The organism is Kitasatospora sp. NPDC028055 (genome assembly GCF_040637885.1).
In the GTDB taxonomy this organism is placed as follows: Bacteria; Actinomycetota; Actinomycetes; order Streptomycetales; family Streptomycetaceae; genus Kitasatospora.
Window position 1 is genome coordinate 57,672 of the sequence record NZ_JBEZXE010000004.1, and the last position, 112,801, is coordinate 170,472.

Consider the following 112,801-nt stretch of genomic DNA (forward strand, 5'->3'; position numbering starts at 1 on the left):
GCCGCGGCTCGCTGCACCCGCGCACCCCGCTGGTGGTGGTCTGGGGCGTGCTGATGGGCGGGGTCGCCGCCGCCCTGCTGCTGGCCGGCGGGCTCACCGCACTGCAGAACGCCACCATCCTGGTCGCGCTGCCCTTCGTGGTGGTGATGCTGCTGCTCTGCCTCTCCCTGGTGAAGGAACTCCGCGAGGACCCGGCGGCCGGCCCCTCCCGCTTCCACCCCGCCCACGGCCTGCGGGACGCCGTCCGGGTCGCGGTGGGCGAGGCCCTCGCCGAGCGCGGCCGCCGGCCCTGAGGCCCGCCCCGAACCGCCTGCCGAACCCCGCTCCGGAACTCCTCCGAGCCTCCCGCCGCACCAGGGCTGACCAGCGCATACGCCCCACCTGACGGCCGGGTGGGGCGTATGCGGCCAAGCGACGCCCGTTCCCCGTCCGGACTTCACCCGCGCGTACCGACCGTTCACACCGCCCTGGGAGCCTCCCTGTCATGAACGCCAGCCCTCAGGCGCCCTACCAGGAACCGCGCTTCCCGCTCCCCCAGCGCCACCGCCGTCTCCTCGCCTGCACCGCCGTCCTCGCCTCCATCGCCCTCGGCACCCTCGGGGTCGGTGCCACCGTGGAGACCGTCCAGCACGGCCCGATGGCCGCCGCCACCGCGAGCAAGTAGCCGGCCGCGCCCGTACCTCCCGCCCGACCGCACCCCAGCAGGACCCCAGCAGCACCGCCGTCCAGCACCGCCGTCCAGCACCGCCGTCCGACTCCGGACGCGGTGCTGTCGCCTTTCCGGGGCCGGGGCCGTGGTCACGGGCTCCTGGGGGCCAGGTCAATCCGAAGATCGGCAAGCCCTATGATCGCTCTGCAACACGACGCGAAGGGGATGCAGTGGCGCGGGTTGCAATCATCGGTGGCGGGATCAGCGGACTGGGAACGGCCCTCATGCTCGGACGACGGGGCCATGCGGTCACCCTGTTCGAACAGGAGGCCCGACCGGCCGACACCGACCTGGAGCAGGACTTCTACCGCTGGAAGCGGCCCCGCGTCCCCCAGGCCGACCAGCCCCACTCCTTCCTCGCCCCGGTCCGCACGGTGCTGCGCGCCGAGGCCCCCGACGTCCACGCCGACCTGCTGGCCCGCGGCGCCCGGGAGTACCACGACTTCGACTGGTTCGACCGGCACCCGCCGCACCGGGACGGCGACGAGGACCTGGTGACCCTGCGCACCCGCCGCATCGTGCTGGAAGCCGCCCTCACCGCGGCCGTACGGCGGGAGCCCTCCGTCGACGTTCGGCGCGGCCGCCGGGTGAGCGCCCTCACCGTCCAGGACGGCAACCCTCCCAAGGTCACCGGCCTGCGGGTCGACGCCGAGACCCACCCGGCCGACCTCGTCGTCGACGCCGCCGGCCGCCGCTCCGCCGTCCCCGGCTGGCTGACGGCCGCCGGCTGCCGCCCGCCCGTCGTCGAGAGCCACCGCACCGGCATCACCTACCTGTGCCGCTGGTACCGCCTGCGGGCCGACGGCCCGCGCGACCCCGGGCGGGTGCGGGCCGGCTCGGTCGCGGGGTTCGCCGCCGCCGGGGTCTTCCCCTCCGACAACGACACCTTCGCGCTGAGCATGGTGCTCTCCACCGGCGACCCGACCCGTAGCGCGCTCCTCGATCCCGCCGTGTTCGAGGCCGTCCTCCGCCGCTTCCCCGCCTGCGCCGCCTGGCTCGACCTCGACCCCGAACCCCGCTCGGGCGTCCTGGCGATGGCCGGGCTGGACAACCGCTGGACCTCCCTCACCGACGACGCCGGCCCCGTCGTCACCGGCCTGGTCAACGCCGGGGACAGCCTCGTCCACACCAACCCCACCCTCGGCCACGGCGTCGCGCTCGGCCTGCTCGCCGGCCAGTACCTCGCCGGCCACGCCGACCAGGTCGCCGCCGACCCCACCGGCTACCACGACTGGGCCGCCCGGACCCTCCGGCCCTGGTTCGACGCCCAGGTGGCCGCCGACCGCGCCAACGAGCAGCGCCTCCTGGACGGTTCGGCCCTGCCCGAGCGCCGCGCCGCCGCCCTCGCCGCCTGCGCCTTCGACGACCCGGTCGTCATGCGTGCCCGCGCCCACGTCCGCCACCTGGTCAGCACGCCCGACGAGGCCTACGGCAGCGAGGAGGTCGACCGCCACCTCACCGCCTGGCTGGCCGCCCACCCCGACTTCACCCCCCACCACGACGGCCCCACCCGTACCGAATGGGAAGCCCTCATCCCGGCCTGACCACCCCGCCCAACGGACGACAGCCCCGCCGGTTCGTCGGCCCGGCAGGCCTCGTGGGCCGGTAAGCCTCGTGGGCCGACAGGCCCCGTGGACCGGTGGGCGGGCCGACGCAGCGGGCGTGCCACCCGGGGGCAGGGCTCGACCCACGTCCACCCACCACCCCATCGCCGGGGCCCGGGACTCGGGGCCCGGGGCTCAGGACTCGGGACTCGGGGCTCAACTCCCCAGCGAGGTGGCGGGGCGGGAGTGGCGGCCGGTGCCGGGTGCGGGGTGGAGGTCCGGGGCCGGGGCGTAGCGGGCGGCCGGGGGGCGGAGGAGCCAGGTGGTTCGGGGGGTGGGGGTGATCAGGCCGAGCCGGTGGAGGAGGTCGAGGGCGTCGCGGCGCAGGGCGGTACGGTCGGCGAGGTAGCGGGCCGGGAGGTCGTGGTCGTCGGCGATGTCGCCGAGGAGGCCGTCTATCAGCGCGTCGGCGATCGGGACGTCGCCCTCGGTGGCCTCGCCGGGCAGCGGCCGGACCTCCTCCACCAGGCCTTCGACCAGCAGCAGGGCGGCCTGGGCGAGGGTGCCGGTGCCGGGGAGGGCGAGGTCGGTGAGTTCGGCGGCCGGGTCGAGCAGGGCGACGCCCTCGGCCCGCAGTTCGACCTCCAGCCCGAGGAAGTCCGCGAGGGCGGCCGGGCCGCTGAGTCGGTGCTCGTGCAGCCAGGCGCGCCGGTCCTCGGGGAGGTCGGCGGCGAGGACGGCGGGCGTCTCGGCGAGCAGGCGCCGCACGGCGGTGGCGGGTTCGGCCTCGGCGGCGCGGCGGATCAGGTCGGCGGCGTCGGCGGCGAGGGCGGGCGGTCCGGCCGGGACGGCGCGGGCGAGTTCGCGGTCGACGGTCAGCACGAAGGCGGTGTCGGCCGGGTCGGCCGGCAGGTCGCCGAGCACCTGCCAGTCGGCCAGCGCGGCGAGCGCCATCCCGAGGGCGTCCGGGTCGGCCGCCTGGGCCGCGAGTTCGGGGGCCGCGGCCCGCATCGCGTCGAGCAGCCGCCCGTACGGGAGTTGTTCGGGGGCGTCGACGAGCAGGGCCAGGGCGAGGGCGAGCCGGGCGTAGCCGGCCGGGGTGAACGGGGCACCGGTGACGGGGTGTTCGAGGCGGCGGGCGGCGCCGGGGCCGAGACCGGCCTTGCAGAGCCGGGCGTGCCAGGGGCCGACGACCAGGCGGTAGCCGAGCAGGGTGTCGAAGCGTTCGACGAGCCAGTCGCGGTGACGGCGGATCAGCGGGAAGCCGTCGGCGTGCGGGCCGGAGGCGGTGACCAGCGGGTGGGCGAGCAACAGCCGGGCGGCGATGCGGCGTTCGGCGTCCGGGAGTTCCTCGCCCGCCGGCTCCGGGACGTCGCCGGGCAGCTCCGGCAGGGCCCGGGTGCGCTCCGGCCTGCGGTGCCGGCCGGGCCGGCCGAGCTTGGCACCCGACCGGACGACGGGCAGGGCGGCGGCGTCGCGCCGGGCTCGGCGCAGGCCGCCGTCGGTGCGGCCCGCACGGGCCTCGCGGGCACGCGGGACGGCGGCCGTGTGGGCGGTCGGGCCGTGCCACCAGCTGACGGCGGGGTCGCCGGGCTCGGCGGCGCTGCCGAGGTGTCGGGCGGGGTAGAGGCCGAAGGAGGCGGTGCACAGGTCGTCGGCGGTGCCGGGGGTGGCGGCGGCGAACCAGTGGGCGAGCCGGAGCAGTCCCGGGTCGGGCGAGAGCGCCCCGCCGGGCTCCTGCGGGCCGTCAGCACCGTGCTCACCCACGACATCGGCCGGGTCGGCGGCCCCGGTGGCGCGAGCTTCGGCGGGCCCGGTGGCGCCACTGTCGGCGGTGTCGGCGGCGATCCCGGTACCGGCGGCTTCGGGTCCGCGTACGGCGAGGACGGCGGCGGCGGTTCCCCGCCCTGCCCCGCCCCTGCGTCCGTCCGGCCTGCCGGCGGCCACCCGGGTGGCGCCGACCGCGTACTCCTGCTGCTCCATGTCGGGGTCCAGACTAGACGGTGACCGGCTCACCCGGTGGCAGCAACCGCCCTCCTGAGGAAGTCTCCGCAGGAGCCCTCGAAGCGGTCGCCGGCGCTCCGCTCTCCAGGCCGGGCCGTCACTCCCCCCTCCCCGCGCGGGTTACGCACCGGTAACCTGGTCTTCCCGCCCCACCGGTTCCCTCGGGGTCGGTGGACCCTCCACCCCGGGCGACCTCGGAGGCAGACGCCGCATGAGCATCCGTACGACCACCCGCGCCACCACCGGCCTCGGCGGGCGCCTGCGTTCGGCCACCGGCCTGCTCGGAGGCTTCGCGGCCGCCTCGGCGGTGCACCTGGGCTCGATCCTCTCCGGAGCCCCGGTGCTGCGCAACGCCACCAAGCCGGCCCTGATGCCGCTACTGGCCGCCCACAGCGTGGCAGCGGCGGCCCGGACCGAGCGCGAGGCGCCCGAGCTGCTGACCCCGGCGCTGCTGGCGAGCGCGGGCGGGGACGTGCTGCTCCAGTTGAACGACGACACCGCGTTCCTGGCCGGGATGGGCTCGTTCGCGGCCGCGCACGTCTGCTACGTCGCGATGTTCGTCCGGCGCGGGGCGCTCACCGACCGGCGGCGCGCCCTGGTGGTCGCGGCCGCGTACGCGACGGCCTGGGTGGGCATGATCGGTCAGCTCTGGCCGGACCTCGGGGAGCTCAAGGTCCCGGTGGCCGGCTACAGCCTGCTGCTCACCTCGACGGCGGTCACCGCGGCCGGTCTGGGCTGGCGGACCGGGCTGGGCGGGGCGCTGTTCCTGCTCTCCGACACGCTGATCGCGACCCAGTTGGCGAAGTGGCGCGAGCTGCCGGGGCATCAGTTCTGGATCATGGCGACGTACGTGCTGGCCCAGTACCTGCTGGCCAGCGGTCTGCTCCAGCACGAGGAACGGCAGGAGCGGGCGGCCCTCTGACGCACCGCCGCGGCCCCACCCGCCACCGAAACGCCGCCGCGCCGCCGGTCCGGTCAGGGCTCGGCGGCGCGGCGCGCGCGTACGCGGGGGGGCGGGGCCGTCAGCCACTGCGCCTCCGGAGCAGCCAGAAGCCGCCGACGGCGCCCGCGACCAGGGCCAGCCCTCCGGCCAGCTCCGCCGGGTCCCCCGCGACCGAGCCGCCGAGCCCGGTCTTCACCGCACCGTGCGGGGCGACCTGCTGGCTGCCGGCGCCGGACTGTCCGAGCGAGCCGGCCCACTCCCCCGCCGCCTCGCCCCAGTCGCCGAGGCCCTTGTTGGGGGCGGTGGCGGCCACGGTGGTGACCTTGACGGTGGTGGAGAAGGCGCCGCCGTCCGGGCAGGTGCCGTCGACCTTGCTGTCCCCGTTGTGCTGGGAGGCGAGCCGGGCCGAGCCGGTGTGCTTGCCGTCGGAGCCCAGGGTGAGGGTCGCGGGGCCGCCCTCGAAGGCGGCGGAGTGGGCGGTGATGGTCTTGGCGTCGGGCTTGTCCGACTTCTCGCAGGAGACCGTGACCGTCACGGTCTGGCCCGGTGCGGCCTGGGACGGGCTGACCGAGGCCGCGCCGTCCCTGGCTGCTGCGAGGGGGGCCGTCAGACCGGTCAGCACCGTCGCGCCGATCAGGGCGGCGGCGGCCGTACGCGTGGGGCGCATGCCGGAACCTCCGGGATTCTCGGGCGCAGCCGGGGACTCCCATGTCCACGTGGTGTGTCAACTGCACCCGGTCATTCACCGACGGTAGGCAGGCCCACCGGGCCCGGCCACCGCTCAGGACCGTTCGAGCGACGGCCCGTCACCCTCCGTCACCATCACCCGGCGTCACCGCCGCCCCGGGGGCCTCAGAGGTCCAGGTCCACCACGACCGGGGCGTGGTCCGAGGTGCCCTTGCCCTTGCGGGCCTCGCGGTCCACGTAGCTGTCGGTGACGGCGTCGGCGAAGGGCTTGTTGGCGTAGGTGAGGTCGATCCGCATGCCGCGGTTCTTCGGGAACGCCAGCTGGCGGTAGTCCCAGTAGGTGTAGGGGTGGTCGTACTTGAGCGGACGCGGCACCACGTCCTGCAGGCCGATCTCGCCCAGCGCCGCCAGCGCGGCGCGCTCGACCGGGGTGACGTGGGTGAGGCCCTCGAAGGCGGCGACGTCGTAGACGTCCGCGTCGGTGGGGGCGATGTTGAAGTCCCCGAGGATCGCGAAGGGGCGGGGGCCGGCCGCGTCCTCGGCGGAGGCCTTGCGCAGCGCCTCCAGCCACTCCAGCTTGTAGTGGTAGTGCAGGTGGTCGACCTCGCGGCCGTTGGGCACGTAGACGGACCAGACCCGGACCGGGCCGCAGGTGGCGGCGATGGCGCGCGGCTCGACGTCGGGCAGCAGGGCGCCGTCGGCCAGGTAGCCGGGCTGGCCGGGCAGGTCGCGCACGACGTCCTCCAGGCCGATCCGGGAGACGATCGCGACGCCGTTCCACCGGCCGGTGCCGTGCGCGGCCGTCTCGTAGCCGAGCTCGCGGACCTGCTCGTACGGGAAGGCGTCGGCCGCGCACTTGAGCTCCTGGAGGCAGAGCACGTCGGGCTTGGCGCTCTCCAGCCACTCCAGGAGCTTGGGCAGCCGCGCGGTGACGGAGTTGATGTTCCAGGTGGCGATGCGGACGGTCACGGCGGGCGGCCTTCCCGGTGGTTCGGTCGGTACGGACGGGGGTGGGCCCCACGGGGAGACCCACCCCGAACATACCGCCCGGCACCGACAACCCGGCCCGACCGGCACCACGGCCGGGCACTCGGCAGTCGGCCGTGGCGCCGGGCCGGGAAGTGGTCCCCGCCGGACCCGTCCCGCCGGGCCCGGTGGTCAGCCCGCGGGGCGGACCACCGCGGCCGAGCCGCCGCCGCGTCGCACCGGCTCGGCGGCGGCCACCCAGCGGCCGTCCGGCAGCCGTTCCACCCCGGTGGCGGCGCCGATCTCGCCGCCGGCGGCGAACCGGTGCCCGAGCGCCTCCAGCGCGGGCCGCTCCGGCAGCGCCAGAAAGCCTGGCTCGGCCTGGGTGACGGCGCTGTTGCGCTGGCTGGCGCGCGGTGCGGCGATCGCCTGCTCCAGGCTCAGGCCCCGGTCGAGGCGGCCGAGCAGCACCAGGAGGGTGGTGGTGATGATGGTCGCGCCGCCCGGGCTGCCGGTGGCCAGCAGCGGCTCGCCGTCGCGCAGCACGATGGTCGGGGACATCGAGGACCGCGGCCGCTTGCCCGGGCCGGGCAGGTTGGGGTCGGGGACGCCGGCGGCGAGCGGGACGAAGTCGAAGTCGGTCAGCTCGTTGTTGAGCAGGAAGCCCCGGCCGGGGACGGTGATGCCGCTGCCGCCGGTCTGCTCGATGGTGAGGGTGTACGAGACGATGTTTCCCCAGCGGTCCGCCACCGTCAGGTGGGTGGTGTTGGGGCCCTCGTACGGCTCGGGGAGGGCCTGCCCGGTGTCCGCGCAGTCGGCCGGGTGGTACGGGTCGCCGGGGGCGAGCGGGCTGGTGAGCGCGCGGTCCGGGCTGATCAGGCAGGCCCGGGAGGCGGCGTAGCGCTCGGAGAGCAGCTGCCTGGTCGGGACGTCGGCGAAGGCCGGGTCGCCGACCCAGCGGTTGCGGTCGGCGAAGGCGATCCGCGAGGCCTCCAGGAAGTGGTGGTAGTACTGCGTGCCGCTGTAGCCGGAGAGGTCGCCGTCCTCCAGGATGTGCAGCGCCTCGCCGACGGTGGTGCCGCCGGAGCTGGACGGCGCCATCGAGTAGACGTCGTAGTCGCGGTAGGCGACGTGGGTGGGCGCCTGGCGGCGGACCTGGTAGGCGGCCAGGTCGGCGGCGTCGACCTTCCCGGGGCGGGCGTTGCGGCCGGAGGCCGGGTCAACTGGCGGGTGCTGCACGGTGTTGGCGATGTCCTGCGCCAACTCGCCCTGGTAGAAGGCCTTCACGCCGTCCTTGGCGAGCAGCTTGTAGGTCGCGGCGAGGTCGGGGTTGCGCAGGACGGAACCGACCTCGGGAAGCTTGCCGTCGGGGAGGTAGATCTTCGCGGTGGCCGGGAAGTCCTTGAAGCGGCTGTAGTTGTCGGAGGTCTGGCCGCGGAAGGTGTCGTCGACGACGAAGCCGTTCTCGGCGATCCGCTCGGCGGGTTCGAGGTTCTGCGCGAGCGAGCGGGTGCCCCACTGGCGCAGTGCGGAGTCCCAGGTGGCCGGCGTGCCGGGGACGCCGACGGACAGTCCGCTGGTGACGGCGTCGGCGAAGGCGAGCGGCTTGCCGCCCTCCAGGAACAGTCCGGAGTCGGCGGTGCGGCCGGCCGTCTCGCGGCCGTCGATGGTGTGCACCTTGCCGGTGGCGTGGTCGTAGTAGACGAAGTACCCGCCGCCGCCGATCCCGGAGGAGTAGGGCTCGGTCACGCCGAGCGCGGCCGCGGCGGCGACGGCCGCGTCCACCGCGTTCCCGCCCTTGCGCAGCACCTCGATCCCGGCGGCGGTGGCGTCGGCGTCCACCGAGGCCACCGCCCCGCCCCAGCCCACCGCCTCGGGCGCCTTGGGCGGCGGCGCCGCGGCTCCGGCGGGCCCGGTCGTGGTGGCCCAGACCAGTGCGGTGGCGATCAACAGTGATGGCGCTAGGCGGGTCAGAGCCCTCATCCGAGTCCTCCTGAGTCGACGTCACGTCAGTTGTTCCACAGGAGGCATGAATCCGACAACCACACCGCACGGCTACCAATGGGTAGTTGACAGGAGGGGCGGGAGGGGCGGAGGGGAACGGATGACAGCTGACAGATTTCAGCGAACAGATTTCGTTATCTGTTATCTGTTCGCTGAAATCTGTTATCTGAAATCTGTCAGCTGAACCCTGTTCGCCGCCCCACCCCCGCTACAGCGCGCTGCGCTCCACCCGCCGCCGCTTGATGGTGCGGAACCGCCGCGCGACCTGCCGCGCCAGGTCGGCGGCGCCGACCAGCCCCGCCTCGTTGCCGAGGGCCGCGTGGACGATGGTGGCCTCGGGCCGGAAGCCGCGACCGGTGAGGGTGCGGCGGAAGGTGTCCCGGGCCGGGCCGAGCAGCAGGTCGCCGGCCTCGGAGACGCCGCCGCCGATGACGAAGCGCCCCGGGTCGAGGCCGGCCGCCAGGTTGGCGATGCCGACCCCGAGCCAGGTGCCGACCTCGTAGAGCAGCTCGGTGGCGGTCGGGTCGCCCTCCCGGGCGGCCTCGGTGACCAGCGGCCCGGTGATGCCCTCGACCGTGCCGCCGGCCCGGGCGAGCAGCGGCTGCACCACCGGGGACTCCTCGGCGACCAGCTCCCGGGCGTCCCGCACCAGCGCGTTGCCGGAGGAGTACTGCTCCCAGCAGCCGCGGTTGCCGCACGGGCAGCGGTGGCCGCCGGGCACCACCTGCATGTGTCCGAACTCGCCCGCCAGGCCGTACTTACCGCGGTCGACGTAGCCGTCCCGGACGACCGCGCCGCCGATGCCGGTGCCCAGGGTGAGCATCACCATGTGGTCCTCGCCGCGCCCGGCGCCGAAGCGCCACTCGGCCCAGGCGGCCGCGTTGGCGTCGTTCTCCACGATCACCGGGAACCGCAGCCGCTCGCTGAGCGCCTGCTGGAGCGGCTCGTTGCGCCAGTTGAGGTGCGGGGCGAAGAGCACCCGGGAGCGCTCGGCGTCGACCCAGCCGGCCGCGCCGATGCCGACCGCGTGGACGTCGTGCCGGTCGGCGAGCTGGAGCACCAGCTCGACGATCACGTCCTCGACCACCTTGGCGCTCTTGCTCTTGTCGGGGGTGTCGGTGCGCAGCTTCTCCAGCACCTTCCCCTCGCCGTCGACGACCCCGGCGACCACCTTGGTGCCGCCGATGTCGACGCCGATGGTGGGCAGCCGCAGTATGCCCGCGGGCAGGGCGCGGCGGCGGCGCTCGGCGCGCGGGCCGAGGCCGAGCAGGGTGGGCAGGACGGTCGGCCGAGTGCTGCCATGGGGGCTGGTCACGGCTGCGGACGCTCCTCACGAGAGTCGGGTTCGGTGGGGCCGGGGGCCGACGGTCGGGCCAGCTCGTGCGAGAGTTCGGCGAGGTCGGAGCCGCCGGCCATCTCGGTGGTGAGCTGTTCGAGGCCGATCTCGGCACGCGGGTGGCTGCCCGCCATCCGCCCCCGTTTCAGCAGGGTGAAGTGGTCGCCGACCAGGTAGGCGTGGTGCGGGTTGTGGGTGATCAGGACGACCCCGAGCCCGGCGTCGCGGGCCGCGGTGACGTACTTGAGCACCACCCCGGACTGCTTGACGCCGAGCGCCGCGGTCGGCTCGTCCAGGATGAGTACCTTGGCACCGAAGTGCACGGCACGGGCGATCGCCACACACTGGCGCTGGCCGCCGGACAGGGTGCCGATCGGCCGGTCGACGTCGTGCAGGTCGATGCCCATCCTGGCGAGCGCCTCGCGGGTGGTGGCGCGCATGCCCTCGGCGTCCAGCCGCAGGCCGCCCCAGCGGCGGGTGCCCCGCTCGGAGCCGAGGAAGAAGTTGCGCCACACGGGCATCAGCGGGACGACGGCGAGGTCCTGGTAGACGGTGGCGATGCCGCGGTCCAGCGCCTGGCGCGGGGAGTCCAGCCGGACCTCCTCGCCGCCGATGGTGTAGCGGCCCTCGTCGTGCCGGTGCAGCCCCGCGATGATCTTGATCAGGGTGGACTTGCCGGCCCCGTTGTCGCCGAGCACGCAGCTGATCTCGCCGGCCCGCAGGGTCAGCGAGACGTCCTGCAGCGCGCGGACCGTCCCGTAGGTCTTGCCGACGCCCTCCAGCGCGAGCAGTTCGGTGCCCGCCGGTTCGGTGGCCACCGGGCGCTCCGTGCCGGAGCCGGGCCGGTCGTTCATCGCGGACCCCGTGCCGGAGCCGGGCCGGTCGTTCATCGCGGACCCCGTACCGGAGCCGAGCTGGTCGTTCATCGCGGACCCCGTTCCGCCCGGCGCTTGACGTAGGCGTTGAGCAGCGCGGCCAGCAGCAGCATCGCGCCGAGGAAGAACTTGAACCAGTCCGGGTTCCACTGGGCGTAGATGATCCCCTTGCTGGCCATGCCGAAGATCAGCGCGCCGAGCGCGGAGCCGACCACCGAGCCGTAGCCGCCGGTGATCAGGCAGCCGCCGATCACCGCCGCCACGATGTAGATCAGCTCGTTGCCGACGCCCTCGCCGGACTGCACGGTGTCGAAGGAGAACAGCAGGTGCTGCCCGAGCACCCAGGCGCCGAAGCCGACGCCCAGGTAGAGCAGCGTCTTGGTCCGGGCGACCGGCACGCCGACCGCGCGGGCGGCCGCCGCGTCGCCGCCGACGGCGAAGATCCAGTTGCCGAAGCGGGTGCGCAGCAGCACCCAGCTGCCGACCACCAGCAGGCCGAGCCACCACCAGACGGTGGCCTTGACCGTCAGCCCGCCGATGTTCACCTCGGAGGCGAACAGCCACCGGCAGCTCTCGAAGCCCTGCATGTCGGCGATCGACTTGGTGGAGACCGTCCCGGAGATCGCCTTGGTGACGCCCAGGTTGGCGCCGGTCAGCATCAGGAAGGTGCCGAGGGTGACGATGAAGCTGGGCAGCCTGGTGCGGCCGAGCATCCAGCCGTTGAACCCGCCGATCGCCAGCGTGGTGGCCAGCGAGACCAGCACGCCGACCCAGGTGACGGCGGTGAACTGGTACGAGACCATCGAGGAGGTCAGCGCGGCGGTGGTGACCAGCACGCCGGCCGACAGGTCGAACTCGCCGCCGATCATCAGCAGCGAGACCGGCACGGCCATGATCCCGATGGTGGAGGCCGCGTAGAGCACGGTGCCCAGCGAGGAGACCCGCAGGAACGGCTCCGCGACGGCGGCGAAGACCGCGAACACCGCGACCGCGGCGATCAGCGAGCCCAGCTCCGGGCGGGCGAGGAGGCGCCGCAGGGCGGCCGGACGGTCCTGGACGAGCAGGTCCGGGGTGGTGGAGCCGCTCACCTGGTCCCCCTCGCGACGTACTCGGCGAGCGCGCCGGCGTCGTCCTTGGTCAGGATCTGCGGGCCGGTCGCGACCGGCTTGCCGCCGCCGAGCATGTCCAGGTTGGACTTGTACAGCCAGAGCAGGTCGACGCCCTCGTAGCCCTGGAGGTAGGGCTGCTGGTCGACGGCGAAGCCGACGCTGCCGGACTTGAGCCCGGCGACCACCTGCTGGCCCAGGTCGAAGGTGTCCAGTTCCACGCCGCGGTGGGCGTCCTGGACGGCCTGCAGCCCGGTGGCGGCCATCGGGCCGGAGAGGGTGAGCACGGTGTCGATGGACGGGTCGGCCTGGAGCTTGGCGGAGATCGCCGCCCGGGCGTCGGGCATGTCGACACCGTTGACGTACATCACCTGGAAGCCGCCGCCGGCCTTGGACTGGGCGCCGGAGCAGCGCTGCTCCTGGCCGACGTTGCCCTGCTCGTGGATCACGCACAGCACGTTCTTGCGGCCGCGCGAGGCCAGCTCGGTGCCGGCCGCCTGGCCGGCCGAGGACTCGTCCTGGCCGATGTGGGTGAGCGCGCCGAACTTCGCGGAGAACTCCTGACCGGAGTTGATCGTGATGACCGGGATGCCGGCCGCCTTGGCCTTGCCGAGGACGTCGGCCATCGCGTCGCCCTTGGCGAGGGTGACCAGCAGGCCGTCGACCTTCTGGTCGATGGCGGCCTGGACGAGCTGGACCTGGTTCTGGGTCTGCGCGTCGTTGGAGTACAGGAAGGTGATGTTGTCCTTGGCGGCGGCCTGCTCGGCGCCCTTGCGCACGCTGTCCCAGAAGGCGTCGCCGGCGCCGGCGTGGGTCACCATGGCGACCTTCCAGCGCGGGGTGGTGACGGCGCTGCCACCGGTGGCCGCGGCCTTGGCGCGGGCCTCCTCGGCGCGTCTGCCTCCGGTACTGCTGCAACCGGCCGCGGTGACCGCGAGGGCCAGGACGGCGCACACGGGCCAGAAGCGGCGGGACGGGCGAAAGCGGGTTGTGCTCATCCCCATAGTCTCTCTGGCCCGGCCGCGCGGGATCGCACCGCCTCGCCCGGCAGCGCGAACGGCGCGCCAGGTAAGGTGCCCCGGGGGACCTTCCTGGAAGTTCGCTGAACATCTGGTCCGGAGCACCGCCGCCCGGGTGACAGACTAGGCGCCGACCCGAAGCGGGAGCAGCTCGGAAACGTGATGTTCCTCTCAGGTTCCGCACAGATTCGGACGGCAACCGATCATCCGCTGGTTGCCGTCTGATGCCATTGACGTGCGTTCGGGCGAGTGGGGCCCGGGCGGCGAGCGACCCGGATACGAGAACTCGATGGAACTGACAGGTACGCCATTCTTCATCCTCACCGTCATCCTGGTGCCGGTGTCCATCGCGGTGGCGCTGCTCTTCTGGGGGAAGGTGCGCGGCCCCCAGCCGGTCCGTACCCTGTCCCGGATCGTCATGATCATGTTCTGCCAGGTCACCGCCGTGCTGATGGTCTTCGTGATGGTCAACAACGCGAACCTGATCTACGGCAACTGGGACGACCTGCTCGGCACCGGTGACCACGTCCGCGCGGTGCCCTCGGTGGCGCCGGTGGACCCGGCCGGCAACGGCAAGGACGGCTCCGGCGACGCCGCCAAGCAGCCGCCGAAGGTGCTGCAGAAGTTCGGCGGCGTGAACGACCCGGCGGTGCCCGGCGACGTCCAGAAGACCGAGCTCAAGGGCCAGGTGTCCGGGGTCGACGGCGAGGTGCTGGTCTGGCTGCCGCCGCAGTACAACGACCCGGCGTTCAAGGACAAGAAGTTCCCGGTGGTCGAGCTGATCCCCGGCTACCCGGGCTCCTCCTCTACCTGGTACGGCACCCTCAAGGTCTCCGAGCAGCTCAAGCCGCTGATGCAGCAGGGCAAGGTCGCGCCCTTCATCCTGGTCTCGCCGCGCACCCTGCTGCTGGGCAGCCACCAGGACGCCGGCTGCACCGACATCCCCGGCAAGATCAACGCGGACGCCTGGATCACCCGCGACGTCCCGCAGATGGTGCTGGACAACTTCCGCGCCGACCCGTCCGCGGACCGCTGGGCGATCGCCGGCTACTCGGCCGGCGCCCACTGCGCGGCCAAGATCTCGCTCGCCCACCCCAACCGCTACCGCGCCGCCATCGCGATGTCCGGCTACAACGACCCGGCCACCGAGGGCGACTCGCTGGTCGGCAAGGACCCGAAGCTGCGCACCGAGAACAACCCGGTCAACATCCTCAAGTCCGCCCAGCAGCCGCCGAAGGTCGCCCTGCTGGTCAGCGGCGCCAAGGGCGACGGCTACGAGGACGGCCAGGCGATCGCCGCCGCGGCCAAGGAGCCGACCAAGATCCAGGTCGAGGAGAGCACCGGCCCGCACACCACCGACATGTGGAAGCGGATGGTCCCGAGCGCCTTCGAGTGGCTGACCGGGATCATCCCGGTGCAGTGACCGACCGGCACCGCCGGAACGGCCGGGGGCCCGTCGCGAGTGATCGCGGCGGGCCCCCGGCCGATTCCATCCACTCTTGGCTGTTCCCGGCCGGTTCCGGCGCCCTCCAGTGACCTCCCAGGAAGCGGCCGTTCCTGGGGCCGGTGTTCATCGGGTGGAACTGTCAGGAAACGGTCAGGCCAGTTCCAGCGCCAGGTAGAAGTCCACCCGGTCCTCCAGGCGGGAGAGGTCCCGCCCGGTCAGCTCCTCGATCCGGCCGATCCGGTAGCGCAGGGTGTTCACGTGGACGTGCAGCTGCCCGGCGCAGCGGGTCCAGGAGCCGTCCGAACGCAGGAAGGCCTCCAGGGTGCGGACCAGGTCCGCCTGGTGCTCGATGTCGTACGCGATCACCTTGTCCAGCAGCCGGCTGCGGAAGGCGCGGCGGACCTCGTCCGGGACGGCGGCCAGCAGCAGCACGTGCGAGGCCAGCTCCTCGGGGCCGGCGACGCAGACCCGGCCGACCCGGGCGGCGGCGATCCGACGGGCGTGCCGGGCCTCCTCCAGGGCGCCGCGCAGGCCGCCCGCCTCGGAGGCGGGGGCGGAGACGCCGAGGGTGATCCGGCCCTCCGAGCCCAGCCCGGCCTCCAGCGGGGCGAGCAGCTCACGCAGGGTGTCGGCGGGCACCGGAGTGTCCAGCGCGGGCAGCACCACCACGGCGCCGTTACCCGCCCCGGCGACCAGGGCGCGGTCACCGGTGCCGCCGAGCGCCTCCTCCAGCACGGCCCGTACGGTGCCCTCGGGCAGGCCGGTGCCCTCGGCACTGAGCACCAGCCAGGAGGCGTCCTGGGCCGGGGACTTGGGCTCGGGGCTCTCGTAGCGGGCGGCCATCGCCGAGGAGGCGTACAGGGTGCGGCTGATCTCGGCCGGGTCGGCGTCGCGGCGCAGCAGGGCGAGCAGTTCGTCGGCCAGTCGGCGGCGCAGCCGGCGGCCCTCGTCCCGGCGGTGGCGCTCGGCGGCGACCAGCCGGGCCAGGTTCTCGGCGAGCTGCTGGCGCTTGGTGGTCCATTCGGTGACGTCGCCGGCCACCGCGAGCACCCAGTCGACCAGCGGCGCCTCGTGCTCGGCGGAGGCCGCGGCGGGCAGCAGCGAGTAGGCGCCGCCGGCCAGTCGGGCCCGGTGCGGGGGGCGGCGGCGCTGGCGCTGGGCGGCGAGGTGGGCGCGGACCAGCTGGTCGCGGTCCTCGGCGGTGAGCCGGTCGGCCGGGCCGGCGATCACCGCGCCGGTCGGGGTGAGCACCCAGCAGTCCAGGTCGAGGTCGCCGCCGAGCAGGTCCAGCACGGCGTCCAGTCCGCCGCCGCCGGCCGCCGAGACCAGCAGCCGGTGCCGGTCGACCAGGGCGGCGAGGTCGGCGGCGCGGTCGGCGGAGACCTGACGGCCGATGAACTCGGTGACGGTGCCGAAGGCGATGTCGTCGGGGACGGCCAGCAGCGGCATCCGGTGCCGGCGGCAGGCCTCGACCAGGTCCTCGGGCACCGGGCCGACCTCGGCCTCACCGGCCGCCAGGGCGACCGCGCCGCCGGCCGCGATGGTCCGCACGAAGCGCTCGGAGTCGGCGGGGCCGCCGCGCCAGAGCATCCCGGTGAGCACCAGCTCGCCGCCGTGCAGGTAGCGGCCGGGGTCGTGCAGGTCCGTGGTCATCACGCCGCTGACCTGCCGGTCCAGCTCCTCCTCCGCCGCGAGCAGGCGCAGTCGGGGGGCGCCGGGGGCGAGCAGGTCACGGACACGCATCCGCGGACTCCTAACGGGGGCTGGAACAGGGTGGCAAAGCGGGGTGGAAGCGGGGGTGGAAGCGGGGATCGGGGCCTGGACGGGGGCCTGGACGGGGGTGGGGGGCTGCCGGGCACGCCGTCCGGGGGTGACAGTGTGCCCGAACATCCGTGCTCGGCGTTACGTACCAGCGGGCCGCCGGGTTACGGGCCCGTCGCCCGCGAATCACGGCCGGATTACGGTCGTAGGTAGCACTCGGCGAACACCTGGGCTGCGGATTCTCCTGCTTAGAGGAACGTACAGGATGCCGGGCGGGCTCACAGCCGGGGCTTCATGCCATCGGTGACTGCCAGTGGGCCGCGTCACAGGAGTTCACTGGGCGACACGCCGCCGGACACCCGGTCGGCGAAGACCTGAGGAGAAACCCGCATGGAGTTCCTTCGGCCCGCCACCTGGGACGAGGCTCTCGCGGCGAAGGCTGAGTACCCGACCGCGCTGCCCATCGCGGGCGGCACGGACGTCATGGTCGAGCTGAACTTCGACGTGCACCGGCCATCCGCGATTCTCGACCTGAACCGCGTCACCGAGCTCACCGAATGGACGAACGACGGCAGCGTCGTCCGACTCGGCGCCTCCGTCCCGTACGCCCGGATCATCTCGGAGCTGTCCGGGCCGCTGCCCGGGCTCGCCCTGGCGGCCCACACCGTCGGCTCGCCGCAGATCCGCAACCGCGGCGGCGTCGGCGGCAACCTCGGCGGCGCCTCCCCGGCCGGTGACGCGCACCCCGCGCTGCTGGCGGCCGGCCGGGACGTCTTCGTCGAGGCGGCCTCGGTGCGCGGCACCCGGCTGATCCCGATCGACGAGTTCTACGTCGGCGTGAAGCGCAACAGCCTGGCGGCCGACGAGCTGATCCGGGCCGTGCACATCCCGGTCGCGGACGGCCCGCAGCAGTTCTCGAAGATCGGCACCCGCAACGCGATGGTGATCGCGGTCTGCGCCTTCGGTTTCGCCCTTCACCCGAAGAACGGCACCGTCGGCACCGGTATCGGTTCGGCTGCCCCCACGCCGCGCCGCGCCGTCGAGGCCGAGGAGTACCTCCAGGGCGTGCTCGCCGAGCGCGGGCTCTGGGAGTCCGGGGAACTGCTCGGCACCGAGGTGATCCAGCGCTTCGGCGAGCTGGTGAAGGCCGCCGCCTCCCCCATCGACGACGTCCGCGGCACCGCCGACTACCGGCGGCACGCGCTGGCCGTGATGGCCCGCCGCACCCTCACCTGGTGTTGGAACGACTACAGCAAGCAGATCAGGAGCGCGGCATGAAGGTCACGTTCACCGCCAACGGCAAGCCGGTCGAGGCCGACGACGTGTGGGAGGGCGAGAGCCTGCTCTACGTGCTGCGCGAGCGGGTCGGCCTGCCCGGGTCGAAGAACGCCTGCGAGCAGGGCGAGTGCGGCTCCTGCACCGTCTACCTGGACGGCGTGCCGGTCTGCTCCTGCCTGGTCGCGGCCGGCCAGGTGCAGGACCGCGAGGTGCGCACGGTCGAGGGCCTGGCCGAGGAGAATGGCGAACTGGGCCTGGTCCAGCAGGCGTTCGTCGACGCCGGGGCCGTCCAGTGCGGCTTCTGCACCCCGGGGCTGCTGGTGCAGACCGACGCCCTGCTGGAGAAGGACTCCCAGCCGAGCGACAACGACATCCGCGAGGCGCTGTCGGGCAACCTCTGCCGCTGCACCGGCTACGAGAAGATCATGGACGCGGTGCGGCTCGCCTCCGCCCGCAAGTGCGCCGGTGAGGGGGCTTCGGCATGAGCACCAGGACGATCCAGGGCCAGAAGAACCTGCAGAACATCAACCAGGCCTCGAAGGACGGCATCGGCGGCTCGCCGCTGCGCCCGGACGGCAACCTGAAGGTCAAGGGCGAGTTCGCCTACTCCTCGGACATGTGGCACGAGGACATGCTCTGGGGTATGGCGCTGCGCTCGCCGCACCCCCGGGCCAACATCCTCTCGGTGGACATCTCCGAGGCGCTCAAGGTGCCCGGCGTCTACGCGGTGCTCACCCACGAGGACATCCCCGGCTCCAAGTACTACGGCCTGGAGATCCAGGACCAGCCGGCCCTGGCGATCGACAAGGTCCGCTACCACGGCGAGGCGATCGCCCTGGTCGCCGCCGACCACCCGGAGACGGCCCGGCGCGCGGTGAAGAAGATCAAGGTCGAGTACGAGGTGCTCACCCCGATCGTCACCGAGGAGCAGTGCCTCGACCCGGAGACCCACGGGTACGTGCACGAGCCGCACGAGTACAAGTCCCACGCGTACGGCAACATCTGCCACGAGCAGAAGCTGGTCTCCGGCCTCGGCGTGACCGACGAGGTGCGGGCGATGGCGGACGTCATCGTCAGCGGCGACTACGAGGTCGGCATGCAGGACCAGGCCTTCCTGGGCCCCGAGTCCGGCCTGGCCGTGCCCGCCGAGGACGGCGGCATCGACCTCTACATCGCCACCCAGTGGCTGCACGTGGACCGCGAGCAGATGGCCCCGGTGCTGGACCTGCCCGAGGAGAAGGTCCGGCTCACCCTGGCCGGGGTCGGCGGCGCCTTCGGCGGCCGCGAGGACATCTCGATGCAGATCCACGCCTGCCTGCTGGCCCTGCACACCGGCAAGCCCGTCAAGATCGTGTACTCCCGGGACGAGTCCTTCTACGGCCACGTCCACCGCCACCCGGCACGGATGCACTACGAGCACGGCGCCACCCGCGACGGCAAGCTGGTCTTCGCCGACTGCCGGATCGTGCTGGACGGCGGCGCCTACGCCTCCGCCTCCCCGGCCGTCGTCGGCAACGCGGCCTCGCTGGGGCACGGGCCGTACGTGATCCCGAACGTGAAGATGCACGCCATCGCGCTCTACAGCAACAACCCGTCCTGCGGGGCGATGCGCGGCTTCGGGGCCGTCCAGGCGGCCTTCGGCTACGAGACCCAGATGGACAAGCTGGCCGTCGAACTCGGCATGGACCCGGTCGAGTTGCGGCAGCTGAACGCGATGTCGGAGGGCGACTTCATGCCCACCGGCCAGCAGATCGACTCCCCCGCCCCGGTGGCCGAACTGCTGCAGCGGGCCAAGGACATGCCGCTGCCGCCGCCGCTGGACACCGAGCACCTCGACGTGCGCTCGCTGCCCGGCGCGCTCTCCAACACCTCGCACGGCGAGGGCATCGTGCGCGGGGTCGGCTACTCGGTCGGCATCAAGAACGTCGGCTTCTCCGAGGGCTTCGACGACTACTCCACCGCCCGGGTGCGCCTGGAGGTGATCGGCGGCGAGCCGGTCGCCATGGTGCACACCGCGATGGCGGAGGTCGGCCAGGGCGGCGTCACCGTGCACGCCCAGATCGCCCGCACCGAGCTGGGCGTCGAGCAGGTCACCATCCACCCGGCCAACACCGAAGTGGGATCGGCCGGTTCGACCTCCGCCTCGCGCCAGACGTACATGACCGGCGGCGCCGTGAAGCTCGCCGCCGAGGCCGTCCGGCGGGAGCTGATCGAGAAGGGTCGGCGCCGCTATGGCTGGACCCACAAGGACATCACGCTGACCGGCGGCAAGGTCGTCTCGGAGAGCGCCGGCGTGCTGGTGCCCATGGTGGACCTGCTCGGCGACGAGGCCATCGACCTCACCCGCGAGCACCACCACCGGCCCACCCAGGCCTTCGACAAGGAGACCGGCCAGGGCTTCGGCCACGTCCAGTACACCTTCTGCGCCAACCGTGCCGTGGTGGACGTGGACGTGGAACTCGGCCTGGTCAAGGTGGTCGAGCTGACCGCCGTCCAGGACGTCGGCAAGGCGCTCAACCCGCTCTCCGTGGTCGGCCAGATCCAGGGCGGCTGCACCCAGGCGCTCGGCCTGGCCGTGATGGAGGAGATCATCGTCCGGGACGGGAAGGTGCGCAACGCCTCCTTCACCGACTACCTGATCCCCACCATCCTGGACACCCCGCCGATCCCGGTGGACGTCCTCGAACTGCCCGACCCGCACGCCCCGTACGGGCTGCGCGGCGTCGGCGAGGCGCCGACCGTGTCGGCGACCCCCTCGATCGTGGCGGCGATCCGCAACGCGACCGGGCTCGCGCTCAACCGGATCCCGGTCCGGCCGGAGCACCTGACCACCGAACAGCCCGGCTGATCCCGGGAGTTCGACCAGCGAGCTTCCACCACGGCAGTACCTCCCGGGGCGGTGACACGTCTTCCCCACCGCCCCGGGACCCCCACCCCCCACATCCGCTGCCCTGCCCACGCCGGGGTTCCGCAGTGGTGCGCACCACCCCATCCACGCCGCTGGCACTCCCCTACGAGTGCCACCAGTGAGTCGATACCGTCCCCCTGTGCCAACTTCGTTGACTGGCAGTCAGGTCGGCTCGCCCACCCCAACCCCCTTTGACACTTGGGAGTGGACATGACCAGGATCCCCACGGAGCCCGGCACCACTGAAACAGACAGACCCGCCGAGGACGAGCCCCACCCCTCGTCCTCGCCAGCGGAGCCCAAGGGCGCGCTCGACGCGTACTTCAAGATCTCGGCCCGCGGCTCGACCCTCGCCAACGAACTACGCGGTGGCCTCACCACGTTCATGGCGATGGCGTACATCATCCTGCTCAACCCGCTGATCCTCGGCGGCGCGGACGTCAACGGCGTCAAGCTCGACCACGCCGCGCTGACCACCGCCACCGCCCTGGCCGCCGCCGTCACCACCATCCTGATGGGCGTGGTCGGCAACGTGCCGCTCGCGCTGGCGGCCGGGCTCTCCGTCTCCGGCGCGGTCTCCGCGCTCGTCGTACCCCACACCACCTGGTCCCAGGCCATGGGCCTGTGCGTGATCTACGGCCTGCTGATCGTGCTGCTGGTGGTCTCCGGACTGCGCGAGAAGATCATGAACGGCATCCCACTGCCGCTCAAGCACGCGATCACCATCGGCATCGGCCTGTTCGTCACCATCATCGGGCTCTACAAGGCCGGCTTCGTGCACACCGGCGGCCCCACCCCGCTGTCGCTCGGCCCCTTCGGTGAACTCTCCGGCTGGCCCGTCCTGATCTTCTGCCTCACCGTGCTCACGATCTTCGTGCTGATGGCTCGGGGCGTGCGCGGCGCGATCCTGATCGGCATCGCCGGCGGCACCGTGGTCGCCGTCGTCGTCAACAAGCTCGCCGACGTACCCGCAAAGGCCTGGGGCAACTCCGTCCCGGTGTGGCCCGGAAGCCCCGTCGCCGCCCCCGACTTCAGCCTCTTCGGCCACGTCGACCTGTTCGGCGCCTTCGGCGGCAAGGGCCTGGGCGCGATCAGCGCCTCGGTGGCCGTGTTCACCCTCGTCCTGGCCGGCTTCTTCGACGCGATGGCCACCATCATCGGCGTCGGCACTGAGGCCGGGCTCGCCGACCGGCAGGGCCGGATGCCCGGCCTGTCCAAGGCCCTGTTCATCGACGGCGCCGGCGGCGCGGTCGGCGGCCTGGCCGGCGCCTCCGGACAGACCGTCTTCGTCGAGTCCGCCACCGGCGTCGGCGACGGCGCCCGCACCGGCCTCGCCTCCACCGTCACCGGCGGCCTGTTCGCCCTGATGCTGTTCTTCTCGCCGCTGGCCGGGATCGTCCCGGTCGAGGTCGCCTCCGCCGCCCTGGTGGTGATCGGCTCGATGATGATGAGCCAGGCCCGGCACATCGACTGGTCCGACCGCGAGGTCGCCATCCCGGCCTTCCTCACCTCCGTACTGATGCCGTTCACCTACAGCATCACCGCGGGCGTCGCCGCCGGCGTCATCTCCTACTCGGTGATCAAGGCCGGCCAGGGCAAGTGGCGCGAGCCCGGCCTTCTGATGTGGGTCCTCACCGCGGTGTTCGTCGTGTACTTCGCCCTCAGCCCCGTCAAGTCCTGGCTGGGCGTGCACTGAGTGCACCTTTGATCACCACCGCCGCCGTACGGGATCGTTTCCCGTACGGCGGCGCCCCCGCTACTGTCGAAACGTGTAAGGAGCATCCGACATGCAGGACATCGCCGAGCAGTTGCAGGCCTGGCACGCGTCCGGGCGCTCCTTCGCCGTGGCCACCGTCGTCGGCGTCTCCGGCAGCGCCCCGCGCGACCCCGGGGCGGCGCTGGCCGTCGACGCCGCCGGGGAAGCCGTCGGCAGCGTCTCCGGCGGCTGCGTCGAAGGCGCCGTCTACGAGCTCTGCCAGGCCGCCCTCGAATCCGGCGAACCCGTCCTGGAACGCTTCGGCTACAGCGACGAGGACGCCTTCGCCGTCGGCCTGACCTGCGGCGGGATCCTCGACGTGTTCGTCCAGCCGGTCGTGCCCGGCACCGACCCGGGCATGGACGCCGGCCTGCGCCACATCGCCGACGGGACGCCCGTCGCCCTCGCCCGGGTGATCGACGGCCCGGCCGGATTCCTCGGCGCCACCCTCGCCGTCACCGCCGACGGACAGCACGGCGCGCTCAGCGTCGGACCGTCCACCGTCGGCGCGCTCGAACGCGCCCTCGTCACGGAGGCCCGGGCCATGCTCGACGCCGGACGCACCGGACGGATCGTGCTCGGCCTCGACGGCCGGCCCTGCGACGAACAGGAACAGGGGACGGTCACCTGCTTCGTCGAGTCCTACGTGCCCGCGCCCCGGATGCTCGTCTTCGGCGCGATCGACTTCGCCGCCGCCGTCGTGCGGATCGGCAAGTTCCTCGGCTACCACGTCACCGTCTGCGACGCCCGGCCCGTCTTCGCCACCACCCGGCGCTTCCCCGAGGCCGACGAGGTCGTCGTCGACTGGCCGCACCGCTACCTGGACTCCCAGCTCGGCCGGATCGACGGCCGCACCGTGCTCTGCGTACTCACCCACGACGCCAAGTTCGACGTCCCGCTGCTCGAACGCGCCCTGCGCCTGCCGGTCGGCTACGTCGGCGCCATGGGCTCCCGGCGCACCCACCGCGACCGGCAGGCCAAGCTCCGCGACGCCGGCCTCACCGACGCCGAACTCGCCCGGCTGCGCTCCCCCATCGGCCTCGACCTCGGCGCCCGCACCCCCGAGGAGACCGCCGTCTCGGTCGCCGCCGAGATCATCGCCCACCGCCGCGGCGGCAGCTGCCTGCCGCTGAGCGCCGGCGACGGGCCGATCCACCACGACACCGCGCCGCTGGCCGCGGAGGAGCCGACGCCCGCGCACCGGACGCACGCCCGCCGGACGCACGCGGCCTGACGTACGCGGCCTGACGTACGCGGTCTGAGGACCGTCCGGGGGGCCGGTGACACGGTGCGTGGCCGCTCCGGTGTCACGTTGCGTGGCCGCGGCGGCGGCGGGAGGCTGGAGGTGCGGACTCACCCCGAGCCCGGGGAAGGAGCGGGGACCATGCGCGCCCTGCTGGATGTCACCCTCGACACCGCTGCCTCCAACAAGCTCATCGCCGACGGCTCGATGGGCACCGAACTGGAACGCCTCCTCGGCCAACTCAAGCCCGAGGCCTCGTACTTCTTCGCCAGCGGCGACGGCCGCCGCAGCATGCTACTCGTCGTGGACGTACCGGACGAAGCCTCCATCGTCGCGATCTGCGAGCCGTTCTGGCTACGGCTGGAGGCGAACGTGAACGTCCGCATCGCCATGAACGCCGACGATCTGCGCGAGGGGCTGCGGCGGATCGCACCGGCCTGAACCTGGCTGCGGCCCGGCTTGGGCCGGTCTCGTACGGCGGCTCGGCTCAGTCGGCCAGCGCCAGCTTGAGGCCGAAGCCCACCACCACCGCGCCGGTCACCCGGTCCATCACCCGCCGGGCGGCCGGGCGGCGCAGCCAACCGCGCAGCACCCGGGCGAAGCCGACCAGGACCGTCGACCACAGCACGCCCTCCACCACGTGCACGCAGGTCAGCGCCACCCCGGCGGCGAAGTGCGGGGCCCCGGCCGGGATGAACTGCGGCAGCACCGCCACGTAGAACACCCCGACCTTGGGGTTGAGCAGATTGGTCAGCGTCCCGCGCCGCCAGCCGTGGACGAACCCGCCCTCGGCCGGCTCCTCCTCGGCCCCGGCCTCCGCCCCGCGCTTGCGCAGCATCCCGACGCCCATCCACACCAGGTAGGCGGCACCGGCCCAGCGCAGCACCTCGTACGCCACCTGCGAGGCGGTGAGCAGCGCCGTCACGCCCGCCGAGGTCAGCGTCCCCCAGATCAGCGTCCCGGTCTGGATCCCCAGCACGACCCCCCATGCCTGCCGCCGCCGCCCCAGCGCGGACGTCCGCAGGATCAACGCGGTGTCGAGCCCGGGAGTGAGGGTGAGCAGCCCCACGACGAGGGCGAAGGACCACAGAGCGGTTGTCATCTCCATGGGCCTCGATGCTCTCACAGGCCCGGGCGGCCGCTGCGGGCCGCCCGGGGGCCGCTCAGGTGACGTTGAGGCGGGCTGCGAGGCGGAGGAGGCCGGGGCTGAGGCGGGAGAGGAGGCGGGCGGCCTTGGCCTCGGGGGTGACCGGGACGACGGGCTTGCCGGTGCGGACGGCGGTGACGATGGCGGCGGCCACCTTCTCCGGCGGGAAGCCGCGGCGGGCGTAGAGCTTGGCCGCGCGGGCCCGCTTGGCGGACTGCTCGGCGGCCGTGGTCGCGGAGAAGGTGGAGGTGCGGGTGATGTTGGTGTTCACGATGCCCGGGCAGATGGTGGAGACGCCGATGCCGTGGTCGACGAACTCGGCGCGCAGGCAGTCGGAGAGCATGAAGACGGCGGCCTTGCTGGTGGCGTAGGCGGTGAGCGCCTTGGCGGGCAGATAGGCGGCGGCCGAGGAGACGTTGACGATGTGGCCGCCCTGACCGCGGTCGGCCATCAGGGTGCCGAAGGCGCGGCAGCCGTGGATCACACCCCAGAGATTGACGTCCAGGACGCGCTGCCACTCCTTCTCGGTGGTCTGCAGGAACGTCCCGGAGTGGCCGATGCCGGCGTTGTTGACCATCACGTCGGGCACGCCGTGCTCGGCGGCGACGCGCTGGGCGAAGGCGTCCATCGCGGCGCCGTCGGAGACGTCCACCTGGTGGGCGTGCGCCTGCGGGCCGATCAGGGAGGCGAGTTCGGCGGTGCGCTCGGCGGCCGCGAGGTCGAGGTCGCAGACCACCACCCGGGCGCCGTCCTCGGCGAAGGCGAGCGCGGTGGCCCGGCCGATGCCGCTGCCGCCACCGGTGACCACCACCAACCGCCCGTCGCCGTCCGGCTCTTGGGCGCCTCCCGACTCTTGAGCGCCTCCCGACTCCTGGGCCCCTGTCGCGCTGCCGGTTTCGATCCGGGCGGTGAACTCGCGGACCATGCCGGCCACGGCGGATCCCTTCTCCAGCAGCGCCGACCAGTGGCCGGCGTGCAGGGTGCGGCGGGTCAGGCGGGGCACCCAGCGTTCCAGGCCCTCGGAGAGGTAGGTGCCGACGTAGCGGTCCCGGGTGAGGGTGACCAGCTGGACCGGCACCTCGGTCGTCCGTTCGCGCGGACTCCCCAGCGTGGGGCGGAAGTTGGCCCGGTATAGCTCGATGCCGCGGACCGCGTCGCGGCGCAGGGTGCGCTGCGGGTGGTCGGCCCGCGGGGTGACGTGCTCCAGGTCGCGCAGCACCCGCGGCCAGGCTCGGGCGAGGCCGAGGCGCCACACGGCCGGGGCGAGGAAGGGCAGGTGGAACGCGGTGATGTACCAGGAGTGCGCGCCCTGGTGCAGCAGTTGGCGGAGGTGGCGCGGGGTGGGGCGGTGCAGCCGGTGGCGCAGCCAGAAGCCCATGTGGTCCAGGCTGGGGCCGGACAGGGTGGTGTAGGAGGCGATCCGGCGCTCGGCACCGGGGGTGGTGACGGCCTCCCAGGACTGGATCGAGCCCCAGTCGTGGGCGACCAGGTGGACCGGGCGGTCCGGGCTGACGGCGTCGGCGACGGCGAACAGGTCGTCGGCGAGCTGCTCCAGGCGGTAGCCGTCGCGGTGCGCCGGGGCGCCCGACTCGCCGGCGCCGCGCACGTCGTAGCGGACCACGTGGTGGTCGCGGGCGAGGTCGGCGGCGATGTCGTCCCAGACGGTGTGGGTGTCCGGGTAGCCGTGCACCAGGAGGACGGCGGGGGCCTCGGGGTCGCCCTGCTCGAAGACGGCGAGCGGGATGCCGCCGGAGTGGACGGTCCGGCGGCGGGTGGGGGTCGTCATCGGGTGGCCTCCTGGGCGGTCGGCTCGGCGGTGGCGGCAGCGGCTGGCTCGGTGGGGGCGGTCGGCTCGGCGGGGGCGGTCGGCTCGGCGGGGGCGGGGGTGGTGGTGGTAGTGGCGGCGGTCCAGCGGCGGACGTGCGGGAGGTCGTCGTCCAGCCAGTAGGCGTCGTCCTCGGTGACCACCAGCAGTTCCTCGAACTTGATGCCCACGCCACGGAACCCGATGTGCGGCTCGACCGCCCACAGCCCCGGAGTGGGCGCGTGCCGGGACGACCGTCCGTCCGCCCACAGCGGCGAACGGCCGTGCAGACGCTCGGAGATGAGATCGCGGCCGAGGGTCTGCAGGGTGCGTACGCCGAAGCCGAAGACGTTCACCCCGGCCGGGCCGCGCGCCGTGTTGCGGGTGACCTGGTGGCCGATCACCCGGCCCGGGTAGACCTGGTGCCGGTTGTCGTAGCCGTGCGCGGCGATCTGCGCGTCCACCGCCGCGTACACCTCGTTGAGCGGCTTGCGGGCGCGCACTTCGGTGAGGATCAGCTCGCGGTAGACCTGGAGGTCGGCGGCCAGCCGGTCCCAGACCCGGTTCTCACCGACCTTGCCGCCGTAGCCGATGTCGGCGGTGTAGCCGTCCACGACGGGCGCGCAGTCCAGCACGTACGGCATGCCCTCCTCCAGGCGGCGGCTGCCGGCGAAGAACTGCAGCGGGGTATGAAAGTGCCGGAAGGCCGTACGGTCGCCGAACCAGGCGAAGGGGACGTGGAAGAAGTCCTGCACCCCGGCGGCGACCAGGCGGCGGCGCAGCTCGGCGGTGGTCTGGCGCTCGGTGACCCCGGGTTCGATCCAGGCGGCGACCTGTTCGGCGCAGTGGTAGGCGAGTTGCTGGGTCTCGCGGAAGCGGGCGAGGTCGCGCTCGGAGTAGGAGAACGTCGGCATCGCATGCGCCGTCGGGGGCATCGGGGGGCTCCTTCTAGACGTCGAGGTCGAGCACGAGGGTCTCACCCTCGGCGGCGCGGGAGACGCAGGGCAGCAGGGCGCCGGCGGCACGCTGCTCGGGGGTGAGGCGGCGGTCCCGGTGCTCGGGCGTACCGGCCAGCAGGCGGACCTCGCAGGTGCCGCAGAAGCCCTGGTGGCAGGAGTACGGGAGGTCGGGACGGGCCTCGCGCAGCACGTCCAGGGCGGAACGGTCGGCGGGGACGTCCAGGGTCGGTCCGTCGGCGCCGAGCCGGACGGCGAAGGGTCGGCCGTCGGCGACCGGGGCGGCGCCGAAGCGCTCGAAGTGCAGGGCGGTGGCGGAGGATTCGTCCAGTGCCGCCTGGACGGCGGCGAGCATCGGGGCCGGGCCGCAGCAGTAGACAGCGGCTCCGCGCGGGGCGTGGGCGAGGAGTTCGGCGCCGGTGGGGACGCCGCCGTGCTCATCGTCGGTGCGCAGCACGACCCGGTGCGGGTCGAGGGCGCGCAGCTCGTCGGCGTACGGGAGGGTGTCGGCGCTGCGGCCGACCTGCACCAACTTCCAGTCGAGGCCGTGCTTCTGGGCCTCGCGGGCCATCGGGAGGAGCGGGGTGACGCCGATGCCGCCGGCCAGCAGGAGGACGGCGGGCTCGGCGCAGAAGGCGAAGCCGTTGCGCGGGCGGCGGGCGGCGAGGCGGGCGCCCGGGTGCAGGGTGTCGTGGACCTCGACGGACCCTCCGCCGCCCCCGGGCAGCCGCCGGACGGCGATCCGGTAGCGCCGGCGGTCGGCGGGGTCGCCGCTGAGCGAGTAGTGCCGCTCGCGGCCGGAGGGCAGGGCGAGCCGCAGGTGGGCGCCGGGCTGCCAGGGCGGCAGTTGACCGCCGGAGGGGTCTGCGAGGGTCAACTCGATCACGTCGGAGGCGAGTTGACGGCGCTCGGCGACGACCAGCCGGAGCAGCGGGGTCGGGCGGCTGTGCGGGCGGCGGGGGTTGCGGCGCAGCAGCGGGCCGCCGAGCGCCGGGGAGTAGCGGTCGCCGAAGGCGGTGAGCCAGCGCATGAAGCCGTCGGCGCGGGGGCGGCCGTAGAGGTCGGGGGGCGGGGTGAGCAGGTCCATCCGGGCGGATCCTTGGCGGGGAGAGGGGACGGGCGGCGGGTGCGCGGGCGGCGGGCGGCCGACGACTGACGGCTGACAACTGACAACTGACAGATTTCAGCGAACAGATAACGTTTTCTGTTCGTTGAAACCTGTCAGCTGTCAGCTGTCAGCTGTCAGCTGTCAGCTGTCAGCCGTTCCCCGTCACCCCCGCCCGGCCGCCGCCCGGGCGGCCGGGGAGGTGGCGAGGTAGCCCAGCGCCTGACTGGAGGAGCCCTCCTGGGTCGGGTGGTAGCCCGGCCGGAGGTAGCGCAGCCCGGAACGGACGGAGCGGATCGGGTCCGGCAGCAGTCCGCGCCTGGCGATCCGGCCCGCCTCCCGCCAGGTGGGCTTGAGCCGCCCCTCCAGGGTCGGGTCGGCGGCGAGCAGGAAGCGGGCGCCGCGCACCCAGAGGTGCACCAGCAGCGGCCCGGAGATCACCATGCCGCGGACCCGCCGCAGGTACCCCGGGTCCAGGTGGACCATCAGGTCGAAGGCCACGCTGCGGTGCTCGACCTCCTCGGCGCCGTGCCAGCGCAGCAGGGCCAGCATCGTCGGGTCGGCCTTGGCCCGGTCCAGGCCCGGGGAGTTGAGCGCCCAGTTGCCGAGGAAGGCGGTGAAGTGCTCGATCGCCGCGACGAAGGCGACCCGTTCGATGACGTTCTCCCGCCGCTGCGCCGGCGTCAGGCCCGGCTTGTCGCCGAGAACGCGCTGGAACAGCCAGGAGATCTGCCGGACGTACGGGCGCGGGTCGAGGCCCTGGCCGAGCAGGTGGTCGAGCACCTCCTGGTGGGCCTCGGCGTGGATGGCCTCCTGCCCGATGAAGCCGAGCACCTCCTCGCGCAGCTGCTCGTCCCGGATCAGCGGCAGCGCTTCCTTGAACACCTTGACGAACCACCGCTCACCCTCGGGCAGCAGCAGGTGCAGCACGTTGATCACGTGGGTGGCCATCGGCTCGTCCGGGATCCAGTGCAGCGGCAGCCGGGCCCAGTCGAAGCGGACGTCCCGGGGTTCCAGGACGAGGCTCTCGTGCACCCGCGCGGCGGGGGCGGCGACGGCGGGGACGGGGGTGGAGCGGGGCATGGCAGGCCCTCCTGACCTGGGGGCGGCGGCTCGACTCTCGGAAACGTACTCGCCGGTAGCGGTGGGGACAAGGGGTTCGACCACTCTTATCGACATCGAGTCTAATAAGTGATGTGCACCGCGGGACACCCCCGAAACCCTCCCGTGGAAAGCGCGCGGGGCCCCGCCGGACGACGCGTCCGACGGGGCCCCACGAGTGAGCGGTGCTCAGACCGCCATCGCCAGCATCAGCGGCGCCGCCCGGGCCGCCAGCAGCTCGGCGGCGGCCCTGAGCTTGTGGATGTTGTCCACCGGCATCGAGGTGGCCAGGCAGCCGACCGTGCTGCCCGCCGTGATCGGCACCGCCGCGCAGACCGTGCCGAGCGCGTACTCCTGGATGTCCAGCACCGGCACCGTCGCGGGCTGGCGCTCCAGCCGGTGCATCAGCTGGTCGGCGTCGGTGACGGTGCGGGAGGTCAGCCGGGCGACCGGGTGCCGGGAGAGGTGGTCCCGCCGGCCGTCCGCGTCGAGCTGGCTGAGCAGGCACTTGCCGATCGCGCTGGCGTGCGCGGTGGCACGGAAGTCCACCCACTCCTGCACGGCGGGCGCGTAGTCGGCGGCCGAGACCGCCTCGACCGACAACTCCCCGTCGTGGTACCGGGAGAAGTAGACCGCGGCGCCCAACTCGTCCCGGAGTTCGGCGAGTTTGCGGTTCAGCCGGGCCTTGACGAGCTGCTCCCGGTTCTGCTGCCCGAGCAGGGCGAAGGTGCCGCCGAGCACCCAACCGCCGTCCTGGCACTGGAGGTAGCCCTCGATCTCGAGGATCTCGGCGAGCCGGCGGACGGTCGGCAGGCCCAGCGAGGTCTCCCGCGCGAGCCCGACCAGGGTGACGCCGTCGGGGTGCCGGTCGACGGCCTCCAGCAGTCTGAGGGCGTGCTGCAGGGAGGTGAACGGGCCCGTCGGGCCCTGGTCCAGCGCGGCGTGACGACCCGGGGCTGGTGTCGACATGTCGTCCCCTTCCGATGTCCCCCCACGGAGCGACCGCGGGCGGTCTCCAGCCTATCCACCCAGGGCCCCGGGCGACTGCTGTCCGTGAATATCCGTGAACATTCCGTGGAGCACGGCCGGTTGGCTGGTACAAGGGGCCCCGCGCCCCCGCACGGACGGAACCCGCGCCCGCAGCTCGTCCGCCTCGGCGTCCCCGGGAAGCCCGACGGGCCCCTCCCCCACTGCCCGGGGGGAGGGGCCCGTCGTGGAGCCGCCGGGGTGCGGGCCCCGGCGGTCCTGAGGGTGCGAAGGGTACGGAGGGTACGGGAGGTACGGGGGAGTCGGCCCGCGAAGGGTCAGCCCTCGTCGCCCGCGCGGAGCTTGGCGACGGCGGCCTCCAGGCGGGCGCCGTACTCCTCGTCGGCGGCGTGGAAGTGGGCGAGGTTCTTCTCCACCACGTCGTCCCGGGTGACCTGCGACAGGAAGCCCGCGATGTTGTCGATCAGGCGGGTCTTCTCGCCCTCCGACATCAGCCGGTAGAGCTCGCCGGCCTGGAAGAAGTCGTCGTCCTTGGTGTGGGCCGGCGTGGTGTAGGTGCCGGTGTAGCCGTCGACCTTGACCGGCGCGGCGAGCGCGCTGTCGGTCTGGGCCGGGCCGTCGTACGAGTTGGGCTCGTAGTTCTTGCCGCGGCCGGCGCTGTTGGCGGCCATGAAGCCGTCCCGGCCGTAGTTGTTGGCCTCGGTGGCGCGCGGGGCGTTCACCGGCAGCAGGGTGTGGTTGACGCCGAGGCGGTAGCGCTGGGCGTCGGCGTAGGCGAACAGCCGGCCCTGGAGCATCTTGTCCGGGGAGGGGCCGATGCCGGGCACGAAGTTGTTCGGCGAGAACGCGGCCTGCTCGACCTCGGCGAAGACGTTCTCCGGGTTCCGGTTGAGCACCAGGCGGCCGACCTTGACCAGCGGGTAGTCGGCGTGCGGCCAGACCTTGGTGAGGTCGAAGGGGTTGAAGCGGTAGTCCGCGGCCTCGGCGACCGGCATCAGCTGGACGTAGAGGGTCCAGGACGGGAACACGCCCCGCTCGATGGCCTGGTGGAGGTCGCGCTGGTGCGAGTCCGCGTCGGCGCCGACCACCTCGGCGGCCTGGCCGCCGTCCAGGCTGCGGATGCCCTGGTTGGTCTTGAAGTGGTACTTCACCCAGTAGGCCTCGCCCTCGGCGTTGACCCACTGGTAGGTGTGCGAGCCGTAGCCGTTCATGTGGCGGTACGAGGCGGGGATGCCGCGGTCGCCGAACAGCCAGGTGATCTGGTGGGTCGAGGCCGGCGAGTGGGCCCAGAAGTCCCAGACGTTGTCCGCCTCCTGCACACCGGTGTACGGGTCGCGCTTCTGCGAGTGGATGAAGTCGGGGAACTTGACCGGGTCCTTGATGAAGAACACCGGGGTGTTGTTGCCGACGAGGTCGTAGTTGCCCTGCTCGGTGTAGAACTTCACCGCGAAGCCGCGCGGGTCGCGCACCGCGTCGCTGGCGCCGAGGTTGCCGGCCACCGTGGAGAAGCGCAGGAAGACCTCGGTGCGCTTGCCGACCTCCGACAGGAACGCGGCCCGGGTGTACTTCGACACCTCGTCGGTGACCTCGAAGTAGCCGTACGCGCCGGAGCCGCGGGCGTGCACGACGCGCTCCGGGATGCGCTCGCGGTTGAACCGGGCCAGCTTCTCCAGCAGCTGCTGGTCCTGGATCAGCAGCGGGCCGTACTCGCCGGCCGAGGCCGAGTTCTGGTTGTCGGCGACCGGGGCGCCGGACTCCGTGGTCAGGATCTTGGACATGGAGGGTCCTTCAGGTGTCGATAAGGCGGTGCGTGGAGAGGTGGAGCGGGCGGGCGCAGCCGGGTGCTGCAGCGGGCGAGCCCTGCTCAGATGCCCAGCAGGCGCCACAGCGCCGAGCGGCGGCGGGCGGAGTGCTCGCCGTCCGGGCCGTCGGCCGGCTGGAGGCCGGCGACCGCGGCGGTGGCCGCGGCCGGGTCCGCCAGCGGGCGGGCGGCGGCCAGGGCGGCGGCCTCCTCCGCGTCGAGGCCGGCGTCGACGAGGGCGGCTGCGGCCTCCGCGGCCGGGACGGCGTTGAACCAGCGCAGCGCGAGGGCCGCGCGGCCGGCCTCGGTGAGGCGGCCGGTGAGCCGGAGACGGGCGAGGCCGCCGTCCGGGTAGACGTTGATCCGCACGTGGGTCACCGGGCGGCCGACGTCGAGCCGGAAGCGGTGCCGGGTGTCGGGCTGCAGGCGGGTGCGGGGCAGGATCTCGAACCACTCGCCGTCGGCCGGTGCCTGTGAAGTCGCAGCCTGCCCGGTCGAGGCGTCGAAGCCGATCAGGTCGGCCCAGCCGGGGGCATTGGCGACGAAGTGGGTGGTGTCCACTTCGGCGGCCAGGACCTCACCGCCCCCGGCCAGGGCGATCTGAACCCAGTCGTTGGCCTTGTCGCGCCGACGACGGGTCTCCCAGCCCTCGCCCATGACGGAGGCGCGACCGGGAGCGTTCAGGTTGTGCGGGGAGGAGAAGTAGCGGTCGGACGCCGCCTCGGCCACGCCGCCGTACTCCTGGGCGGCCAGGTCGAAGGTGAGGCCGTCCAGTTCGCGCGGGTCGGGCAGCACCTCGCCGTGCACCCGGAGCCGGGCGACGCCGCCGTCCGGGAAGATGTTCAGCCGCACGTGGGTGTAGCGGGTGTCGTCCTGGACGGCGAACTCGTGGGCGGTGTCCCCCTGGAGCGGGGTGCGCGGCACGATGGCGGTCCACTCGGCGTCCTGCAGTTCCTCGGGCGAGGGGTGCCCGGGTACGGAGGCGGCCTCGACCGAGGCGCTCTCCGGGTAGTTGCCGGTGAAGTGCGCGGTGTCGACGATCAGACCGCGGATCACGCCGCCGACGCCGAGCCGGACGATCGCCCAGTCGTGGTCCTGGTCGGTGGGGTGCGGCTGGTCGGCGGAGACGCCGCGGCGGCGCTTGGACTCCCAGCCGTCCATGATCTGGCCCTTGTGGCCGAAGGTGTGCGGGCGGAACTCGGCCGGCTTGGCCACCAGCAGGTTCTCGGCGTCCGCGAAGGTGTCCTCATTGGTGGCGACGACGCCCGCACCGAGCAGCCGGGAGGCCAGGTTGACCAGCTCGGTGAAGGGAGCGCTCGGGGTGTCGGCAGTGGTCACTGACTCTCCTCGGAAGACTTGGTGGGTAAGGGAGTTGGCGGGCCCGAGGCGAGGGCCTGGACACGGCCTAGTCCGCCGGGCGCAGCAGCTGGCGGCCGAAGGGCTCGGCCCCGGTGTCCACCGCCCGGCCGCGCAGCCAGGTGGTGCGGACGGTGCCGCTCAAGGTCCGTCCGGCGTACGGCGTGACCGGGTTGCGGTGGTGCAACTCGCCCGCGTGGACGGCGAATTCCCCGTCGGGGTCGAAGGCGACCAGGTCGGCGTCGCAGCCCGCCGCGATGGCGCCCTTGGTGCCGGTGAGGCCGACCAGTTCAGCCGGTCCGGAGGACATCCAGCGCACCACGTCGGCCAGCGTGTGGCCGCGCCGGCGGGCCTCGGTCCAGATGGCGGGCAGGCCCAGCTGGAGCGAGGCGATGCCGCCCCAGGCCGCCGCGAAGTCGCCGCTGCCGCCGAACTCGGGCAGCAGCTTGAGGTCGGGGGTGGACGGCGAGTGGTCCGAGACGACGGCGATGAACTCGCCGTCGGCCAGGGCCTGCCAGAGCGCGTCCCGGTTGGCCTCGTCGCGGATCGGAGGGCAGCACTTGAAGGCGGTGTCGCCGTCCGGCACCTGCTCGGCGGCGAGCGTCAGGTAGTGCGGGCAGGTCTCGGCGGTGACCCGCACGCCCTCCTCGCGGGCCCGGCGCAGCAGGGGCAGCACGCCGGCCGAGGAGACGTGCAGGATGTGCACCCGGGCGCCGGTGCGCCGGGCCGTGTCGAGCAGGTGGGCGACCGCCGCGGTCTCCGCCCCGTCCGGGCGGGAGGCGAGGAAGTCCCGGTAGTGGACGCCGGGTTGCTGCGGCGCGGCGGCCAGCACGGCCGGGTCCTCGGCGTGGATGATCGCCAGCGCCCCGAGCCGGGCCTGCTCGGCCAGCGCGGCCTCCAGGTCGGCGGCCTCGACGTGCGGGAACTCGTCGACGCCGGACGGGGCGAGGAAGCTCTTGAAGCCGAACACGCCCGCCCGGTGCAGGGGTTCGAGGTCCGGGACGTTGCCGGGGACGGCCCCGCCCCAGAAGCCGAGGTCGACCCAGGCCTGGCCCTCGGCGGTCTTCCGCTTGACGTCCAGCCCCGCCACCGTGGTGGTGGGCGGCACGGAGTTGAGCGGCATGTCGATGATCGTGGTGACGCCGCCGGCCGCGGCGGCCCGGGTGGCGGTGGCGAAGCCCTCCCACTCGGTCCGGCCGGGCTCGTTGACGTGCACGTGGGTGTCGACCAGGCCGGGCAGCAGCGCGGTGTCGCCGAGGTCGACGAGTTCGCTGTCGCCGACCACGAGCGATCCGTGGGCGGCGACCTGCTCGATCCTGCCGCTCCGGATCAGCACGTCCGCGGGGCGCTCGCCGTCGGGCAGCACCGCCCGGCGGGAGCGGATCACCGCTGGCTGGCTGATCGGCATGGGGACCTCCGAAACCTGGACTGGAACTGGGGGATGGCGGTACGCGGGGCACACCGGGCACGCGGCCCGGGGAGGCGCTCGCGGAGCGGTGGGCAGGGGGCGGTCGGCGTAGAGCGGTCGGCGTAGGGCGGTCGGCGTGGGCCGGTCGGCGTGGCTGGAACCGAAGGATTGCCGGGAGCCTAGGCCCGCCTTCAACAAAACGTCAATGGAGGAACATACGGAGGAACGGACGGCGGAAGCCCTGCGGGATCAGCCCCGCAGCAGCGTTTCGGCCAGCCGCTCCCCCGCCACCTCGGCCAGCTCACCGGCCCTGGTCATGCTGTCCCCCGGCTGCTCGGCCAGGTCGGTGAGGGCGATCGCGGCGGTGAAGCCGGCCGCCCGCCACTCGGGCTCGGACAGCTCCAACCGACCCGCCACAGCGGCCACCCGAACCCCCGCCCGGGCAGCCGCCGCGGCGACTCCGGCGGGGGCCTTGCCATGGAGTGTCTGAGCGTCCAGGCAGCCCTCACCGGTGACGACGAGGCGTGCCCCACACACGGCCTCGTCGAAACCCAGCAGTTCGAGCAGCAGCTCGATACCGGGTCGCATGGTGGCGCCGAGCAGGGCGAGGGCGGCGAAGCCCACCCCGCCCGCGGCCCCGGCGCCGGGGGCCTCCCGCACGTCCCGTCCGGTCACCGCGGCCACCTGGTCGGCGAAGCGGGTCAGCCCCTGCTCCAGGACCACCAGGTCGTCCCCGTCGGCGCCCTTCTGCGGGCCGTAGACGGCGGTGGCGCCGCGCGGGCCCAGCAGCGGGTTGTCCACGTCGCAGGCGACCACGACGTCCACGCCGGTCAGCAGGTCGGCCAGCGGGCCGAGGTCGATCCGCTCCAGGCGGCGCAGCGCGGCTCCGCCGGGCGGAAGTTCGACGTCGTCGGCGTCCCGCAGCCGGACCCCGAGTGCCTGCACCATGCCGGCCCCGCCGTCCGTACAGGCGCTGCCGCCGAGGCCGAGCACGATCCGCTTGGCGCCCGATGACACCGCGCGGGAGATCAGCTGGCCGACGCCGTAGGAGCCGGCCGCGAGCGGGGCGGTCCGGCCGCCGGGCAGCCGGGCGAGCCCGGAGGCCTGGGCCAGTTCGACCACGGCGGTGTCGCCACGGACGGCCAGTGCGGCGTCCACCGGCAGGCCGGTCGGGCCGGCCACCTTGGCCGGGACGCGGTCGAAGCCGGCCGCGAGCGCGGCGGCCAGGGTGCCCTCGCCGCCGTCGGCGACGGGCAGTTCGCGCACGTCGCTGCCGGGCGCGGCGCGCCGGATGCCGGCGGCGATCCGGGCGGCGACCTCCGCACCCTCCAGGGTGCCCTTGAACTTGTCCGGCGCTACGACCACGTGGCCCTTGAGGGGGGTGGGGGGCATCGGTGGTCCTCACTTCCGTGCGGGTCGGGCGGTGTGCTGACGAACTCTGGTCCGGACAAGCATGGGTCCGGTGGCGCCGGGTTGCGAGCCCCCGGCCGGGCGGTGCGGCCCGGCTCGAGGCCCGGCCCGGGGCCGGGCTCCCGCAGGAGCGCCGGTCCCGGAGGGGGGTGCGACCCCCTCCCCGCCGTTCCCCTCGACCCGCTTCCGACGTTCGAGGGGCTCCCCTCGGCGAGGAGGGGGCCAGGCGACGCACCGCTGGCACGACCGAAGTGCCCCCGGGAGGGTGTGTGCGTCACCGGCCTGGATCGACCGGCGGGCGGACGGATGAGCCCCTGCCCGCACGCCGGTCGGGTCTGGCCTCCTGGTGGCGCGGGCACGACCGGATCAGGTACACGCCACCAGGAGGAGTCTGAGGGGGCCGGAGCCCCTCGGGTCAGGCGACCTCGCGGCCCGAGAGCCGCTCGACGCCGCGCAGCAGCGCCGAGTGGTCGAGCGAACCGTCGCCATTGGCCCGGGCGGAGGCGACCAGCTGGGCGACCACGGCGCCGACCGGCAGCGCGGCACCCACGGCGCGGGCGGCGTCGGTGACGATGCCCATGTCCTTGTGGTGCAGGTCGATCCGGAAGCCGGGGGCGAACTCGCGGTTGAGCATGTTCGCCTTCTTGCGGTTGAGCACCGTGGAGCCGGCCAGGCCGCCGCCGAGCACGTCCAGCGCGGCCGCGAGGTCGACACCGGCGTTCTCCAGGAACACCACGGCCTCGGCGAGCACCTGGATGTTGACCGCGACGATCAGCTGGTTGGCGGCCTTGACGGTCTGGCCGGCGCCGTCGGGGCCGACGTGGACGACCGTGGTGCCGAGCGCGTCGAACAGCGGCTTCGCCTCAGCGAAGTCCGCCGCCTCGCCACCGACCATGATCGACAGCACCGCCTCGATCGCACCGGCCTCGCCGCCGGAGACCGGGGCGTCCAGGGTGCGCACACCCTTCTCCCGGGCGGCCTTGCCGACCTTGATGGAGGTCTGCGGGGTGATCGAGGACATGTCGATCACCAGGGTGCCGGCCTGGACGTTCTCCAGGACGCCGCCCTCACCGAGGATGACCGCCTCGACGTGCGGGTCGGCCGGGACCATGGTGATGACGACCTCGGCGTCCTTCACCGCTTCGGCGATGCTGGCGGCGCCGTGGCCGCCGGCCGCGACCACGGTGTCGATCGAGGCCTGGGAGAGGTCGAAGCCGGTCACGTGGTGGCCGGCCTTGACCAGGTTGACGGCCATGGGCTTGCCCATGATGCCGAGGCCGACGAAGGCAATCTTGCGGGAGGCGCTCATCGCGTCGGGTTCCTTACGTGTGCGGGTGGGGAGGGGTGACGGGCCGGACGGGCGCTGCGGTACGCCGCGCACGCGGGCCGGACGGGCGCCGGGTCAGCGGGCTGCGGGCGCCGGGTCAGCGGGCCGCGTGGGCCGGTCCGGCAGGCTGCGGGGCAGCGGGCCAGCAGGCGCCGGGCCAGCGGGCGCCAGGGTCAGCGGGCGGCGCGCAGCTCGCGCGGCAGCCAGTCGAAGCTGTCGGCGCTGACGCCGGTGGAGGGGCGGTACTCCAGGCCGATCGCGCCGGTGTAGCCGGCCGCGCTGAGCCGGGCGAACAGGTCCTCGAAGTCCAGCTCGCCGGTGCCGGGCTCGTTGCGGCCCGGGTTGTCGGCGATCTGCACGTGGCCGATCCGGTCGGCGTAGGTGTCGATGACGGCCGCCAGGTCCTCGCCGTTCTTGGCCAGGTGGTACAGGTCGCAGAGGAACCTGGCGTTCCCCAGGCCGGTGGCGGCGTTGACCTTGTCGACCACCTCGACCGCGGCGGCCGCGGAGACCAGCGGGTAGTCCGGGGACTCGGCCTTGTTGAGGGCCTCGATCAGCAGGACGGCGCCGATCTCGTGGGCCGCCCGGGCCGCGAGCACCAGGTTCTCCAGTGCGACCGCGTCCTGCTCGGCCGGCTCGACGCCCTCGACCCGGTTGCCGTACAGCGCGTTGAGCGCGGTGGCACCGAGCGAGGACGCCAGTTCCGCGGCGACCGGGACGTTGGCCCGGAAGCGGTCCCGCTCGGACGGGACCGAGACGGTTCCCCGGGCACCCTGGCTGAGGTCGTCCAGGAAGTTGAGGCCGGTGAGCCGGACGCCCGCGTCACTGAACGCCTTGCGCAGCGCGTCGAGCTCGGCCCGGCTCGGGCTGTGTTCGGTGCCGAAGGGCCACCAGAGTTCGGCGGCCGTGAAGCCGGCCGCGGCGGCGGCCGCGGGGCGCTCCAGCAGCGGGAGTTCGCCGAACAGGATCGACAGGTTGACCGTGAAGCCGTGCTTGGCAGCCGCCGTCACGTCCATCACCTCTCACTCTCTCTTCCTTCATCCGCAACTTCCACGATCCGGAAGATGGATTCTGTGTGGTGGAAGCATCTCCGGCTCGCCGAGCAGGTGTCAAGGCTGCCGCAACATTTTGTTGAAGTAGTCCGGAGGGGTCCGCCCACCGGCCCCGCGACTGTTCGATCACCCAGCCCCTGCCCCCGCCCACCCCCGCTCGATACAGTGAGCAGGTGCGATTGATGGTGGAGTTCACGACAGAACCGTTCGAACTGGACACGTTCCCCGAGCACGCCGCGACGGCCCGCAAGGTCGTCGACGAGGCCGGCCTGGACGTATCGGTCGGCCCCTTCGGGACCGGCGCCGAGGGCGAGGCCGACCAGGTCCTCGCCGCGGTGACCCGGCTGCTCCGGGAGACCCTGAACGCCGGGGCGACCCGCATCTCCGTCCAGGTGAGCGTGTTGGGAGAGGAGGGCGGTACGCCGTGACCGAGCACGTGGAGCACCCGCTCGCCGCGGCGGTCAAGCCGCTGCTGGACGCGGTCGGCGCGACACCCGTCCCGCTGGACGAGGCGAAGGCCGAGGACGTCGTCCTGGAGTGGGAGGGCACCCCGGCCCTGGCCGTCCGGCTGCCGCACCTGAGCAGTGCGCTGGACCGGCTGCTGGCCGAGATGGCCCGACAGTTCGACGGCCGCCCGCTGGCCGAGCTGGACCGCTGGGAGAAGCAGCGGGTCGTCGCCCTCCTGGAGGAGCGCGGCGCCTTCACCGTCCGCCACGGGGTCGAGACGGTCGCCTCGGCCCTGGGCGTCAGCCGCTTCACCGTGTACAACTACCTGAACCGCCAGGACGGCTCGAAGCCGTCCTGAGCACGGCTCGAAGCCGTCCCGAGCACGGCTCGCGAGGAGCTTGCGAACGGGTGACCCCGCCGCTGTGGACAGTCTCGACCGACCCACGGCGGGGCACACTTGGTGAATCGCACACGAAAGGGCCCGGCAGCGCGGCCCGGTTCAAAACGTAACCACCAAGCGTTCAACAAACTGTTGACGGCAGGGTGGGGCCGATCTAGCTTTTCCGGGTGGCACCACTCTTCAGGAGGTCCACTCGTGACCAACCACCCCCACGCCCTCGACTCCCTGGCCGCGGCCGATGCCGCGGAACTGGAGAAGATCCTGCTGGAGGTATGCTCCAGCCCCCGTTGGGCCGCCGCCGTCGCACAAGCCCGGCCCTGGTCCAGCCGTGAGGCCCTGCTCGCCGCCAACGCGGAAGCAATGGCCGCACTGACCGTCGCGGACCTGCGCGACGCGATGGCCGGACACGCCCGGATCGGCCAGCCCAAGGAGGGCGACGCCACCTCCGAACGCGAACAGGCCGGCATCCAGGGCGTGGACCGGGCCGTCCTCGACGAACTGCGCGAGGCCAACGCCGCCTACGAGGCGAAGTTCGGCCACGTGTTCCTGATCTGCGCGACCGGCCGCACCGCGGCCACCATGCTCACGGCCCTGCGCGAGCGCCACCCCAACGACCCCGCCACCGAGGCGGAGATCGTCCGGGGCGAGCTGCGCAAGATCAACGACATCCGGCTGAACCGCCTCCTCGACGCTTCCTGACGCATCGTCAAGAATGCTTCGTGGGCGGGACGTCCGATCCGGGAACGTCTCCGGAGGCGCCCCACCTCGGAGGCCCCGCCTCCGGACGTGCGCCCCGCGTTATCTGACGTACCATCACCTCTGCCATCAGTAAGGTCACTTCACCCATGACTGGCATCTCCACCCACGTGCTCGACACCAGCCTCGGCCGCCCGGCCGAGGGCGTCCCGGTCGAGCTCGCACTGCACACCGAGGGTGGCTGGCAGGTGCTCGGCACCTCCGCCACGGACTCCGACGGCCGGGTCAAGGACCTCCCGGCCGTGGAGGCGGGCTCGGTCGTCCGGCTGCTCTTCGACACCGGCGCGTACTACGCGCTCAAGTCCGCGGAGCCGCCGTTCTTCCCCGAGGTCTCGATCGTCTTCACGGTCGCGCCCGAGCAGCACCACTACCACGTGCCGCTGCTGCTGAACCCGTTCGGATACTCGGTCTACCGCGGAAGCTAGTAGACCGACCTGGAAGCTTAGGAGCCTGTCATGGCCCACGTGCTCGGTCAGAACCAGTACGGCAAGGCGGAGAACCGCATCGTCCGGGTCTACCGCGACTCCACCCGGCACGAGATCAAGGACCTGAACGTCTCGGTCTCCCTCCAGGGCGAGTTCGAGGACGTCCACCTCACCGGGTCGAACGCCAACTGCCTTCCCACCGACACCACCAAGAACACCGTGTACGCCTTCGCCAAGGAGTACGGCATCGACTCGGCCGAGGCCTTCGGCATCCTGCTGGCCCGGCACTTCGTCGACGACACCGAGCGCGGCGTCGTGCACAGCGCCCGGATCCGGATCGAGGAGTACGCCTGGGACCGGATCCGGACGCCGGACAGCTCGGCCCGGTTCATCGGCTCGGAGGAGGTCGGCCACTCCTTCGTCCGCAACGGCCAGGAGACCCGCACCACCGAGATCGTCTACGACGGCGAGCGGGTCCAGGTCATCTCCGGCCTCAAGGACCTCATCGTCATGAACTCCACCAACTCGGAGTTCTGGGGCTACATCAAGGACAAGTACACCACCCTCCAGGAGGCGTACGACCGCATCCTCGCCACCCAGGTCACCGCCCGCTGGAAGTACGGCTACAGCGGTCGCGACGGCGAGGCCCAGCCCAACTGGAACCGCTCCTACACCCACGTGAAGCGGCACATGCTGGAGGCGTTCGCCGAGACCTACTCCTACTCGCTGCAGCAGACCCTGCACGCGATGGGCACCCGGGTCCTCAACAACCGCGCCGAGGTGGACGAGGTACGCCTCGAACTGCCCAACAAGCACCACTTCCTCGTCGACCTGGAGCCCTTCGGCCTCAAGAACGAGAACGAGGTCTACTACGCCGCGGACCGCATGTACGGCCTGATCGAGGGCACCGTGCACCGCGAGGGCGTCGTCCCGGTCATCCCGGTCGTCTGACCTCCCCCACGCCCCGCACGCCGCTCAGCCCGCTCACCCCGCTCACCCCATGGACTCCGCCCGGAATCGCCGCACCCTCCGGCCCGCTCGGGCCGGTCGAGTCCGGGCGGACCGCACCACCCGCGTCACCTGCACCACCCGCACGACCCGCACGACCTGCACCACCCGCACGGCCCGTATCACCGCACCACGCTCCACCTGTTTCTCCACCTGTTTCTCCACCCCCACCAACCGGAGTTCGTGTTCGCCTCGCGGCGGCCGGCCCGGGGCACTGGAGAAGCGTCCCGAGGGATCCTTGCTCCGCCGTCCCGCCCTCGGGGGGTCTCCAGCGCCACGGGCGCGCCGGGAGCCACGGGCACAAGAGGGGCTCGACATGGCACCCAGCAACACCAGCAGTAACGACGGCGGTTCCACCCCTGCAAGAACCCCAGACCCGGACGGTACGTCGACCCGCCTCCCCGGCGGGCCGTCCGGGTCCGGGACCCACCCCGTGGACGAGGTGCTGCCCCCGGTGAAACTGCTCTCCACCGGACTCCAGCACGTCGCCGCGATGTACGCGGGAGTCGTCGCACCCCCGCTCATCGTCGGCGCCGGCGTCGGACTCTCCGCCACCGACCTCGCCCTGCTCATCTCGGCCAGCCTGTTCACCGCCGGACTGGCCACCCTGCTCCAGACCCTCGGCATCTGGAAGATCGGCGCGCGGCTGCCGTTCGTGAACGGCGTGTCGTTCGCGGGCGTCGCGCCCATGATCGCCATCGCCAAGGGCTCCATCGAACGGACGGGGGGACCGAAGGACGCCCTCCCGGTGATCTTCGGCGCGGTGATCGTCGCGGGAGCCCTGTGCTTCCTCGCGGCACCGTACTTCTGCAAGCTCATCCGGTTCTTCCCCCCGGTCGTCCAGGGCACCGTGATCACCCTCATCGGGGTGTCCCTGCTCCCGGTGGCGGTGAACTGGGCGCGCGGCGGCTCGCCGAGCGCCCCCGGGTACGGCTCCGTGCGGGCCGTCGGCCTCGCCGCGATCACCCTCGCCGCGGTGGTGCTCTGCAACCGGCTGCTGCGCGGTTTCTGGCAGCAGCTGTCCCTGCTCGTCGGTCTGGCGTTCGGCACCCTGGTCGCCTTCCCGCTGGGGCTGGCCGACTTCGGCGCGGTCCAGGACGCGAAGATCTTCGCGCTCCCGTCCCCGTTCCACTTCGGCGCGCCCGCCTTCGACGCGGCCGCGATCGTCTCGATGTGCATCGTCATGGTGGTCTCGATGACCGAGTCCACCGCCGACATGCTCGCCCTCGGCAAGATCGTCGAGCGCGAGGCCGACGAACCCACGCTCGCCGCCGGCCTCCGGGCCGACGGACTGGCCACCGCGATCAGCCCCGTCTTCAACGGCTTCGCCGCCAGCGCCTTCGCCCAGAACATCGGGCTGGTGGCGCTGACCAGGATCCGCAGCCGCTTCGTGGTCGCGGCCGGCGGAGGCATCCTGATCCTGCTGGGGCTCTTCCCGGTCCTCGGCTCGGTCGTCTCGCTGGTGCCGCAACCCGTCCTCGGCGGAGCCGGGATCGTACTCTTCGGCACGGTCGCGGCGAGTGGGATCCGCACCCTCGCGGAGGCCGGCATGGAGTCCAGCGCCAACACCATCCTGGTGTCGGTCTCGCTCGGTGTCGGCATCGTCCCGATCGCCGTACCCACCTTCTACGACGCCTTCCCGGAGGCGGTCCGGACCCTGATGCACTCGGGGATCTCGGCCGGCTGCGTGATGGCCGTCCTGCTCAACCTGCTGTTCCACCACGTCGGAACCGCCCGCCGGTCCGAATCGCAGTCCAGATCCGGCGAGGCCCCCGGCGCGACGGTGCCGACGGCGACACCGTACTGACCGGTCCGGGCAGGGGCGCAAACCACTCGGTGCGCGCCCCTCCTGGCCCTCCCCCATAGGAGTGACACCATGGCAGTCCAGCCCCCACCCGCCGACCAGCGGATCGTGATCGAGAACGTCGCGATCGCCACGGTCGACGCCGTCGACACCGAGTACGCCCGCGGCCACGTGGTCATCCTCGGCAACCGGATCGAATCCGTCGGCAACGGCCCCGCCCCGGCGTGGCTGGACAACGTGGTGCGCCGGATCAACGGCGAGGGCCACCTGCTCACCCCCGGCCTGGTCAACACCCACCACCACTTCTACCAGTGGATCACCCGCGGCCTCGCCCAGGACAACATCCTCTTCGACTGGCTGGTCGCCCTCTACCCGACCTGGGCCCGGATCGACGACAAGCTCGTGCACGCCGCCAGCCAGGGCTCGGCCGCCGCCCTGCTCAAGTCCGGCTGCACCACCGCCTCGGACCACCACTACGTCTTCCCCAAGGACGGCGGCGACGTCCTCGGCGCCTCGATCGAGGCCGTCCAGGAGCTCGGCCTGCGCTTCACCGCGCTGCGCGGCTCGATGGACCGCAGCAAGAAGGACGGCGGACTGCCGCCGGACCACGCCGTCGAGGAGCTGGACGACATCCTGGCCGCCTCCGAGGCCGCCGTCGACCGCTACCACGACTCCTCCTTCGGCTCGATGCTGCACGTCGCGCTGGCGCCCTGTTCGCCCTTCTCGGTCTCCACCGACCTGCTCCGCCAGTCCGCCGAACTCGCCCGCCGCAAGGGCGTCCGGCTGCACACCCACGGCTCCGAGACGGCCGAGGAGGAGCAGTTCTGCAAGGAGCTGTTCGGGATGGGGCCGACCGACTACTTCGAGTCGGTCGGCTGGCTCGGCGAGGACGTCTGGATGGCGCACTGCGTCCACATGAACGACTCCGACATCGCCAAGTTCGCCGAGACCGGCACCGGCGTGGCGCACTGCCCCTCCTCCAACGCCCGCCTGGCCGCCGGGATCGCCCGGGTGCCCGACATGCTCAAGGCCGGCGTACCGGTCGGGCTCGGCGTCGACGGCACCGCCTCGAACGAGTCCGGCGAGCTGGGCACCGAGCTGCGCAACGCGCTGCTGATCAACCGGCTGCACGGCTACCCGACCGCGCTGACCGGGCGCCAGGCGCTGCGGCTGGGGACCATGGGCGGCGCCCGGGTGCTCGGGCGGCAGAACGAGATCGGCTCCATCGAGGCCGGCAAGCTGGCCGACCTGGCCCTGTGGAAGATCGACGGGGTCATGCACTCCTCGATCGCCGACCCGGTCGCGGCCCTCACCTTCGGCGCGCTGCCGCCGCTGGCGACCCTGTTCGTCGACGGCAACGCCGTCGTCGAGAAGGGCGAGCTGACCACCGTCAACGAGGACCGGATCGCGCGTGCCTGCGCCCGCGCGGCCAAGGAGCTCGCCTCCCGGCCCGTCTGACGGCCCGCCGGGCGGGCCGGAGCTGCCCTCCGGCCCGCCCGGCCCACTGGTTCCGGAGCGCGCCCAGGGACGGTGCGTGACCCGGACTCCGTACACCCGCCAGGGTGTACGGACCGCGGCCCCGAACCCACGGCGAGGGTTCGGGGCCGCGGCGTGCCCGGGGCGGGGAGCAGGGGCGTGCCCGGGGCGGGGAGCGGGGAGCTTGGGCGAAGCGGCGAACGAACAGATAACAGCGAACGGATGACAGGTGACAACTTTCATCATCTGTTATCCGTTCGCTGTTATCTGTCTTCTGTTATCTGTTACCTGTTCGCCGTCATCCGTCCCAACGCCGTCGGCCGCCCGCCCGTCAGGCCGTGCGCCCCAGCGTCGCCAGGTAGGCCCGCCAGCCGCCGTGGTGGGTGATCTCGCGGTGCACCCCGCGCTCGACCTCGCCGCGGGCGAGCAGCATGGAGAAGCATGCGGAGCCGTCCTCCAGCTCGATCACGCCGAGCTCCAACTCCCTGGGCTCGCCGGGCAGGATGACGTCCCGCAGGCGCTCCAGGCTGATCTCGTACAGCTCGCCCTCGATCGCGGTGTCGACGGACGGGTCGGCCAGCAGCCCCGGGCAGACGTCCGTCCCGCCGCTGTGGTCGATGGAGAAGAAGCGGTAGCCGGGGGCGGTGCGGGCCGGGCCGATCAGTGCGTCGGCGACCTTGTCGTGGAACGGTCCGCCGACCATCGCCTGGCCGTTGAAGAAGATGCGTGCCATCGGTGAACTCCTCAGAAGGGAAAGGCCGTACAAAGAAAAAGACCGTTCCGCACGGCGACGAGAGGACAGGTGGATTCGTCGCCGTACGGAACGGAGCAAAGGGCGGCGGAACTGCTACGACCCGGCAGGCGGCAGCGGTGGCGCCGACGGATAGATTGGTGCTCAGCCCAGCAGGGGAAGCGCGGGGAGGGTCAGGAAGTCCGCGAACTCCTCGGCCAGGGCGACCTGTTCGAAGAGCTGGGCGGCCTCGCGCCAGCGGCCTGCCCGGTAGGCCTCGTCGCCGAACTCAGCGCGGAGCTCGGCCAGTTCGGTGGCGACCAGGGTGCGGACCAGCTCGGCGGTGGCCTTCTCGCCGGTGTCGGACAGCACGACCCCGTTGTGGATCCACTGCCAGATCTGCGAACGCGAGATCTCGGCGGTGGCAGCGTCCTCCATCATGTTGAAGATGCCGACCGCGCCGAGCCCGCGCAGCCAGGCCTCGATGTAGCGGACGCCGACCTGGACGGCGTTGTGCAGCCCGGCCCGGGTGCAGGTGCCTCCGGCGCCGGCGATGTCGAGCAGTTCGGCGGCGGTGACCGGCTCGGCGGGGCCCGGGTTGTCCTTCTGGTTGGGCCGCTCGCCGAGCACCGCGTCGAAGGAGGCCCGGGCGACCGGGACGAGGTCCGGGTGGGCGACCCAGGAGCCGTCGAAGCCGTTGCCGGCCTCGCGGTCCTTGTCCGCCTTGACCTTCTCCAGCGCGGCGGCGTTGACCTCCGGGTCCCTACGGCTGGGGATGAACGCGGCCATGCCGCCGATCGCGTGGGCGCCGCGCCTGTGGCAGGTCTGCACCAGCAGCCGGGTGTAGGCGGCCATGAACGGCGAGGCCATGGTGACGCTGTTGCGGTCCGGCAGGATGTAGTGCTCGCCGGCGTCGCGGAAGTTCTTGACGATCGAGAAGAGGTAGTCCCAGCGTCCGGCGTTGAGGCCGGCCGCGTGGTCGCGCAGCTCGTACAGGATCTCGTCCATCTCGAAGGCCGCGGTGATGGTCTCGATCAGGACGGTGGCCCGGACGGTGCCGTACGGGATGCCCAACTCGGCCTGGGCGTGGGTGAACACGTCGTTCCAGAGCCGGGCCTCGAGGTGGCTCTCGGTCTTCGGCAGGTAGAAGTACGGGCCGGAGTTGGGGTCCTCGGCGCCCTTGGCGATGAGCCGGGCGGCGTTGTGGAAGAAGTACAGGCCGAAGTCGACGAACGCGCCGGCCACCGGGACGCCGTCGACCAGCAGGTGGTTCTCGTCCAGGTGCCAGCCGCGCGGGCGGACCACGACGGTGGCGAGTTCGGCGGCGGGCCTGAGGGTGTAGGCCTTGCCGGCCGAGCTGGTGAAGTCGATCCGGCCCTCGAAGGCGTCGATCAGGTTGACCTGCCCGCTGACCACGTTCTCCCAGGTCGGGGAGGTGGCGTCCTCGAAGTCGGCGAGCCAGATCTTCGCCCCGGAGTTGAGCGCGTTGATGACCATCTTGCGGTCGGTGGGCCCGGTGATCTCGACCCGGCGGTCCTGGAGGGCGCGCGGCGCCTCGGCGACCTTCCAGTCGCCGGCCCGGACGTCGGCGGTCTCGGGGAGGAAGTCCAGCGTGCCGGTGCGGGCGATCTCGGCCCGTCGGCTCTTCCGCCTCGCCAGGAGCTCCTGTCGACGACCCTCGAAGGCGCGATGGAGGCCCACGACGAAGGCGACCGCCTCCGGGGTGAGCACCTCCTCGGCCCGATGGACGCGCGGTCCGGCGACAGTGACGACCGGAGCGGCGGGGGAGGCGCCGACGGGCCCCTGATCTGCAGCCATGAGCAGGACACTCCTAAGACGGTTGAGCCTGGCAAAGGGAGCTCCGGTGGGAACTTCCTCGGGTACTTCCTCGATCGTTACCCGCCTGTCGGCGGATTCGATTCTGTAAGGTGGAGACTAGTTTCCGCGATACAGAATTTCAACGGTTTGTTGAAGAGGTCGCCGGGACTCTACTCCTCCCCGACAGCGAAGGGAACGCCGGTGGTTGCGACCCCCGACACAGCATCGACGACAGGCGCCGACCGCGCGAGCGGCGGCGTGCAGTCCGTCGAGCGCGCCTTCCAACTCCTGGAGGCGCTGGCCGACTCGAGTGGCGTGGCCACCCTCAGCGAGCTCTCCACCAGCTCCGGCCTCCCGATGCCGACCATCCACCGACTGGTTCGTACCCTCGTCCAGCAGGGCTATGTCCGCCAGGACACCGCCCGGCGCTACACCCTCGGCCCCCGGCTGATCCGGCTCGGCGAGACGGCCGGCCGACTGCTCGGCAGCTGGGCCCGCCCGTACCTGGCCGAGCTCATGGAGGCCACCGGCGAGACCGCCAACCTGGCGGTGCTGGAGGGCGGCGAGGTGGTGTACGTCGGACAGGTGCAGTCGCGGCGCTCGATGCGGATGTTCACCGAGGTCGGCCGACGGGTGCAGCCGCACTGCACCGGCGTCGGCAAGGCGCTGCTCGCCCAGCTCCCCGAGGACGAAGCGCGTGCGGTCCTGGGCCCCAACCCGCTGCCCGCGCACACCGAGTACACCCTCACCGACCCGCAGGCGCTGATGGACCAGCTCGCCGAGGCGCGCGAGCGCGGGTACGTGGTCGACGACCAGGAGCAGGAGATCGGCGTCCGCTGCATCGCCCTCGCCGTCCCGGGCGCCCCCACGCCCACCGCCCTCTCGGTGTCCGGCCCGGAGGCCCGGATCCGGGCACTGGAGGAACAGGCCGGGGCGTCTGCACTGGTACCGGTGATGCACCAGATCGCGGCCCGGCTCGGGCAGGTCCTGGCACCCTGACGATCAGTCAACAGCCTTCCTCGACAAGAGCGATCGGGCCGATGTCGGCGCCCCGCCGTTCGAGTGGCGGTGGGCGAGTTGTGGCGCCGCCGCGTCGGCGGCTCGGACACCCTGGGGCGGACGCGGCCCGCGACGGCGCGGGCCGCCGGAGCACGGGAACAGGGTGAACGGCGTGGCACAGCACGGAGTACGGGGCGGCGCGGGGCGCAGGGGGTTCGGCCGGATCGGCCTGATCGGCCGGGCCGGATGGGTCGGCCAGGTCGGATGGGGCGGCCGGGCCGGATGGGTCGCGGCGGTGACGGCGGGCTGCGCGGCAGCCGCACTGGCCGCCGGCCCGTCCTGGGCGGTGCGGCACCCGGTGCCACGCCCGGACCTTGGGGTCGTCGCGCCGGGTGCGCCCGAGGCGTCCACGCTGCCGGCCGTGGTGGCCAAGCCGTCCGCATCGCACCTGGAGGTGGTCCGGATCGACCCGGACCCGGCGTCGCCAGGCGGCACCACCACCATTCACGCCTTCGTCGCCAACGCGGGCCCGGACACCACCGTGTCCCCGTTCACGGTGACGGTCACCCTCCCGAACGGGGTCACCGCGGCCCCCCCGTTCTACCCAACGGACTGTGAGGTCGTCGCACGCGGCAGGCAGGTGCGCTGCGTCTTCGGCCCCGGGCTGAAGGAGGGGCGCAGCGCGACCGCCCTCGTCCCGGTCGTGCTCTCCCCCGATCTGCCGCTCGGGGTCCTGGCGGGCGGCTCGGTCGAGGTGCGCAGCGCGGACGACCCGGGGGGCATCCGCCACCGGGAGCCGTTCGACATTCGGGTCGTCGAGACGACCCAGGGCTGACGGCCGGATCGCCCCACCGGTCACCGGCCGCCGGCGAGCGGCTGCCGGATCCCGGTGACCGGTGGGGCGGGCTCGTGGTTACCGGTAGACGTGGTCACCGGTACAGGTGGTTACCGGTAGACGAGGTCACCGGCAGACGCGGTCACCGGTAGACGCGGACGTAGTCGGCGGCCATGGTGATCGGGGCGTTCCCCTGCGGCGCCGGGTGGTACTTGCCGGCGCTCACCGAGAGGTTGAGGATCAGGTACGCCGAGAAGTTGGCCCCGACGCCCTTGCCGTCCGAGAACACCTTGACGCCGTTGACGTACCAGTCCACCGAGTTGGCGCCGTAGTAGGTGCCGATGGTCACCCACTGGTCGGCGGCGACGGCGCTCGCATCGGTGTAGTAGTCGGGGTTGCCGGGGTTGACGTGGTTGGTCAGCTCCAGCAGGTTCGGGTTGTCGGGGTGGTACTCGAAGGAGTCGATCTCCCCGTTGCCGTTCTTCCAGGTCCACAGGGCGGGCCAGGCGCCGGTGCCGGCGGGCAGCTTGACCCGGGTCTCGGCGTAGTCGCCGGTCTTGACCTGGAAGCCCTCGGCGGAGCCCTCGGTGGTCAGGAAGCCGGTGTTCCAGGACTGCTTGCCGTTCTCCAGGGTGGGGCCGCCCGGGGTGGCGGTGAACGTGGCGACGCCGTTCCCGACGGTGACGTTGTTCTTGTTCAGCCAGTCGAGCTTGTTGTCGTCCGGGTTGTGGTTCCCGTACTTGTACGAGGTGCTCTTGTCACCGACCCAGCGCTGGCCCCAGTTGATCGGGCCGTTGAACTCGTCGGACCAGGTCAGCGACTTGCCCGCGATCGGGGAGGACGGCGCCGGGGTCGTCGGGGTGGCCGTGGCGGTCGGGGTGCTGGTCGGGGTCGCGGTGGGGGTCGCCGTGGGGGTCGCCGTGGGGGTCGCGGTGGGGGTCGCCGTCGGGGAGGGGGCCGGCGTGGGCGTACCCGTGGCCGAGACCACCAGCTGCTGCGAGGGCAGGTTGTGCCACGCGCCGCCGAGGTCCTGCCAGAAACCGAACTGGGTGTACGTCCCGGCGGCCAGGGTGCGGGCGGCGCTGGTGTAGTTGAATCCGCCGGGGCAGATCTGCACGTTGCTCGCGTTGCCCGGGAAGTCCAGGTTGGTGCCGCGCGCGTCACGGACGCCGACGCCGACGGTCTTGGCGGTGAAGCAGGCCGAGGAGTGCAGGGCCAGCGAGGCGGTGCCGGCCTTGCCGGCGACCATGGTGGCGGGGGCGAGCCGGTCCTGGGTGACGGTCGGGCCGGTGGCGGCCTGGGCGCCGGAGACGGACGGCAGGCCGAGCAGGCCGGCGCCGGTGATGGCGAGCGCCCCGGTCGTGGCGAGGGCGGCGTTGCGGCCGCGGTGGGACGGACGGGCGTGGCGGGGCGCGCGACGGCGCCGGGCAGGCTGGTGCATGGGGATCCTCTGCGACGCCTGCGAGGTGAGCTGTCGGATTCGGGCTGCAGTTGCCCGGCCGCCTGTGGAGCGGCTTCACCCCTAGCCGCGACCCGCACGCTGGTGCGTACGGGCCGGGCGCTGACCTTGGTTCCCCCGCTCCCGTCCGCTGTGGTGCTCGGGTACTCGCCGGCGGGTGGACGGGACTCGGCGTCCCGGCGGCGGGGTCCGCGACGGCGGACGACGAGTGCAGGCTAGGCAGGCCATCCGTGGACGGACAACCTGATCAAGCCGGTTGTCGCACAGCTCACAGTGGTGTCGATCAACGACGCTGCGTGGTGGCCGAGTTGATCACCGGAGTCGACGCCGCCCGGTCCCCCCGTCCGGCCCGCCCGGACTGCCGACCGCACACTGTACGCGGTACGACGGTGGCGGACCGTACCGTGACCGCCGAACCGTGACCGCCGAACCGTGACATCCGTGGCGTGGAGCCGCCCGTATCCGCCCGGTCGGATAAATTGGAGCCCTGGGATTTTCCACGGTGCACAAGAGCACCGACCAGAGCCGTACGACCCGTCCGCCGTTCCGGAGAAGAGGTTCCGCCCCACCATGACCGCGCCCGCGCCCCTGCCCGCCTTCGCCGGCCGCACCTACGTCTTCCGGGCCGACAACGGCGCGGCCTTCCGCAACTCCTACTCGGCCGACGGCACCCGGCTGCGCTGGGAGGGCCTCGGTGAGTCGGCGGGCCAGTGGGAGGACGTGCGGCTGCACGTCGCCGAGGTCGCACCGGAGATCTACTTCGTCAGCTGGACGGAACAGAGCGGGATCACCGTCAGCCACGTGATGGACCTCAACGCGCTGACCGTACGGGCCTTCTGGACCTTCGAGGGCGAGGGCGGCCGGGTCGGCCAGTTGCACACCGGGACGCTGGAGCGGGTCGCCTGACCGGCGCCGAAACGGACCGACCCCCCGGGAGCCGCGGCTTCCGGGGGGTCGGTGTGTTCGGTGTGTTCCGTGCGTTCTGCGTGTCCTGCGTGTCCTGCGCGTTCCGCGGGCGGCGCCGTCAGACGGTCTGGCCCGGGTGGCCCGGCTGGTTCGGGACCTTGAGGTGCTGGGACAGCCACTCCAGTGAGGACGGCAGCAGGGCGCTCCAGGTCTCGAAGTTGTGGCCGCCGTTCTCGAGCATGCTGTAGGAGACCTTCATCGGGCTCTTCGCGGCGTCGATGAACGCCTCGGTGTCCTGCTTGTAGTTGCCGTCGCCCTTCTTGGTGCCGGCCAGCAGCACGGAGACGTTCGGCTGCGGCAGGTTCTTCAACCGCCACATCAGGTCGGCCTCGTTGCGGCGCTGCTTGCTGCCGCCGAAGAGGTCGCCGGTGGTCGGGTCGTCGGCCGCCTCGTAGTACCCGGAGAGGGACACGGCGGTCGGGAAGACGTCCGGGTGGCGCATGGCCAGCTTGAGCGCGCAGTAGCCACCGGTGGAGTTGCCCATGAAGGCCCAGGCCTGCGGGTCGGTCGAGACCCGGTAGCTGGCCTGGATCGCCGACGGGACGTCCTTGGTGAAGTACGTGTCGGACTGGGCGCCGCCGGGGATGTCCTCGCACTCGGTGTCCTGCGGCAGCGCGGGCGAGGGGCGCATCAGGACCATGACGGTCGGCTGCATCCGGCCCTCCTGCAGCAGCTTGAGCGCGGCGCCCGGGTAGTTGAAGCGGGTGATCAGGTTCTCGGCGATTCCTGGGAAGCCGGTGCTGACGATCACGGCCGGGAACTGCTTCTGCGCGTACTCGGGCTGGAAGTACTGGGGCGGAAGGTAGACGTAGCCCTCGGTCGACAGCCGGCTCTCCTTGCCGTCGATCCGGACCTTGCGGATCTCGCCGGACTGGCTGGGCTCACGGCCCATGGCGCCGCCGCCCTTGACCGAGGCCTGGCCTATGGTCTCGACCAGCAGTCGGCCGGAGGCGTCCGCCTTGTTGTGGATGACCACCGGGCCGGTGCTGCCCGTGCCCATCAGGTCGTCCCAACTGCTATAGAAGGCGAAGTAGTTGTTCGCCACCAGCCCGAGCGCGGCGAGCACCGCCAGCTGGGTGGCGAGCAGCGCGCCGATCCGGCCGAGCACCGCCTGCCAGCTCTTCCGGGCGAGTCTGGGCCAGAGCCAGACCGTGCCGACCATCATCACGACCGCCATCAGCACGGCCAGTGCCAGCACCTTGTGGCTCGTCAGACCCATTTTCCAGTTGCTCCCACGCCTCGAACTCCCACCCCTCCGTTCAGGGACATCCGAGGAGGTCACCCCGGTTCCCCCACCGGGGCGCGAGCACCAACCCTAGCGGGAGCTGTAAGGAAGCTGATCGGGGGCTGTGGGCAGGCCGCGAACAGATGACAGAGTTCAACTTTCAGATAACAGATAACAGATAACAGATTTCGAAAGTTGTTCGCTGTCATCTGTTCGCCGCTATCCGTTCGCGGCCGTCTGTTCGCTTGCGCCCGCTCGCCGCCAGCCCGCTAGTCCCCCGCCGGCTGAGCCCACAGCCGTAGCCCCACCGTGAGTTCGCGCATGCAGCGGCCGCCGAGGTCCTGCGGGGAGCCCGGGCCGGTGACAGCCGCGTCGGAGCCCGCCCACTGCTCCAGGGCCACCCGGATCGCCGCCGTGGCCGCAGCCGCGGCCAGCCGGACCTCCAGCGGATCGACGCCGTCCGGACAGCGGGCGGCCAGCACACCCCGCAGCCGCTCCTCCGACCCGGCGTGGACCTTCTGCCAGGTGCCGTCCAGCCGCGGGTCGCGCAGCAGGTCGCGGGTCCAGTACATCGCCTCGACGGCCGCGTCGTCGGCCGGGGTGAGCGACTCGACGGCCGAGCGCTCCAGCGCCTCACGCAGCGGTACGTCCGCCGGGCTCTCGGCCAGCAGGTCCATCCAGCGCTGCCCGCCGGCCGCCAACAGCGGGGCGACGGCGTCCTCCTTGACGGAGAAGTAGCGGTAGAAGGTGCGCAGCGAGATGCCCGCGGCGGCGGCGATCTCCTCGGCGGTGGTCGCCTCGGCGCCCCGCTCGGCAAAAAGCGCGGCGGCGGTGCGGGCGATCTCCAGCCGGGTGGCGTCACGGCGGCGCTGGGTCAGGGTCGGGCGTCCGGTCACAGGGGCCAGCGTACGCAAGCGATCAAGGTCACGGCACATCGCGCCCGAGTGGCACATCAAGCCTTGTTGGCACAACATGCCATATGGACGTACCGTGTCTCTTGAGGTCGAGAGACCACGAACGAAGGAGGACCACCATGGAGCGCTTCAGCGGACGGAACGTCCTGATCACCGGCGGCGGCTCTGGCATCGGCCAGGCGACCGTGCACCGGATCCTCGCCGAGGGCGGGAAGGTCGTCGCCGTCGACGTCAACGAGGACGGCCTGAAGAAGACCCTGGACCGCGCGACCGCCGAGGGCACCGCCGACCGCCTGACGATCCAGGTCCTGGACATCTCGGACGAGGCCGCCGTGGTGGCGGGCGTCGCCGAGGCCGTCGCGGGCCTGGGCGGTCTGGACGTCCTGGTCAACGCCGCCGGCATCCTCCGCTCCTCGCACACCCACCAGACCACCCTGGAGTTCTGGAACAAGCTCCTCGCGGTGAACCTGACCGGCACCTTCCTGATGACCCGCGAGGCGCTCCCCGCGCTGCTCGCCACCGGCAAGGGCGTGGTGGTCAACTTCAGCTCCACCTCCGCGAGCTTCGCCCACCCCTACATGGCCGCCTACGCCGCGACCAAGGGCGGCATCCAGTCCTTCACCCACGCGATCGCCTCGGAGTACTCGAAGCAGGGCCTGCGCGCGGTCTGCGTCGCACCTGGCAGCATCGACAGCGGCATGACCAACAACCCGGGCCTGCCCGCCGACGCCGATTTCGGCCTGCTGGCCAAGCTCTCCCCCGCCCTCGGCCACGGCTTCGCGGGCCCGGACACGGTGGCCGGCGTGATCGCCATGCTGGCCTCCGACGACGGCGCCTTCGTCACCGGCACCGAGCTCCGGATCGACGGCGGCACCCACATGTGAGCCCCCGGTCCGGTCACCGGCGGGGCCCGTGCCCTCCCCCATCGGGCACGGGCCCCGTCGGCGTCCTCCTTCTCAGGGTTCTCAGGCTTCTCAGGCTCCTCAGGCTTCCGGTCGCAGTCAGCTGGTAGCGGTCAGCCGGTAGCCCGGGCGTGCCGACCGTTCGAGGCCACGCCCCGCCGGGCGTCGCGGCGGGCAGCGAGCGCGTTGCCGACCGCCGCGAGCGCGGCCCCGAGCAGCAGGAACGCCACCGCCAGCAGGAAGCACGCCCCCGCGATCCGGCGGTAGCCGCCGTGCCGGGCGGGGTCGAGGAACGGGTAGGGGTACCAGCCGACCGCGTGGCCGCGGAGCAGCGCGTACGCCAGGTAGACCAGCGGGAACCCCAGCCAGCCGAGCACCGTCCGGGCCCGGACGGGCCGGGCGGGCGGGTCGACCAGCCAGTCGGCGAGCACGAGCAGCGGCATCACGCGGTGGACCACGTCGTCCACCCAAGGGATCACCAGCGGCGCCGGGTACGTCGCCAGCAGCGTGCCGTACGCCAACCCGGTGACCACCAGGTAGAGCGCCACCGCGCCGCGCACCGCGTCCGGTACGGGCCGGCGGCCGGTCAGCCCGGCCCAGCCGCCGTAGCCGAGGACGGCCGCTCCGGCGAGGTTGGCGAGGTTGGTGAAGTAGCTGAGGAAGTTCACCACCCCGGAGCCGTCCGTCGCCGCGTGGTAGCCGGAGAAGCAGAGTGCGACGACCAGGAAGGCCGCGACGGCGAGCCGGGCGGGGGCGAGCCACGAGTTCATCGTCGGGAACCGCCTCTCTGGGGCGTGGTCCGGACAGGAGCTCTTCGGATTCAAACCCCGGCGGGCGGACCCGGCCACATGAGGGAGCGTTCCAGGAGCGTTCCAGGAGCGGTTCAGGAGCGGTTCAGCGCAGGCCTCAGGGGCTGCGCCAGTCGGTGGCCAGGGCCGCCGCCGGGTTGGCGACCAGCAGCAGCTCGCACAGCTCGGGCCCGAAGGTGCGGGCCAGTCGCGGGGCGAGGTCGGTGAGCAGCCGGGTGGGGCCGCCGACCTCGCGGGCCGTCCGGGTGGTGGTGTCGGCGCCGAGCAGCAGCCGTTCGGCGTGGCCCGCCTCGACCAGGTCGGCGATCACCTCGAAGGCCTGGAGGTCGGCGGGGTGGCCGATCCGTGCGGGACTGTCCAGGGCGAGGAACGCCCCCTCGGCGGCGAGGCTGCGGTGCAGCGACCGGTCGGTGAAGCGGGTGAGGTGGCCGAGGATGATCCGGTCGGGGTCGACGCCGTGCCGCCCGTGCAGCCGGTGCAGGACGCCGTGCGGGTCACCCTCGGGTTCGAGGTGGACGGCGATCGGGGCACCGGTGGCGTGGTGCGCCTCGGCTGCGGCGGCCATCGTCCGGCGGGTGTGCCCGGTCAGCGGGCTCGCGTCGTCAGCGATCTTGATCAGACCGGCCCGGACGCCCTCGGGAGCGCCGGGGAGCCCGGTGCTGAGCTCGGTGACGAAGTGCTCGGCGAGGTCGGCCGACGCGGCGGGGCCTCCGGTCGTGCCGGGGGTACCGGCGGGGAACCGGTCCTCGGGGTAGTGGACCGCCTGGTGCGCGCCGGTGGCGGCGATCACGTGGACGCCGGTCGCGCGGGACAGCGCGGCGAGGGTGCCCGCACCACGCCCCATGCCCCGCGGGGTCCACTGGACGAAGGAGTGGCCGCCGGCTGCGGCGTACTCGCTCAGCACCGCCTCGGCAGCGACTGGGTCGTCCAACTCCTGGCCGGGGAGCAGGGGGCTGCGGATGAAGAGGTGGTCGTGGGAGTCGGTGACGCCCAGGTCGCCGGGGGCGAGGTCGCCCAGGACGGTCCGTACGGTGCGGGTGGCGGTCATGCCGCGTCCTCTGCCGGGGTGTCGGTCACGGGAGCGGCAGTCACGGCAGCGGCGGTCACGGAAGCGGCGGCAGGCGGGGCTGCGGACGCTGCGAAGGTGGCCGTGGCCACCCGGAGGCCGGCCAGGGCCTTGGGGACGCCGACGTACGGGGCCAGGTGGACGATCACCTCGGTGATCTCCTCGCGGCTCATCCCGATCCGCAGGCTGTTGCGCACGTGGTCGGCAAGCTGCGGCTCGACCCCGCCGAGGGCGGTGAGCGCGGCCAGGTTGGCGATCTGGCGGTCGCGCAGAGCGAGGCCGGGGCGCTGGTAGGTACCACCGAAGAGGCTGGTGACGATCCAGTCGGCGAAGCCGGGGGCAAGCGCGTCCAGACCGCTGAGGGTGCCGGCGGCGACCGGGCCGGCGAGCTCGGCGAGCAGGGCGTAGCCGGCTTCGCGGTCGAGCGGCGCCGGTGTGAGGTCGGCGGGGACGAGGCCTGTCGGGACGGCATCGGCCGGGACGGCGTCGGTCGTGGTGGCGTCGGCCGGGGTGAGGGGCCGGGTCACGGCGTTGGCCGGGGCGGTGGCGGTGGCGGGGTTCGTGGCGGGCATCGCGGTGAGGGGGCCTTTCACCAGTGGCGGCCGGCCGGCAGCCGGTCGAGTTCGGGACGGGACAGGTGCAGCACCCGGAAGCGGGTGCCGGGCGCGTCCTCCGGGGCGGGGCCGGACCAGAGGGCGAGGCTGAGCAGTTCCCAGCGGCTCGGGTCCACGGCGACGGCGGCGGTGTGCAGGGTTGGGTGCGACGGGTGCGCAGGGAGCTCGGCGAGGGCCCGCTCGACGGCCTCGGCCGGGTCGGCGGTCTCCGGGAGCCGGACGATCGTGCGCGTGGCGGTGCTCGGAGCCTCCGTCCGGGCGCCCTCGGCCAGGCCCGCGCCGAGCCAGTGGCGGACGACCGGGCGGCCGAAGTCTGCGCTCAGACCGCGGAAGCCCGGGCCCCACAGGAACCGGTTCATGCCTTCGGCCGTGCGCCAGAGGTAGAACGGCGCGTACTGGTTGACCGGCGAGCCGTCCTGGCCGCGTTCGCGGACCAGGTACGCCTTGAGGCCGAGGCCGGGGTGGGCGTCCAGCAGGTGGCCCTTGTCGGCCACGCGTCGGCGGATGACAGCCATGTCGTAGTCGGCGGGGAGGGTGATCTCGTACTGCATGGCATGCACTGCGGGCTCCCTGGGTCGGGGCGAGTGGCGGCCGTCGAGTCGCAGCGTCGGCTGACGCGCTCGGTGGACAGACGGGCTCGGTGGACGGTCTCCGCTGGTGAACGGGAGGGGCGGGTCGCCGCCCGTCAGGCCCGGCGGTGGGTGGCGAGCAGGCCGAGGGCGCCGCGGACGGCCTGTTCGAAGGGGGCGGCACTGTCCGCGGCGCGGGCCAGGACGTAGCCGCCCTGGACGACGGCGACCACGGCCGCGGCGGTGTCCGCCGGGTCGAGGCCGGCGGCGAACTCGCCGTGCGCCTGGCCCTCGGCGATCAGCTCGGCGATCCGGCCGCGCAGCCAGTCGAAGGTCTCCTCGACCGGGGCGCGCAGCTGCGGGTCCGCGACCACGTCAGGGTCCTGGGCCATCCGCCCGATCCGGCAGCCGCGCAGCACCTCCCGGTCGCGGTGCAGGTAAGCGGCGATCCGGTCGAACGCGGTGCCGGGGGCGGCGAGGTCGGCCTCGGCGATGCTCCGCATCTGCTCGGCGCTGCGGCGCAGGGCGGCGGCGGCGAGGCCGGGCTTGCCGTCGAAGTGGTGGTACATGCTGCCCTGGCCGACGCCGGAGCGCTGCTGGATGGCCTTCGGACTGGTGCCGACGTAGCCGCGCTCCCAGAGGAGGGCCTGGGTGCTCTCGATGAGGCGGTCCTGGGTGGTCATGAGCCCACTGTACATACCAGTAGGTACAGAAGGAAGGGGCTTTCTCGACACCGGCAACGGGAACGGGGGCGGAGCGAGCTGAGGGCGGTGGGGTCGATGGGCGCCGCCCGGCGGAGGGGACGGAAAGACCGAGGGCCGTGCGCCGCCCCCCGGCGGCCACGGCCCCTCGACCGTTCGTCATCCCCCGCACCGGCCACGGGCATTCGGCCCGACCAGGTGGCGCGCGTCACGTTACGCACGGTGTCGGGCGTCACGCCGCACAGGGAGTGCGCGGCGCCCCGCGCGGGCGGGCGCTCAGGGCAGTTCGCGCCGGATCACCGGTGCCACCTCGGCCGCGAACAGCTCCAGTTGCTCCCGCTGCACATCCTCGGTCAGCGCGTCGACCCCGATCCCGACCACCTCGTTGCCGAAGGCCTCGTGGTAGCGGTGGATCTTCTCGATCACCTGCTGCGGGCTGCCGACCAGGGCCGAACCCTCCTCCAGCGCGTCCTCCAGTGAACGGAACGGCGAGTTGTTGTGCTTGCCCGCCGCCGAGTTGACCATGGCGTCCCAGTACGGCCGGAAGCCCTCCACCGCGTCCTGCGAGCGCCTGGCGACGTACAGTCCGCCGAAGCCCGCGCCCACCCGGGCCTCCTTCGGATCGCGGCCGTAGTGCTCCCAGCGCTCGCGGTAGTCCTCCACCAGGGCGCGGTACTTGGCCAGCGGGTGGAAGGAGTTGGCGGAGAACAGCGGATCGCCGTAGCGGGCGGCGAGGTCGGTCGAGCGGGTGCTGGTCGCACTGCCGTGCCAGACCGGGATCGGGTCCTGGAGCGGACGCGGCGAGACGGTCGCCTCCGTGAGCGGCGGACGGGTCGAGCCCCGCCACGTCACCTTCTCCTCCCGCCAGAGCCGGTGCAGCAGGCCGTAGTTCTCGGCGAGCGCCTCCCACTGGCGCTCCTCGGGGAGGCCGAACAGCCCGAAGTGGCGCGGGTCGTTGCCCTTGCCGATGATCAACTCGATCCGGCCCCCGGAGAGTTGGTCGAGCATCGCGTAGTCCTCCGCGACCCGGACCGGGTCCAGGATGCTCAGCACCGTCACCGTGGTGAACAGCCGGATGGCGCTGGTGCGGGCGGCGATCGCGCTCAGCAGCACGGGCGGCGCCGGGGAGAGGAACGGTTCGCCGTGCCGCTCCCCCACCCCGTAGCCGTCGTAACCGAGTTGCTCGGCGAGGACGGCCTGGTCGACCACGTTCCACAGCTTCTGCTGCGGGGTGCGGTGGATGCCGGTGACGGGGTCGGGGGCGTTGGCGACGAGGGATGAGACGGTGAACCGCACGGCGGTCTCCTTGGGGGCGCTCGGTGGTCGGACGACGGAACGGCGCTGGCCCGTCCGGGGCGCTGCGGGTGCGGGGCGCGCGGGGCACCGGACCGACGCGGGGTACGGGACCGATGCGGGTACGGGACCGACGCGGGGAGCCCGTGACGACGCGGCGTGGTGCGTCGCGCGTGGCACCGGCGGAGGCGCGGGTACGGAGGCAGGGGTACGGCCGCGCGGCGCTGCGCTCGGACGGGCAGCACCGGGGGTGGACCGGGGCGGGCCTGGCGGCCCGCGGGCGGCGTCAGCGCACGGTGCTGCGGCGGTGGCGGCGACAACAGCGGGGCACGACGGTCACGGTGGCCTCGGCCGCTACGGTCCGGACTGCCATCACGCTCCCCCTCCGCCTCGTCCGCACGCGGCCGAAGCCGGCCCCGCGCTGCCCCACCTGGTCCTCCGCGAGGATAAGCAGCGGAGGAAGGCGGGGCAAGACACTCCCAGGGGCTTGATCGGGCGGTGCCGACTGGCAAGATGTCCGGCATGAGCTACCTCGCCGCGGATGACCGCTATGCCTCGATGACCTACCGGAAGGCCGGCCGCAGCGGAGTTCAGCTGCCCGCCGTCTCACTGGGGCTCTGGCACAACTTCGGTGACGCCCAGCCGCTGGAGGTGCAGCGGGCCGTGCTGCGCCGCGCCTTCGACCGGGGCGTCACCCACTTCGACCTGGCGAACAACTACGGACCGCCGTACGGCAGTGCGGAGCGCAACTTCGGCTACCTGTTCGCGCAGGACTTCCGGCCGTACCGCGACGAACTGTTCATCGCCACCAAGGCCGGCTGGGACATGTGGCCCGGCCCGTACGGAAACGGCGGCAGCCGCAAGTACCTGCTGGCCAGCCTGGACCAGTCGCTGGGCCGGATGGGGCTGGACTACGTCGACGTCTTCTACTCGCACCGCTACGACCCGGACACCCCGATCGAGGAGACGATGGGTGCGCTGGACAGCGCGGTGCGCTCGGGCAAGGCCCTGTACGCGGCGATCTCCAACTACCCGGCGGAGCAGCACCGGGAGGCGGTGGCGATCCTGCGCGAGCTCGGGACGCCGGTGCTGCTGAACCAGTCGGCCTACTCGATCCTCAACCGGAACGTGGAGGAGGGCGGTGTGCTGGAGGCGGTGGGCGACACCCGGACCAGCCTGATCGCCTATTCGCCCCTTGCCCAGGGACTGCTGACGGATCGCTACCTGTCGGGCCGGGTCCCGGCCGGCTCGCGCATGTCGGTGGGGAAGTTCCTGAAGGAGGAGGTGCTGACCGAGTCGAAGCTGGACCAGCTGCGGGCACTGAACAAGGTCGCCGAGGAGCGCGGGCAGACGCTGGCCCAGCTCGCCCTGTGCTGGGTGCTGCGGGACCCGCGGGTGGTCTCGGTGATCATCGGCGCGAGCAGCGTGGCCCAGCTCAACCAGAACCTCGACGCACTGGCCGGCGGGCCGCTGACGGAGGAGCAGCTGGCGGAGATCGACCGGCTGAGCGCGTGACAGGGAACGGGGAACGGGCCAGGGGTCACGAGCGACGGGCCACGGGTGACGGTGACGGGCGACAGATGACGGATAACAACTGACAGACAACAGCCGACAGATAACAGCTGACAGATTTCGAAATCTGTCAGCTGTTATCTGTTCGTCGACACCTGTCATCCGCCACCTGTCGGCAGTCAGCGCCGGATGCCGATGCCCAAGGCCGGGAGAACCGTTTCTGCTACCCGGTGGGCCTCCTCGAGCAGCGGGTTCCCGGAGAGGATGAAGGTGTCGACGCCCAGCGCCTCGAACTCCTTCAACCGCTCGACCACCTGGGCCGTCGAGCCGACCACCGCCGTCCCCGGACCGGGCCGGAACAGACTCATGCCCGGCCAGAGATTGGGGTAGGCCTCCAGCTCGCGGGCACGCGCCGGGACCTTTCCGCCGTGCTGACGGAACTGGCGCTGCCAGCCCACGCCGTCCTCCCCCTCGGCCGATCCCAGCTGCCGGGCGTACGTCGCCTCGCTCGTCACGTCCAGCAGCCGGTCGGCGGCGGCCCAGGCCTCCTCCTCGGTGTCCCGAACGATCAGGTGCAGCCGCAGCCCGATCCGCACTCTCCGTCCGTGCGCGGCGGCGCGCTCGCGGACCAGGTCGAGCTTCTCCTTGAGCAGGTGCGGCGGCTCACCCCAGGTCAGGTAGACGTCCACGTGCCGGGCGGCCATCTCGATTCCCGCCGGCGAACTGCCGCCGAACCAGAGCGGGATGCCACCGGGCTGCACCGGGGTCAGCTCGCGCAGACTCGCACCGGCGTTCTTCAACCGGTAGAACTCACCCTCGTGGTCGAAGACTTCGCCCGCTGTGAGGCGCTTGACGATCGACCAGTACTCGGCGCTGAGGCGGTAGCGGTCATCGTGTTCGACGTCCAGGCCGTACTCGCGCAGCTGCGCGGTGGAGCCGTTGACCACGTTGAAGCGCAGCCGCCCGCCGTGCAGGTGGTCGAAGCTGAGCGCCATCTTGGCGAGCAGGGTAGGCGAGACCAGACCGGGATGGACGGCCAACAAGGGCTTGAAAGCTGGTCCGGTGGCCGCGGCGAGCGCGCTGCCGAGCGTCCAGACGTCGTACAGGTCAGTGGCGAGCAAGGCGCCGGTGTAACCCAAGCGCTCGACACTGCCTGCGAGTTGCTGCAGGTACCGCAGGTCCACCGGGCGTCGGCCGGAGGGCTCCCAGGGGTAGTGTCCTTCGCGCGGGATGATGTACCAGAGGACTTCGGAGGCCACGGCTCAGCTGTCCTTCCCGAGTGCGGCGGCCACCGGGGCCTCCAGAGCGGACAGTTGGGCGTCGGCGACGGTCAGCGCGCGGTCGATGAAGCCGACCCGGTGGAAGATGTCCGCTGCCTCCTGCTGCTCGGCCACGAACGCGTCGGTGGCCGGCTCCAGTTGCCAGGGCAGCGCGACGAGCGCGGCACGCCAGTCTGCGGCCGTTCCGCCCAGCTCCCGGGCCGCGATCGCGGCCGCCTCGGCCGGGTGGGCGGCCACCCAGGCGTCCGCCCGGCGCAGCGCGGTGGCGATCGCGGCGACCACCTCGGGGCGGTCGGTGGCGAAGTCCCGGCGGGTGAAGAAGACCGAGCGGTCGGTGATGACGTCCCCGGTACGGATCAGCTCGCGGAACTCCCCACCGCGACGGGCCGCGGCGAGCTCGGCACCCTGGGCGATCCAGCCCGCGATCTCGCCCTCGCGCAGCCTCCGGGCCTGGTCCTCCCCCGCCACCGGCCGCGCCGGGGTGACGTCCTCGCCGTACGAAAGCCCATGCCCGTCCAGGGTCTTGGCGAGCAGATGGGTCTGCCAGGAGCCGACGCCGAGCACCACGGTGCCGCCCTTGAGGTCGGCGACCGTACGCACCGGCCCGGCGTCCAGGACGAGCAGCGCGCCGTGGTCGGGGCGGGGCGCGGAGACCACCGCGTACACCAGGTCGTGGCCGGCCGCCTGGGCGGTGATCGGCGGGGTCGAGCCGGTGCCGCCGAAGTCGATGGTGCCGTCGGCGAGCAGCTCTCCGGTACGGGTGCCGTCGGTGTAGTGGTGGAACGCGCCGCTCTCCCCGAGCGGGGCCAACTCCTCATCCAGGTAGGGCAGTCGGGCGAGGTAGTAGAGCGTGGGATTGCTGGCGTGAACGCCGAGGGTGACGGTCATACGGTCAACTCCGTTGGTGCGTAAGGGATCATGCGAAGACGCGCTGTGCTGTACGGGAGGGGTGGAGCGGCGGAGCGGCAGAGCAGTGGAACGATGGAGGCTCGGCGGAACGCCGTTCAGTGGACGCCGAGGTCGGCGAGCAGTCGGCGGCGCAGGTCGGCGAAGGCGGCGTCGGCCGGGTCCCGGGGGCGTTCGACGCCGACGGCCTCGTCCCGCACCAGCAGACCGTCGCGCAGTACGGCAACGCGGTCGGCGAGCCGGACGGCCTCGTCCACGTCATGGGTGACCAGCAGCACGGCGGGCCGGTGGCGGCGGACGAGATCGCCGACCAGGTCCTGCATCCGCAGCCTGGTCAGGGCGTCCAGCGCCGCGAACGGTTCGTCCAGGAGCAAGAGTTGCGGCTCCCGCACGAGCGCTCTGGCAAGTGCGACGCGCTGCGCCTCGCCGCCCGAGAGGGTGGCCGGCCAGTCCTCGGCATGCCCCTCCAGGCCCACCTCGGCGAGTGCCCTCAACCCGGTCCCCCGGGTCGCCGCGCCGCGCGGCAGGCCGACCGTGACATTGGCCAACACCCGCTTGGAGGGGACGAGTCGGGGCTCCTGGAACACCACAGTGCGGACCGGCGGCACCAGTACGGTGCCCTGGTCAGCCTGGTCCAGCGCGCCGAGGATCCGCAGCAGGGTGGTCTTCCCGGTGCCGCTGGCACCGAGCAGGGCGACGAACTCACCCCGGGCGATGGACAGATCGACGCCGTCGAGCACGGCCCTGGTACCGAACACCCGACGCAGCCCGCGCAGATGGACGGCGGGGGCCGCGCCATCAGCGGCCGCGGCGGCGCTCACGGTGGTGCTCACGGCGGCGCCCACGGTGGTGCTCACGGGCGGGGCCGGGGCGGGGGCCGAGTCGGCGGGGGCGGTCATCGGGCGGCTCCTCGGACGGCGCGGCGCCACGGCATCAGCAGCCGTTCCAGGATCCGGACGATGCCGTCGGCGGCGAGGCCGAGCAGACCGTAGATCAGGATGCAGACGGCGAGCACGTCGGTGCGTGAGTAGTTCTGGGCCTGGGCCATCAAGTAGCCGATACCCTCGGTGGAGTTGATCTCCTCGGCGGCGATCAGGGCGATCACGCTGAGCGTCATGGAGAGCCGCAGACCGGACAGCAGGGAGGGCAGCGCCCCGGGCAGTACGACCGTCCGCACGATCGCCCAGCGGCCCAGGCCGAAGCTGTGCATCGCCTCCACCAGCTTGCGGTCGGTGTTGCGGACCCCGCCCGAGGCGGAGACGTACATCGGGAAGCTGGTGGCCACCCCGATCAGGGCGACCTTCGCGGTCTCGGTGATGCCGAACCACACCATGAAGAGCGGGACGAGCGCCAGGAACGGTACGGTGCGCAGGACTTGGACCGCCGAGTCGAGCAGTTCCTCACCGAGGCGGGTGAATCCGGTCACCACACCGAGCACCAGTCCCGTGGTGGCACCGAGCAGTAGTCCGAGTCCGGCCCGGGCGAGCGACACGGTGAGGGCGTCGGTCAGCTGGCCATTGCCCCACAACTCACCGACGGCTTCCGCGACCTGGGCCGGCGAAGCGAGTACGTCCTGGGTCAGCGCACCGGTGGCGGAGGCGAGCGCCCAGCCACCGAGCAGGGCCAGCGGACCGAGCGTGCGCAGCAGCACGGCGAGGACGCGCGGGCGGGGCCGTCGGAGCCGGGCCTGCGGCGGCACGAGACCCGCGGCCAGGGCGGCTCGGGTGTCCTCGGAGTCCTTTTCCGTTGCGAGCACGGTCACTTGGCACCGCCTCCGAAGGTGTCGATGTCGATCAGGTAGGGCTTGACGTCGACCAGCTGCTTGGTGACCTTCTGGTCGGCGAAGAACTGGGCGACGGTGCCGAAGCGGGCGGTGTCGGCCGGCGAGATGGCGCCGGCCGGGGCGGCCTGCCGACTGACGTTCACCGCGACGTCCTTCTCGGCCGGGGTGACGGCGGTCGGGCCGGAGTCGGTGAAGACGTTGAGATAGGCGGCCGGATCGGCCTTCTCCTTGGCGCCGTTGTCGCGCAGGTAGGCGTAGAAGGCCTTGACCACGTCTGGGTGCTTGTCGGCGAAACCGTTGCGCACCGCCCAGACCGCGTAGTTGTCGGAGTCAATCGCCTTGCCGTCGACCAGGAAGTGCGCGCCGGCATTGGCGATGGTGGGCGTGGAGAAGGTGTTCCAGGTGGCCCAGGCGTCCACCTGGCCGGAGTTGAAGACTCCCGAGGTCTGGTCGGCGCGCAGATAGACCCGCTGGACCTGGTCGGCCGGGACCCCGTTCTTCTCCAGCGCCCTGAGCAGGAGGTACTCGCTGGTGCCGCCCTGGGAGACGGCGACCTTCTTGCCGACCAGGTCCTGCACGGTCTTGATGGGCGAGTCGTTCTTGACCAGGATGCCCTCGCCGACGCCGTCGGGGGCGGTCTGGGCGAACAGCTTGAAACCGGGCTTCTGGGCGAGCGCGGCGACGGCCGAGGTGATCGAGCCCTGGGCGACGTCGAGCTGGTCGGCGGACAGAGCCTGCGCGGCGGGGGCGAACGGGCCCGCACTGCCGGTCCAGGCAACCTTGGCGTGGACGGCCGCCAGGGCCCGATCCAGCGAGCCGTCCTTCTTGCCACGGGCGAGGAACCCGTTGTTCCCGGGGTCGGGAAGGCGGAGCACGGTGTCGGCCTTGCCACCGGCCCCGCCGCCAGCGGAGGCGCTGCCCCCGTCGGCGGAGGAGCCGCAGGCGGCCAGGGCGGTGGTGGCGAGCAGCGCGGTGGCAGCGAGGGCGAGGCGGACGGTGTTCACGGGGTCTCCAAAGCGGGTGACAGATGACAGCTGACAACTTTCGAAAGTTGTTCGCTGAACTCTGTTATCTGAAATCTGTTCGCTGAAAGTTGTTCGCCGAACTCCGTCGGGCTGGCGTAGGGCGGTGTCGGGCGGCATCCGGCGGCGTCGGGCTGGCGTCGGACGGCACAGCCGGCCGGCCGGACCGACGACCGGACGGATGGTCAGCAGGTCACGCTCGCCACACGCCCGCCACACGCCGCCCGCCGCTCGCGCAGCAGCTCACGCGCAGCGCGGAGCGGCTCCGGGTCGGCCCAGGCGCGGACGTCGACCGGTGTGGCGAGGAAGCCCTGCTCGCTGAGGAAACGTTCCTGCTGGCCCAGCAGCTCCAACCGCTCCTCCGAGAGGTCCAGGTGCAGCGTGCGGTGGCTGCCCGCCGCATAGGCACCCGCAACGCCCTCCGCACCCGCGCCGGTCTCGGCCTGGAGGATCCTGGCCACCTCCGCCGGACGCTCGGCGGCCCAGTCGGCGGCCTCCAGCAGGACCACCAGGAAGCGGGCGACCAGCTCCGGGTGCTCGTCCAGCAGCCGCTGGTGGACGGTGACCGGCCGGGGCGTCCCGTTGTTGACCCGGGCCCGGCGGTCCGGGGCCGCGTCCAGCTCCACCGCCACCTCCGCGCCGATCCGGCGGGCCGCCTCGACGGCCAGCGCCCCCTTCACGTACACGGCGTCCACCAAGCCGTCTCGCAATGCGGACAGTTCGGCGGACCACTGCCCGCCGCCCGGGGCGGCCGGTACGTCGACCAGCTCGGCGTCCTCCAGCCCGAGCCCCGCGAGCGCCAGGGCGCCCCGGAAGCCGGCCAGGGCCATGGCCCGCCAGAAGTCGATGCCGATCCCATGATGTGGAATCGCCAACCTCAGCCCGCGCAGCTGCCCGGGCTCGGCTATGCCGCTCCCTGCCCGGACCAGGACGACCTGCCGCTCCTCGATCCAGGTCAACCCGATCAGCCTGGTCGCCTCCCCACGCGAACGGGCCCACAGCGCGGGGACGTTGCCGCCCTCGCGGAAGAGCCCGGTGAGCGCGTGGGTGTAGTGGTGGTCGGCAGCCACCTCCGGCGGGGCGTCCTGGAGCGAGCGGACGGCGATCCCGTCGGCGGCGAACTCCCGCGCCAGCCACCCCTGATCGGCGGCGATGCCGGTCGCGGTGGGCACCGGGCAGCGGGTGAACCAGAGGGTTTCGGGAACGGCGGAGGAGCTCGGCGAACGACTGGGCACGGGGCGTGGTCCTCTTCGGGGGTCCGACGACGGTCGGAGACATCGGAGTTCGGGTGCGCCGCTGCCGCGCGACAGGGCGCGCAGCAGCGAGCGGAAAGCAGAGCGCAGAGCGCGCACCGCACGGCGTACGAAGGCGGCAGGCGCAGGAGCAGGAGCAGGAGCAGGGGGAACGAGGAGCGTCAACGACAACAGCTACAGGAGGGAACACACCGGTGGGACGTCACGGCGCTGCTCCTTCCGGCTCCGGCGCACGGGAATCCACGCGTCGCGGCACACGGGTGCACCGAGCGCGGCGAGGTGGGACGGCGATGATGATGGCGATGGCCATGGCGGTCATGCGCCGTCCGTACCGAGGAGCGGGCGGCGCGATGCGAGGAGCGTTCCACGCCGGCCGATCCGGAAGCAAGCCTTTGCCACATGGTGGGACCAGTTGTTCATCAACGCCATGCCATTGCAACGTTGTTGACATATCTCCGCAGCACTCGCTGCCCTACGCTGAGACTCCCTCCGGCGCACCGCCCGGAGTCACGAACCGAACGCGAGGTGCCATGGCCGAGGCCGCCACCGCCGTCCAGAGCCCCCCGGCCGGCGCCCAGGCCGTCCAGCGCGCGCTCGGGCTGCTGCACTGTTTCCACGACAACGGCCCCGACCTCAGCGCCTCGGACCTGGCCCGTCGAATGGACCTCTCGGTCTCCACGGCGCACCGGCTCGCCCGCACGCTGGTCAGCGCCGGGTTCCTGGAGCAGGACGATCAGACGGCGCGCTACCGGTTGGGCCCGGCGGTCGCCGAACTCGGCCAACTCACCTTCCACCAGCGCGGACTGCACCTGGCCGGCCCCGAACTGGAGCTGCTCTCCCGGCGCACCGGAACGACCGCCGACCTGGCGATCCGCAGCGGCCCGCACGCCGTCATCCTGGTCGGCGGCTCGGTCCGGCCGGACACCGGGCTCGGCCTGCGCCGACCGCTGCACTCCACCGCGCTCGGCAAGGTCCTGCTCGCCTGGCCGCGCGCGGGTGAGGCGGCGGTGTCCGCGCTCGGCCCGCTACCCTCCTTCACCGACCGTACGATCACCGAACCAGCCCTCCTGGAAGAGGAGTTGGCGCGGGTACGGGCGGCCGGTCACGCGCTCAACGACGGCGAGTCCGCCGCCGGGGTGCGGACGCTCGCGGTTCCCGTACTGGACGCCGCCGGACAGGCCCGGTTCGCGCTCGCGGTCCGCTCGACCCCGGCACACCTCACCGACGACCGGCTGGACCGGTTCCTGGCCCATGCCCGGACCTGCGCCGAAGCCCTCTCCGTCCTCCTGCTGCCACCCGACCAACGGGCCTGACCGGCAGACGCACCCACTCGACTCGCACCGCCCACGCCGCGCCAACACGCCGCAGCGGGCCGCCCGTTCAGCAAAGGAACGGACGGCCCGCTGCGACACAGGGAGGCCTCGCGCCGAAGGCCGTGGACCGTGGGCCGTGGGCCAATGGTCATGAGTCAGACGCGGTCGGCCGACGGCCGAACAGGGCTGAGCAGCAGCTCAGTTGACCGGCGTGTACTTGTACCCGACCCGGCGCACCGTCACGATCGAGTCCCGGTAGGCGGGGCCGAGCTTGCGGCGCAGCCGGGCGACGTGCACGTCCACCGTGCGACCGTCCCCGACGTGGCCGTAGCCCCAGACCGCCGAGACCAGGTGGTCCCGGGTGTGCACCCGCTGGGGGTGCTCGGTGAGGTGGGCCAGCAGCTCGAACTCCAGGTAGGTGAGGTCGAGCAGCCGCCCGTCGACGTAGGCGTTGCGCCGCTCGGCGTCGACGGCGATGCCGCGTCCAGCGGGCCGGACCGGACGGACGGCGGCCGGTGCGGCGCTCGTCCCCGCGGCGCCCGTCCCCGAACCGCCCGCCCCGACACCGCCCGGCAGCGTGCCCGTAGCGGCGTGCCCGGCCAGGCCGACCGGCCCGGCCGCCGGGCTCTCGGCCGGCACCAGCACCAGGTAGCCGACCATCGGGTGACCGCCGGGCGCGCCGGTCTGTGCACCGTACTGGGCGAGCAGTCCCTGTGGCAGCACGCCCTGCGGCAGGGTGGCGACGACGGCCGCCCCCTCCGGCAGTGCGGCGAGCAGCGACGCGGGCGCCGGCGGTGCGACAGCCCAGGACTGGGGGCCGCCGACGACCGGGGCACCGGCCGCACCGGCACCCGCACCGCCCCCCGGACGGACCGGCCCGACCACGGGCGAGACCGACGGGAGGGAGGGGACGGCAGAAGGGACGACGGAAGGGATGACGGAGGGAACGGCGGAGACGGGAGGGAGGGAGGTCGGAGGAACGGAGCGGACCGCGCGCAGGTGCGGGGTCGCGGTGGGCAGGGGCAGGGTGGCCGTGGAGGAGGAAGACATGGTGTGCCGCTCATTTCGCGCGTGACGGACGGGGTGGAGTCGTCTGCGCGTCGACCGGGCGTACTGCCGGAGCTGGACCGGGGGGACCGGGTTCAGCGGGCGGAGGGCCGGGACGCGCTGGGCGAGCCCGGACACGTCTGATCGAACAGGTGTGGCTGCCGGGACGGCCAGAACGGTTCGAGGGAGTTGCTGGGGCGAACGGTGTTCACTGGTGGTCTCTCCGCGGGACGGGACGGGGCGGGGCGGGGCCGGATCGGTCGGCCGCGGGCGCTCCTGACGTGCGTTCCGCTACGGCCTGGTCGACGGGGTCGGTGGTGCGTCGGGCGGCGGCCGGGTGCAGGCCTGAGGTGCCGGGGACGTACCGGAGTGAAGGAAGCCGGTCAGCGACAACAGGCGCTGCAGATCAGCGCGTGGTCGATGTAGCGGCGGACGGTGAGCACCGGCATGACGGGGCCGGGCACGGCGGTGATGCGTCGCTTGCCGACGGTCATCCCTGCTGCCCTCCCCCTTCGTCCTGCCTCGTCGCGCTCCACGCGCTTGCGCTTCATCGCGCTTCATCGCGCTTCGTTGCCCGCGCGGCGACACACCCATGGTCCGGTGCGCGCCGGGACGGCTTTCGTCCACAGAGCCTTCCACGCCCGAGCCTGTCTAGGCAACCTTCCGCGCACCGTTCGTCCGACATGTGGACCACCGAATGAGACGTCGGGTGCACGAAGCGCCCCTGACCAGGGCCGATCCCATGGAGCCTCAGGTCCGGGCCGTGGCCCGCCGACGGAGCTCGGCGGCGTGCTCGACCAGCGCCACGAGCAGTTCCTTGCCGTCCTCCCGCAACCGGGCGTCGCACAGCACCACCGGAATGCCCGGGTCGAGGTCCAGCGCGTCCCGGACCTCCTCCGGGGCGAACCGCTCGGTGCCGTCGAAGCAGTTGACCGCGACCAGGAACGGGATGCCGCGCTGCTCGAAGAAGTCGACCGAGGGGAAGCAGTCGGCCAGCCGTCGGGTGTCGGCGAGCACCACGGCGCCGAGCGCGCCGCGCGCCAACTCGTCCCAGACGAACCAGAACCGGTCCTGCCCAGGGGTCCCGAACAGGTAGAGCGCGAGGCCGGGCCGCAGGTCGATCCGGCCGAAGTCCATCGCCACCGTGGTGGTCCGCTTGGCCTCCACCCCCGAGGTGTCGTCCAGCGGGCGGCCCAGCTCGCTGAGCTCCTCCTCGGTGCGCAGCGGCCGGATCTCGCTGACCGCCCCGACCAGGGTGGTCTTGCCCGCGCCGAACCCGCCCGCCACCAGGATCTTCACCGCGGCGGCCGGACCGCCGCGCCAGCGCGGGTCGTTGGCGCTCCCGGCGGGCTTCGGAGCGGTGCTCGGCGGGGTGGGGTCAGAGCGCACGGAGTCCATTGATCACGTCTCGCAGCAGGCGCTCGTCCGGCAGCTCGGCGAGCGGAACGGGTCGGGTGACGCTGATCAGGTCGGCGTCGTAGAGGTCGCCGAGCAGGACGCGCACGACGCTGACCGGCAGGTCGGTGTAGGAGCCGAGCTCGGCGACGGACAGCGGCTCGTGGCGGCACCAGGCCAGCAGGGTCTGGTGCTCCGGGTCGAGGACGTGCGCGGGCACGGCCCCCGCCTCCGGCCCGGGCTCCTTGGCGGTGACCAGCGAGATCAGGTCGAACAGCCCCTCCTCGACCGGCCGGGTGCGGCCCCTGGTCATCGAGTAGAGCCGCACCACCGGTCCGGCCTCGTCGTCGAACCACCGGTCGTCGACCGGGGTACGCGGCCGGAACAGGTCGACCTCGGGTCCACCCGGGGTGTCCTGCTCCGGCCCCGCACCGTCGGGGCCCGCACCGTCCGGGGCCGAGCCGTCGCGGGCCGAGCCGTCGGGCCGGGCACCGTCCGGGGCCGTACCCGCCGGCTCCGCGTCCTCCGGGGTCACCGAGCCGTCCGCCATCGGATCCGCCATCGGACCGCTCAGCCCCTCGGCGCGGCGGTTTCGGTGCGCGGCTCGGCGGCCATGTGCTCGCCGACCCGCTTGACCAGCAGGGCCATCTCGTAGGCGATCTGGCCGATGTCCGCCTCGGCCTCGCTCAGCACGGCCAGACAGCTGCCGTCGCCCGCGGCCGTGATGAACAGGAAGGCCTCGTCCAGTTCCACCATCGTCTGCCGGACCCCGCCGACCTTGAAGTGCCCGCCGGCCCCCTTGGCCAGGCTGTGGAACCCGGCCGCGACCGCGGCGAGGTGCTCGGCGTCCTCGCGGTCGAGGTCGCGCGAGGCGCCGGTGGCCAGCCCGTCGCTGGAGAGGATCACCGCGTGCCGCAGGGCCGCGACCCGGCCCACCAGGTCGTCCAGGAGCCAGTTGAGGTCCCCGGACGGCTGCGTCGAAGTGGTCATGAATCAGTTCCTTCCGCTGGAGCGGGTGGTGCGGGCACTGCGAGAGCTGCGGATCCTGCGGATCCTGAGGGTGCAGCGGGTCCTGCGGGTCCTGCGGCCGTAGCGGGCACTGCCGGTGCTACGGGTCCTGCCGGTGTGGCGGGTCCTGCCGGTGGTACGGGCACTGAGGGTGTCACTGGTGGTACGGCCGGGACGGCCGCAGGGTTCCGCCGCACCGGCTGGCCCGGCGGGATCCGGCGGGCGAGCGGCGCCCGGGCGGCGTCCTCGGGCGCGGGTGCGGGCAGCGCCGCCGGGGCGGGCGCGGGGCTGATCGCCCGCCGGGAGGTGTCCGGCGGCTGCCAGCGCGGTACGGCGACGGGCCAGGCGCCCGAGGCGGCCGTACGGTCCCCTGGGGCGGTACGGTCCGCCGAGGCGGTACGGTCCGCCGAGGCGGTGGTGCCGCGGCCACGGGTGAAGCCGCGCTGGAACGAGGCGAAGGTGGCCCTGGCCTCCTCGGGCGAGCGTTCCCGGACCTCCGTGGCTCGGCCGGCCTCCCGTACGTCGGCGGCCTCCGACGGCACTCCTCCGGCCCGGCCCGCGGCCCCGGTCTCCCCGCGGAGGCGGTCCTTCGCCAGTTCCTTGAGCTGCGGCGCGAGGTTCGCCTGCCGGACCCGGCGGGGCAGCCCGCCCGGCGTCCGGGGCGCGGCGTCGGCCGGAGCGGCGGCGACGGGGGCCCCACCTCCGGTCACGGCATCCTCGGGCACGGCGTCGGCCGGAGCCGCCTCCACCGGCACTGCGTCCACCGCGGCGACCGCGGCTTGCGCCGCGTCCCGCCGGTGCCGTCCCGTCCCCGTCCCGCTCTCGACGTCCGACGACGGCGCGGGCACCAGCACCGGACCGCCCTTGGTCCGTGCCGCCCGGCGCGGCAGCCCGTTGGCCGTACGCCCGGCCTCGGGCACGGACGGCCGCGGTCCGCCGGTCACCCGATGCCGCCCGCCCGTTCCCCCGGCGGACGCCGGACTCACGGACCGGCCCGTGGACGGATCCGTAGCCGTAGCGGCGGCCGCATCCGGGGCCGCGGCAGCGCCCCCGGACGGGTCCGCAGACGGCTCCGCGGACGGGCCCGCCGCACCACCGGAGGCCGGGTCGGGCACCGCGACCAGGTCACGCCGCCCGGGCGTGCGCCCGCCCGTACGCCCGACCGTCCGGCCCACCGGCCGTCGTCCTCCGCCGGCGACACCGCCGGAGCCACCCCCGGCCGCAGGCGGCTCCGGCAACCCGTCGGGCGCCTCCGCCAGCAGTTCGCGCGGGATCAGCACCACCGCCGTCGTCCCCCCGTACGGGGACGGCCGCAGGTGGACCCGGATGCCGTGCCGCCGGGCGAGCCGGCTGACCACGAACAGCCCCAGTCGGTCGGTGTCGGCGAGGTCGAACTCCTGCTCCTCGGTGATGCGTTCGTTGATCTCGGCGAGCAGCTGTTCGCTCAGCCCGAGTCCGCGGTCGTCGATCTCCAGCGCAAAGCCGTGCGCCACCACCTCACCCTGAACCGTGACTTGGGTGGTCGGCGGAGAGAACACCGCGGCGTTCTCGACCAGTTCGGCGATCAGGTGGGTGACGTCGGCGACGGCGCTGCCGAGCAGGCCGGTGCCGGGGAACGGCCGGACGATCACCCGGGCGTAGTCCTCGACCTCACCGACCGCCGCGCGGACCACGTCCACCATCCGGACCGGCTTGCGCCAGGCGCGTCCGGGCGAGCCGCCGGCCAGGATGATCAGGCCCTCGGCGTGTCGGCGCATGCGGGTGGTGAGGTGGTCGACCTTGAAGAGGTCCTCCAGCTCCGCCGGGTCCTCGGTGCGGCGCTCCATGGTGTCGAGCAGGGTGAGCTGCCGGTGCAGCAGCACCTGGCTGCGCCGGGCCAGGTTGACGAACACCGCCGCGACGCCGCGGCGCAGTTCGGCCTGTTCGACGGCGGCCTCCACGGCGGCCCGCTGGACCGCGTTGATGGCCTGGCCGACCTGTCCGATCTCGGCCTGGCCGAACCGCAGTTCGGGCGCCTCGACGGCGACGTCCACCGGCTCGCCGCGACGCAGCCGGAGCATGACGGACGGCAGTCGGGTGCTGGCGAGTTCATTGGCCGCGTTGCGCAGGTTGATCAGCTCGCGGGCCAGGCCGCGCCCGATCCGGAAGGAGATCATCACCGACAGCACGACGGCGACCAGGCCGATCGCGCCGGCGATGCCGCCGCGCCACAGCGCCGCGATCGCGGCCGAGCGCCCGCGTTCGTCCATCCCGGCGGTGATCCGGGAGTTGATCGAGGAGAGGTCACCGAGCGAGCGGTCGGCGGTCTCCCGCCAGTTGTCGCCGTTGAGCGCCTGGACCACCCGGTCGGGGCCGCCGGCGCCGACGAAGTCCGCCTCGGCCCGGGCCAGCGCACCCCAGGCCTCGCCGCCGCGCAGCGCGATGTAGTCGGCCTGGTCGGCGGGTTCCAGCTCGGCGATGTAGACGGTGAACAGGGCCTGCTGGTTGTGCAGGGCGTCCAGCGCGGCCTGGTACTGCTCGGCGGTGGGCCGGGCCGCGCCGGTGCGCAGGCCCTCCATCGCCGCGTCCTCCTGGGAGAGGTACTCGCGGGCGCGCACCAGCTCGATCAGGATGGTGCCCTGGCGCGGGAGTTGGCCGCTCTGCCGGGCGACGTACGCGGACCGGAAGCCGAACACCGGCCGGATCAGGTCGCTGTACTGTCCGAGGGCGAACTCCCAGTTGAGCGCCAGTCGGCCGACCTGGGCGCGGAGCGGGCCGAGCTGGTCGGCGGCGGCGATGATCTGCAGCAGGCGGGCCCGCTGGCCGGTGGAGAGGCGGTCGCCGGCGGTGTCCTTCTTCTGCCGCAGCACCGCGAGGCTGCGGTCGGTGGCCGCCCTGGCGTGCTCGAAGCCGTCCCGGGCGACCGGCGAGTTCGGGTCGGCCAGGTGCTGGACGGCGGCGCGGCGCTCGTTCTGCAGGTCGCCGGTGTACTGGTCCACCGCCGCCCCGTACTCCTTGTACGTACGGCTGATCGACAACTGGCTCCAGGCGTCCCCGGTGGCGGCGAGCGTCGCGTACGCCCACAGGGCGACGAGCGCGACGATGGGCACCAGGAGCAGCGCGATGATCTTCGCGCGGATCGAGCTGCTGCGCAAACGCATGGAGTCCTCGGTCGGGAAGTGCCAGGCGCGGACGGGGAGCGGTTCGGAGGGCTTCCGGGGTACTGGGGGTGACGGGCGGACCTGCGGGCGGAACTGGGGTTGGAACCGGCACTGGAACCGGGGAGGGAACCAGGGTCGGAACTGCGGGCGTGACCACGAGGGGGCCACGGGTGGGACGGCAAGCTGGACGGCGGGCGGGGCGGTACTCGGGGAGTCCTGGGCAGGGAGCTGCGGGGGCTCCCGGCCACAGGTCTGCGAGACTCTACTACGCCCTGACCACACGTTCGAGGGTCGAACCATTCCGCTTCTCCGCCTTGCCCCGGACACGTCAGGGGGCGGCCGCGATCCACCCCGCCCTACCCCGCCCCGAGCCGGACCCGGCCCCTCTCCCCGACCCGCCACCCAGCCCGCACCGACGGCTCCCGGCCGACTCCCAGGTGAGTCCCAGGAGAAACCGCGGGGGAGCAAGGGGGAGCAAGGGGGAGCCGGGGAACCCAGAGGGGCCCAGGGGGAACCCAGAGGGGAGCCAGGGCGGAGCCAGGGACCCCACGGGCGCCTCCGCGACTCCTCCCCAACTGCGACACCATCCGCGCGGATCGGTGCCGATCTCGTCGCGTCACCGCCACAACCCTGGGCAGTGACAGGCCGATCCGATAGTTTCGCACCACCCCGCACGCCCGGGCGCCGCCACCCCGGTGCCCCTGCGCCGGGGCCGACGGACAGCGCCGTGCGACGCGAACTGGGGAGGACTGTGCGCGAGTTCACCACCCCCGCCCCGGCCGGGCCCGAGGCCACCGGAGGACTCGCCGACTCCTTGTACGACACCGCCGAACACCGCCCGGACCTGGTGCAACTGTCCCGGCGGACCGGCGACGGACGTTGGCGGGACGTCACCGCACGGGAGTTCCGGGACGACGTCCTCGCCCTCGCCAAGGGCCTGCTGACCCGCGGCGTGCGCTACGGCGACCGGGTCGCCCTGATGTCCCGCACCCGCTACGAGTGGACGCTGTTCGACTACGCACTCTGGTCGATCGGCGCGATCACCGTGCCCGTCTACCCCACCGCCGCCCCCGAGCAGGTGCGCTGGATCCTCGCCGAGACCCAGGCGGTGGCCTGCCTGGTCGAGGACGAGGACGCCGCGATGACCGTCGGCGCGGTCTGCGACGCCCTGCCCGACCTGACCGGGATCTGGCAGCTGGACCGCGACTGCGTCGCCGCGATCACCGAGGACGGCCTGGGCGTCCCCGACGCCCTGGTGCACCGCCAGCGCCTCGGCGTCACCGCCGCCAACATCGCCACCGTGGTCTACACCTCGGGCACCACCGGACGCCCCAAGGGCTGCCTGATCAGCCACGCCAACCTGGCCGCCGAGGCCGACTCGCTGCTCACCGGCTGGGGCGAGGTGCTGCGCGACACCGGCGGTGGCGGCCAGCCCGCCACCCTGCTCTTCCTGCCGCTGGCGCACGTCTACGGACGGGCGGTGCAGATCGCGGCGATCCGCGGCGGCTTCCGGATCGGGCACGTCCCCGAAGTCTCCACCGACGCCCTGCTGCCCGCCCTGGCGAGCTTCCGGCCGACCTTCCTGCACGCCGTCCCGTACGTCTTCGAGAAGATCTTCCAGCGGGCCAGGCGCGCCGCCGAGGAGGCCGGGCGCGGCGAACTCTTCGAGCAGGCCCGGCAGGTGGCCGTCGACTGGGCCGCCGCCCGGGAGCAGAAGGCCTTCGGCCGCGGCCCCGGCCCCGGTACGGCCCTGCGGCTGCGCCACCTCGCCTACGAGCGGACCGTCTACCCGAAGCTGCGCGCCGTGCTCGGCGGGCGGGTGCGCACCGTGATGTGCGGAGGCTCCTCGCTGCGACGGGACTTGGGCCTCTTCTTCACCGGCGCCGGGCTCCAGCTCTACGAGGGCTACGGCCTCACCGAGACCAGCGCGGCGATCACCGCCAACCCGGCGGGCCGACAGAAGCTCGGCACCGTCGGGCAGCCGGTGCCGGGCGCCTCGGTGGCCATCGCCGACGACGACGAGGTGTGGGTGCGCGGCGGTTCGGTCTTCGGCGGCTACCTCAACCACCCGCGGTGCACGGCGGAATCGCTGGTCGACGGCTGGTTCGGCACGGGCGACCTGGGCCGGCTGGACGAGGACGGCTACCTCACCATCACCGGCCGCAAGAAGGACCTGATCGTCACCAGCAGCGGCAAGAACCTCGCCCCGACGGCGCTGGAGGAACGGGTCGAGGCGCACCCGCTGGTCTCCCAGTGCCTGGTGGTCGGCGACGACCGCCCGTACGTGGCGGCGCTGATCACCCTCGACCCGGCCGCGCTGGCGCACTGGCTCAAGACCCGTGGACGGGAGCAACTGGACGCCTGGGCGGTGCTGGCGGACGAGCAGCTGCACATCGAGATCCAGCGCGCGGTGGCGGCGGCGAACACCGCCGTCTCGCGGGCGGAGTCGATCCGCGCGTTCCGCTTGCTGCCACGGGAGTTCAGCCTGGAACAGGGGCTGCTGACCCCCTCGCTCAAGCTGCGGCGGGCGGCGATCGCGGAGTACTACTCGACGGACATCGAGGAGTTGTACCTCTCCTGAGTCGGGCCGGACCTCCATCCGAACCGTCCTGCCGAACAGGTCTTCTGACGTTCCGTCTTGTCCCGTTTCAGGACGGATCGTTCGCCCCGCGGTTCACCTGCCGTTCTCTTGACGGGTGGATTGGTCCAGTCCATTGTTGCTCTTCGGTCCGAGTGCGGCGCACCTGCACCACCTGCTCCCGCCCCTCCGGGAGCGCCCCGGTTCCACGGTCCAGATTCCCGTTTCGCGCCCTCCCCACGGGCGTGCCCCCACCTGCTGGAGTCCTCACGTGTCGATGTCCACGCGCCTGTCCGCGCTGGCCGCCTCCGTCGCGCTGCTCACCGCCTTCGCCGTCCCGGCGGCGTCCGCCGCTCCCGCTGCCTCCCCCACCGGCCCCGGCAGTGGCACGGGCGCCGCGACCGTCAACCTGGCCACCAACCCCGGCTTCGAACTGCCCTCCCCCGACCTCGCCGACTGGGGCAGCATCCCCGGCTGGAACTGCACCGGCGGCCCGGCCGAGGCGGCCGTCACCACCACCGCCGCACACTCCGGCACCTCGGCGCTCACCGTCACCCCGGCGAACGACGACTCCACCGGCGAGTGCGCACAGACCGTCGCCGTCCAGCCCGGCACCACCTACACCGCCTCGGCCTGGGTGCGCGGCGCCTTCGTCTACCTGGGCGCCACCGGCACCGGCCAGGACGTCGCTCCTGCCTGGACCGAGACCACCTCCGGCGGCTGGCAGCAGCTGACCACCCGCTTCACCACCGGCCCGAACGCCCACAGCGTCCGGCTGTACGTGCACGGCTGGTACCAGCAGGGCCCGTTCTCGGTGGACGACGTACGGGTCGACGGCCCGGCGCCCGCCCCGGCGGTGGCGGCCGGCTCGATCCCGACCACCGACAAGGTCGTCTTCTTCACCGTGGATGACGGCTGGCAGCGCACCCCCGAGGCGGAACGCTTCATCGCCGACCACCACCTGCCGATCACGGCCTTCCCGCTGCCGATGCCGGCCGGCACCGACCCGGACTTTTTCAAGCGGGTCACCGCCGTGCCCGGCTCCTCCATCCAGGACCACAGCGTCTCGCACTCCGACCTGAGCAAACTCCCGCTGGAGCGGCAGCAGGTGGAGATCTGCGACGCGCGCGACGCGATGACCCGGCTGTTCGGCACCGCACCCGTGGTGTTCCGCCCGCCGTTCTTCACCTGGAACGCCGACACCCTGCAGGCCGCCGCCAACTGCGGCATCCGCACCGTACTGACCGCCGACGCCGACTACAGCTGGGGCGCCTCCAACATCTGGCACCCGGGCCCGCTCCAGCCGGGCGACGTGATCCTGATGCACTGGACCGACACCCTCGCCACCGACCTGCCGCGCGCCCTCGCCGCCGCCGACGCCGCAGGCCTCAAGCCGGCCGGGCTCATCGACTACCTGCGCTGACCGGTCCGGTCCGCCCCAGGCGGCGAACGGATGACAGATGACAGCTGACAGATTTCAGATGATGAAATCTGTCAGTTGTTATCCGTTCGCTGTTATCCGTTCCCTGTTCTCTGTTCGCTGTTCGCTGTTCGCTGTTCGCTGTTCGCTGTTCGCTGTTCGCTCCACGGTGATCACGCCCATTGACAGGGCATCCGCGGCCCACCTCTAATGGGGGCGTGCAGCGCGGCGTCGGCCACAGAGCAGTGGGCCGGCCGGCAGCCGAGCCAGCACCTTGCATGCAAAGGGACGATGCGCGATGAGTACCTTCTCCGCTGCCCTGATCTGACCCAGGCGGCCACCACGGTGTCCGCCCGTTCGTCGCGTGACGCCGTGTGTGGCCGCGCCCCTCACTCGCAGGAGACTTCACTACACACACATGCCCATGTCCTTCAACCTGAATGTCATCGAGGAGTTCCGCGCCAACGACGGCCGGGTCGGCGGCCCGTTCGAGGGCGGCGACCTGCTGTTGCTGACCACCACCGGGGCGCACTCCGGCCGACCGCACACCGTACCGCTCGGGTACGTCCGGTCCGAGGGGCTACTGCTGGTCATCGCCTCGGCGGCCGGCGCGCCGGAACACCCGCAGTGGTACCGCAATCTGCTGGCCCACCCCGTGGTCCGGGTCGAGCTCGGCACCGAGACCTTCGACGCGGTCGCGGTACCCGCCGAGGGTCCACGCCGCGCGCGGCTGTTCGCCGCCGTCGTCCGCCGGGCGCCCGGGTACGGCGACTACCAGGCGCACACCGAGCGGGAGTTGCCGGTAGTCGTCCTGGAGCGCCCCGAAGCGCCGCCGGGCCACCCCCGCGACGTCCGCAGCCTGGCCGACAAGCTGCTGGAGGCACACAGCTGGCTGCGGGCCCAGTTGCGCCACGTCCGGGCCGAGGCCCACGCCCACTCCCCCGGCAGCCCGGCCGGGCTCGGGCTGCAACTGCGCCAGCACTGCCTGGCGTTCTGCGAGGGGTTGACGCACCACCACACCGGTGAGGACTCCGCGATCTTCCCCGCCCTCGCACACAGCCATCCGGAGCTCGCCGGGGTACTGGAGCGGCTCGGCGAGCAGCACCGGGCGATCGGGCGGATCAAGGAGGAACTGGTGGCACTGCTGGCCGGGATCGAGGTTACCGAGCCGGACCGGCTCCGCTCCGAACTGGACCGGATGTCGGACGAGTTGGAGGCGCACCTCGATCACGAGGAGGCGGAGCTGCTGCCCGCTCTCGCCGGGATCCCCTTCCCGCCGGTGCGGCCCGGCCCCGGAGCCGGCCACTGACGCGGCGGTGCCGTCGCCCCCTCCCAGGGCCCGGGAGGGGACGGCGGCACCGGCCTCACACCGTCAGCCCGCCAGGGACGGCGGACCAACGGAGCGGGAGAGCGGGGACGCCTCAGGACTGGCTGAACACCGGGAGGTAGCCGTTGGCCTGGCCGGCCGCGTTCGGGTGGTAGCTCTCGTCGATCGGCAGGGTGGTGCTGTGCAGCCAGGTGTCCTGCGAGCCGCAGATCTCGTGGCCGGCGAAGGCGTCACGCACGTCGCCGAAGGTGAAGCCGGCGTTGGCGACCTCCTTGGCGATCACGCCGTCCAGGGTGTCGGCGGCCTCGTTGATGGCGGCTCGCTTGGTGTCGCCGATGCCGAAGAGGCAGTAGCCGCCGATCTGGTAGAGGTGCGGGTAGCCCATCACCACGACGTGGGCGTTGGGGGCCTTGGCGCTGATGGCGCTGTACACCCGGTCCAGCTGGCCGGGTAGGGTGTTGGTCGCGTAGTTCTCGGCCGTGTTGACGGCGTTGAGGCAGTCGCTGTCGGAGCCGAGCACACAGGTCTTCATGGTGCTGGAGAAGCCCGCGTCGTTGCCGCCGATCGAGAGGCTGACCAGCGTGGTGCCGCTGTTCAGCGCGGAGATCTGGCTGTTGAGGATGTCACCGGTTCTCGCGCCCGAGCAGGCGACGAAGGTGAAGGAGGCCGGGGAGTTCGCGTTCGTCCAGAGCGAGGCGTACGCGTTGGCGCTGCGCTTGCAGCTGCCGCTGTCGCCCAGGTAGTTGCCGGCACCGACACCGGCCGAGTAGGAGTCGCCGAGGGCGACGTAGTTCACGCCGGCCGCATTGGCGGCTGACGCCGTGAGGAGCGTCGTCATGGTGAGGGCCGCCGCGATCGCGGCGACGGAGAGGGCACGGGCAGGGCGGAGCATCGTACCTCCAGATATGACGGGGGTCACAGGAAGGGAGACCAAGCGGCAATCGAACGCGGAAGTGTTTATGCCAAAGACGGTGGCGGCCAGCCCGCCGGCGCGGGAGGTGAACTGCCCTGCAAGCAAGGCACGCTCACGCCGACCGTCACACCGGGCGCCGGCGCGCACGCGACCTGCACAGGCGTACGCGCACTCCGGCGCGGAGAGTCGCGCCGGTACCTGCCGGCCGTGACCGCCCGGCACCGACGCGCTCGACGCCGCTTCGCTCAGGAGCGACTGAACACCGGGAGGTAGCCCCCGGACTGGCCGGCCGCGTTCGGGTGGTAGCTCTCGTCGATCGGCAGGGTGGTGCTGTGCAGCCAGGTGCTCTGCGAGCCGCAGATCTCGTGCTCGGTGAAGGCGCCGCGCACGTCGCCGAAGGTGAAGCCGGCATTGGCGACCCGCTTGGCGATCACGCCGTCCAGCGTGTCGGCCGCACCGTTGATGGCGGCACGCTTGGTGTCGCCGATGCCGAAGATGCAGTCGCCGCCGACCTTGTACAGGTGCGGGTAGCCCATCACCACGACGTGGGCCTTCGGGGCCTTGGCCTTGATGGCGGAGTACACCCGGTCCAGCTGGCCGGGCAGGGTGTTGGTCGCGTAGCTCTTCGCCGTGTTGACGGCGTTGAGGCAGTCGCTGTCGGAGCCCAGCACGCAGGTCTTCATCGTGTCGGCGAAGCCCGCGTCGTTGCCGCCGATCGACAGGCTGACCAGCGTGGTGCCGCTGTTCAACGCGGAGACCTGACTGTTGAGCACATCGCCGGTTCTCGCCCCCGAACAGGCCACGAAGGAGAAGGAGGACGGTTTGTTCGTGTTCTTCCACAGGTACGCGTACGCATTGGTGCTGCGCTTGCAGCTACCACTGTCGCTCAGATAGCTGCCGGCACCGACGCCGGCCGAGTACGAGTCCCCGAGGGCGACGTAGCTGACACCCGCCGCATCGGCGGCCGACGCCGTGAAGAGCGTCGTCATGGTGAGACCGGCCGCGATGGCGGCGACGGACAGGGCACGAGCAGGGCGGAGCATGGCACCTCCTGATATGACGTGGGTCACAGAAGGGATACCAGGCAGTAGCCCCGCGCGGAAGCGCTCATGCCAAGGACATTGACGGGCCGTCTGATAGCAGGGAAGTGAACTACCCTCGACCGAGCGTGAGTTCGCCCAGGTGGGTGCGGGTGTATGTCGACGCGTGTCGGTCATCGCGTGTAGACAAAAAACTTCCGAGAAGTCAGCTCGCCGTCAGCCAAAGGTCGGCGTACGGCCGCCGGTGCGTCAGTTCCGGGCCCGCCGCCGGGCAGCCCGTTCCGGGGACGGCACGCCGCCGACCGCGTTCCGAGGGCCCGGCTCAGTACCGCGGGAAGCGCCCGCCGCCCGGGTACACCGGGCCGGGGAAGACCGTGCAGCCCTCGACCGGGAGCTCCTCGATCTCCTCGTTCGCGGCGGCCGGCACGCCGAGCCAGCGGACGGCGGTGGCGACCGCCGCCCGGGCCTGGCGCAGCCCGGGCTCGCCCCAGCCCAGCAGCTCGACCGCGAGCCCCGGCGCGACCAGCAGCCGCCGGTAGTGCCGGCCCGAGGCCGGATCGGCCGCGCTCGGCCCGACCGCCCGCAGCGCGGCCGCCATCCGGACCCGGGCACACTCGTGCCCGCCGTTCGCCGAGCCGACCCGGTCGTACAGGTAGCCGAGGTAGTACGGCCGACCGATCACGGCCTGGGCCTCCTCCCCCGCCTCCCGGGCCAGGGCGGCGGCCGGGTCGCCGTCGTCCTCCGGCTCCAGCGAGCCGCCGGGCAGCGAGCAGATCCCGTCCCTGGGGTTGACCAGGGTCAGCACCCGGCCGTCCGGGGCGAACAGCCAGCCCCAGGACTGCTTCATCGGCAGCCCGTCCGGCACCTGCTCGCCCGGCCGCCACGGCCAACCCGCCGTGGGACGCCGGCGCACCTTCCCGAGCAGCTCGGCGATCTCCGCCGTGAACTCGATCCGGCCCATGCCGCGCGTCCCCCCTCTCGGTGTCGGGCTCGCCGGACCCTACGGAGCACGGTACGGAGCGGAGCGACCGGAGTGGCGGCGTGGGGTACCGCGCACTCCTGCTGTTGATCTTCTCCGATCTTCCCCGAACAGGCGGTCGATGAACAGTCCCCAGCGCCGCATGGTGGATGCGGAGGCCGCGAACCCCCTGATCACCCCAGCAGCCCACCCCCGCCCCCGGCTTCCGGGAGGCCCGGCAGCGGGAACCCCGGCTGCGGGACCGCACCGGGCGGGAAGGGCAGCCCGCGCGCCGCGTCGTCGGCCAGCTCGTCGAACACCTCGTGGGCGGTCATCGGCCGCAGCCGCCCACCGGCCAGTGCCCAGCCCCGCACCCGCGGCCCGGACCTCGCCCCGTCCGCGGGCCCGCTCCCGCCGTCGCCCGCGGGCCCGTTGCCGCCCCCGCCCCCGGCTCCGGGCCCGCCCGGCGGAGCACCCGAGGACCGGTTCGACGACCAGTCCGACGACCACTGCGACACCCGCGACGGCGACGCGGCCGGGTCGCCGTGCAGCAGCAAGGCCCCCGCGCCGCCCGAGGCCACTCCGGCCGCGAGCGTGACGCAGAACGCCTCCACGTCCCGCCCGGCGGGTTGCAGGCGCCCCGCCTCCACGCAGAGGTCCACCGCCGAGGTGAGCTGCTCGCCGTCCTCCGGGCCGTGGCAGCGCAGCGTCAGCAGGTGGCAGCCCTCCCCCGCGCCCTCGGCCAGCGCCAGGTACACGGACGTCACGTACCGCATCACGGCCGCCATCCGCCGCTGCCCGGCCAGGTCGTCACCCAGCACGTCGAGCAGCACCGCACAGGCGACGGACATCCGCACCCGCGCCCGGTGGTCGTCCAGCAGCACCGGGAGGAGGTCGGCCATCGGCTCGCCCGCGTAGACGAAGGGCTCCCCGGCCAGGTCCGGATCCCCCGCATACGCGACCCGGGCGGCCGACGCCCGGGGATCGAGGCCGAGCGCGGCGCAGTAGTCCTCGAAGTCACCCGCCTCCAGGACGCGCAGGTGCACCTCCAGCCCCTGCTGGTACAGGCCCCTGAGCTGACCCTCCGCCCGCACCAGGTACTCGTGGTGCCCGAGCGCGCCGAACAACCCGTACTCCGCCAGCACGGCGAAGTCCTCCGCCTCGACGGCCAGCGCCACCGCCACCGGCTGGGGCGGCGCCCCGCGGGCCCGGCCACCGCGCCGCCCCCGTGCCCCGGCTCCCCCGGCCCCACCGGGACCACCGGCCCGCGCACCCGGCGGTCGGCCCGCGCCCGGCGGCGCGGCCCCACCGGGGCCACCGGCCGGCGGCCGCCCGTACCCGGGGCCGGCCCCGCTCCCGGCCCCATTCCCGCTCCCGGGCCCGGACCCCGGCCTCCGCCCGCCGAACAGCAGCGCCCCCGGCTCCCGCAGCAGCCGCTTCCGCACCACCACGACTCCCGACACCGCTCCCGACACCTCGTACACCGACTCCCGCACGGTCATGGTCTCCTCCTGTCCGGTCGGCCTCCGACCCCCGGATCCGCCGACGCCACGGAACATACACAGAGCCACTGACAATCCACCCCGAGTAATCGAACACTGGCGCCCGGGACTCCTCGAAGGAGAAATATTTACCCCTAAGCCGTCCCTCGCAGCACAGCAAGGGGCAAAAATGAGCCCCTCGCCCACCATGCACTCACCGCCCGTCCACCGGGCGGCCCCCGTGGCCACTGAGCAGGCCGGGATTGTCAGTGCCGGGCGTTAGGGTCGGGGACCATGCGACTGCTGCATACCTCCGACTGGCATCTCGGGCGCTCCTTCCACCGGGAGAGCCTGCACGACGCCCAGCGCGCCTTCCTGGACCACCTCGTGGACGTGGTCCGGTCCGAGGGCGTGGACGCCGTGCTGGTCGCCGGGGACGTGTACGACCGGGCGCTGCCGAGCCTGGACGCGGTCGCGCTGTTCGACGACGTGCTGCACCGGCTGGCGGAGCTCCAGGTCCCGACGGTCTTCATCAGCGGCAACCACGACTCGGCCCGCCGCCTCGGGGTCGGCGCCGGCCTGATCGGGCGCGCCGGGATCCACCTGCGGACGGACCCGGGCGAGTGCGCCGAGCCCGTCCTGCTGGCGGACGAGCACGGCCCGGTGGCGGTGTACGGGCTGCCCTACCTGGAGCCGACCCTGGTCCGCGAGCGGTTCGGGCTCGCCAAGGGCGGGCACGCGGCGGTGCTCGGTGCGGCGATGGAGCAGGTCCGGGCCGACCTGGCGGCCCGCCCCGAGGGGACGCGGGCGGTGGTGCTCGCGCACGCCTTCGTCACCGGCGCAGCAGCCAGCGACAGCGAGCGGGACATCGCCGTCGGCGGGGTCGCCGCCGTCCCCGCCTCGGTGTTCGACGGGGTGCACTACGCCGCGCTCGGCCACCTCCACGGCTGCCAGACCCTCGCCCCGCACCTGCGGTACAGCGGCTCCCCGCTGGCCTACTCCTTCTCCGAGGCGCGCCAGCGCAAGACCATGTGGCTGGTCGACCTCGCCGCCGACGGCGCGGTGACGGCCGAGCGGGTCGACTGCCCCCGGCCCCGACCCCTCGCCACCCTGCGCGGCACCCTCGCCGAGCTGCTCACCGACGAGCAGCACACCGAGCACGAGCAGTCCTGGGTACAGGTCACGCTCACCGACGCCGCCCGCCCGAGCGAGCCGATGGAGCAGCTGCGCCGCCGCTTCCCGCACACCCTCCAGCTGCTGTTCGACCCCGAGGACGGCGGCGCCGAGCCGTCCCGTTCGTACGCCTCCCGGGTCAGCGGCCGGGGGGACTTGGAGATCGCCGAGGGCTTCCTGCGGCACGTCCGCCCCGGGGCCGAGCCGGAGCCGGACGAGCTCGGCTGGCTGCGCGAGGGCTTCGAGCACGTCCGCACGGACGCCGACCGGAAGGCGGACCTGCCCCGATGAGGCTGCACCGGCTCACCGTCACCGCCTTCGGCCCGTTCGCGGGCAGCGAGACGGTGGACTTCGACGCGCTCGCCGCCGGCGGACTGTTCCTGCTGCGCGGGGCGACGGGCGCGGGCAAGAGCAGCGTGCTGGACGCGGTCTGCTTCGCCCTGTACGGCGAGACTCCGAACGCCCGCCGGGCCAACCGGCTGCGCAGCGACCACGCCGACCCCACACGGCTGACCCAGGTCGAGCTGGAGCTGACGCTGGGCGGGCGGCGGCTGCAGATCACCCGGCTGCCCGAGCAGCGCAGGCCGAAGAAGGTCGGCACCGGCACCACCGTCGAGCGGCCGCAGACCCTGCTGCGCGAGTGGGCCGCCGACGCGGGCGACGGCGCCCCCGGCTGGCGGCCGGTCAGCAAGTCGCACCAGGAGGCCGGGGAGGAGATCCACCGGCTGATCGGCATGAGCCGGGAACAGTTCTGCCAGGTGGTGCTGCTGCCGCAGGGCGACTTCGCCCGCTTCCTCAAGGGGGACTCCGAGGAGCGCGGCAAGCTGCTGCGCCGCCTCTTCGACACCGAGCGCTACGGGCACGTCGAGGCCTGGCTCGCCGACCGGCGCCGCGCCCAGGAGACGGCCGTCCAGGCCGGACGCCGACGCCTGCGGGACCTCGCCAGCAAGGCCGAGCAGGCCGCCGGTCCCGGGGCCGAACCCGCCGGGGCGTGGGTGCCGGCCGAGGACGACGACGCCGACCTCGCCCCCGGACTGCTCGGCTGGGCCGCGATCCTGCGCAGCGGCGCGGCCGAGCAGCTCGCCGTCGCCGAGGCCGCACTCGCGGGCGCCGAGGCGGCGCACCGGGCCGCCCAGCACGGGCGCGAAGGCGCCGAGGAGCTCGCCGCCCGCCAGCGCCGGCACCGGGAGGCGCTGGCCGAGGCCGACCGGCTGGCCGCCTTCGAGCCGGCCGCCGCGCGGGACCGGCAGCGGCTCGCGGCCGCCCAGGAGGCGGTCGGCGTGGAGTCCGCGCTGCGCCTGCGGGAGAGCGCGGCCGAGGCACTCGGTCGCGCCCGGGAGACGGAGCAGCGGCGCCGGGAGGCGCTGGCCCGTACCGGGATCGCGGAGCACGTCCCGGCCGGGGCCGAGGCCGGTGCCACCGAGCTGGCCGAGGCGGAGCTGCGGCTGCGCGCCGAGGTGGTCCGGCTGGAGACGGCCCGGGTGGAGGAGCGGCGCTGCGCCGAACTCGCCCGTGAGCAGCTCGCCCTGGCCGGGGAGCGGCGCGGCGCCGAGGAGCGGGCCGAGGAGGCCGAGGACTGGCTGGCCGAGTTCGACGGCGAGTTGGGCCGCCTGGAGGAGCAGCAGGAGCGGGCCCGGACGGCGAGCGCCCGGGTCGAGCAACTGGACGGGCAGCGCGCCGAGTTGACCACCCGCCTGGCCGCGGCCCGGGAGCGGGACGGCCTGCGGGTCGAGATCGCGGCGGCCGAGCCGAGGGTCGCCGAGCTGCGCACGGCCGCGTTGGACGCCCGCGAGTGGGGCCTGGACCTGCGGGACCGCCGGCTGGCCGGCATGGCCGCCGAACTGGCCGAGCAGCTACGCCCGGGCGAGGCCTGCCGGGTCTGCGGCTCCGCCGAGCACCCGGCGCCCGCCGAGGCCGCCGCGGGCGGTCGGGTGAGCGCCGAGGACGAGGAGCGGGCCGGTCGGGCGCAGGCCGCCGCCGAACGGGCCTGGGGCGAGGCCGACCAGGCGCTGACCGCGCTGCGGGTGCGCGAGGCGACGGCCGCCGGTGCGGCCGGCCCCGAGGCCGCGGACGCGCTCGCGCGGTCGCTCGCCGAGCTCGAGCAGGAGCACCGCACCGCGCTGCACGAGGCGGAGGCGCTCGGCCGGGTCGGCCGGGAGATCGCCCGGCTGTCGCAGGACCGCACCCGTCGGCTGGACGAACTGCACGAGGCCAAGGAGCGCGCCGCCGTCCTCACCGACCGGCTGCAGGCCCTGGCGGACGAGCAGCGGGCGCTGACCGCCAGGGTGTCGGCCGCGCGCGGCACGGCCGCCTCGGTCGCCGACCGGGCCGCGACGCTGGGCCGGCTCGCCGAGGCGGTCGCCGCGGTGGCCGGGTCCGCGCGGGCGACGTCGGAGGCGCGGGAGCGCCTCGACGGGGCCGAGGAGGAACTCGGCAAGGCCGCCGCGGCGGCGGGCTTCCCGGACGCCGGGGCCGCGCTCGCCGTCCTGCTGCCCCGGGAGGAGCGGGACCGCTTGGAGGCCCGGCTGGAGCGGCACCGCGCGGAGTCCGCCGCCGTCCGGCACGAGTTGGCGCTGCCCGAACTGGCCGAGGCCGCCGCCCGTCCGCCGGTCGACCTGCCCGCCGCCGCGGCCGCGCTGACCGCCGCCACCGACCGCCTCGGCCGGGCGCACGCCGCCCGGTCGGCCGCCCGGGAGCGCTGCGCGGCACTCGCCGAGATCGGGCACCGACTGGACGAACTGGCCGCCGAACTCGCCCCTGCCCTGGAGCGCTACGGGCGGATCAACCGGCTCGCCGCGCTGGCCGCCGGCACCTCCACCGAGAACCGGCTGCGGATGCGGCTGGAGTCGTACGTGCTCGCGGCCCGCCTGGAGCAGGTCGCGGCGGCGGCCAGCGACCGGCTGGTCCGGATGTCCGGCGGCCGCTACACCCTGGTCCACAGCGACGACCGCGGCACCGGCAACAAGCGCTCCGGCCTGGCCCTGCGCGTCGTCGACGCCTGGACGGGCACCGAGCGGGACACCGCCACCCTCTCCGGCGGCGAGAGCTTCTTCGCCTCGCTCTCCCTCGCCCTCGGCCTGGCCGACGTGGTCACCGACGAGGCCGGCGGGATGCCGCTGGACACCCTCTTCATCGACGAGGGCTTCGGCACCCTGGACGAGCAGTCCCTGGAGGAGGTGATGGACGTCCTCGACGGCCTGCGCGAACGGGACCGCGCCGTCGGCATCGTCAGCCACGTCGCCGACCTGCGCAGCCGCATCCCGGCCCAGCTCCTGGTCCGCAAGGGCCGCCACGGCTCCACCCTCGCCCTGGCCGGCCGGGAGGACGCCTGACGCACGCGCCGCACCGCATCAGGGCGCCCAGCCCATCCGGCTCAGCCAGCCAGCCCGCCCAGCCCCACCGAGCCCAGCCGGCCCGCTCAGCCCGAACAGGCGATCCGCTGGGCCTGCTGCCACGCACAGGTCGGGCACAGGGTGCTGCCCGGCTGATCGGCGGGCAGCACCGTCGGCTCACCGCACAGCACGCAGTCGGCCCGCGGCCCCTCCGCCCCCGGGTCCTCCCGCAGCGCCGCCTCCGTGGCCCCCACCGGCACCGGCCCGCAGACCGCCGCGTCCCCGTCCACCCCGGCGCCGTCCGCCCCGGTGCCGTCCACCCCACCGCCGTCCGTCCTGGTCTCACTCATGCCGCCTTCCTACTCCCCGCCGCCACCCCGCCGCAAGGCGTGCCTGCGGCCTGGGGCTAGCGTGACCAGCATGGTTGGCACGGTGGGCGCGGGTGGCGCGGTCGGCAGGGTTCGTGGGTCCGGGGACCTCCAGCGGCGGTTGCGGGCTGCCCGGGCGAGTGGGCCGACGTACGCGGAGGTGGGTGCGACCCGGGGTGGGCGGTTGCCGAAGGGGTACGCACACCTGCGCCGGCGGGTGCACCTCGGGCGGGGGCCCGAGGTGCTGGAGCGGGCCGGGCGGTACGTGCTCGGGTGGGGCAGCCAGTTGGGGACCGGGTTCGCGGTGTACCCGGGCGGGCCGGTCCGTGACGGGGCCACCGTGCTGCTGCGGCTGAGCCCGCCGGGCAGCCGGTGGCCGAGGCTGGTGATCCCCTGCCGGGTGGTGTGGACGGTGGCCGAGCCGGACCGGATCGGGTTCGCGTACGGGACGCTGCCGGGGCACCCGGAGTGCGGGGAGGAGTCGTTCCTGGTGTCGATGGACGCCGACGGCGAGGTGTGGTTCGAGCTGGCCGCGTTCTCCCGGTTGTCCGCCTGGTACGCCCGGCTGGGCCGGCCTGTCGCGCTGCTCTGCCAGTACCTGGCGATCGAGCGCTACCTCGCGGCCGTGGCCGGCCACGTCGCGTAGCTCGGCTCGTGGCCCAGCTCGCGGCTCGGCTCGTGGCCCAGCTCATGACCCAGCTCGTGACTCAGCCCGTGACTCAACCCAGGAAGGACAGCCGGACGGTGCGGCGCGGGTTGTCGCCGTTGGTGTCGATCAGCACCACGGACTGCCAGACGCCGAGGGCCAGTTGACCACCGAGCACCGGGAGGGTGGCGTGCGGGGCGACCAGGCCGGGCACCACGTGGTCCCGTCCGTGGCCGGGGCTGCCGTGCCGGTGGCGCCAGCGGTCGTCCGCCGGGAGCAGTTCGCGCAGGGTGGCGAGGAAGTCGTCGTCGCTGCCCGAACCGGTCTCCAGGACGGCGATCCCCGCGGTGGCGTGCGGGACGAAGACGTTGAGCAGCCCGTCCCGCCCGGGGGCCCGCTCGTCGAGGAACGCGGCGCAGCGGTCGGTGATGTCCAGCGCGACCTCGCGGTTGCCGGTGGTGATCTCCAGGGTGGTGGTCTGGAAGGACCCGGTCGCCCCGGTTGACGTGGAGTGGTTGTTGTCCGCCATGGCGCCATCCTGACCCAGGCCGACCGGTCGGACGTACTGCCTCGCCGACTGCCCACGCCGGGACGGCGGGCTCGCATAGAGTGAAAGGCTCAGACCAATGGGGTGGCCCCGGCTCCGTCCCGGCCTCCGGATACGCCGAAGACCCGACGGGCCGGTGATCCGGTGGTCCGTCGGGTCGTTGGTGAAGCCGGTCCCGGGCCGAGGCCCCGGGCCTTGCCAGAGAGTCTCAGCCGCGCCCGCCGAAGAGGCTGCGGCGCAGCCGGCGCAGCGGCGCCAGCAGCGAGACCCGGGTGTGGCGACGGCGGGCCGCCGCCGGGGTGTCGGCGCCGCGCGGCGTCAGCTCCCTTATCAACCCGAGCGCCTCGGCGGTGTCCACCGCCGGGAGCGCGGGCGCGCCGAGCACGGCCAGGTGTCGCTCGATCCGACGGCCGGTCGCGCCGACACCGCACTGGATCGCCGGCACACGGGGCCGAGTCCGCACTTGCATGTGTTCCATCAGTTTTCCCACCCCTACGAGGCGCCAGGGCCGTGAGGCGAAGACTATCCGTGAGGGACGGCCTTCGCGCAACCGTCCTCGGTGTTGTGCCACCGTACCGTGCGGCGTCAACTGACGATGCACCAGGGGCAGCTCGGGCGGTCACGACTAGGCATCAATGGTGGTGCACGACCCGCCATCCGTCACCAGGGCCAGGAGGCGCGACCCCGGCGCCCGTCCGCGCACTGTGCGCCGGGCGCGGACGGGCGCGGGCGGGCGGCCGAACGGCGGCTGGCGGGCGTGCGGCAGGCACTCCCGCGGTGTCGACGAATCGCTCCCATATAGGGGACAGTCGCAAGGTCGACAAAACGATCACCATCGGGGGTGGGCGACCTCCGGCAAGCCGCTTCATGAAGTGAACACATTCGAGGGATTGACTCGCGTCGATCCTCCAAGCAATATCTGAGGAACGCACCGGTGCCCGCACCGCACTCAGGTGCGTGTTCGAGTCGTGAAGCGACTCGATCGAACTCCGGCTCCCGCGGGCCACTGCCCGGTCACCTCGACGCTGCGGTGACCAGGCCCGTAGGGTGCCCGGACCGGCGGCCGGCCGTAGAGGGTCGGCCCGGCCGCCACCAGACTGCCGGTGCCACCCCGTTCCGGGGCCAGGCACCGGCGGTCCCGGACCGGTGATCAGCCCTCGTCCGGGGCCCGCCCCACCCCTCGGCCACCCCGTGGCCGCCCCGTCCCGTCCGACCGGACGTCCCCGCAGGTCGCACTGCGTGGATCGGTAGACTCGGCCAGCGTGTCCCTCCTCCTCAGCATCGTGCTCCCGGTCCACGGCGTGGAGCGGTACCTGCCGCGCTGCCTCGACTCGATCCTCGGCGAGACCCCCGCCGCCGAGACCCGCTTCGAGGTCATCGCGGTCGACGACCTCTCCCCCGACGGCTCCGGCGCGATCCTGGACGCCTACGCCGCCCGCGACCCCCGGCTGCGCGTGATGCACCTCACCGAGAACCAGGGCCTCGGCGGCGCCCGGGCCGCCGCCCTGCCGCAGGTGCGCGGCGAGTACGTCTGGTTCGTGGACAGCGACGACTGGCTGCCCGAGCGGACGGTCGGCGTGATCCTGGACGAGCTGGCGCAGGAGCGCCGCCGCGAGGCACCCGCCGACGTGCTGCTCACCGACTTCACCCACGTCTACCCGGACGGCGGGAGCGAGCCCAACCCCTGGCGGCACGTGCTGGTCGGCTCCCCGCTGGTCGAGGGCTGCACGGTGGCCGAGCACCCGGCGCTGTTCCAGACCGTGATGTCGGTGTGGAACAAGGTGTTCCGCCGCGCGTTCCTGGAGGGCCTCGGGGTCTCCTTCGGCCGCGGCTACTACGAGGACATCTCGGTCACCTACCCCGCGCTGCTGGCCGCCGGTCGGCTGCGCTACCTCGACCGTCCCTGCTACAACTACCGGCGCGGCCGGGACGGCGCGATCACCGCCACCGCCTCCCCCAAGCACGCCGACGTGTTCGCCCAGTACGACGCCATCTTCGCCTTCCTGGACCGGTGCGAGCTCCCGGACGGCCCCGGCCGGCCCGTCCCGCCGTCGCTGCGCACCCTGGTCTTCGACCGGACCGTCCGCCAGGCGCTGAACGTCTACGACACCCCCGGGCTGGTCCCGGTCGACCGGCGGCGGGACTACTTCCACCGGATCGCCGTGCACTTCGAGCGCCACCGCCCGGCCGACTACCGCTTCCCCGGCGGGGTGCGCGGCGTGCAGTACCGGCTGGCCGCGCGCGGCGCCCGGATCGCCTACGCCGAACTGCGCCGCACCGGCCGCCTGCCGCGCGAACTCAAGCGCGGGGCGCGGGCGGTGGCCCCCGCGGTGAAGAAGGGCGTGCGCAGCGGCGCCCGGTTCACGGCGTACAACGCGTTCCGCCGCCTGCCCCTGGACGAGCACCTGGCGGTCTACGCCGCGTACTGGCACCGGGGTTACGCGTGCAACCCGGCGGCGATCTACGAGAAGGCGAAGGAACTCGCCCCGCAGATCCGCGGCGTGTGGGTGGTGGAGAACCGCCGGCAGGCCGACGCGATGCCGCACGGCGTCCCGTACGTGATCGTCAACACCCCGGCGTACCTCAAGGCGATGGCGACCGCGAAGTACTTCGTGAACAACGTCAACTTCCCGCGCACGATGGCGAAGCGGCCGGGCACGGTGCACATCCAGACCCAGCACGGCACCCCGCTCAAAGCGATGGGGATGGACCTGCGGGGCCGCCCCGAGGCCGCCGCCGAGGGGATGGACTTCGACCGGCTCCAGGAGGCCGTCGACCGCTGGGACTTCCTGGTCTCCTCCAACCCGCACACCAGCGAGCACTTCGCCCGGGCCTTCCCGGGCCGCTACGAGATGCTGGACACCGGCTACCCGCGCAACGACCGGCTGGCCAACGCCACCCCGGCGGAGGTCCGGGCCATGCGCGAGCGGCTGGGCCTGCGGCCCGGCACCACGGCGGTGCTGTACGCGCCCACCCACCGCGGCGGCAAGGGCGGCTACGTGCCGCTGCTGGACGTGGCGGAGCTGGCCCGGCTGCTGGGCCCGCGGTTCACGCTGCTGGTGCGCACCCACTACTTCCACGCCGACGGCCCGGGCGACCTGACGGCCGATGAGGACGCGGCGGAGATCGTGGACGTGTCGGCGCACCCGGTGGTCGAGGACCTCTACCTGGCGGCGGACGCGCTGGTGACGGACTACTCGTCGATGATGTTCGACTACGCGGTGCTGGACCGACCGGTCGTCATATTCGCTCCGGACTGGGAGGAGTACCAGCGCGAACGCGGGGTGTACTTCGACCTGTTCGCGCAGCCGCCGGGCGCGGTCACGGTCGACGTGGCGGGGCTGGCGCGGGCGCTGCGCGCGGGCGATCCGGAGCCGGAGGCGCGGAAGCGGTTTCGGGAGCGGTTCTGCGTCTGGGACGACGGTGGGGCGGCGGAGCGGGTGGTGCGGCGGGTGTTCCCGGTGGCGCCGACGGCCCCGACGGCCCCGACGGCCCCGACGGACGGGCTGCAGAACTAACGGCAAAGCAGGACGAACGACGGGGCCTGCGGACGGGACCGGTGCCGCCGGTACGGCGACCGGCCCCGTCCGCTCGGGCTCAGCGCTGGCGGGCGGCCAGGAACTCCTCGAAGTCCAGGTAGCCCTGGTGACGGGTGTCCATCGCGTGGATCAGTGCCTCGGCCATCGAGATGGTGACGCTGTGGTCGCCCATCTCGTTGGCGGCCAGCGCGTACTCGGCCGGGGTGATCTTGCCGTCGCCGTTCTTGTCGAAACGGTCGAACATCTCCTTGATGGCCTCGACGCTCTCCATCGTTCCTCCTGGGTACTGCAAAGTCTTGCTCGGTTCGGACGGCCGTACCCTACCCGGCCGTGGTGTTCGCCACGGTCGGCGGGAGTGGACGGGCGCCCGGGTGGGTGTCGTAGTCTGCGGGTCTGATTGCTGGCCCGGACTCCTCCGGGGCGGTCGTTCGTCCAGGGAGGGAACCCGTGCTCGACCTCGCCACCAGGCTGGTGCTGAAACCTCTTTCACGGGGGATCTGGCGTCCGGCCATCGAGGGCATCGAGAACGTGCCGCGCAAGGGCGGGGTGATCCTCGCCAGCAACCACCTGTCGTTCATCGACAGCGTGGTGATCCCGCTCACCGCCCCGCGCCGGGTCCACTTCCTCGCCAAGGCCGAGTACTTCACCGGCACCGGGCTCAAGGGCCGGATCTCCAAGGGCTTCTTCGAGTCGATCGGCGCGGTTCCGGTCGAGCGCGGTACCTACCGCTCCGCCCAGGCCTCGCTGGAGTCGGCGCTGGAGATCCTGGAGGACGGCAAGGCCTTCGGCATCTACCCGGAGGGCACCCGGTCGCTGGATGGCCGGCTCTACCGGGGCAAGACGGGCGTGGCCTGGCTCGCGCTGACGGCGGGCGTCCCGGTCGTCCCGGTGGCCCTGGAGGGCCCGGAGCAGATCCTGCCGGTGGGCAAGCGGCTGCCGCGGATCAAGAAGGTGACCGTCCGCTTCGGCGAACCGCTGCACTTCGACGAGTTGCACGGGCAGGCCCGTTCGTTGAAGGCCCGTCGCCAGGTGACCGACGAGGTGATGACGGCGATCCAGCGGCTCTCCGGCCAGGAGGTCGTGGAGAGCTACAACGAGGTGCCGAAGGCGGCCTGAGCGCCGAGCGCCGTAGGCGCCCCGCGCGGTCGGCACGACTACCCGTGACCGGTACGACTACGCGCGGCCGGTACGACTACGCGTGACCGAGGGCGGCGTCCGTCAGGGACGCCGCCTCCGGCGTCTCCCGGCGCAGCAGCGCCGCGTACCGTCCGTCCAGTTCCACCAGCTCCTCGTGGGTGCCGAGTTCGACCACCCGGCCGCGGTCCAGGACGGCGATCTGGTCGGCGGAGCGGACGGTGGAGAGCCGGTGCGCGATGGTGATGGTGGTCCGGCCGGCGGCCAGGGTGTCCACGGCCTGCTGGACGGCGTGCTCGGTGCGGTTGTCGAGCGCGCTGGTGGCCTCGTCCAGGATCAGTACGGGCGGGTTGCGCAGGATGGTGCGGGCGAGCGCGAGGCGCTGCTTCTCGCCGCCGGAGAAGCGGTAGCCGCGTTCGCCGACCAGGGTGTCGTAGCCGTCCGGGAGGGCGGAGATGGTGTCGTGGATCTGCGCGGCCCGGGCGGCCTCGACCAGTTCGGCGTCGCTGGCGCCGGGCTTGGCGAAGCGTAGGTTCTCGGCGACCGAGGCGTGGAAGAGGTAGGTCTCCTGGGAGACCACGCCGACCGCGCGGGCCAGGGTGTCGAAGGACAGCTCGCGCACGTCCACGCCGTCCAGGGTGACCCGGCCGCCGGTGACGTCGTACAGCCGCGGCACCAGGTAGCTCAGGGTGGTCTTGCCCGAGCCGGTCTCGCCGACGACGGCCAGGGACGTCCCGGCCGGGACCTTGAGCTCGACGCCGTCCAGGGTGGGGCGCTCCTGCTCGGGGTCGTAGCGGAAGTCGACGGCCTCGAAGCGGACCTCGCCGCGGATGTCGGCCAGGGTGACCGGGTGCGGCGGTTCGGCGATCTCCACCGGCAGGTCGAGGTACTCGAAGATGCGCTGGAAGAGCGCGAGCGAGGTCTGCACGTCCACGCCGGTGGAGAGCAGGCTGACGGTCGGGCGGAACAGGCCCTGCTGGAGGGTGACGAAGGCGACCAGGGTGCCGACCGAGACGATCGGCGCACCGGCGGCGGAGGTCAGTCCGGCCGCCCAGTAGATCAGCGCGGGCATCGCGGCCATCACGATCATGATGGTGTTCATCCGCCAGCGCCCGGCCATGCTGGAACGCACCTCGAGGTCGGCGAGCTGGTCGGACTGCTCGGTGAACTCCCGGGCCAGCGAGTCGGAACGGCCCATGGTGCGGCCGAGCAGGATGCCGCTGACCGACAGCGACTCCTGGACCGCCGAACTCATCGCGGCCAGCTGCTTCTGCCGCTCGGTGGTGATCTTCTTGCGCTCCTGGCCGACCCGGCGGCTGATCCAGACGAACAGCGGGAGCAGGACCAGCGAGACGACCGTCAGCCGCCAGTCGAGGGCGACCATGGCGACGATCGAGGCGACCACGGCGGTGAGGTTGGAGACCAGGCTGGTCGCGGTGGAGGTCACCGTGGACTGCATGCCGCCGATGTCGTTGGCGATCCGGGACTGCACCTCGCCGGTGCGGGTGCGGGTGAAGAAGGCCAGCGACTGCCGTTGCAGGTGGCCGTAGACGGAGGTGCGCAGATCGTGCATGACGCGCTGGCCGACGGTGGTGGAGATCAGCGTCTGCAGCACGTTGAAGACGCTGTTCACCACGGCGGTGAGGATCATCCCCAGCGCGAGCAGGCTGAGCAGCCCGGTGCGGCCCTGCGGGATGGCGGTGTCCAGCACGGCCTTGAGCAGGAACGGAGAGACGACGGACACCACGGCGGAGGCGGCGACCAGCAGCCCCACCGTGGCGAGCCGGCCCCGGTACGGGCGGAAGAGCGCGAGGATGCGGCGCCACTGGGCCGGCGGGCGGGGGGCGCCCTCGGCGCGTTCGGGCGGGGTCCAGTTGATGGCGGGCCTCAAGTACGGGCCTCCCTGGGTCGGGCGCGCCGGGGTGCGGGCGCGGACGGGGGTGCGGCGGCCGGACGGACACCAGCATAGCGAGAGTAGCTCATAGTTAGGCAAGCTAATAGTGAGGATGGCTCTATTCCCTCAGGGTGGCTCTAATCCCTCGCGCTGGAGTCGGCTCCGTCCGGCCGCCTCGGTCCGGCCGTCTCAGTTCATCCCGCCGTCGCGGTTGGTCCCGCCGTCGCGGTTGGTCCCGCCGTCCCGGTCCGTGCAGCCGTCTCAGTCCGTGCGGTACGTGCGCGCCGCCTTCGAGGACAGGCCGCCGAGCTTGCCGGACGGCAGCACCCGGGCGACCGCCACGGCCAGCTTGTAGCGCTTGCCCGGCACCGACACCGAGCGACCGCGGGCGAGGTCACGCATCGCCTCGTCCACCACCCGCTCGGCCGAGAGCCAGGACCAGGAGGGGATGTTGCCGGTGCCCATGCCCGCCCGCTGGTGGAACTCGGTCCGGGTGAAGCCCGGGCAGAGCGCCATCATCCGCACGCCCGTCCCGCCGAGGTCGCGCAGCACGCCCTGGGTGAAGCTGACCACCCAGGCCTTGCTCGCCCCGTACGTGCCGCGCGGCAGGAAGGCCGCCACGGAAGCGACGTTCACGATCGCGCCCCGGCCGCGCTCGCGCATCCCCGGCAGGGCGGCCGTGGTCAGCCGCAGGATCGCCTCGATGTGCACCTTGAGCATGTCCAGCTCGTCCTGGAGCGGGACGGTCCCGAAGGCGCCCTTGTTGCCGAAGCCGGCGTTGTTGATCAGGAGGTCCACCGGGCGGGAGGCGTCCGCGAGCCGGGCCTCGACGGCGGCGATGCCCTCGTCGGTGGCGAGGTCGGCGGTCAGCACCTCCGTCTCCGCGCCGTACTTGAGCTGCAGGTTCGCGCTCGCCCGCTCCAGGCGCTCGGTGTCGCGGGCCACCAGGACGAGGCGGTGGCCGCTACGGGCGAGCCGGCGCGCGAACGCGGCTCCGATGCCGGCGGTCGCGCCGGTGATCAAGGCTGTGGTCATGCCCAGACCGTACCGACTCACCGCAGCCGCGCCCACACCCAGGGCAACGTCCCAGCTCAGCGAGGTGCGGATGCAGGCACCGGTTCGTGCTCGTAGTGTCGGACAGGGGCATCGCCCGACCGGGTGATGAACACCAGACGAGGAGGCACATCTGATGCTTACTCAGTTCCGGACCGAAACCGCTTCGGCGTCACGCAGCGCGACGCTCGCCGAGGCCGAGACACTTGCGAGCCTGATGGTGGAGGACGAGGCCGTCGTGTCCGACGCGCCCACGTACCTGCCGGAGGCCGCCGGCGCCGCCCTGCTGGCGGGCCTCCTGCTGCTCTCTCCGAAGGGCCCCAAGGAGAAGCCGACCCGCTAGCCGGGCCCGCAGGCCCCCGGGGCCCCCGCGCCTGCGCCTGCGCCTGCGCTCAGCCTCTCGAACGTTCAGCGTTTCGAACGTTCAGCATCTCGTACGTTCAGCCCCTCGAAGGAGAACCACGACACCATGCCGTTCGCCGAGACCCCACTCCGTGACGAGTACGCCGCGGCGGTCGAGCGAGTGGCGGGCCGTACCCTCGACGCCCTCCGGGACGGCGGGGGCACGGCCGCGCTCGCGGACCCCGACACCGCCGCTCCCCGTCCGGTGCTGGCCGCCGTACGAGTGCTGGGCGCGGACGTGTTCGCCCCGCAGTTGATCTCCGGGGCCGAGCCCGACACCGCCACCGCCGCGCTGCTGGCCGAGGCTCGCCGGGCGCTCCCGGCGCCGGCGCCCGCCTCCGAGGACGCGGCCCTCGTCATCGGCTGGCAGGACTGGGCGGCCGACCGGCTGCTCGCCCGCACGCCGTACGGGGACGGCGCACGGGCCGCCACCCTGCCGCCCGTGCCCCCGTTCGACCGGGAACGGCTCGGCTGGCGGACCTGGTCCGCGCGGATGGCACAACTGTCCGTCCTCGCCCTGCCAGGCCTGGACGGCCCCGTGCACGACTCCGCCCGCGCGGGCACGCTCGACCTCGCCCGCGGCACCGTCCGCGCCATGCTGCGGCGCGACGCCACCACCTCCGTCCGACTCGCCCGCTGGCTCGCCTGGGCACAGGCCGACGGCCGGCCGCTGCGCCTGGAGCTCGAGCCCGTCCTGGACCGGATCGACCAGGTCAACGACGGCACCGACCGATCCGGGCTCGAACTCGCCATAGCCCGGGCCCTGTCGAACGGGGCTCCGCGATGACCGACACCCAGATGACCGACACCCAGCTGCTCGCCACCGTCCAACAGCTCGGCTCCCGGTCGCTGGCCTGGCTGCACGACGGCTACCGGAAGGGCTACGGCCGGCTCGAGGACAACACGATCATCGACCTCGCCGAACCGAACGACGTCTACAAGCCGCTCTGCGAAGTCGCCCTGGCCGCCTCGCTCGTGATGCGCGACGGCATCACCGGCCCACGCGACACCGAGCTCGCGCGTGAGCTCCTCGAAACCGCCTGGGCCCAACTCCGGGACGGCGAGCTGCTGTACGAGCGGCAACTGCGGCACGTCACGGTCATCGACCCGCTGGAGACGTACGGCCACTTCGCCCGGGCCGGCTTCCGCCACCCCGCACTGGAGGAACTGCTCGACTCACTCGGCCGTCTGCGCTCCGTGCACGCCGTCGAGATCCCGGCCAACCGCCGGCTCGCCCTGGCCAACGCCCGGCGGATCGCGGGGCTGGAACACCGTCCGGACTGGGACGCGCTCACCGGGGCCACCTGGCTCGGCGCCCTCCCCGAACCGTGGACCATCGCCTGGCTGATCGCCTACCACGTCACCCACACCGTCTTCCACGTCACCGACTGGGGCGCCCGGCCCGAGTGCCTGCCCGAACCGATGCGCGACTACCTGCGCGACTGGCTGCCGGTCTGGCTCGACATCTGGCTGGAGATCGAGCAGTGGGACCTCGCGGGCGAACTGTTGATCGTCGACTCGTGCATCGGCCGGCCCGTCACCGGCCGGATCGGCTGGGAGGCCCTGGCCGCCGTCCAGCAGCCGGACGGCCTGATTCCGTGCGAGGGGTCGGCGCCCGACTACGACGACCCGGAGGACGCCTTCCGCGATCACGGGCACACCGCCGTGGTCGGAGTGGTGGCTGCCACCGTGGCGCTCTCGCGTGCGCTCGGCGGCACTCCGGTGACCGGGTGAACGACCTGGCCGCCGCGGTGGCGGCGGCGGTCCGGGCCGCCCAACCGCACGCCACCGCCGTCACGGTGGCCGTGGCACGCGGGGAGGCGGAGGAGGTGCACTGCCACGGACGGCTCGGACACGAGCCGACCGCGCCGCCGTGCACGCCGGACACCGTCTTCGAACTCGGCTCGGTGACCAAGACCTTCACCGCGCTGCTGCTGGCCGACATGGCCGTGCGTGGCGAACTCGCCCTGGACGACCCGATGGAGGACCGGCTTCCGCGCCACTGGCGCCCGGCGCGCGTCCGCTCGGCCGAACCGATCCGGCTGCTGCACCTGGCCACCCACACCTCCGGCCTGTCCCGCCTACCGCCGGGGCTGCTCGCGAGCGCCCTGCCGGCCTGGTCCAGCAACCCCTACGCCGCCTACGGCGACGAGCAGTTGAGGGACGGACTGGCCCGAACCACCGTACGCGGGAGACCGGGCAGCCGGTTCAGGTACTCCAACTACGGGGTCGCGCTCCTCGGCCGGGCGCTCGCCGAGACTGCGGGGATCCCGTACGAGCAGCTGCTCGCCGAACGGATCTGCCGACCGTTGGGCCTGCGCTCCACGGGCTGCGCACCGGACACACCGGGGCGGGCCGTAGGACACCGACGCGGGCGGGCACTACCGCCCTGGCGGATCCCCGGGCTCCCGGGAGCCGGCGCGGTACGGGCCGGCGGGGCCGACCTGCTGCGCTATCTGAGGCTCCATCTCGACGGAGCAGAAGGCGAGTTGGGGGCAGCAGCGCGGGACGTCCAACGCTCGAGACTGCGGCTGCCGCACTCCACCGACCGGATCGGCCTGGTCTGGATGCACCGCCGCTCGGGCGACCGGGACCTCTACTTCCACTCCGGTGGCACCCGGGGGTTCACCGCCTTCGTCGGATTCTCACCGGAGGGATCGGCCGCCGTAGCCGCACTGGCCAACACCGGGCCGGCACTGAACGGACGGTTCGTACAGGCCGGGTACGAGGTGCTGCGGGCCGTGAGCCGCGCCGGCTAGACGGCCGCCGCCTTGGCCCGGTCGGCGGCGATGTGCACCGCCAGACCGGCGAGCACCGCGCCCATCACGTACCGCTGGACGCGCAGCCAGGCCGGGCGGCGGCCGAGGAAACCCGCGATGCCGCCCGCGGTCATCGCGATCAGGCCGTTCACGCCGACCGCGATCACAATCTGGACCAGGCCCAGCACCAGGCTCTGCAGGGCGACGTGCCCGCGCTCGGGCGCCACGAACTGGGGCAGCAGCGAGACGTACATGATGGCGATCTTGGGGTTGAGCAGGCAGGTCAGGAAGCCCATCGCGAACAGGCGGCGCGGCGGGTCCGGCGGCAGCTGCTGCGGGGCGAACACCGCCGTGCCGCCGGGCTTGACCGCCTTCCAGGCCAGCCAGAGCAGGTAGCCGACACCGGCCAGCTTGATCCCGGTGTAGAGGGCGGGGACGACCGAGAAGACCGCGGCCACTCCGGCCGTCACGGCGACCAGGTAGACCAGGAAGCCGGTCGCCACGCCGGTCAGCGAGACCAGGCCGGCCCGGCGGCCCTGGGATATCGAGCGCGACACCAGGTAGATCATGTTCGGCCCCGGGGACAGCGCCATGCCCAGCGCCACGGCGGCGATGCCGAGCACGGCGTGGCCGTCCACTGCGGATGTCAAGGTGTCCAACGCATCCAGCTCTTCCATGCGAGGAGGCTAGGGCGCGGATCCCGCTCGATGCAATGATGGCTTTGCGCTCGGTGCAATGTCTGCTCGGCGCTATCTCTGCACGGTGTATCCCTGCTAGGTGCAATGTCTTCTGGGCGCGAAGAAGGGGCTCGGAGACCGATGGACGACTACCACCTGATCGCGGACCGGGTCGCCGCCGACATCACGGCCGGGAGGCTGCGACCCGGCCAGCAGCTGCCCACCCAGCGGGCCTTCGCCCGTAGCCGGGGCATCGCCGCCTCGACCACGGGCCGGGTCTACCGCGAACTGGCCCGGCGCGGGCTGACCGTCGGCGAGGTCGGGCGGGGCACCTTCGTCCGGGCCGGGCGCGGTACGGCGGCGGACGACGGACGGATCCCGCTCGCCGAACCGGCCGACGCGCCGATCGACCTGGAGCTCAACTACCCCACCACACCTGGACAGTCCGAACTGCTGGCCGCCGCCCTGGCACCGCTGCTGCGGGCGGACGCGCTGGGCGAGGCGCTGCGGCCGGTCGGCGCGGCGGGGACGGCGGCCGCCCGGCGGGCCTTCGCGGAACTGCTGTCGACGGATGCGGGCGGCTGGGGCGCCGACCCTCGGGAGCTGCTGTTCGCGGGCAACGGGCGGCAGGCGGTCGCGGGGGCGCTCGCCGCGCTGGTGCCGCCCGGGCAGCGGCTGGGGGTCGAGGCGCTGACGTACCCGGTGGTCAAGGCCGTGGCCGGGCAGTTGGGCATCCGGCTGGTGCCGCTCGCGGTCGACGAACACGGGCTGCGGCCCGACGCCCTGGCGGCAGCCCACCGCGCGGCGCCGCTGAGCGCGGTGTACGTCCAGCCCCGGCTGCACAATCCGCTCGGCACCAGCCTGCCGCCCGAGCGGGCGGCCGCCCTGGCCGGGGAGCTGCGCCGACTGGACCTGCCGGTGGTCGAGGACGCTATCTGGTCCTTCCTGCGGCCCGGGTCGGCTCCGCTCGCCGCGCTGGCGCCCGAGCGGACGGTGCTGGTCGACAGCCTCTCCAAGCGGCTCGCCCCCGGACTGACCACCGGGGTCGCGGTTGTCCCGGACGGGCTGCGCGAGCGGGTCGCGGCGGCCCTGCGGGCCGGCGGGTGGACGCCGAACGGCTTCGCGCTGGAGGCGGCTGTGCGCTGGATCGGGGACGGGACGCCGACCGCGGTGGCAGCGGCGAAGCGTGCGGACGCGACCGCCCGGCAGGCACTGGCCCGGGAGATGCTTCCCGGGCAGCGGCTGCGGGCGGACCCGTGCTCGTACTACCTGTGGTGGGAACTGCCGGGGGCCTGGCGGGCGGAGACCTTCGTCGCCGCGGCCGCCCGGGCGGGCATCTCGATCACACCCGCGGCCGCCTTCGCGGTGGATCCGCGGAGCACCCCGTCCGCGGTGCGGGTGGGTCTGGCCTCGCCGCCGTTGCCGGTGCTGGGGTGGGCGCTGGGGGTGCTGGCGGGGATCGCGGGTGGCGGGTGACAACTGACAGGTAACAGATAACAGCGGACAGATGACAGCTGACAGATTTCGAAAGTTGTTATCTGTTATCTGAAATCTGTCAGCTGTTCGCTGTCAGCAGTCAGCAGTCAGTAAGGCAGCTGTCACGCGCCGCCCGTCCGCCGCCCGCCGTCAGTCCCCCGCCCCCGTCCGTTCCCTCCGCACCGCCGTGTCGGCCGCACCACCGGCCCCGACGGCGCGCAGGCGGGAGGCGGCGGTGGCCGCGAGCTGCGGGGCGAGCTTGGCGACGTCGCGGGAGCCGACCACGGCGATCAGGCTCGGCAGCAGCCAGCGCACCGGCTGCATCCCGCGCAGCCATGCCTGGGCGTACACATGGGCGGAGCGCCGGGCGATACCGGCGACGATCCGGTCCACGGCCGGCTCCAGTGGGTACGTCTTGTTGGCCGGCCACGGCAGCCGGCTGCGCATCTGCTTGAGCACGGCATCCTCGTCGGCACCGCGCACCATGTCCGTGTCGGTCCAACTCAGGTACCCCACACCGACCTTGACCCCCTGGTAGGCGACCTCGGCGCGGATCGAGTGGGCGAAGGCCTCCACCCCGGACTTGCTGGCGCAGTAGGCGCTCATCAGCGGCGCCGGGGTGAGTGCGGCGAGCGAGGCGATCTGCAGCAGGTAGCCGCGGCTCTCGGTGAGGGCCGGCAGGAAGGCCCGCGCGGTGGCGACACTGCCCAGCAGATTGACCTCGATCACTCGACTGAACGCCCGGTGGTCGCTGTCGGCGAGCGGTCCGCCGATCGCGATCCCGGCATTGGCGACCACGGTGTCGATCCGCCCGTAGTGCTCCTTGATCCGCTCGGCGGTGGCGCCGAGCGCCTCCAGGTCGGTGACGTCCACCTCCCAGGCGGTCGCGTCGGCGCCGCACTGCGCCGCGACGGCCTTCAACTCCTCGGGCTCCAGGCCCAGTAGAGCGACCTTGGCCCCGCATCGGGCCAGCTTCCGGGCCAGCGAGGCACCGACCCCACGGGCGGCCCCGGTGACCACCACGACCTGCGCGGACAGCGGCGGGATGGCGTTCATGCGACGGTGGTCCTCTCGACGGCGGGGTCGACGGCAGGGGCGGAGGCGGGCGCGGAGGCAGGAGCAGGAGCGGAGGCAGCAGCAGGGACGGAAACGGTCTCGGTGGGCGCGCCCGCCAGATGGGCGCAGGCCATCCGGTGGATCTCGGCCGCGACCTCCGCCGGGCGCTCCAGCGGCGCCATGTGACCGACCCCGGGAAGCAGCAACAACCCCTGTGGGTCGGCGAGTTCGGCGACCATCCGGTGGGCGTGCACCGGCGGGGTGAGCCGGTCGGCGGTGCCCACCACCACGGCGGTGGGGGCGGTGATCCGGCCGAGCCCGGCCCGTACGTCCAGCCGGTCGAGCACTCCGGCCCAGTGGTAGCGGACCGCGGTCGGGCAGGCGTGCACGATCCGGGCCGTCGCCTCGACCTGCCCGGCAGGTGAACTCGGCCCCATGGTCGCATACTTGAGCGCAGCCCGACTCAGTCCCGAGACCGGCCCGAGCGGCAACCGGGAGCGCAGCAGCTGCCGGTGCAGGAAGCGCCGCAGACCCGGGGCGCGCACGCCGTCCGGCAGGACGGTGAGCTCGGCGACCAGGTCGGCCGGCCCGGTGGAGATCAAGACGTTCGCGGCGGTGCGCTCGGCGACCTCGGGGCGGCCGCCGGCGGCCATGATGGTCATGCCACCCATGCTGTGCCCGGCCAGCACGGCCCGTTCCCCCGCCGGGACGGTCCGCGCGAGCACGGCGGCCAGGTCCTCGGCGAGCGCCCGGGTGGAGTAGCGGGCCCGACTGGGCGGGATCTCGCTCTGCCCGTGGCCGCGCTGGTCGTAGGCCACCACCCGGTAGCGGTCGGAGAGTTCGCGGATCACCGGGGCCCAGAAGGCGGTCGAGCAGGTCCAGCCGTGGGACAGCACCACGGTGGGCGCGCCGGGTTGGCCGTGCACCTCGGCGTGCAGCCGGATGCCGTCCGCCGACCGGATGCTCAACTCCTCGACGGGCGTGGGCGGAACGTACTCGGCGGGCAGCTGGACGGCACTCATGCGGTGGCCTCCTGGGCGGCGGTGGAAGCGACGGGACGGGCGGTGCTCGGTTCGGTGCGCATGATCAGCTCGTACTCACCCAGGTCGACCTTGCGGGTGGCGCGGCGGAAGGAGGTCGTGGAGCCGGGCCAGAGCACGGTGTTCTTGCCGTTCGGGTCCAGGTACCAGCTGCGGCAGCCGCCGGTGGTCCAGACGGTGCGGTCCATCCGGTGCTGGAGTTCCAGGTTCCACTGCCGCTGGGCCCGGACGGTGGGCTGCATGGCGGCGGCGCCCACCGTGTCGAGTGTGGTCAACGCGTCGATCATGTAGTTCAGTTGGGACTCGATCATGAGGATCATCGAGCTGTTGCCGAGGCCGGTGTTGGGGCCGATCACGAAGAAGAGGTTGGGGAAGCCGTGCACGGCCGAGCCGCGCAGGGCCTCCATGCCGTCCTTCCACTCCTCCGCCAGACTGGTCCCGTTCACCCCGAACACCCGGGCACCGATGGGCATGTCGGTGACGTGGAAGCCGGTACCGAAGACGATCGCGTCGACCTCGTGCTCGCTGCCGTCGGCGGCCACCAGGGTGGAGCCGCGCAGTTCGCGCAGGCCGGAGGAGACGACCTCGGTGTTGGCCGCGGCGAGCGCCGGGTAGTACGTGTTGCTGAGCAGGATGCGCTTGCAGCCGATCCGGTAGTCCGGGGAGAGCCTGGCGCGCAGCGCGGGGTCGGCGACGCCCTGGGCGATGTGGCGCTCGGCGAGCTGCTGGACGACCCGCAGCAGCCCGGGGCGGCGCACGAAGGCGTCGACCTGCAGCTCGCGGAGCGCGAACAGGGTGCCGCGACGGATCTTGGCGGTGACCGGCAGCCGGCCGTGCAGCCACTTCTCCAGCTGGCTGATCTCGCGGTCGCGGCGCGGCAGGACCCAGGCGGGGGTGCGCTGGAAGACGGTCAGCGTGCCGACCTTCGGCTGGATCGACGGGATGATCTGGGCGGCGGAGGCGCCGGTACCGACCATCGCCACGCGCTTGCCGGTCAGGTCGAAGTCGTGGTCCCAGCGGGAGGAGTGGAAGACCTTGCCGGGGAAGGTGCTCAGGCCGGGCAGGTCGGGGATCTGCGGGTCGGCGAGCGGTCCGGCGGCGGAGACGACGGCGTCGGCGGTCCACTGACCGGCCGAGGTGGTGATCCGCCAGCGGGTCCGCTCGGCCTCCCAACGGGCCTCCAGCACCTCGGCGTTGAAGCGCAGGTGCGGGCGGATTCCGAAGACGGTGGCGACCTTCTCCAGGTAGGCGCGGATGTCGGGCTGGCCGGAGAAGCTGCGCGGCCAGTCGGGGTTGGGCGCGAAGGAGAAGGAGTAGAGGTGCGAGGGTACGTCGCAGGCGCAGCCGGGGTAGCTGTTGTCGCGCCAGGTACCGCCGACCGAGTCCGCGCGCTCCAGCACGACGAAGTCGGTGATGCCGGCGCGGCGCAGCCGGACGGCCGCACCGAGGCCGCCGAAGCCGGAGCCGATCACCGCCACCCGCACGTGCGGTACGGCCTCCGCTGCGGCGCCGGGGTCGGGCGCCGGGGTCGCGCCGGGGCGGGGGCGCTTGCTGCTGGATGCCATGCGGCCTCCTCCTGAGGGTGGGGCGGTGGTCTTCACGCTCTTCCGGGGGCGGCGCCCTCGGAAACCTCCGGGGCCGCGCCCCGGAGCCCTGCCGATCGCGCCAGTAATCACTGGCATGGTGGGCAGGGTAGTCCTTGCTGACACCGGATGGAAGAAGCACGACAGCCCGGATCCACCGGAAGTCCCCGGAATTCCGGGAGGGCCCGCCGCCGACCTGACGGACCTATGCTGATCGCCGTGGACAAGGTCAGAGCTGCTGCGGACGACAGAAAACGCGAGTACCGGGTGGAGGAACTGGCCGAAGCGGCCGGGATCACCACCCGCACCCTGCGCTTCTACCGTGAGCGCAAACTGCTCCAACCGCCCCGCAAGGAGGGCCGGATCGCCTGGTACGGCGAGGAGCACCTGACCCGGCTGCGGATGATCGGCGAACTGCTCGACCGCGGCCACACCCTGGGCGGGATCGCCGAACTGATCGGCGCCGGCGAGAGCGGACAGGACGTCGCGGAGCTGATCGGGCTCGAAGCCGCGATCGTCGCCCCCTGGTCGGACGAGACCCCGGTGCGCCTGGAGTGGGACGAGCTCAAGGCCGCCTTCGGGGACCAGCTCACCGAGGAGAACACCGCCGAATCGATCGCCCAGGGCTACATCACGGTCGAGGAGGACGGGATCACCCACGTCAGCCGCCGGCTGATGGACGCCACCACCGAGCTGGTCGCCGAGGGCGTACCGCTCTCGGCCGTACTGGACGCCAGCCGGCGCACCCGGGAACACGTCGACGCCATCGCCGAGATCTTCATCGAGGTGGTCAGCGACCACCTGCTGAGCGTGCTCTCCGCCGACACCCCGCTGGCACCGGGCGAGGCGGCCAAGCTCACCGAACGCATCCTGCGGGTACGGCCGCTCGCCCGCACCGTCGCCGACGCGCAGTTCACCCTCGCGATGGACCGCCGGGTGCGTGCCGAGTACGCCGAACTGCTGCGCCAGCGACGGGAGTACGGCTCCGAGGCGTAGTGGGGCGGCTGGGCGGGCAGGGATTTCCGCGCCCCGTCAGTCCGTTGAGGAGCCGCCGATGCCCCGCACCCTCGGCCGTCGAACCCCCGATCGTCGAACTCTCAGTCGCCGCACGGCACTCGGTCTCGCCGCCGGGCTCGCACCCGGCCTCCTGCTCGCCGCCTGCGGGCCCGACTCCCCCACGCCGGGCGGCGGTTCGACGGGCTCCGGCGGCACCCGGACCGTCCAGCACGCGCGCGGCACGAGCACCGTACCGGACCGGGCCGCGCGGGTGGTGGCGCTGGACACGGACGCCCTCGACTCGGTGGTCACCCTCGGGCTGAGCCCGGTCGGCGCCACCACCGTCAGCGAGGGCGCGCCCTTCCCCGGGTACCTCCCCGCCGAGCGGCTGGCCGGGACGAAGGCGGTCGGCACGATCGGCCAGCCGAACCTGGAGGCGATCGCGGCGCTGCGGCCCGATCTCATCCTCAGCAACCAGGTCCGCGACGACAAGCGGTACGACCAGCTGTCCAGGATCGCTCCGACCGTACTGTCCAGGACCACCGGCCCGGCCTGGAAGGAGAACGTCCGGCTGCACGCCGAGGCGATGGGCCGCGGGGCCGAGGCCGAGGCGGCGGACGCGGCGTACCGGGCCAAGGTGCGGGACCTCGTGACCGCACTGGGCGGGCCGGCCAAAGCGGCGGCCACCCGGGTCGAGATGGCCCGCTTCCTGGCCGGCGCGCCCACCCGGCTCTACCTCGACGACACCTTCATCGGCTCGCTGTTCAAGGACCTCGGGCTCGGCCGCCCGGCCAACCAGGGCAAGCCGGGGTTCTCGCTGGAGATCAGCCCCGAGCAGGTGGACCAGGCGGCGGCCGACGTCATCTTCTACTCGGTGTACGGGGACCCGGCGAAGTCCGACCGGACCCGGATCACCGAGGGAGCGCTTTGGAAGAACATCGACGCCGTCCGCAACGGCCGGGTGTACCAGGTGGACGACAGCCTCTGGATGCTCGGCATCGGCTACACCGGGGCCGGGCTGATCCTGGACCAGATCCGCAAGGACCTGGTGTGACGGCCGTCGGGTGGGGGCTGACAGTTCACAGAGGACGGCTGGCGGCTGACAGATCACAGCGAACAGATTTCAGATAACAGATGTTGAAATCTGTTATCTGTTCGCTGTGATCTGTTCGCTGCTACTTGTCAGCCGTCACCGGCCGGCCTCGTCAGCCGTCCACCACCCCCGGCGCCAGCGCGGGCGACGGGAAGACGTGCCGGGCCTCGCCGCCCGCCCACCAGACACCGATCGCGAACACCGCCGTCGCCTCCAGCAGCCCCGCCCGGTCCAGGCCGCCGCAGTGCACCGGCGTGCAGCCCATCGAAGCCACCAGCTCGGCGGTGAGGGCCGCAGCCGATCGATCGTCCGCGCAGTACGGGACGCCGAGTGGCGCCCCCTCGAAGCGGGGCCGTGGCAGCGACCAGATGCTCTCGTGGCAGACGCCGAACGCCTTCACCACCCGCGCCGCCGGGGCCGCCGAGGCGAGCCGCCCAGCCATGGAGTCGGCAGCTCCCGCCGTGGTCAGCGCCGGCCCGTCCGGGCCCGGGGCCATCGGGACGGTGCAGTCCAACAGGACCCGTCCGGCCAGTTCGTCCGCCAGCGACGCGACCACCGGCTCCGCCGCCCCGGCCGGAAGCGCGACCAGCACCGCCTGCCCGAACCGCGCCGCCTCCACGGGTTCGCCGCCGCCCGCGGCCCCGATCGCCCCGGCGAGCTTCCGTGCCGCCGCCGCGTCCCGACCACCCACCACCACCTCGTGCCCGGCCCGTACCCACGCCCCGCCCAGTGCGCCCGCCATGGCGCCGGTGCCGAGAATGCCGATCCGCATGGTCCATCCACTCCTCGTCACGTGAAATGCCGTGCCCGGACGCTAGCCGGGTCGATGCACACCGCCGGGTAGGCAACGGGCAGGGCAGGATGGACCCATGCGGAACGAAGGCGTCAGCGACGAGCGATCGGGCGGCGGGCCGGGCAGCGCCCCGGGCGGCGCTGCGGGGTTCGCCGCGGACTGCCGCGCCCGACTGGCCTTCGAGGTGATCGCCAACCGTTGGGACAACGTGGTGCTGTACGTCCTCGGCGAGGGCGGACCGATGCGCCCGCGCACCCTGCTGGACCGGATCGGCGGCCTCAGCCCGAAGGTGCTCAACGAAACGCTGCGGCGACTGGAGTACAACGGCCTGGTGGAGCGCCACCGTTACGCCGAGGCCCCGCCGCGCGTCGACTACGCCCTGACCGATGCGGGCACCGCCCTGCTCGACCCGATCCGCGCCCTCGGCGCCTGGGCAGAGACCCACGCGGACTCCGTCCTCGCCGCCCAGGAGAGGTACGAAAACAACAGCAGTTGACGGTACGTCACCTCAGCCAGCCTGTCAGTCCCGCGTGCCATCCTCCTCGTGCACCCACGACAACCGGAGGCACCCGTGCACACCGATCTGGACGAACTGGAAGTCCTCACCCTCTTCGTGGCGGACGTCCCCGCCGCGAAGGCCTTCTACCAGGAGGTCTTCGGCCTGCCGGTGGTCCACGAGGACGACGCCTCGGCCGTCCTCCGACTGCGGAACCTGCTGCTCAACCTGCTGGCGGCGGACCAGGCGCCCGAGCTGGTGGAGCCCGCGCCGGTGGCAGCGCCCGCCGTGGGGGTGCGGGCGCTGCTGACCGTCCGGGTCCCGGACGTGGACGCGGTCTGCGCCCAACTGGCAGAGCGCGGCGTCGCGTTGCTCAACGGCCCGGTGGACCGCCCGTGGGGCCGCCGGACGGCCGCCTTCGCCGACCCGGCGGGTCACGTCTGGGAGGTCGCCCAGGACCTCACCTGACCCGCCTGACCCGCCTGCCCCGCGCCCCACCCGCCACGCCCGACGCGCGCACCGACGACGGGAGCGACGGTGGTCCGCACACCGTCGCCCCCGCCGTCCGACCCGGCCGTTCGGCACCCACGGTCCGACCGGGCCCTGCTCGGACGCGCCCCGGGTCGGGCCTGCCCAACTCAGGCCCGACCCGGTTCAGGCCCGAGTCAGTTGACGTTGACCGCGGTCCAGGTGGCCGCCACCGCGTTGTACTCGGCACTGTTCGCGCCGTACAGGTCCGACGCCGCGCTCAGGGTGGCCGCACGGGCGCCCGCGTAGTCGGTCGTCGAGGTGAAGTACACGGTCAGCGCCCGGTACCAGATCTGCGCGGCCTTGTCCCGGCCGATGCCGGCGAGCGAGGAGCCGTCCGCCGTCGGGCTGTTGTAGTTGAACCCGTTGATCGTCTTCGCGCCGCTGCCCTCGGACAGCAGGTAGAAGAAGTGGTTCGCCACACCGGACGAGTAGTGCACGTCCAGGTTGCCGACGTTGGCGTCCCAGTAGTCGGCCGAGGAGCCGTCCTTGCTGGGCTGGTCCATGTAGCGCAGCGGGCTGCCGTCGCCGCGCAGGTTGATCAGCTCGCCGATCTGGTAGTTCGGCGGGTTGGAGGGCAGGTTG

Annotated in this window: 101 protein-coding genes and 1 riboswitch (2 of these 102 only partly in view); of the genes, 41 read left to right on the forward strand and 60 right to left on the reverse strand. The window is 73.0% G+C overall.

Annotated features, from left to right (window positions below):
* The 3 genes from AB0F71_RS07600 to AB0F71_RS07610 form a co-directional block, all read left to right on the forward strand.
* Positions 1 to 293: the end of a BCCT family transporter gene (locus AB0F71_RS07600; protein ID WP_360229606.1), read on the forward strand. 1,360 nt of this gene lie to the left of the window's left edge; the window shows 293 of its 1,653 coding nt (coding positions 1,361–1,653); its start codon lies off the left edge, out of view; its stop codon occupies positions 291 to 293.
* Between the two features lie 191 nt (positions 294 to 484).
* Positions 485 to 664, forward strand: coding sequence for a hypothetical protein (locus tag AB0F71_RS07605; protein WP_360229608.1), 180 nt, complete (start codon positions 485 to 487; stop codon positions 662 to 664).
* Positions 665 to 879: 215 nt separating this feature from the next.
* A complete protein-coding gene (locus AB0F71_RS07610; RefSeq protein ID WP_360229610.1) occupies positions 880 to 2,253 on the forward strand; it encodes an FAD-dependent oxidoreductase in 1,374 nt (457 codons plus the stop codon).
* 216 nt (positions 2,254 to 2,469) lie between these two features.
* On the opposite strand, the gene AB0F71_RS07615 is transcribed toward AB0F71_RS07610, so the two are convergent.
* Positions 2,470 to 4,236 carry a DUF2398 family protein gene (locus tag AB0F71_RS07615; protein ID WP_360229612.1) on the reverse strand — a complete coding sequence of 589 codons (1,767 nt, stop codon included), beginning with the start codon at positions 4,234 to 4,236 and terminating at the stop codon, positions 2,470 to 2,472.
* Positions 4,237 to 4,468: 232 nt separating this feature from the next.
* Here AB0F71_RS07615 and AB0F71_RS07620 point away from each other — a divergent pair, with 232 nt between their 5' ends.
* Complete coding sequence (locus AB0F71_RS07620) at positions 4,469 to 5,179, forward strand: lysoplasmalogenase (protein ID WP_360229614.1); 711 nt, start codon at positions 4,469 to 4,471, stop codon at positions 5,177 to 5,179.
* Positions 5,180 to 5,279: 100 nt separating this feature from the next.
* Here AB0F71_RS07620 and AB0F71_RS07625 read toward each other — a convergent pair whose 3' ends face one another.
* The 7 genes from AB0F71_RS07625 to AB0F71_RS07655 form a co-directional block, all read right to left on the reverse strand.
* Complete coding sequence (locus AB0F71_RS07625; RefSeq protein ID WP_360229616.1) at positions 5,280 to 5,867, reverse strand: hypothetical protein; 588 nt, start codon at positions 5,865 to 5,867, stop codon at positions 5,280 to 5,282.
* Positions 5,868 to 6,052: 185 nt separating this feature from the next.
* Entirely contained in the window at positions 6,053 to 6,856 is an 804-nt protein-coding gene (locus AB0F71_RS07630) for an exodeoxyribonuclease III (RefSeq protein ID WP_360229618.1), read from the reverse strand.
* Between the two features lie 189 nt (positions 6,857 to 7,045).
* Entirely contained in the window at positions 7,046 to 8,836 is a 1,791-nt protein-coding gene (ggt, locus tag AB0F71_RS07635; protein WP_360229620.1) for a gamma-glutamyltransferase, read from the reverse strand.
* A 229-nt stretch (positions 8,837 to 9,065) separates the two neighbouring features.
* Positions 9,066 to 10,127 carry an ROK family glucokinase gene (locus AB0F71_RS07640; protein ID WP_360229933.1) on the reverse strand — a complete coding sequence of 354 codons (1,062 nt, stop codon included), beginning with the start codon at positions 10,125 to 10,127 and terminating at the stop codon, positions 9,066 to 9,068.
* 41 nt (positions 10,128 to 10,168) lie between these two features.
* Positions 10,169 to 11,047, reverse strand: a complete 879-nt coding sequence (locus AB0F71_RS07645; RefSeq protein WP_360229935.1) for an ATP-binding cassette domain-containing protein — start codon at positions 11,045 to 11,047, stop codon at positions 10,169 to 10,171.
* A gap of 68 nt (positions 11,048 to 11,115) precedes the next feature.
* A complete protein-coding gene (locus AB0F71_RS07650) occupies positions 11,116 to 12,156 on the reverse strand; it encodes an ABC transporter permease (RefSeq protein ID WP_360229622.1) in 1,041 nt (346 codons plus the stop codon).
* On the reverse strand, positions 12,153 to 13,172 hold the full coding sequence (locus tag AB0F71_RS07655) for a sugar ABC transporter substrate-binding protein (RefSeq protein WP_360229624.1): 1,020 nt from the start codon (positions 13,170 to 13,172) through the stop codon (positions 12,153 to 12,155). The genes AB0F71_RS07650 and AB0F71_RS07655 overlap by 4 nt, the downstream gene beginning before the upstream one ends.
* Before the next feature lie 310 nt (positions 13,173 to 13,482).
* On the opposite strand from AB0F71_RS07655, the gene AB0F71_RS07660 reads away from it, so the two are divergent.
* Positions 13,483 to 14,616 (forward strand): alpha/beta hydrolase-fold protein, encoded by a 1,134-nt coding sequence (locus AB0F71_RS07660; RefSeq protein ID WP_360229626.1) that lies wholly within the window; start codon positions 13,483 to 13,485, stop codon positions 14,614 to 14,616.
* A 174-nt stretch (positions 14,617 to 14,790) separates the two neighbouring features.
* Here AB0F71_RS07660 and AB0F71_RS07665 read toward each other — a convergent pair whose 3' ends face one another.
* Positions 14,791 to 16,383, reverse strand: a complete 1,593-nt coding sequence (locus AB0F71_RS07665) for a helix-turn-helix domain-containing protein (protein ID WP_360229628.1) — start codon at positions 16,381 to 16,383, stop codon at positions 14,791 to 14,793.
* A 408-nt stretch (positions 16,384 to 16,791) separates the two neighbouring features.
* Between AB0F71_RS07665 and AB0F71_RS07670 the strand changes: the two genes are divergently transcribed.
* From AB0F71_RS07670 to AB0F71_RS07695, 6 genes are all read left to right on the forward strand, one after another.
* Positions 16,792 to 17,679, forward strand: a complete 888-nt coding sequence (locus AB0F71_RS07670; RefSeq protein ID WP_360229630.1) for an FAD binding domain-containing protein — start codon at positions 16,792 to 16,794, stop codon at positions 17,677 to 17,679.
* Positions 17,676 to 18,164 carry a (2Fe-2S)-binding protein gene (locus AB0F71_RS07675; protein WP_360229632.1) on the forward strand — a complete coding sequence of 163 codons (489 nt, stop codon included), beginning with the start codon at positions 17,676 to 17,678 and terminating at the stop codon, positions 18,162 to 18,164. The genes AB0F71_RS07670 and AB0F71_RS07675 overlap by 4 nt, the downstream gene beginning before the upstream one ends.
* Positions 18,161 to 20,527, forward strand: coding sequence for a xanthine dehydrogenase subunit D (gene pucD / locus AB0F71_RS07680; protein WP_360229634.1), 2,367 nt, complete (start codon positions 18,161 to 18,163; stop codon positions 20,525 to 20,527). The genes AB0F71_RS07675 and pucD overlap by 4 nt, the downstream gene beginning before the upstream one ends.
* A 270-nt stretch (positions 20,528 to 20,797) precedes the next feature.
* Entirely contained in the window at positions 20,798 to 22,282 is a 1,485-nt protein-coding gene (locus tag AB0F71_RS07685; protein ID WP_360229636.1) for an NCS2 family permease, read from the forward strand.
* Positions 22,283 to 22,373: 91 nt separating this feature from the next.
* On the forward strand, positions 22,374 to 23,576 hold the full coding sequence (locus AB0F71_RS07690) for an XdhC/CoxI family protein (RefSeq protein WP_360229638.1): 1,203 nt from the start codon (positions 22,374 to 22,376) through the stop codon (positions 23,574 to 23,576).
* A gap of 150 nt (positions 23,577 to 23,726) precedes the next feature.
* Positions 23,727 to 24,026, forward strand: coding sequence for a hypothetical protein (locus AB0F71_RS07695; RefSeq protein WP_360229640.1), 300 nt, complete (start codon positions 23,727 to 23,729; stop codon positions 24,024 to 24,026).
* A 46-nt stretch (positions 24,027 to 24,072) separates the two neighbouring features.
* Here the strand turns inward: AB0F71_RS07695 and AB0F71_RS07700 are convergent, their stop codons facing one another.
* The 12 genes from AB0F71_RS07700 to AB0F71_RS07755 form a co-directional block, all read right to left on the reverse strand.
* Positions 24,073 to 24,693, reverse strand: a complete 621-nt coding sequence (locus AB0F71_RS07700; RefSeq protein WP_360229642.1) for a LysE family translocator — start codon at positions 24,691 to 24,693, stop codon at positions 24,073 to 24,075.
* A 55-nt stretch (positions 24,694 to 24,748) separates the two neighbouring features.
* Positions 24,749 to 26,518, reverse strand: a complete 1,770-nt coding sequence (locus AB0F71_RS07705; RefSeq protein WP_360229644.1) for an SDR family oxidoreductase — start codon at positions 26,516 to 26,518, stop codon at positions 24,749 to 24,751.
* A complete protein-coding gene (locus tag AB0F71_RS07710; RefSeq protein ID WP_360229646.1) occupies positions 26,515 to 27,471 on the reverse strand; it encodes a M24 family metallopeptidase in 957 nt (318 codons plus the stop codon). Before AB0F71_RS07710 ends, AB0F71_RS07705 begins: the two co-directional genes overlap by 4 nt.
* A 13-nt stretch (positions 27,472 to 27,484) precedes the next feature.
* The gene (locus tag AB0F71_RS07715) at positions 27,485 to 28,579 is read right to left on the reverse strand and encodes a PDR/VanB family oxidoreductase (protein ID WP_360229648.1); all 1,095 of its coding nucleotides are present in this window, start codon (positions 28,577 to 28,579) and stop codon (positions 27,485 to 27,487) included.
* 183 nt (positions 28,580 to 28,762) lie between these two features.
* Complete coding sequence (locus AB0F71_RS07720) at positions 28,763 to 29,680, reverse strand: metal-dependent hydrolase (RefSeq protein ID WP_360229650.1); 918 nt, start codon at positions 29,678 to 29,680, stop codon at positions 28,763 to 28,765.
* Positions 29,681 to 29,887: 207 nt separating this feature from the next.
* Positions 29,888 to 30,667, reverse strand: coding sequence for an IclR family transcriptional regulator C-terminal domain-containing protein (locus AB0F71_RS07725; RefSeq protein ID WP_360229652.1), 780 nt, complete (start codon positions 30,665 to 30,667; stop codon positions 29,888 to 29,890).
* Positions 30,668 to 31,002: 335 nt separating this feature from the next.
* Positions 31,003 to 32,463, reverse strand: coding sequence for a catalase (locus tag AB0F71_RS07730; RefSeq protein WP_360229654.1), 1,461 nt, complete (start codon positions 32,461 to 32,463; stop codon positions 31,003 to 31,005).
* A gap of 86 nt (positions 32,464 to 32,549) precedes the next feature.
* Entirely contained in the window at positions 32,550 to 33,824 is a 1,275-nt protein-coding gene (alc, locus tag AB0F71_RS07735) for an allantoicase (protein WP_360229656.1), read from the reverse strand.
* A 67-nt stretch (positions 33,825 to 33,891) separates the two neighbouring features.
* On the reverse strand, positions 33,892 to 35,250 hold the full coding sequence (allB, locus tag AB0F71_RS07740; protein ID WP_360229658.1) for an allantoinase AllB: 1,359 nt from the start codon (positions 35,248 to 35,250) through the stop codon (positions 33,892 to 33,894).
* 249 nt (positions 35,251 to 35,499) lie between these two features.
* Positions 35,500 to 36,642 (reverse strand): glycerate kinase, encoded by a 1,143-nt coding sequence (locus AB0F71_RS07745; RefSeq protein ID WP_360229660.1) that lies wholly within the window; start codon positions 36,640 to 36,642, stop codon positions 35,500 to 35,502.
* 433 nt (positions 36,643 to 37,075) lie between these two features.
* The gene (locus tag AB0F71_RS07750; protein WP_360229662.1) at positions 37,076 to 37,969 is read right to left on the reverse strand and encodes a 2-hydroxy-3-oxopropionate reductase; all 894 of its coding nucleotides are present in this window, start codon (positions 37,967 to 37,969) and stop codon (positions 37,076 to 37,078) included.
* A gap of 191 nt (positions 37,970 to 38,160) precedes the next feature.
* Positions 38,161 to 39,003 carry a TIM barrel protein gene (locus AB0F71_RS07755; RefSeq protein WP_360229664.1) on the reverse strand — a complete coding sequence of 281 codons (843 nt, stop codon included), beginning with the start codon at positions 39,001 to 39,003 and terminating at the stop codon, positions 38,161 to 38,163.
* Between the two features lie 209 nt (positions 39,004 to 39,212).
* Between AB0F71_RS07755 and AB0F71_RS07760 the strand changes: the two genes are divergently transcribed.
* The 7 genes from AB0F71_RS07760 (at position 39,213) to AB0F71_RS07790 (ending at position 45,337) form a co-directional block, all read left to right on the forward strand.
* The gene (locus AB0F71_RS07760; RefSeq protein ID WP_360229666.1) at positions 39,213 to 39,467 is read left to right on the forward strand and encodes a thiamine-binding protein; all 255 of its coding nucleotides are present in this window, start codon (positions 39,213 to 39,215) and stop codon (positions 39,465 to 39,467) included.
* On the forward strand, positions 39,464 to 39,844 hold the full coding sequence (locus tag AB0F71_RS07765) for a helix-turn-helix domain-containing protein (RefSeq protein WP_360229668.1): 381 nt from the start codon (positions 39,464 to 39,466) through the stop codon (positions 39,842 to 39,844). Before AB0F71_RS07760 ends, AB0F71_RS07765 begins: the two co-directional genes overlap by 4 nt.
* A gap of 237 nt (positions 39,845 to 40,081) precedes the next feature.
* Positions 40,082 to 40,585, forward strand: coding sequence for a 2-oxo-4-hydroxy-4-carboxy-5-ureidoimidazoline decarboxylase (uraD, locus tag AB0F71_RS07770; RefSeq protein WP_360229670.1), 504 nt, complete (start codon positions 40,082 to 40,084; stop codon positions 40,583 to 40,585).
* A gap of 146 nt (positions 40,586 to 40,731) precedes the next feature.
* A complete protein-coding gene (gene uraH / locus AB0F71_RS07775; protein WP_188309321.1) occupies positions 40,732 to 41,067 on the forward strand; it encodes a hydroxyisourate hydrolase in 336 nt (111 codons plus the stop codon).
* A gap of 30 nt (positions 41,068 to 41,097) precedes the next feature.
* Positions 41,098 to 42,018, forward strand: coding sequence for a factor-independent urate hydroxylase (gene pucL / locus AB0F71_RS07780; RefSeq protein WP_360229673.1), 921 nt, complete (start codon positions 41,098 to 41,100; stop codon positions 42,016 to 42,018).
* Positions 42,019 to 42,508: 490 nt separating this feature from the next.
* Positions 42,509 to 43,882, forward strand: coding sequence for a nucleobase:cation symporter-2 family protein (locus tag AB0F71_RS07785; protein ID WP_360229675.1), 1,374 nt, complete (start codon positions 42,509 to 42,511; stop codon positions 43,880 to 43,882).
* Between the two features lie 69 nt (positions 43,883 to 43,951).
* Positions 43,952 to 45,337 carry an 8-oxoguanine deaminase gene (locus AB0F71_RS07790; protein ID WP_360229677.1) on the forward strand — a complete coding sequence of 462 codons (1,386 nt, stop codon included), beginning with the start codon at positions 43,952 to 43,954 and terminating at the stop codon, positions 45,335 to 45,337.
* A 349-nt stretch (positions 45,338 to 45,686) separates the two neighbouring features.
* On the opposite strand, the gene AB0F71_RS07795 is transcribed toward AB0F71_RS07790, so the two are convergent.
* Together AB0F71_RS07795 and aceB are read right to left on the reverse strand one after the other, a co-directional pair.
* Positions 45,687 to 46,088: a gamma-glutamylcyclotransferase gene (locus tag AB0F71_RS07795; protein ID WP_360229679.1), complete on the reverse strand. Its 402-nt coding sequence runs from the start codon at positions 46,086 to 46,088 to the stop codon at positions 45,687 to 45,689.
* 162 nt (positions 46,089 to 46,250) lie between these two features.
* Complete coding sequence (gene aceB / locus AB0F71_RS07800; protein ID WP_360229681.1) at positions 46,251 to 47,903, reverse strand: malate synthase A; 1,653 nt, start codon at positions 47,901 to 47,903, stop codon at positions 46,251 to 46,253.
* Positions 47,904 to 48,104: 201 nt separating this feature from the next.
* On the opposite strand from aceB, the gene AB0F71_RS07805 reads away from it, so the two are divergent.
* Positions 48,105 to 48,902 carry an IclR family transcriptional regulator gene (locus AB0F71_RS07805; RefSeq protein WP_360229683.1) on the forward strand — a complete coding sequence of 266 codons (798 nt, stop codon included), beginning with the start codon at positions 48,105 to 48,107 and terminating at the stop codon, positions 48,900 to 48,902.
* A 172-nt stretch (positions 48,903 to 49,074) separates the two neighbouring features.
* Positions 49,075 to 49,737: a hypothetical protein gene (locus tag AB0F71_RS07810; protein WP_360229685.1), complete on the forward strand. Its 663-nt coding sequence runs from the start codon at positions 49,075 to 49,077 to the stop codon at positions 49,735 to 49,737.
* A gap of 142 nt (positions 49,738 to 49,879) precedes the next feature.
* On the opposite strand, the gene AB0F71_RS07815 is transcribed toward AB0F71_RS07810, so the two are convergent.
* Entirely contained in the window at positions 49,880 to 51,178 is a 1,299-nt protein-coding gene (locus AB0F71_RS07815) for a glycoside hydrolase family 16 protein (protein ID WP_360229687.1), read from the reverse strand.
* 2 nt (positions 51,179 to 51,180) lie between these two features.
* A riboswitch (cyclic di-AMP (ydaO/yuaA leader) is annotated at positions 51,181 to 51,344 on the reverse strand.
* 422 nt (positions 51,345 to 51,766) lie between these two features.
* Here AB0F71_RS07815 and AB0F71_RS07820 point away from each other — a divergent pair.
* Complete coding sequence (locus AB0F71_RS07820) at positions 51,767 to 52,102, forward strand: phenolic acid decarboxylase (RefSeq protein WP_360229689.1); 336 nt, start codon at positions 51,767 to 51,769, stop codon at positions 52,100 to 52,102.
* A 118-nt stretch (positions 52,103 to 52,220) separates the two neighbouring features.
* Here AB0F71_RS07820 and AB0F71_RS07825 read toward each other — a convergent pair whose 3' ends face one another.
* Positions 52,221 to 53,381 (reverse strand): alpha/beta hydrolase-fold protein, encoded by a 1,161-nt coding sequence (locus tag AB0F71_RS07825; RefSeq protein WP_360229691.1) that lies wholly within the window; start codon positions 53,379 to 53,381, stop codon positions 52,221 to 52,223.
* 275 nt (positions 53,382 to 53,656) lie between these two features.
* The gene (locus AB0F71_RS07830; protein ID WP_360229693.1) at positions 53,657 to 54,283 is read right to left on the reverse strand and encodes a TetR family transcriptional regulator; all 627 of its coding nucleotides are present in this window, start codon (positions 54,281 to 54,283) and stop codon (positions 53,657 to 53,659) included.
* A gap of 137 nt (positions 54,284 to 54,420) precedes the next feature.
* On the opposite strand from AB0F71_RS07830, the gene AB0F71_RS07835 reads away from it, so the two are divergent.
* Positions 54,421 to 55,185 (forward strand): SDR family oxidoreductase, encoded by a 765-nt coding sequence (locus tag AB0F71_RS07835; RefSeq protein WP_360229695.1) that lies wholly within the window; start codon positions 54,421 to 54,423, stop codon positions 55,183 to 55,185.
* A gap of 131 nt (positions 55,186 to 55,316) precedes the next feature.
* Here AB0F71_RS07835 and AB0F71_RS07840 read toward each other — a convergent pair whose 3' ends face one another.
* The 6 genes from AB0F71_RS07840 to AB0F71_RS07865 all read right to left on the reverse strand — a co-directional run bounded on the left by AB0F71_RS07840 (position 55,317) and on the right by AB0F71_RS07865 (position 60,258).
* Positions 55,317 to 55,973 (reverse strand): Pr6Pr family membrane protein, encoded by a 657-nt coding sequence (locus AB0F71_RS07840; RefSeq protein ID WP_360229697.1) that lies wholly within the window; start codon positions 55,971 to 55,973, stop codon positions 55,317 to 55,319.
* A gap of 136 nt (positions 55,974 to 56,109) precedes the next feature.
* Complete coding sequence (locus tag AB0F71_RS07845) at positions 56,110 to 57,060, reverse strand: phosphotriesterase (protein WP_360229699.1); 951 nt, start codon at positions 57,058 to 57,060, stop codon at positions 56,110 to 56,112.
* Positions 57,057 to 57,650 carry a carboxymuconolactone decarboxylase family protein gene (locus AB0F71_RS07850; RefSeq protein ID WP_360229701.1) on the reverse strand — a complete coding sequence of 198 codons (594 nt, stop codon included), beginning with the start codon at positions 57,648 to 57,650 and terminating at the stop codon, positions 57,057 to 57,059. Before AB0F71_RS07850 ends, AB0F71_RS07845 begins: the two co-directional genes overlap by 4 nt.
* 17 nt (positions 57,651 to 57,667) lie before the next feature.
* Positions 57,668 to 58,252 (reverse strand): DUF4865 family protein, encoded by a 585-nt coding sequence (locus AB0F71_RS07855; RefSeq protein ID WP_360229703.1) that lies wholly within the window; start codon positions 58,250 to 58,252, stop codon positions 57,668 to 57,670.
* A gap of 125 nt (positions 58,253 to 58,377) precedes the next feature.
* On the reverse strand, positions 58,378 to 58,944 hold the full coding sequence (locus AB0F71_RS07860) for a TetR/AcrR family transcriptional regulator (RefSeq protein WP_360229705.1): 567 nt from the start codon (positions 58,942 to 58,944) through the stop codon (positions 58,378 to 58,380).
* 294 nt (positions 58,945 to 59,238) lie between these two features.
* Positions 59,239 to 60,258 (reverse strand): LLM class flavin-dependent oxidoreductase, encoded by a 1,020-nt coding sequence (locus AB0F71_RS07865; RefSeq protein ID WP_360229707.1) that lies wholly within the window; start codon positions 60,256 to 60,258, stop codon positions 59,239 to 59,241.
* A gap of 519 nt (positions 60,259 to 60,777) precedes the next feature.
* Between AB0F71_RS07865 and AB0F71_RS07870 the strand changes: the two genes are divergently transcribed.
* Positions 60,778 to 61,770 carry an aldo/keto reductase gene (locus AB0F71_RS07870; protein ID WP_360229709.1) on the forward strand — a complete coding sequence of 331 codons (993 nt, stop codon included), beginning with the start codon at positions 60,778 to 60,780 and terminating at the stop codon, positions 61,768 to 61,770.
* A 176-nt stretch (positions 61,771 to 61,946) separates the two neighbouring features.
* On the opposite strand, the gene AB0F71_RS07875 is transcribed toward AB0F71_RS07870, so the two are convergent.
* From AB0F71_RS07875 to AB0F71_RS07900, 6 genes are all read right to left on the reverse strand, one after another.
* Positions 61,947 to 63,026: an LLM class flavin-dependent oxidoreductase gene (locus AB0F71_RS07875; RefSeq protein ID WP_360229711.1), complete on the reverse strand. Its 1,080-nt coding sequence runs from the start codon at positions 63,024 to 63,026 to the stop codon at positions 61,947 to 61,949.
* A 3-nt stretch (positions 63,027 to 63,029) separates the two neighbouring features.
* Positions 63,030 to 63,935, reverse strand: a complete 906-nt coding sequence (locus tag AB0F71_RS07880; protein WP_360229713.1) for an ABC transporter substrate-binding protein — start codon at positions 63,933 to 63,935, stop codon at positions 63,030 to 63,032.
* 116 nt (positions 63,936 to 64,051) lie between these two features.
* The gene (locus tag AB0F71_RS07885; protein WP_360229715.1) at positions 64,052 to 64,852 is read right to left on the reverse strand and encodes an ABC transporter ATP-binding protein; all 801 of its coding nucleotides are present in this window, start codon (positions 64,850 to 64,852) and stop codon (positions 64,052 to 64,054) included.
* On the reverse strand, positions 64,849 to 65,709 hold the full coding sequence (locus AB0F71_RS07890) for an ABC transporter permease (protein WP_360229717.1): 861 nt from the start codon (positions 65,707 to 65,709) through the stop codon (positions 64,849 to 64,851). The genes AB0F71_RS07885 and AB0F71_RS07890 overlap by 4 nt, the downstream gene beginning before the upstream one ends.
* A gap of 2 nt (positions 65,710 to 65,711) precedes the next feature.
* A complete protein-coding gene (locus AB0F71_RS07895) occupies positions 65,712 to 66,740 on the reverse strand; it encodes an ABC transporter substrate-binding protein (protein WP_360229718.1) in 1,029 nt (342 codons plus the stop codon).
* A gap of 203 nt (positions 66,741 to 66,943) precedes the next feature.
* Positions 66,944 to 67,993: an ABC transporter substrate-binding protein gene (locus AB0F71_RS07900; RefSeq protein ID WP_360229720.1), complete on the reverse strand. Its 1,050-nt coding sequence runs from the start codon at positions 67,991 to 67,993 to the stop codon at positions 66,944 to 66,946.
* A 548-nt stretch (positions 67,994 to 68,541) separates the two neighbouring features.
* Here AB0F71_RS07900 and AB0F71_RS07905 point away from each other — a divergent pair.
* Complete coding sequence (locus AB0F71_RS07905; RefSeq protein WP_360229722.1) at positions 68,542 to 69,324, forward strand: IclR family transcriptional regulator; 783 nt, start codon at positions 68,542 to 68,544, stop codon at positions 69,322 to 69,324.
* A 198-nt stretch (positions 69,325 to 69,522) separates the two neighbouring features.
* Here AB0F71_RS07905 and AB0F71_RS07910 read toward each other — a convergent pair whose 3' ends face one another.
* From AB0F71_RS07910 to AB0F71_RS07935, 6 genes are all read right to left on the reverse strand, one after another.
* Complete coding sequence (locus tag AB0F71_RS07910) at positions 69,523 to 70,374, reverse strand: winged helix-turn-helix domain-containing protein (protein WP_360229724.1); 852 nt, start codon at positions 70,372 to 70,374, stop codon at positions 69,523 to 69,525.
* Positions 70,375 to 70,754: 380 nt separating this feature from the next.
* Complete coding sequence (locus AB0F71_RS07915) at positions 70,755 to 70,922, reverse strand: hypothetical protein (protein WP_360229726.1); 168 nt, start codon at positions 70,920 to 70,922, stop codon at positions 70,755 to 70,757.
* Positions 70,923 to 71,121: 199 nt separating this feature from the next.
* On the reverse strand, positions 71,122 to 71,670 hold the full coding sequence (locus AB0F71_RS07920) for an ATP/GTP-binding protein (protein ID WP_360229937.1): 549 nt from the start codon (positions 71,668 to 71,670) through the stop codon (positions 71,122 to 71,124).
* Between the two features lie 79 nt (positions 71,671 to 71,749).
* Positions 71,750 to 72,154 (reverse strand): DUF742 domain-containing protein, encoded by a 405-nt coding sequence (locus tag AB0F71_RS07925; protein WP_360229939.1) that lies wholly within the window; start codon positions 72,152 to 72,154, stop codon positions 71,750 to 71,752.
* A gap of 182 nt (positions 72,155 to 72,336) precedes the next feature.
* On the reverse strand, positions 72,337 to 72,756 hold the full coding sequence (locus AB0F71_RS07930) for a roadblock/LC7 domain-containing protein (protein ID WP_030283024.1): 420 nt from the start codon (positions 72,754 to 72,756) through the stop codon (positions 72,337 to 72,339).
* Positions 72,753 to 75,914 carry a nitrate- and nitrite sensing domain-containing protein gene (locus tag AB0F71_RS07935; RefSeq protein WP_360229728.1) on the reverse strand — a complete coding sequence of 1,054 codons (3,162 nt, stop codon included), beginning with the start codon at positions 75,912 to 75,914 and terminating at the stop codon, positions 72,753 to 72,755. The genes AB0F71_RS07930 and AB0F71_RS07935 overlap by 4 nt, the downstream gene beginning before the upstream one ends.
* A 751-nt stretch (positions 75,915 to 76,665) precedes the next feature.
* Between AB0F71_RS07935 and AB0F71_RS07940 the strand changes: the two genes are divergently transcribed.
* The 3 genes from AB0F71_RS07940 (at position 76,666) to AB0F71_RS07950 (ending at position 81,221) form a co-directional block, all read left to right on the forward strand.
* Entirely contained in the window at positions 76,666 to 78,495 is a 1,830-nt protein-coding gene (locus AB0F71_RS07940; protein ID WP_360229941.1) for an AMP-dependent synthetase/ligase, read from the forward strand.
* 274 nt (positions 78,496 to 78,769) lie between these two features.
* A complete protein-coding gene (locus tag AB0F71_RS07945; RefSeq protein WP_360229943.1) occupies positions 78,770 to 79,915 on the forward strand; it encodes a polysaccharide deacetylase family protein in 1,146 nt (381 codons plus the stop codon).
* 415 nt (positions 79,916 to 80,330) lie between these two features.
* Positions 80,331 to 81,221, forward strand: a complete 891-nt coding sequence (locus tag AB0F71_RS07950) for a nitroreductase/quinone reductase family protein (RefSeq protein ID WP_360229730.1) — start codon at positions 80,331 to 80,333, stop codon at positions 81,219 to 81,221.
* A 112-nt stretch (positions 81,222 to 81,333) separates the two neighbouring features.
* Here the strand turns inward: AB0F71_RS07950 and AB0F71_RS07955 are convergent, their stop codons facing one another.
* The 4 genes from AB0F71_RS07955 to AB0F71_RS07970 form a co-directional block, all read right to left on the reverse strand.
* The gene (locus tag AB0F71_RS07955; protein WP_360229945.1) at positions 81,334 to 82,077 is read right to left on the reverse strand and encodes an SGNH/GDSL hydrolase family protein; all 744 of its coding nucleotides are present in this window, start codon (positions 82,075 to 82,077) and stop codon (positions 81,334 to 81,336) included.
* 320 nt (positions 82,078 to 82,397) lie between these two features.
* On the reverse strand, positions 82,398 to 83,195 hold the full coding sequence (locus AB0F71_RS07960; protein WP_360229732.1) for an SGNH/GDSL hydrolase family protein: 798 nt from the start codon (positions 83,193 to 83,195) through the stop codon (positions 82,398 to 82,400).
* A gap of 319 nt (positions 83,196 to 83,514) precedes the next feature.
* Complete coding sequence (locus AB0F71_RS07965; RefSeq protein WP_360229734.1) at positions 83,515 to 84,153, reverse strand: NUDIX hydrolase; 639 nt, start codon at positions 84,151 to 84,153, stop codon at positions 83,515 to 83,517.
* A 191-nt stretch (positions 84,154 to 84,344) separates the two neighbouring features.
* Positions 84,345 to 85,328 (reverse strand): hypothetical protein, encoded by a 984-nt coding sequence (locus tag AB0F71_RS07970; protein ID WP_360229736.1) that lies wholly within the window; start codon positions 85,326 to 85,328, stop codon positions 84,345 to 84,347.
* Between the two features lie 597 nt (positions 85,329 to 85,925).
* On the opposite strand from AB0F71_RS07970, the gene AB0F71_RS07975 reads away from it, so the two are divergent.
* On the forward strand, positions 85,926 to 87,095 hold the full coding sequence (locus tag AB0F71_RS07975; protein WP_360229738.1) for an exonuclease SbcCD subunit D: 1,170 nt from the start codon (positions 85,926 to 85,928) through the stop codon (positions 87,093 to 87,095).
* Complete coding sequence (locus AB0F71_RS07980) at positions 87,092 to 90,136, forward strand: SMC family ATPase (protein ID WP_360229740.1); 3,045 nt, start codon at positions 87,092 to 87,094, stop codon at positions 90,134 to 90,136. The genes AB0F71_RS07975 and AB0F71_RS07980 overlap by 4 nt, the downstream gene beginning before the upstream one ends.
* A gap of 86 nt (positions 90,137 to 90,222) precedes the next feature.
* Here the strand turns inward: AB0F71_RS07980 and AB0F71_RS07985 are convergent, their stop codons facing one another.
* Positions 90,223 to 90,486 (reverse strand): hypothetical protein, encoded by a 264-nt coding sequence (locus AB0F71_RS07985; RefSeq protein WP_360229971.1) that lies wholly within the window; start codon positions 90,484 to 90,486, stop codon positions 90,223 to 90,225.
* Positions 90,487 to 90,688: 202 nt separating this feature from the next.
* On the opposite strand from AB0F71_RS07985, the gene AB0F71_RS07990 reads away from it, so the two are divergent.
* Complete coding sequence (locus tag AB0F71_RS07990; protein ID WP_360229742.1) at positions 90,689 to 91,150, forward strand: DUF1990 domain-containing protein; 462 nt, start codon at positions 90,689 to 90,691, stop codon at positions 91,148 to 91,150.
* A gap of 73 nt (positions 91,151 to 91,223) precedes the next feature.
* Here the strand turns inward: AB0F71_RS07990 and AB0F71_RS07995 are convergent, their stop codons facing one another.
* The gene (locus tag AB0F71_RS07995; protein WP_360229744.1) at positions 91,224 to 91,679 is read right to left on the reverse strand and encodes a YjbQ family protein; all 456 of its coding nucleotides are present in this window, start codon (positions 91,677 to 91,679) and stop codon (positions 91,224 to 91,226) included.
* Positions 91,680 to 91,905: 226 nt separating this feature from the next.
* Complete coding sequence (locus AB0F71_RS08000; protein WP_360229746.1) at positions 91,906 to 92,175, reverse strand: hypothetical protein; 270 nt, start codon at positions 92,173 to 92,175, stop codon at positions 91,906 to 91,908.
* A 784-nt stretch (positions 92,176 to 92,959) separates the two neighbouring features.
* Between AB0F71_RS08000 and AB0F71_RS08005 the strand changes: the two genes are divergently transcribed.
* Positions 92,960 to 95,215, forward strand: a complete 2,256-nt coding sequence (locus AB0F71_RS08005; RefSeq protein WP_360229748.1) for a bifunctional glycosyltransferase family 2 protein/CDP-glycerol:glycerophosphate glycerophosphotransferase — start codon at positions 92,960 to 92,962, stop codon at positions 95,213 to 95,215.
* 79 nt (positions 95,216 to 95,294) lie between these two features.
* On the opposite strand, the gene AB0F71_RS08010 is transcribed toward AB0F71_RS08005, so the two are convergent.
* A complete protein-coding gene (locus tag AB0F71_RS08010; RefSeq protein ID WP_350504210.1) occupies positions 95,295 to 95,507 on the reverse strand; it encodes an EF-hand domain-containing protein in 213 nt (70 codons plus the stop codon).
* Between the two features lie 176 nt (positions 95,508 to 95,683).
* Here AB0F71_RS08010 and AB0F71_RS08015 point away from each other — a divergent pair, with 176 nt between their 5' ends.
* Positions 95,684 to 96,352, forward strand: coding sequence for a lysophospholipid acyltransferase family protein (locus AB0F71_RS08015; RefSeq protein ID WP_360229750.1), 669 nt, complete (start codon positions 95,684 to 95,686; stop codon positions 96,350 to 96,352).
* 76 nt (positions 96,353 to 96,428) lie between these two features.
* On the opposite strand, the gene AB0F71_RS08020 is transcribed toward AB0F71_RS08015, so the two are convergent.
* Together AB0F71_RS08020 and AB0F71_RS08025 are read right to left on the reverse strand one after the other, a co-directional pair.
* Positions 96,429 to 98,261 (reverse strand): ABC transporter ATP-binding protein, encoded by a 1,833-nt coding sequence (locus AB0F71_RS08020; RefSeq protein WP_360229752.1) that lies wholly within the window; start codon positions 98,259 to 98,261, stop codon positions 96,429 to 96,431.
* 264 nt (positions 98,262 to 98,525) lie between these two features.
* A complete protein-coding gene (locus AB0F71_RS08025; RefSeq protein ID WP_360229754.1) occupies positions 98,526 to 99,299 on the reverse strand; it encodes an SDR family oxidoreductase in 774 nt (257 codons plus the stop codon).
* 154 nt (positions 99,300 to 99,453) lie between these two features.
* Between AB0F71_RS08025 and AB0F71_RS08030 the strand changes: the two genes are divergently transcribed.
* The 4 genes from AB0F71_RS08030 (at position 99,454) to AB0F71_RS08045 (ending at position 102,478) form a co-directional block, all read left to right on the forward strand.
* Entirely contained in the window at positions 99,454 to 99,660 is a 207-nt protein-coding gene (locus AB0F71_RS08030; RefSeq protein WP_360229756.1) for a hypothetical protein, read from the forward strand.
* 126 nt (positions 99,661 to 99,786) lie between these two features.
* The gene (locus tag AB0F71_RS08035; protein ID WP_360229758.1) at positions 99,787 to 100,506 is read left to right on the forward strand and encodes a hypothetical protein; all 720 of its coding nucleotides are present in this window, start codon (positions 99,787 to 99,789) and stop codon (positions 100,504 to 100,506) included.
* A complete protein-coding gene (locus AB0F71_RS08040; protein ID WP_360229760.1) occupies positions 100,503 to 101,453 on the forward strand; it encodes a hypothetical protein in 951 nt (316 codons plus the stop codon). The genes AB0F71_RS08035 and AB0F71_RS08040 overlap by 4 nt, the downstream gene beginning before the upstream one ends.
* Positions 101,450 to 102,478 carry a serine hydrolase domain-containing protein gene (locus AB0F71_RS08045; RefSeq protein ID WP_360229762.1) on the forward strand — a complete coding sequence of 343 codons (1,029 nt, stop codon included), beginning with the start codon at positions 101,450 to 101,452 and terminating at the stop codon, positions 102,476 to 102,478. Before AB0F71_RS08040 ends, AB0F71_RS08045 begins: the two co-directional genes overlap by 4 nt.
* Here AB0F71_RS08045 and AB0F71_RS08050 read toward each other — a convergent pair.
* Complete coding sequence (locus AB0F71_RS08050) at positions 102,475 to 103,155, reverse strand: LysE family translocator (protein WP_360229764.1); 681 nt, start codon at positions 103,153 to 103,155, stop codon at positions 102,475 to 102,477. The genes AB0F71_RS08045 and AB0F71_RS08050 overlap by 4 nt on opposite strands.
* 141 nt (positions 103,156 to 103,296) lie before the next feature.
* Between AB0F71_RS08050 and AB0F71_RS08055 the strand changes: the two genes are divergently transcribed.
* The gene (locus tag AB0F71_RS08055) at positions 103,297 to 104,631 is read left to right on the forward strand and encodes a PLP-dependent aminotransferase family protein (RefSeq protein WP_360229766.1); all 1,335 of its coding nucleotides are present in this window, start codon (positions 103,297 to 103,299) and stop codon (positions 104,629 to 104,631) included.
* A 150-nt stretch (positions 104,632 to 104,781) separates the two neighbouring features.
* On the opposite strand, the gene AB0F71_RS08060 is transcribed toward AB0F71_RS08055, so the two are convergent.
* Genes AB0F71_RS08060 through AB0F71_RS08070 form a run of 3 tightly spaced genes read right to left on the reverse strand, consistent with a single transcriptional unit; the run spans position 104,782 to position 108,292 of the window.
* Positions 104,782 to 105,687 carry an SDR family oxidoreductase gene (locus AB0F71_RS08060; protein WP_360229768.1) on the reverse strand — a complete coding sequence of 302 codons (906 nt, stop codon included), beginning with the start codon at positions 105,685 to 105,687 and terminating at the stop codon, positions 104,782 to 104,784.
* Positions 105,684 to 106,709, reverse strand: a complete 1,026-nt coding sequence (locus AB0F71_RS08065) for an alpha/beta fold hydrolase (RefSeq protein WP_360229770.1) — start codon at positions 106,707 to 106,709, stop codon at positions 105,684 to 105,686. The genes AB0F71_RS08060 and AB0F71_RS08065 overlap by 4 nt, the downstream gene beginning before the upstream one ends.
* Complete coding sequence (locus AB0F71_RS08070) at positions 106,706 to 108,292, reverse strand: NAD(P)/FAD-dependent oxidoreductase (protein WP_360229772.1); 1,587 nt, start codon at positions 108,290 to 108,292, stop codon at positions 106,706 to 106,708. The genes AB0F71_RS08065 and AB0F71_RS08070 overlap by 4 nt, the downstream gene beginning before the upstream one ends.
* Before the next feature lie 237 nt (positions 108,293 to 108,529).
* Between AB0F71_RS08070 and AB0F71_RS08075 the strand changes: the two genes are divergently transcribed.
* Together AB0F71_RS08075 and AB0F71_RS08080 are read left to right on the forward strand one after the other, a co-directional pair.
* Positions 108,530 to 109,306 carry a MerR family transcriptional regulator gene (locus tag AB0F71_RS08075; RefSeq protein ID WP_360229774.1) on the forward strand — a complete coding sequence of 259 codons (777 nt, stop codon included), beginning with the start codon at positions 108,530 to 108,532 and terminating at the stop codon, positions 109,304 to 109,306.
* A 58-nt stretch (positions 109,307 to 109,364) separates the two neighbouring features.
* Positions 109,365 to 110,360: an iron-siderophore ABC transporter substrate-binding protein gene (locus AB0F71_RS08080; protein ID WP_360229776.1), complete on the forward strand. Its 996-nt coding sequence runs from the start codon at positions 109,365 to 109,367 to the stop codon at positions 110,358 to 110,360.
* 151 nt (positions 110,361 to 110,511) lie between these two features.
* Here AB0F71_RS08080 and AB0F71_RS08085 read toward each other — a convergent pair whose 3' ends face one another.
* Positions 110,512 to 111,171 (reverse strand): NAD(P)-binding domain-containing protein, encoded by a 660-nt coding sequence (locus AB0F71_RS08085; protein WP_360229778.1) that lies wholly within the window; start codon positions 111,169 to 111,171, stop codon positions 110,512 to 110,514.
* Between the two features lie 97 nt (positions 111,172 to 111,268).
* Between AB0F71_RS08085 and AB0F71_RS08090 the strand changes: the two genes are divergently transcribed.
* Together AB0F71_RS08090 and AB0F71_RS08095 are read left to right on the forward strand one after the other, a co-directional pair.
* Complete coding sequence (locus AB0F71_RS08090) at positions 111,269 to 111,688, forward strand: helix-turn-helix domain-containing protein (RefSeq protein ID WP_360229780.1); 420 nt, start codon at positions 111,269 to 111,271, stop codon at positions 111,686 to 111,688.
* Between the two features lie 75 nt (positions 111,689 to 111,763).
* A complete protein-coding gene (locus AB0F71_RS08095; protein ID WP_360229782.1) occupies positions 111,764 to 112,156 on the forward strand; it encodes a VOC family protein in 393 nt (130 codons plus the stop codon).
* Between the two features lie 197 nt (positions 112,157 to 112,353).
* Here the strand turns inward: AB0F71_RS08095 and AB0F71_RS08100 are convergent, their stop codons facing one another.
* Positions 112,354 to 112,801, reverse strand: partial view of a M4 family metallopeptidase gene (locus AB0F71_RS08100; RefSeq protein ID WP_360229947.1) — the 3' end only. Its footprint extends 1,151 nt past the window's final position; only the last 448 of its 1,599 coding nucleotides appear in the window; its start codon lies off the right edge, out of view; it ends in the stop codon at positions 112,354 to 112,356.

Excerpts from the sequence above, each read along its gene's own strand:
- AB0F71_RS07605 (WP_360229608.1), top strand. The coding sequence starts at position 485 with ATGAACGCCAGCCCTCAGGCGCCCTACCAGGAACCGCGCTTCCCGCTC.
- AB0F71_RS07615 (WP_360229612.1), bottom strand. The coding sequence starts at position 4,236 with ATGGAGCAGCAGGAGTACGCGGTCGGCGCCACCCGGGTGGCCGCCGGC.
- AB0F71_RS07620 (WP_360229614.1), top strand. The coding sequence starts at position 4,469 with ATGAGCATCCGTACGACCACCCGCGCCACCACCGGCCTCGGCGGGCGC.
- AB0F71_RS07625 (WP_360229616.1), bottom strand. The coding sequence starts at position 5,867 with ATGCGCCCCACGCGTACGGCCGCCGCCGCCCTGATCGGCGCGACGGTG.
- ggt (WP_360229620.1), bottom strand. The coding sequence starts at position 8,836 with ATGAGGGCTCTGACCCGCCTAGCGCCATCACTGTTGATCGCCACCGCA.
- AB0F71_RS07645 (WP_360229935.1), bottom strand. The coding sequence starts at position 11,047 with ATGAACGACCGGCCCGGCTCCGGCACGGAGCGCCCGGTGGCCACCGAA.
- AB0F71_RS07655 (WP_360229624.1), bottom strand. The coding sequence starts at position 13,172 with ATGAGCACAACCCGCTTTCGCCCGTCCCGCCGCTTCTGGCCCGTGTGC.
- AB0F71_RS07660 (WP_360229626.1), top strand. The coding sequence starts at position 13,483 with ATGGAACTGACAGGTACGCCATTCTTCATCCTCACCGTCATCCTGGTG.
- AB0F71_RS07665 (WP_360229628.1), bottom strand. The coding sequence starts at position 16,383 with ATGCGTGTCCGTGACCTGCTCGCCCCCGGCGCCCCCCGACTGCGCCTG.
- AB0F71_RS07670 (WP_360229630.1), top strand. The coding sequence starts at position 16,792 with ATGGAGTTCCTTCGGCCCGCCACCTGGGACGAGGCTCTCGCGGCGAAG.
- AB0F71_RS07675 (WP_360229632.1), top strand. The coding sequence starts at position 17,676 with ATGAAGGTCACGTTCACCGCCAACGGCAAGCCGGTCGAGGCCGACGAC.
- pucD (WP_360229634.1), top strand. The coding sequence starts at position 18,161 with ATGAGCACCAGGACGATCCAGGGCCAGAAGAACCTGCAGAACATCAAC.
- AB0F71_RS07685 (WP_360229636.1), top strand. The coding sequence starts at position 20,798 with ATGACCAGGATCCCCACGGAGCCCGGCACCACTGAAACAGACAGACCC.
- AB0F71_RS07690 (WP_360229638.1), top strand. The coding sequence starts at position 22,374 with ATGCAGGACATCGCCGAGCAGTTGCAGGCCTGGCACGCGTCCGGGCGC.
- AB0F71_RS07695 (WP_360229640.1), top strand. The coding sequence starts at position 23,727 with ATGCGCGCCCTGCTGGATGTCACCCTCGACACCGCTGCCTCCAACAAG.
- AB0F71_RS07700 (WP_360229642.1), bottom strand. The coding sequence starts at position 24,693 with ATGGAGATGACAACCGCTCTGTGGTCCTTCGCCCTCGTCGTGGGGCTG.
- AB0F71_RS07705 (WP_360229644.1), bottom strand. The coding sequence starts at position 26,518 with ATGACGACCCCCACCCGCCGCCGGACCGTCCACTCCGGCGGCATCCCG.
- AB0F71_RS07710 (WP_360229646.1), bottom strand. The coding sequence starts at position 27,471 with ATGCCCCCGACGGCGCATGCGATGCCGACGTTCTCCTACTCCGAGCGC.
- AB0F71_RS07715 (WP_360229648.1), bottom strand. The coding sequence starts at position 28,579 with ATGGACCTGCTCACCCCGCCCCCCGACCTCTACGGCCGCCCCCGCGCC.
- AB0F71_RS07720 (WP_360229650.1), bottom strand. The coding sequence starts at position 29,680 with ATGCCCCGCTCCACCCCCGTCCCCGCCGTCGCCGCCCCCGCCGCGCGG.
- AB0F71_RS07725 (WP_360229652.1), bottom strand. The coding sequence starts at position 30,667 with ATGTCGACACCAGCCCCGGGTCGTCACGCCGCGCTGGACCAGGGCCCG.
- AB0F71_RS07730 (WP_360229654.1), bottom strand. The coding sequence starts at position 32,463 with ATGTCCAAGATCCTGACCACGGAGTCCGGCGCCCCGGTCGCCGACAAC.
- allB (WP_360229658.1), bottom strand. The coding sequence starts at position 35,250 with ATGCCGATCAGCCAGCCAGCGGTGATCCGCTCCCGCCGGGCGGTGCTG.
- AB0F71_RS07745 (WP_360229660.1), bottom strand. The coding sequence starts at position 36,642 with ATGCCCCCCACCCCCCTCAAGGGCCACGTGGTCGTAGCGCCGGACAAG.
- AB0F71_RS07750 (WP_360229662.1), bottom strand. The coding sequence starts at position 37,969 with ATGAGCGCCTCCCGCAAGATTGCCTTCGTCGGCCTCGGCATCATGGGC.
- AB0F71_RS07755 (WP_360229664.1), bottom strand. The coding sequence starts at position 39,003 with ATGGACGTGACGGCGGCTGCCAAGCACGGCTTCACGGTCAACCTGTCG.
- uraH (WP_188309321.1), top strand. The coding sequence starts at position 40,732 with ATGACTGGCATCTCCACCCACGTGCTCGACACCAGCCTCGGCCGCCCG.
- pucL (WP_360229673.1), top strand. The coding sequence starts at position 41,098 with ATGGCCCACGTGCTCGGTCAGAACCAGTACGGCAAGGCGGAGAACCGC.
- AB0F71_RS07790 (WP_360229677.1), top strand. The coding sequence starts at position 43,952 with ATGGCAGTCCAGCCCCCACCCGCCGACCAGCGGATCGTGATCGAGAAC.
- AB0F71_RS07795 (WP_360229679.1), bottom strand. The coding sequence starts at position 46,088 with ATGGCACGCATCTTCTTCAACGGCCAGGCGATGGTCGGCGGACCGTTC.
- aceB (WP_360229681.1), bottom strand. The coding sequence starts at position 47,903 with ATGGCTGCAGATCAGGGGCCCGTCGGCGCCTCCCCCGCCGCTCCGGTC.
- AB0F71_RS07815 (WP_360229687.1), bottom strand. The coding sequence starts at position 51,178 with ATGCACCAGCCTGCCCGGCGCCGTCGCGCGCCCCGCCACGCCCGTCCG.
- AB0F71_RS07820 (WP_360229689.1), top strand. The coding sequence starts at position 51,767 with ATGACCGCGCCCGCGCCCCTGCCCGCCTTCGCCGGCCGCACCTACGTC.
- AB0F71_RS07825 (WP_360229691.1), bottom strand. The coding sequence starts at position 53,381 with ATGGGTCTGACGAGCCACAAGGTGCTGGCACTGGCCGTGCTGATGGCG.
- AB0F71_RS07835 (WP_360229695.1), top strand. The coding sequence starts at position 54,421 with ATGGAGCGCTTCAGCGGACGGAACGTCCTGATCACCGGCGGCGGCTCT.
- AB0F71_RS07840 (WP_360229697.1), bottom strand. The coding sequence starts at position 55,973 with ATGAACTCGTGGCTCGCCCCCGCCCGGCTCGCCGTCGCGGCCTTCCTG.
- AB0F71_RS07845 (WP_360229699.1), bottom strand. The coding sequence starts at position 57,060 with ATGACCGCCACCCGCACCGTACGGACCGTCCTGGGCGACCTCGCCCCC.
- AB0F71_RS07850 (WP_360229701.1), bottom strand. The coding sequence starts at position 57,650 with ATGCCCGCCACGAACCCCGCCACCGCCACCGCCCCGGCCAACGCCGTG.
- AB0F71_RS07860 (WP_360229705.1), bottom strand. The coding sequence starts at position 58,944 with ATGACCACCCAGGACCGCCTCATCGAGAGCACCCAGGCCCTCCTCTGG.
- AB0F71_RS07870 (WP_360229709.1), top strand. The coding sequence starts at position 60,778 with ATGAGCTACCTCGCCGCGGATGACCGCTATGCCTCGATGACCTACCGG.
- AB0F71_RS07880 (WP_360229713.1), bottom strand. The coding sequence starts at position 63,935 with ATGACCGTCACCCTCGGCGTTCACGCCAGCAATCCCACGCTCTACTAC.
- AB0F71_RS07885 (WP_360229715.1), bottom strand. The coding sequence starts at position 64,852 with ATGACCGCCCCCGCCGACTCGGCCCCCGCCCCGGCCCCGCCCGTGAGC.
- AB0F71_RS07905 (WP_360229722.1), top strand. The coding sequence starts at position 68,542 with ATGGCCGAGGCCGCCACCGCCGTCCAGAGCCCCCCGGCCGGCGCCCAG.
- AB0F71_RS07910 (WP_360229724.1), bottom strand. The coding sequence starts at position 70,374 with ATGTCTTCCTCCTCCACGGCCACCCTGCCCCTGCCCACCGCGACCCCG.
- AB0F71_RS07915 (WP_360229726.1), bottom strand. The coding sequence starts at position 70,922 with ATGAAGCGCAAGCGCGTGGAGCGCGACGAGGCAGGACGAAGGGGGAGG.
- AB0F71_RS07930 (WP_030283024.1), bottom strand. The coding sequence starts at position 72,756 with ATGACCACTTCGACGCAGCCGTCCGGGGACCTCAACTGGCTCCTGGAC.
- AB0F71_RS07935 (WP_360229728.1), bottom strand. The coding sequence starts at position 75,914 with ATGCGTTTGCGCAGCAGCTCGATCCGCGCGAAGATCATCGCGCTGCTC.
- AB0F71_RS07945 (WP_360229943.1), top strand. The coding sequence starts at position 78,770 with ATGTCCACGCGCCTGTCCGCGCTGGCCGCCTCCGTCGCGCTGCTCACC.
- AB0F71_RS07950 (WP_360229730.1), top strand. The coding sequence starts at position 80,331 with ATGCCCATGTCCTTCAACCTGAATGTCATCGAGGAGTTCCGCGCCAAC.
- AB0F71_RS07955 (WP_360229945.1), bottom strand. The coding sequence starts at position 82,077 with ATGACGACGCTCCTCACGGCGTCAGCCGCCAATGCGGCCGGCGTGAAC.
- AB0F71_RS07960 (WP_360229732.1), bottom strand. The coding sequence starts at position 83,195 with ATGCTCCGCCCTGCTCGTGCCCTGTCCGTCGCCGCCATCGCGGCCGGT.
- AB0F71_RS07965 (WP_360229734.1), bottom strand. The coding sequence starts at position 84,153 with ATGGGCCGGATCGAGTTCACGGCGGAGATCGCCGAGCTGCTCGGGAAG.
- AB0F71_RS07975 (WP_360229738.1), top strand. The coding sequence starts at position 85,926 with ATGCGACTGCTGCATACCTCCGACTGGCATCTCGGGCGCTCCTTCCAC.
- AB0F71_RS07980 (WP_360229740.1), top strand. The coding sequence starts at position 87,092 with ATGAGGCTGCACCGGCTCACCGTCACCGCCTTCGGCCCGTTCGCGGGC.
- AB0F71_RS07985 (WP_360229971.1), bottom strand. The coding sequence starts at position 90,486 with ATGAGTGAGACCAGGACGGACGGCGGTGGGGTGGACGGCACCGGGGCG.
- AB0F71_RS07995 (WP_360229744.1), bottom strand. The coding sequence starts at position 91,679 with ATGGCGGACAACAACCACTCCACGTCAACCGGGGCGACCGGGTCCTTC.
- AB0F71_RS08000 (WP_360229746.1), bottom strand. The coding sequence starts at position 92,175 with ATGGAACACATGCAAGTGCGGACTCGGCCCCGTGTGCCGGCGATCCAG.
- AB0F71_RS08010 (WP_350504210.1), bottom strand. The coding sequence starts at position 95,507 with ATGGAGAGCGTCGAGGCCATCAAGGAGATGTTCGACCGTTTCGACAAG.
- AB0F71_RS08025 (WP_360229754.1), bottom strand. The coding sequence starts at position 99,299 with ATGACCACAGCCTTGATCACCGGCGCGACCGCCGGCATCGGAGCCGCG.
- AB0F71_RS08030 (WP_360229756.1), top strand. The coding sequence starts at position 99,454 with ATGCTTACTCAGTTCCGGACCGAAACCGCTTCGGCGTCACGCAGCGCG.
- AB0F71_RS08035 (WP_360229758.1), top strand. The coding sequence starts at position 99,787 with ATGCCGTTCGCCGAGACCCCACTCCGTGACGAGTACGCCGCGGCGGTC.
- AB0F71_RS08040 (WP_360229760.1), top strand. The coding sequence starts at position 100,503 with ATGACCGACACCCAGATGACCGACACCCAGCTGCTCGCCACCGTCCAA.
- AB0F71_RS08050 (WP_360229764.1), bottom strand. The coding sequence starts at position 103,155 with ATGGAAGAGCTGGATGCGTTGGACACCTTGACATCCGCAGTGGACGGC.
- AB0F71_RS08055 (WP_360229766.1), top strand. The coding sequence starts at position 103,297 with ATGGACGACTACCACCTGATCGCGGACCGGGTCGCCGCCGACATCACG.
- AB0F71_RS08060 (WP_360229768.1), bottom strand. The coding sequence starts at position 105,687 with ATGAACGCCATCCCGCCGCTGTCCGCGCAGGTCGTGGTGGTCACCGGG.
- AB0F71_RS08065 (WP_360229770.1), bottom strand. The coding sequence starts at position 106,709 with ATGAGTGCCGTCCAGCTGCCCGCCGAGTACGTTCCGCCCACGCCCGTC.
- AB0F71_RS08070 (WP_360229772.1), bottom strand. The coding sequence starts at position 108,292 with ATGGCATCCAGCAGCAAGCGCCCCCGCCCCGGCGCGACCCCGGCGCCC.
- AB0F71_RS08080 (WP_360229776.1), top strand. The coding sequence starts at position 109,365 with ATGCCCCGCACCCTCGGCCGTCGAACCCCCGATCGTCGAACTCTCAGT.
- AB0F71_RS08085 (WP_360229778.1), bottom strand. The coding sequence starts at position 111,171 with ATGCGGATCGGCATTCTCGGCACCGGCGCCATGGCGGGCGCACTGGGC.
- AB0F71_RS08090 (WP_360229780.1), top strand. The coding sequence starts at position 111,269 with ATGCGGAACGAAGGCGTCAGCGACGAGCGATCGGGCGGCGGGCCGGGC.